Source organism: Comamonas sp. NyZ500 (genome assembly GCF_016772095.1).
Classification (GTDB): domain Bacteria; phylum Pseudomonadota; class Gammaproteobacteria; order Burkholderiales; family Burkholderiaceae_C; genus Comamonas; species Comamonas thiooxydans.
Genome location: NZ_JAEIJE010000004.1, coordinates 279666 through 395008, shown reverse-complemented (window position 1 = coordinate 395008; position 115343 = coordinate 279666). Strand labels below are relative to the sequence as shown.

Below are 115343 nucleotides of genomic sequence, written 5' to 3'. Positions count from 1 at the left end.
GATCAATTTCGAGAACTGCCGTATTCCCGCCGCGAACCTGATCGGGGCCGAGGGCGAGGGCTACAAGATTGCACTTTCTGCACTGGAGGGCGGGCGTATCGGCATTGCCGCGCAAAGCGTGGGCATGGCACGTGCGGCCTTTGAATGCGCGCTGCAATACAGCAAGGAACGCGAGAGCTTTGGTCAGCCCATCTTCAACCATCAGGCCGTGGGCTTCAGGCTTGCCGAATGCGCGACGCAAATTGAAGCGGCCCGGCAACTGATCTGGCATGCTGCCAGCCTGCGTGATGCGGGTCTTCCCTGCCTCAAGGAGGCCGCCATGGCCAAGCTCTTTGCCAGCGAGATGGCCGAGCGCGTATGCAGCGCCGCCATCCAGACCCTGGGCGGCTATGGCGTGGTGAGCGACTTTCCCGTGGAGCGCATCTATCGCGATGTGCGCGTATGCCAGATCTACGAAGGCACCAGCGATGTGCAGAAGATCCTGATCCAGCGGGCGCTGGCCTGATCTGAGTCAGGTGGCAAAAGCCCGCCGCTGTCAACTGCTGTGCACGAGGCTGTGGCACATCAGGGGACGGGCCGGTTGCCGATGTCACAAGGCCTGCTTAGGATGTGCTCAGTGTGGGGAGTTCCCACAGGGGTTTCAACCATTTGCAGCAGGAGTCCGGCATGCCTTTTGCCCAGGTCAATGGTCAGAATATCTACTACGAGGACACGGGAGGTCGCGGCCCGGCCATTGTGTTCTCGCACGGCCTGCTCATGGATCACACCATGTTCGAGCCGCAGATACAGGCTTTGCAGGGGCAGTATCGCTGCATCAGCTGGGATGAGCGCGGCCACGGGCAGACCGCTGATCCCGAGCATTGCGAAGCGTTCAGCTACTATGACTCGGCCGACGATCTGGCGGCCTTGCTCAAATATCTGGGTGTGGAAAAAGCGGTGCTGGTGGGCATGTCGCAAGGCGGCTATCTGTCGCTGCGCTGCGCGCTGATTCATCCGGATGTCGTGGGCGCGCTGGTGCTGATAGACACCCAGGCCATGCTGGAAGACCCCGAGCAGATGCCGCACCACGAGGCCTTGCTCAAGGCCTGGATGGAGCATGGGCTGTCGGATGACATGGCCACCATCGTGGAGCACACGATTCTGGGCCAGGGCTGGCCCGGGGCTGCGCAGTGGCGCGCCAAATGGAAGCAGGCCTCGCCGATCAACCTGGGGCAGAGCTTTGCGACGCTGGCGCTGCGCGACGACATCAGCCCGCGCCTGGCCGAAATCAAGGTGCCCGCGCTGGTGATTCATGGCGACAAGGATGCAGCCATCGGTGTGGAGCGTGCGCGGGCCATGTTCAAGGGCTTGCCCCAGGCCCAGTGGGTGGATGTGGCCGGTGCAGGCCATGCCGCCAATCTCACGCACCCGGAACCCGTGAATGCGGCCATCAGGCAGTTTCTGGACGGCCTGCACTGAGAACCTAAACACGCTCTGAGGCTCTCAGGCCTCCCCCAGCTCAGCCATGCTGCGCTTGCGCAGCACCACGGTGATCTGGCCGTTGGTCTCGATCGTGGCGCGCTCCACCTCATGCGCGTTGAGGCAGCCATTGGAGCGCAGGGCCGCCGCCAGGTCTTCGGCAGTGATCTGCTCCTGCGTCATCAGACTGGGTTGCACAATGCCCTGGTGAATCAGAACCTTGGGTTTGCCATTCACCAGCCTGCGAAGCCTCGCAAAGCGGTAACTCAGGCGGGAGAGCAGCGCATGGCAGGCCAGCAGCGTGCCGGCACTGATCAGGCCGCCGATCAGCGAGTTGTCGCCCGCATTCATGGAGTTCTGTACTGCGTTGGAAAGAATCAGCAGCAGCACCAGGTCGAAAGGCGCATACTGGCCGGTCTGGCGCCTGCCGGTCAGACGCAGAAACACCAGCAGAAACAGGTAGACGCTGACACCGCGAATCACGAACTCCCACCAGGGAGCAGCCATGGAGAACATAGGCAAACCTTTGAACAGCGAGCTTTGGACTGCCGCTACTTTGCTCTGAGGCAAGCGACTGCGCAAGCCGGCTTGCTCGTTGTTCGACTTGGCCGACAATGCAGCATTGCCAATCAAGACTGCCAAAGTTGTGAAAGAAGCCGAGAAAAAGCGGGACTGTCCCTGTGGACGCAAGAATGCCAAGGGGCGGCTGCTGGCCTATGCCGATTGCTGCGGCCGCTACATCGATCACTGGGATGCCCGGCCCGCTCCCGATGCCGAGGCGCTGATGCGCTCGCGCTACACGGCCTTCGTGTCTGAGAATCAGGAATATTTGCAAGCCACCTGGCATACCAGCCATCGCCCGTCGCAGCTCGATTTCGATCCAGCCACCAAATGGCTGGGGCTGGATGTGAAGCAGTTTCAGTTGACCGGCGATGCTTCTGCGGAGGTCGAATTCGTCGCCCGCTATCGTCTGGCGGGTCGTGCCGTGCGCCTGCATGAGCGCAGCCGCTTTGTGCTCGAGGGTGGGCGCTGGTTCTACGTCGATGGCGACCAATTCTGAAGTCGATTCGGCGCAGTTGACCCGGCTGCAGGCCTGGTTGCGCCTGTTGCAGTCCCTGGCTTCGCGTGGCTCCTCCGAAATCGCCGCATTGCTGATTCCTGCCCTGCTGCTGTGGGTCAGTACCCGCAACAGCCCAGCCGTCAGCGCGGGGCTGGCCTGGTGGTGGGGGCTGATGATCGTCATGGCGCTGGGCTTTCTGCTGTTCCGCCGCAGCCTGCATCGTCAGTGGCGGTCGGCGCGCGATTGGGAGCCATCTCGACTGCAGGAGGCATTGACGACCTGGCAGCGGCAGCTGGCGCTGGCCGCACTGATCAACGGCCTGCTTTGGGTCAGCGTGCTGGCCTTTACCTGGGGCGAAAGCCATAGTGAGCTGCGCCTGCTGATCTATCTGGTGCTGCTGGGCGTGATGGCATCGGCTGCCACTTTTCTGGCGCCCGTACTGCAGGTATTTGCCGCCTTCATGGTGGGTATCTACTTGCCCATGTTGCTGTGCACGCTGCATTACTTTCCGAAAAAAGGCCCTTATCTGTTGCCGCTGCTGCTGCTGTACGGCGCCATACTTGCACGCCACGCCTGGGGCGCGCGGCGCTTCGTGCAGCAGCAGATGGCGCACGAGCTGGAGCGTCAGGCACTGGCGGAGCGCTATCGCGAGGCCAAGGAGCAGGCCGAGAATGCGCTGGCCGAGAAAAACTGGTTCATTTCCGCCGCCAGCCATGATCTGCGGCAACCCCTGCATGCCATGGGCCTGATGCTGCAAGCCGCCCACCAGCGCAATCAGGATGACGAGCTGGCACAACTGCTGCAGGAAATGCAGGCCTGCACGCGCGATCTGGGCTCCATGTTCAACGACCTGATGGATCTGTCGCGACTTGAGGGCGACAGCTTCGCACCGCAATGGCAGGCGGTATCCATGAGTGCGGTGCTGGACGAAGCCCGACGCCTGTTCGCGCGGGAGGCAGCGCAGCGCGGTCTGCGTCTGCGCGTGAGGCAACCGGCTCATATGCCGGCGCTGTGCACGGATGCGGTGCTGTTGCGGCAGATGGTTTTCAATCTGCTGCAAAACGCGCTGCGCTACACCGACCAGGGCGGGGTGCTGCTGGCGCTGCGGCACAGACAGGGGCGCTGGCTTTTGCAGGTGTGGGACAGTGGCTGCGGCATGAGCGAGCAGGAATGCGCACAGGTCTTCATGCGTCACTATCGCAGCCCTGCGCGCCAGCAGCGCGATGCCAGGGATGGCGTGCCGGCGCCATTGCGCGGGCGTGGCCTGGGCTTGTCCGTGGTGGCGCTGGCGGCGCAGCGGCTGGGCGTGGAATGCGGGGTTCAGTCGCTGCCGGGCAAGGGTTCATGTTTCTGGCTGCGCTGGCCGCAGGATGCCGAGCAGTGGCAGACCTCGTCTGTGCTGCCGGCACCGCCGATATCGACTGGGCCGCAGTGGTTTGCCCCCTTGCAGGGGCACTGCCTGGTCGTGGAAAACGATGTGCAGCTGGCCCCGGTGCTGGTGCAGATTTTGCAGAGCTGGGGTGTGCAGGTGCAAAGAGCGCGCAGCTTGCTTGAGGCGCAGCAACTGCTGGCCGATGAACTGCGGCCAGACTTTGTGCTGTGCGACCAGCGATTGAAGGATGGCGCAAGCGGGCTTGAGTGTTTGATGCAGCTGCTGGAGGAGCATCCGCAAGCCAGCGGTGCTTTGATGAGCGGCGATGAGGAGATGCTGGAGCAGGTCCAGGATCAGGGCTATCTGGCTCTGGCGACCCCGCTGCAGCCCGACCAGCTGCATGCCGTGCTGGCGCGCTGTATGGCGATCCGTCAGCCTTAGTCCAAGTCGACTTCGATGCCTCGCATGCGCGTGATCAGCGCCACGCGGTTGCTGGCGCCCAGGCGCTGCAGCAGGGCGGTGACATGTTCCTTGACCGTGTATTCGGACAGATTCAGCGCCTGTGCAATGGCGCGATTGGGCTTGCCCTGCAGCAACAGGCTCAGAACCTGAGCCTGGCGCGCAGTGATGCCGAGCTCTCTGGCGCTCATGTGCAGGATGCTGCCCGCAGTTGGCGCCGGAGGGGCGGTGGGGATGGGAGGCAGGGCCTCAAACCAGGTGCGACCGGCCAGCAGGGCTTGCACTGCTGCCTGAAATTCGTGAGACGGGCTGCTTTTGTGCACAAAGCCATGCACGCCTGCGGCAGCGGCCTTGCTGGCGATGGCCGGGTGCTTGTCGCCGCTGGTCACCAGAATGCGTGTGCCAGGAGCCAAGGCCAGGATGCTATGCACAAATTCCAGTGATGCGCCGTCCTCCAGCCAGAAGTCCATCACGGTGATAACGGGCTCACCCAGCGCAGCAATCATTGCCAGAGCCTCATTGCCGTGTACCGCACAGCGCACCCGCTGCACGCCGGCGCTGGTCATCAGCACATGGGCTGCACCTTCAGCGACCAGCGGGTGATCATCCACCACCAGCGCATAGGGCTGTGCGCTCAGTTGAGTGGTGCTCAGGATTTGCAGTAGATCGGGCATGAGCGTTCCTTTGGGCTTGGTAACAAAGACCCCTCCTCGGTAGGGAGTGGTCTGCTCGCAAGCCTTCTGACAATGTCTGTAAGACGACGCTGCTTGTTATCTCAGTGTCGGGATATGGACATTTTCAACCAACATCAAGACCGAGGAGCAAGCCCGTGCCATCTCTTATGCAAATCACCCGTAGAACGGCAGCCTTGCTGCTGATTTCCACCCTGGCAGCCTGTGGCGGCGGTGGAGATGGCGGCAGCAGCGAAAGTGGAGGCGGAGGCGGTGGCTCCGAAGGCGGCGGAGGCAATACGGGTGGCGGCAACGGTGGCGGCACCGGCAATCAGGCCGTCACGGGAACCTACAAGATGGGCGGCCAGACGGCCACCAGCCATGCGCAGATGCTCGAAGCCGCCAACAGCATGGGGGCCGACGGCTATGCGCTGTTCAGCTCCCTGGCGGGCTCGGTCGGTCCGACCGGTGCGGAGATCGGCGACTTCTACCTCACGGATACCGCGCATGCCGGGCGCAAGTTCAGCTATGTCAATCCTGCGGCGCAGCCATCGCGCACCGCCTTTCTGGCACAGCTGAACCAACAGGGCAGCAGCGGCTATATGTACAAGTCCGATGCAGTGTTCAGCGATGTAAGCGACATCCGCAGCGTCTATGTCAAGGACAACAGCCGCAGCGACCAGTTCAGCTACAGAACGGTGACGCCCGTGGCCACGACCGCCGAAGCCTTCGCCACGGAGCTCAACGGACAGGGGGCCGAAGGCTATCGCTATCTGGGTCCCCAGATCGTCAACAACGAGCTGTTCAGCCTGTATGCCAAGCGCAATGACAGCGTCACCTATACCTATCAGGTCGACAAGCTCGGCAGCGCATCCTCGGCCGCCGATGCTGCAGAAATGAGAACGCGCCTGGCCCAGAAGGGTGCGGACGGCTGGTTCATCCGCGGCACGCAGGGGCTGGGCAGCGACCCGATGAATATGAACTATGTGGATGTCTTCGAGAAAAGCTCGGCACAGAATGGCGCCATCGAGTATCTGGTCGAGGCCTCGGCAAGCAGTGACTCGCTCACGACCCAGCTGAGCAATATGAATGCCAATGCAGCCAACGGCTTCTTCTATTTCAGCGGCATCATGACTGCCGACAACAAGACGAGCACTATCTACGCCAAGAACAGCGCGTGGATGATCAATCCGCTGGCCGGAGTGACCTTCCCCTGAACTCGAAAAGGGCGTGAGCGCATAATCACGCCCTCTGTTTCTTGATACTAGGCGCCGTTGGGCGCCTTTTTTGCATCCGACGATGCGCTGGTAATGCTTCCATGACTGCTTTTGACGCTGTGCTTTTCGACTGTGATGGTGTGCTGGTGGACAGCGAATCCATCACCAATCGTGTGCTGTGCACCATGCTCAACGAATCCGGCTGGGCCATCAGCCAGGAGCAGTGCACGCGCGACTTCATCGGCAAGACGGTGCGCAGCCAGGCGGCAGTGATCGAGGCCCATACTGGCAAACCGCTGACCGATGCCTGGATGGCCGAGTTCTACGAGCGCCGCAATGCCGCCCTGCGTGCCGAGCTGGTGGCCATCGATGGCGCGCTGGAAGCGGTCAGGCGGATTCATGCGCTGTGCAACGGGCGCATTGCCTGCGCCTCGGGTGCGGATCGTGCCAAGGTGGAGATGCAGCTCGCCAAGGTGGGCATGGCGCCCTACTTCGAAGGGCATGTCTACAGCGGCCATGAAATGCCGCGCAGCAAGCCCTTCCCCGATGTGTATCTGGCAGCGGCCGAAGCGCTGAAGGCCGATCCTGCCAAGTGCCTGGTGATCGAGGACACCATGACCGGCGTGCAGGCCGGCGTGGCCGCCGGTGCCACCGTCTGGGGCTATTTTCCAGCCGATCAGGGTCATGCCTCGGCAGAGCAACTGCTCGAGGCTGGCGCAGCCTGCGTGTTCGGCGATATGGGGGATCTGCCCGCCATGTTCGAGGCCGTGCGCAGGAGTGCCGCCAGCGCCTCGGCTGGCGAAGACGACGAGCACGACCTGCGCTAAAGCGCGCTCAGTCCCAGATCGACAGCGCCTCGCGCAGCCGTTTCACTGGCTGATCGTCGATCACGCTGTTGTGCAGCAGGATCACGCGCCGTACGGGCCAGCTTTCGACCCGCTTCACCCAGTTGCGCACGGCGGCCCTGTCCCTGACCAGCAGGCGCACGGTGCGCGGAACGGTCAGGCGCTCATGTCCGCCCGTCAGACCCAGATACATGCGTACCGGCAGGCTTAGCGGTCCCTGCCAGCATTGCAGCACGTCGGTGGCGATGAGGCTGCCGCTGGCCGGGTGGAACCACAGCGTCTCATCGAGCATGGGAAGGCCGTCCAGCCGCAGGCATTGCAGCTCGCCTTCCCAGGGTGCTTCGGAGTCCGGAGGCAAGGGCTCCAGCAGCGGCAGATCAGGGCGCTTGCTCAGCACGCCCTGTGTGCCATAGATCCTGGCCTGTGGATAAAGCCTGGCCAGTTTGCCCACGAACAAATGGTGCATGGCGCTGGGTGCGACTATGTGTTGCAGCGGTCCCAGGGCGTCGAGCGCAGCTTTCTGCCCGCCTGTCAGCGGCACTGCAGAGTGCGAGAACAGGCTGCCGTCGGCCAGCCGGATCACCGTCATGCGTGTGCTGACCTTCAGCCCTGCATTGCTGAAGTGATAGCTGAGTGCCCATACCCCATCAGCGATTGCCTGCCAGTTTTCTGAGGATTCCTGCATGGAGAGCTCCTTGCGTCAGGCGGCGCGCTGGCCGGCGGTTTTGCGGAATTCCGAAGGGGAGAGCCCTGTCCAGAGGCGAAAGGCGCGGATAAAGCTTTTGTCGTTGAGAAAGCCGCAGGCCTGGGCCACGCGCTTGATGGGGCGGCTGGTGCGCAGCAGCAGCGCAATCGCGCGTTCACGCCGGATATCGTCCTTGAGGGCCTGCAGCGAAATACCTTCTTCCTTGAGCTGGCGGTGCAGGCTGCGCTGCGACAGATGCAGCTGGCGGGACAATGTTTCAGCCGTCTGCTGCTCCTCCCCGCTGGCGGCCAGCAGATGGCGCACGCGCTGCACCAGAGTCTTCTCGCGCTGGTAGGGGCGCACCTGGATCGGCAAGGCGCGCTGCAGCATCCGGTTGAGGGCCGCCTCGTCGCGCGCCAGCGGTGCCTGCAGCCAGCGTGCTTCAAACTGCAGGCTGGCGACGGGGGCATCAAAAACGATGCTGCCCGGTGCGAACAGCACCTTGTAGACATCGGCATGCGCGGGCTCGGAAAACGGAAAGCTGGCATGCAGCAGGCTGATCGGTTCGTTGATCAACCAGCTGGCAAAGCCGTGGATATTGCGCAGCACCGACACCATGCAGAACTCGCGCATGCTTTCCAGCGGGCGGCTTTCATGCAGGGTGAGGGTGGCAATGCCGGCCTGCTCGCTGAGCTGAAGCTGTATGTCCTGCGCAATCAGTCCGTGATGGCGGCACCAGCGCGCCAGCGCCAGGCCAAGTTGCGGTGCGCTGATGCTGGCGCGGGCCAGCATGCCGTAGCTGCCCCAGGGCAGGCGGCGCTCGAACCAGCCCAAGGCTTCATCGTCCAGCTCGCGCATGGCTGCGTCGGATAGAGCCTCCATCTGCAGGGCCGTGATGCGCTCGTTGGCATCGTTAATCAGGTCTGGCGGGATTTGTGCCTTTTCCAGAGCACCTAGCGCTGACATCTGCCTGGCTTCATAAGCGCGGACAATGGCTTTGACAAACGCCATGGGGGTAATTGCCGGGTGCGATTTGAGCACGGAGCTGGCATGGTGCGGTAGAGGAGTCTTGACCAGAGAGGGGGTGAGCATTTGGCAATTATTGCAACCTTTGTGACCTCTTCTGGACAGGGCTTGCCCTTATTCTGAGGTGCAGAAAACGGTGCTGAATGGACGCCGTGCAGCCAGTTCGCAGGTGGCTGCCGGCACGCAAGGAGACACAAGACCATGCCATCGCAAGTGAACGCGCTGACCGCCAGCTATGCCAAGGGGGGCACGGATGTGCCGCTGATCGAGCAGACGATTGGCGATTTTTTTGCTGCAATGGCACAGCGCCAGGGCTCGCGTGACGCGCTGGTCAGCCGTCATCAGGGTCTGCGCTACAGCTATGCCCAGCTGCATATGGCTGCGCGCCAGCTGGCCAGTGCGCTGCTGTCGCAAGGGCTGGTCAAGGGCGACCGGGTGGGTATCTGGAGCCATAACAACGCCGAGTGGGTGCTGATGCAGCTGGCCACGGCGCAGGTGGGACTGGTGCTGGTCAATATCAACCCGGCCTACCGCACCTCTGAAGTCGAATACGCGCTCAATAAGGTGGGCTGCAAGGCGCTGGTATCCATGCCGCGGTTCAAGACCAGCGACTATCTGGGCATGCTGCGCGAGCTGGCGCCCGAGCTGGCGAGCTGCGCGCCAGGCCAGCTGCAATCCAAACGCCTGCCGGCCTTGCGCACCGTGGTGTGGATTGACGCGGCCGGCTCAGGTGCCGCCGACCCAGGTGCGGCGGATCTGGACGCCGAACAGCCCGGCATGCTGCGCTTTTCGCAGTTGATGGCACAAGGAACCAGTGCGGATGAGCGCATTGATGCGATTGCGGCCACGCTCAGCAACCGCGACCCCATCAATATCCAGTTCACGAGCGGCACCACGGGCTTCCCCAAGGGCGCGACGCTGACGCACCGCAACATCCTCAACAATGGCTTTTTCATTGGTGAATGCATGCGCCTCACGCCCGAGGACCGACTGTGCATTCCCGTGCCCCTGTATCACTGCTTCGGCATGGTGCTGGGCAATCTGGCCTGCTTCACCCATGGCTCGACCATCGTCTATCCCAATGATGGCTTTGACCCCATCACCGTGCTGGAGGCAGTGCAGGCCGAGAAATGCACGGGTCTGCACGGCGTGCCCACCATGTTCATTGCCGAGCTCGACCATCCGCGCTTTGCCGAGTTCGATCTGTCCACGCTGCGCACCGGCATCATGGCCGGCTCGCCCTGTCCCATCGAGGTGATGAAGCGCGTGGTGCGCGACATGCATCTGAGCGAAATCACCATCGCCTACGGCATGACGGAAACCAGCCCCGTGAGCTGCCAGAGTGATGCCGATACGCCGCTGGAAAAGCGCGTGGCCACCGTGGGCAAGGTGCAGCCGCATCTGGAGGTGAAGATCGTGGACCCGTCCACGGGCGAGATCATGCCGCCGGGCCAGTCGGGCGAGCTGTGCACGCGTGGTTATTCCGTCATGCACGGCTACTGGGAAGACGAGGCCAGAACCCGCGAGGCCATCGATGCCGAGCAGTGGATGCACACCGGCGATCTGGCGACCATGGACGGCGAAGGCTATGTGAATATCGTGGGCCGCATCAAGGACATGGTGATCCGTGGCGGCGAGAACATCTACCCGCGTGAAATCGAGGAATTCCTCTATCGCCACCCCAAGGTGCAGGACGTGCAGGTGGTGGGCGTGCCCGATGTGCGCTATGGCGAGGAGCTGTGTGCCTGGATCATTGTCAAGCCCGGCCTGGAACTCGGCGAAGATGAGATCCGTGAGTTCTGCAAGGGGCAGATTGCGCACTACAAGGTGCCGCGCTATATCCGCTTTGTCCAGGCCTTCCCGATGACGGTGACGGGAAAGATCCAGAAGTTCAGGATTCGCGACGAGATGATCGAGTTGCTGGATCTGCGCGTGATCAAGACAGCCTGAATGCCATGTTGAACCATGCCTGCGCCCCCTGCCAAAAGCCCCGCATCTGCGGGGCTTGGGAAGAGGCATGTTCAGTGCTGGTGGGCGCTGGTTTCGCTCTTGGGAAGGCCGGCGGCGCGGCGTGCGACAGCGAGGCGCTTGCGCATGGCGATTTCCTGCATGTCCAGCTCGCTGACCAGACTGCGCAGCGATTCGTCGTTGATGCGGTGGGCCTGTCTTTCGGCGTAGTAAAAGTCCCGCTCGGCATGAATGCACTCGATGCGGGTTTCGATCTCCATCACATAGCGCAGCTTGCGCTGGCGCACGACTTCGGGCGCTTCGCGCAGCAGTTCTATGCTTTGCGCGGCGCCGCTGCCGTCGTCCAGCAACTGGATGCGGTTACGGTATTCCTGGGTCAGGTGGCCGTTGACCTCCTGGCGCATCGCCACCCATTCGGGGTCGCGGCGCAGCACTTCCTCCTCGCTCAGCGTGAGCTTGGCCATGGCCGCCATGCAGGCCTGTTCGCGGGCCAGGCGCTCCTCACGCACGGTGGGCGACTCTTCGTGCGGGGGCAGATGGCGCAGCACGATGGGAAGGCCCACGGCACCGATCACCAGTGTGAACAAAATGGTGCCGGTGGCGAGAAAGACCAGCATGTCGCGACCCGGGAAGGGCTGGCCATTGTTCAGCAGCATGGGCACGGACAGCGCGCCGGCCAGCGTGACCGCACCGCGAATGCCGGCCAGCGTGGTGGCCAGATTCAGAAGTGGCGAGGGACGCTCGGACATCTTGCCCTGCCGGTGGGCGCGCAGCAGCGAGCCATGCACACCCAGCACCAGCCAGATCCAGCGCATCAGCAGCAGCGCAAACGAAATCGCGGCCACATAGCCGACCAGAATCCACCAGTCATGGCCGGCCTGATGCAGCGGCACGCCGATGATGGAGGGCAGCTGCAGGCCCAGCAGCAGGAAGATGGCGCCGTTGAAGGCGGCCTCCACCATGCTCCAGGTGCCTTCGGTCTGCAGGCGTTCGCTGATATAGCTGCTGCGCTCCAGGTCGGCGAAATTGGTGGCGATGCCTGCGGCCACGGCAGCCAGAATGCCGGAGACACCGATCTTCTCACCCACGATATAGGCGGCAAAAGGCAGCAGCACCAGCAGCAGCACCATCTGCGTGGCTGCGACATCGCCCAGGCGGCGCGTGATGGTGCCGCGCGCATGGCTGAAACCCCAGCCTATCAGCGCACCCACACCCAGGCCGCCGACGGCCATCCAGGTGAATTCCTTGGCGACTTCGCCCCAGGAGAACATGCCGGTCAGCGTGGCTGCAATCGCAAATTTCAGCGCCACAAGGCCCGATGCGTCATTGAGCAGCGACTCGCCCTCCAGCACATGCATGGTCTTCTCGGGCATGCCCAGATTGCGCGTGATGGCCGAAACGGCCACGGCATCGGTGGGCGAGATCACGGCGGCCAGGGCAAAGGCCACGGTCAGCGGAATCTCGGGAATCATCCAGTGGATGAGATAGCCCAGGCCCAGCACGGTGAACAGAACCAGGCCCAGGGCCAGCAGCAAAATGGGTTTGGCCAGTGCGAAAAATTCACGCTTGGGGATGCGCCAGCCGTCGGCGAACAGCAGCGGCGGAATGAAGAGCAGCAGGAACAGCTCGGGGTCGAACGCGATGTGCAGGCCGGCTTGCGGCCAGGCAATCAGCGCACCCAGTGCGATTTGAATCAGAGGCAGGGGAATGGCCCGGATATAGCGGGCCACAATGCCTGTCAGCGCTCCCAGCAGCAAGACAAGCAGAACAGTTTCAACAGCGTGCATAAGGCATTTTCTTCAACTGCAGTGGCAGCGCTGTGTCTGAGCAAGAAAAAAACCAAGTTCCCGTATCGGGCAAAGTAATCAAGACAAGAGGCAAGCGATGAGCATTCTGGGCACACAACTGAATCCGCGTTCGGCAGATTTCCTGGCCAACGCTGCTGCCATGCAGGCGCTGGTCCATGAGCTGCATGCACGCTGCGATCAGAACGCGCTGGGCGGCAATGAAGCCGCGCGCGCCAAGCATGTGGCGCGCGGCAAGCTGTTGCCGCGCGAGCGCGTGCAGCGGCTGCTGGACCCCGGCACGCCGTTTCTGGAGCTGTCGCCGTTGGCCGCGCTCAATATGTATAACAACGATGCGCCGGGCGCTGGCGTGATTGTCGGCGTGGGTCGCGTCAGCGGCGTGGACTGCATGATCGTCTGCAACGACGCCACCGTGAAGGGCGGAACCTACTACCCGATGACGGTGAAAAAGCATCTGCGCGCGCAGGAAGTGGCCGCGCAGAACCGTCTGCCCTGCATCTATCTGGTCGATTCGGGCGGTGCCAATCTGCCCAATCAGGACGAGGTTTTCCCCGACCGCGAGCACTTCGGCCGCATCTTCTACAACCAGGCCAATATGAGCGCTCAGGGCATCGCCCAGATCGCCGTGGTCATGGGTTCGTGCACGGCAGGCGGCGCCTATGTGCCGGCCATGAGTGACGAGTCCATCATCGTCAAGAACCAGGGCACCATCTTCCTGGGCGGCCCTCCTCTGGTCAAGGCCGCCACCGGCGAGGTGGTCAGTGCCGAGGATCTGGGCGGCGGCGATGTGCACACGCGCCTGTCGGGTGTGGCCGACCATCTGGCCGAGAACGATCTGCACGCACTGGCGCTGGCACGCCAGGCGGTGGCAAACCTGAACAAGGACAAGCCCCCGTCGCAGACCGACCATGCGCCAGCCGCGCCCCTATTCGAGAGCGAAGAGCTGTATGGCGTGATTCCCGTCGATACGCGCAAGCCCTTCGATGTGCGCGAGATCATCGCCCGTATCGTGGACGGCAGCCAGTTCGACGAGTTCAAGGCCCGCTTCGGCAACACCCTGGTCTGCGGCTTTGCGCGCATCGAGGGCATGCAGGTCGGCATCATCGCCAACAACGGCATTCTGTTTTCCGAGTCGGCCGTCAAGGGGGCACACTTCATCGAGCTGTGCTGCCAGCGCAAGGTGCCACTGGTGTTCCTGCAGAACATCACGGGCTTTATGGTCGGCCGTAAATACGAAAACGAAGGCATTGCCCGTCATGGCGCCAAGCTGGTCACAGCCGTGGCCACGGCTGCGGTGCCCAAGTTCACCATCATCATCGGCGGCAGCTTTGGCGCGGGCAATTACGGCATGTGCGGCCGCGCCTATTCGCCCCGCTTCCTCTGGATGTGGCCCAACGCGCGCATCAGCGTCATGGGTGGCGAGCAGGCGGCCAGCGTGCTCGCCACCGTCAAGCGCGACGGCATCGAAGCCAAGGGCGGCAGCTGGAGTGCCGAAGAAGAGGAGCGCTTCAAGGCGCCCATCCGCCAGCAGTATGAAGACCAGGGCCATCCCTATTACGCCACGGCGCGTCTCTGGGACGACGGCGTGATCGATCCCGCCGACACGCGCCGCGTGCTGGCGCTGGGCCTGGCTGCGGCACGCAATGCGCCGATTGAGGACACGCGCTTCGGCGTATTCCGCATGTAAGCGGCTAGAGGCTGCCAATCATGTCGCGTCGCCATTTCCTCGCCTGCTTGCCGCCAGTCCTGCTGTCGGCTGCGCTGGCCATGCCCATGGTTGGCGCCGCCGAGCCTGCGGTGCAGCGCATGGACGCGCGCATTCCGGTCTGGGTGCCAGCGAGCGGCGATTCGCCCGCGCACAGCGCCGAGTTGGCAGGTCATGTCTATCGTCCTCATGGGCAGGGTCCTTGGGGATTGATCGTGCTCAACCATGGCACACCCAGCGGCAAAGAGGCGCGCGAAACCATGCGCGATCGCTACGGCCCGCAGGCGCGCGCTCTGGCCGAGCTGGGCTATGTGGTGGTGACGGGTTTGCGCCGCGGCTATGGCGCATCGGACGGTCCTCTGGCCGACCGCTACGGCAGCTGCGATGACCCCGACTACGCCCATGCGGCCCAGGAGGCAGCGCGCGATGTGGCGGCCATCATGACTTACGGGCAAAAGCTGCCTTATGTCGATGGCTCGCATGTGCTGCTGCTGGGCAAGTCTGCCGGCGGCTTTGCGTCGCTGGCGCTGGCGGCGCAGCAGCCCGTGGGCTTGCGCGGCGTCGTCAACTTTGCCGGCGGTCGCGGTTCGCAGCCGCAGATGCGTGAGAAAGCCGCGGTTTGCGGCGAGGCGCAACTGCTCAAGACCGTGGCCGGCTTTGCCGCCACCAGCCGTGTGCCCCAGCTGTGGATTTATGCCGAAAACGATAGCTACTTTCGCCCGCCGCTGGTGCGCAAGATGGCTGAAAGCTATCTGGCCGCAGGCCAGAACCTGAAACTGGTGTTTGCTCCATCCAGCGGCGCTGAGGGACACCAGTTCTTTGACCGTGCAGCCAATATCGGGCAATGGTTGCCGCAGGTCCGTGAATTCCTGATGCAGCAGCTGCCGGGTACGGCGGCTGCGCAACTGCAACGCCCTAACTCACTGGGAGACAAGCCATGACTGCTTTGACTTTGACCGTGGATGGCGGCATCGCCCGCGTCACGCTGGCTCAGCCCGCCATTCGCAACGCCTTCAGCGATGCGGCGATTGCCGAGATCACCGCCGCCTTCCTTCAGGTCGGCGAGCGTGCCGATGTGCGCGCCGTGGTGCTGGCCGCCGAAGGACCCGCATTCTGCGCGGGCGCGGACCTGAACTGGATGCGCCGCATGGCCGATTACTCGCGCGACGAAAACCGCGTTGATGCGGGTCTGCTGGCCGAGATGCTGCGCGTCATCTACGAATGCCCCAAACCCACGATTGCGCGTGTGCAGGGCGATGTCTATGCGGGGGGCATGGGCCTGGTGGCCTGCTGCGATATGGCAGTGGCGGCTGATACGGCGGGCTTTTGTCTCAGCGAGGTCAAGATCGGCCTGATTCCCGCCACCATCAGCCCCTATGTGATCCGCGCCATGGGTGCCAGGGCTGCGCACCGCTACTTTCTCACGGGCGAGCGCTTTTCGGCTCAGGAGGCGCATCGCATCGGCTATGTACATGAGGTGGTCGATGCCGACGGGCTGGACGCCGTGGTCGACGGCTGGCTCAAGCATTTGCTGAGCGCCGGCCCCGCAGCGGTGCGGGCCTGCAAGCGCCTGGTATTGGACATGGCCGAGCGCGAGATCAGCGAGCAGCTGATTGCGGCGACTGTGGAGTCGATTGCCACCATCCGCGCCAGTAGCGAAGGCAAGGAAGGCGTGCAGGCTTTTCTCAACAAGCGCAAACCCAACTGGCTGCCCGGATGAGATGACAAACCTTGTGTCCGGGGCGCTTTAGAGTCCGGGCGAGACATAAGGAATGAACACCATGGATATCTGGCAAACCATCATCGACTGGCTGCACCGCATCGGCCTGCATATCGACCCCGAAACGGCCAGGGCCGTGGGCGATGCTGCTGGTCAGGTCGGAGATGTGGCTGCCAGGGCCGGGCAAGCCGTGGGGCAGCTGGACATGGCCTCGATGCTTGCGCTGGCCGCGGCTCTGGGCTGGGCCAGCGGCTTTCGCCTCTATGCCGTGGTGTTTGTCGTGGGCCTGTTGGGTGCAAGTGGTTTGATGCCGCTGCCCGGCGGTCTGCATGTGCTGCAGCATCCCATGGTGCTGGTCATCAGCGGCGGTCTGCTGTTCGTGGAGTTCTTTGCCGACAAGATTCCCGTGGTCGATTCGGTCTGGGACCTGTTCCAGAGCGTGCTGCGCATTCCCGCCGGGGCGGCGCTGGCGGCCTCGGTCTTTGCTGCCGACAGCACCACCATGGCCATGGCTGCCGCCTTGATGGGCGGAACGCTGGCCGCGACCAGCCAGGCCGCCAAGACCACCACGCGTGCCCTCATCAACACCTCGCCCGAACCGTTCTCCAACCTGGGAGCCAGTCTGGCTGAAGACACGGTGTCGCTGGGCGCCATCTGGCTGGCGCTGACCAATCCGCTGGTGTTTGCCGCCGTGCTGCTGGTCGTGGTGATTGCGATGTGGCTGGTGATCTGGGCGCTTTGGCGCTTTCTCAAGGCGATTTTTCGACGCCTGCGCGGCACTGGCGATGCGCAGGAACCATTGCAAAAAACATAGCTGCTTGCGTTTGATGGATACGCGCTGAGTGGTGATTTGACCGATAACCGGAGACGATATGTTCAAGAAAATTCTGATTGCGAATAGAGGTGAAATCGCCTGCCGCGTAGCCGCCACCGCCCGTCGCATGGGTGTGAAGACCGTGGCCGTGTATTCGGATGCCGATGCCCGGGCCAAGCATGTCGAGGCCTGCGACGAGGCCGTGCACATCGGCGGCAGTGCGCCCAAGGACAGCTATCTGCGCTGGGAGCGCATTCTGGAGGCCGCTCAGGCCACGGGTGCCGAAGCCATTCACCCCGGCTATGGCTTTCTCTCCGAGAACGAAGACTTTGCCAATGCCTGCGCGGCGGCTGGTCTGGTCTTCATCGGCCCGCCCGCCAGCGCGATTCGCGCCATGGGTCTCAAGGCCGAGTCCAAGCAGCTGATGGAAAAGGCCGGCGTGCCGCTGGTGCCCGGCTATCACGGTCACGACCAGAACCCCGAGCTGCTGCAACGCGAGGCCGACCGCATCGGCTATCCCGTGCTCATCAAGGCCAGCGCGGGCGGTGGCGGCAAGGGCATGCGTCTGGTGGAAAAGAGCGAGGACTTTGCGGCTTCGCTGGAGTCCTGCAAGCGCGAGGCCATCAACAGCTTCGGCAACGATGCCGTGCTGATCGAGAAATACGTGCTGCGTCCGCGCCATATCGAGATTCAGGTGTTTGGCGATACACAGGGCAACTGCGTCTATCTGTTCGAGCGCGACTGCTCGGTGCAGCGCCGCCACCAGAAGGTGCTTGAGGAAGCGCCGGCGCCGGGCATGACTGCCGCGCTGCGCCAGAAGATGGGCGAGGCCGCCGTGGCCGCCGCCAAGGCCGTGAGCTATGTGGGCGCGGGCACGGTGGAGTTCATCGTCGAGCAGCCCGGAGGCTACGACCAGCCCGAAGCCATGAAGTTCTACTTCATGGAAATGAACACCCGGCTGCAGGTGGAGCACCCCGTGACCGAAGCGATCACGGGCGAGGACCTGGTGCGGTGGCAGCTGCTGGTGGCTTCGGGGCAGCCTTTGCCCAAGGCGCAGTCGGAGCTTCGTATCCAGGGTCATGCCATCGAGGCGCGCATCTGCGCCGAGAACCCCGAGAACAACTTCCTGCCCGCCACCGGCCATCTGGCCGTCTATCGCAAGCCCGTGTGCAGCAGCTTCGAGATCAGCGATGTGCGCGTGGACGACGGCGTGCGCGAGGGCGATGCGATCAGCCCCTTCTACGACTCCATGATCGCCAAGCTCATCGTCCATGGCGAGGACCGTGCCCAGGCGCTGGCGCGTCTGGACGCGGCGCTGGCCCAGACCCATATCGTGGGCCTGACGACCAATGTGCAGTTTCTGCGCCAGGTGGTGAAGAGCCAGGCTTTCTCCAATGCCTTGCTCGATACCGCGCTGATCGAGCGCGAGCGCGAGGCCTTGTTCGGCAAGGATTTCGTGGGCCGCGACTTGGCCGTCGCCGCTGCCATGGCCTGGCAACTGCAGGGCGAGCAGGCAGGCCAGGGCGCCGACCCCTTCAGCCGCCGCGACGGCTGGCGCATGTCGGGCCGCTATGTGCGCTCCTTCGGTTTTGCCTACCGCGGCGAGGACTTCACGGCCGGCTTGGCCTATGGCCGCGACACGCAGGCGGCGCAGACCTATCAGCTCGGCATTGGCGAGGGCGAGAGCCGCAGCGATGCCGCGCTGCAGTGGCGCGCGCTGGCCGACGGGCGGCTGGAGCTGGGCCTGGACGGCAAGCGCACGGTGGTCGTGGTCCATGCCCAGGGCGACCAGCTGTCCATCTTCACCGAGGCGGGTAGTACCCAGATCACCGTGGTCGACCAACTGGCCCACGCCGGCGATACCGGCCATGAAGGCGGTCGCCTGACGGCGCCCATGCCCGGCAAGGTGGTGTCTTTCACGGTCAAGGCCGGCGACAAGGTCAGCAAGGGCCAGCCGCTGGCCGTGATGGAGGCCATGAAGATGGAGCATACGATTGCCGCCCCTGGCGATGGCGTGGTGCTGGAGCTGCTGTATGTGCCTGGCGACCAGGTCAGCGAAGGCGCCGAGCTGCTGCGCATCGAGGTGGCCGCCTGATCCGCCCAGGGTTGAACTGTTTAACAAAAAGAGCAGCTTGTGCTGGACTATCCATGAATTCAGTCACTTTCAATGATGAAATCAATACAGGTAAAGCGCAGGATGCTTCTTTTTTGATAGCTGTCCATTGGCCATCCGCGTCTGCAGCAGGAATGCCAAAGCGTTAGGCTTCGCATCTATGAAAGTCTTATTTTGCTGTGACGATACGCGGCCGGAACCCTGGCTCAAAGGTTTGCATGACGCGCTGCCGGGCGCGGAGATTGCCATCTGGGAGCCGGGCGCGCCCCAGGCCGACTATGCACTGGTCTGGGCGCCGCCCCAGCAGTTTCTTGACGAGCAGGCGGCCGGCCTGAAGGCCATGTTCAACATCGGCGCGGGCGTGGATGCGCTGCTGCCGCTGCGCATTCCCGCCGAGCTGCCCGTCTACCGCCTCGAAGATGCGGGCATGGCCGTGCAGATGGCGGAGTATGTGGCCCAGGCCGTGATCCGCTTCTTTCGCGGCCTCGATCAGTACGAGGCCGATATGGCGCAAGGCCTGTGGCAGCATCAGCGCAACCCCAGGCGGGTGGACTATCCCGTGGGCGTGATGGGCCTGGGCAAGATGGGCGAGCGCGTGGCCAGGGCGCTGACGGTGTTCGATTTCAAGGTCAATGGCTGGAGCCGCTCGCCGCGCGAGCTGCAGGGCATTGAATGCTTCAGCGGCATGGACAGCCTGGACCGCTTTCTGTCCGAGACGCGCATTCTGGTCAATCTGCTGCCCCTGCACGACGAGACCCGCGACATCATCAATGCCCGCACGCTGGCGCTGCTGCAGCCCGGGGCCTATGTGATCAATGTGGGGCGCGGCGGCCATGTAGTCGATGCCGACCTGATTGCGCAGATCGAGTCCGGCCATGTCAGCGGCGCCATGCTGGACGTGTTCCGCGAGGAGCCGCTGCCCGAGAATCACCCGTTCTGGAAGCAGTCCAGAATCATCCTCACTCCCCATACCTCGGCCCGCACGCTGGCGGCGGACAGCATTGCCCAGATCGTGGGCAAGGTCGCTGCCATGAGCCGGGGCGAGCCCGTCACAGGTCGAGTCGATCTGAGAAAAGGGTATTAACCCCCTGAGCCGTTGCGCCTAGGCGGCTGCGCGGCTTCCCCCTTTCTCTGCGGAAGGGGGACGACGCCAACGCTGTGGGGCGGCGGGGCCGCCCAGGCCCTTGCTGGGCGTCTCTTGCGACGGGGGATTGTTCAGTGGTTCAGGTAAAGAAGCGATAGGAGAACGAAATGAAATACCCCGCACGCGTCAAGATCATCGATGTGGGCCCGCGCGACGGCCTGCAAAACGAAAAGCAGCCTGTGCCTGCCGGCGTCAAGATCGAGCTGGTGCAGCGCCTGCAGGACGCAGGTCTCAAGGAGATCGAGGTCACCAGCTATGTGTCGCCCAAATGGGTGCCGCAAATGGCGGACAACGCCGAAGTCATGGATGGCATAGCGCGCCGAGGCGGGGTGCGGTATTCGGTGCTCACGCCGAATCTCAAGGGCTTCGAGGCCGCGCTGGCCGGCAAGCCCGACGAGATCGTGGTGTTCGGTGCGGCCAGCGAGGCCTTCAGCCAGCGCAACATCAACTGCTCGATTGCCGAGAGCATAGAGCGCTTTGCGCCTGTGGTGCAGGCGGCCCTGGAGGCCGGCATTGCCGTGCGCGGCGCCATGAGCTGCACCGTGGGCTGCCCCTACGAGGGCGAGATCGCGCCCGAGAAGGTGGGCTATCTGGCCGGGCTCATGAAGAGCATCGGCGTGCAGCGCGTGGACGTGGCCGACACCATTGGCGTGGGCACGCCCGTCAAGGTGCAAAAAGCGCTGGAGGCCACGCTGGCGCACTTCGATATCGACCAGGTGTCCGGCCATTTCCACGATACCTATGGCCAGGCCCTGAGCAACACGCTGGCGGCGCTGGATCTGGGGGTCTGGAACTTCCAGTCTTCGGTCGCAGGCCTTGGCGGCTGTCCCTATGCCAAGGGCGCCACGGGCAATGTGGCCACCGAAGACGTGGTCTATCTGCTGCAGGGCATGGGCATAGAGACTGGCATCGACCTCGACAAGCTGATCGATGCGGGCCAGTTCATCAGCGAGCATCTGGGCCGCCCCACGCAGTCGCGCGTGGCCAAGGCCTTGCTGACCAAGCGCGCGGGTTGAGGCCAAGCCCGGCCCGGCCCGGCCCGGGCAGGCATGGGCGTTGTTACCATCGCCGCCATGCAAGCAAGATCACGTTTTTCACTGGCCCTTTGTCTGGCGGCAGCTGCCCTGCTGGGCGGCTGCGCCGGCATGGATGCCCAGGAGTGCAGGGACACGGACTGGGCCTATCTGGGCCAGCTCGATGCCATGGACGGCAGGCTCGACCTGTCCACCCGCGCCAGACGCCACTTCAAGGCCTGCAAGGACCAGGGCGTACAGATGGATGCGCGGGCCTATCAGCAGGGCTGGCTGCGCGGCCTGCAGGATTTCTGCACTCCCGACAGCGGCAAGGCCTATGCGGAAGCCGGCCGCAAGTTCCAGCCGGGCTATTGCCCGGCGCCGCTGGAGGCCGCGTTTTTGCAAGGCTATGCGCCGGCGCGCGAGCGCTATCAGGACAGGCAGTCGGTGCTTGAGCTGGAGCGCCGCATCGAGGCCAAGAAAAAAGAGCTGCGCGAGGCGCGTGACGCCAAGAACAGTGCCGGACATATCGCCTATGTCCAGAAAGACCTGCGTGATTTGCAGCTGGAGCTGGTGCAGCTCAGGCTCAAGCTGGCACAGTAGGGGCCGTGACGCTGCCGGATGGCGGCGCGATTTTCAGGAAAACATCATGTGTGGGTCAGAACTTCATGCGCTGCCGGAAGGCGTGCAGCGCGTCAGCCGCTTTTTGCAGGATGCCGGTCATCCGCATGCGCCGCAGATGCTGGACGGCGCGGCGCGTACCGCCCAGGAGGCAGCCGATCAGCTCAGCATTCTGGTCGGGCAGGTGGCCAAGAGCATCATCTTCAAGCGCAGGAGTGATGGCGCGGCTGTGCTGGTCGTGGCCTCGGGCGACAGGCGTGTCGATGAAAAGAAAGTGACGCAGCTGGTGGGCAAGGTCGGTCGCGCCGATGCGGATTTCGTCAAGTCCAGCACCGGCTTCTCGATTGGCGGCGTCAGCCCCGTGGCCCATGCCACCAAGGTCGTGACCTTGATGGATGCCGAGCTGCAGCGCTTCGAGACCGTGTGGGCTGCGGCAGGCCACCCGCACGGTGTGTTTCCCGCATCGCCTGCGCAACTGCAGGCGCTGACTGCAGCCCCCTGGTCGGATGTGGTGGAGCAGGCATGAGTACCGAACTTCTTCAGGAACAGCAGGCTCAGCAGGCTCAGCAACTGGCACAACTGGCCGCCAAGGCCGAGGTGGCCCTGGTCTGGGCCGAGGCCGATCAGCCCGTGGCTTCGCCCTGCATCAACATCTGCCGCATGACGGCGGACCGCAGCCATTGCCAGGGCTGCTTCAGAACCATTGACGAGATTCGCGCTTGGTCCAAGGGCGATGCCGAGCTGCGCCTGGAGATCTGGGGCCAACTGCTGCAGCGCGCCGGCCTCGAGGACCCTCGTTCAGCGCAGGCATAAAACAAGGGAGCGGGCATGAAGCACATTACTTTCTATCTGGACTTTGTCTCGCCCTATGCCTGGCTGGCGTTGGAACAGATGCCAAAGGTGCTGCAGGGCATCAGCCATCACATCGAATATCGACCGGTACTGCTGGGCGCGCTGCTGCAAAGTGATGCCAATCCCGGCCCCGCAGGAATTCCTGCCAAGCGTCTGTGGACTTATCGCCAGGTCACCTGGCTGGGGCAGTCATTGGGCATTCCTCTGCAGATGCCTGCACGGCATCCGTTCAAGCCCCTGCCTTTGCTCAGGCTGGCGCTGGCCCATGGTCAGGCGGGCAGCATCAACCGCTTTGTGGCGCAGAGCGTGATGCAGCATGTGTGGGATGGGGGTCATGAAGCAAATGCCCCGCAGCGTTTGATTGATCTGCGTAATTTGCTACAAAATCAGAAGCGATGCGAAGAAGGTAGCGACGAAGTCAAGCAATGGCTGCGCGCCAACACCGACCGCGCCAGACAAGCAGGCGTGTTTGGCGTACCAGCCTGGGAAGTCGATGGTCATGTGTTCTGGGGGCTGGATGCTTTGCCCATGCTGCGCAGCTATCTGAAAGGTGATGCGTGGTTTGAGTCGCAGTGGGATGCAGCCGCTCAAGTGGAAAACGGGCTGAACCCTGTCTGACCGATAACTTGCAATTGGTGTTGATCGATCCATGAAAAAGTAGCGCCCGTGCGCTCCTTTTCTTTTGGCGTTGCCGCTTCAGGCTGCAAATACTTCGGTAATGGGCTGACCCAGGCTGAGCAACTGCGCAGCCAGTTCTTCCTGGCGTACCTTGTCCTTGCCACCCGCCCATTTGGCGTTGATGGGGTGAGTCTCTGCGCTCCAGGCAGTCTTGAAGTCTGCCTTGAATTGATCCAGTGCGCCATACATGTCCAGCACGGTTGCCAGCACATTCAGATGATCCACGCGCGTGGAGAACTTGCCGGTCTTGATGCGGTTGCTCGGGCCGAAGAACAGTGTCGTGATCGGGTCGTGGCCGTACATATAGCTGGTCTTGCCGCCAAAGTAGGTGTCCATGCTGACGTTGGCCACACCGTTGCTGGAGTCTGTGACGCCGTCTTCATCGGTGGTGATGATGAGCAGGGCATCATTGGCTTTGGCCCAGTCGGCATAAGGCTTGATATGGGTTTGCAGCCAGTCGTCGGCGGCCTTGAAGGTGCCAGTGTGGATGTTTTCCATATTGTTGGGAACGACCAGCGATACGGTGGGCAGTTCGGTGAACGATGCGGCCTTGCCATCCTTGTCCACTGCGAAGCCAGGGTACTTGGTGCCGTCGGGATCCACCGTGTTGACCATGGCGAGATTGGCGCTCACGGGCAGGGTGAAGCGCAGCTTGTTGCTGGCCACGGTCTTGCCATAGACGGGGAAGTTGATCCAGTTGATGGCTGGGTTGTGGCGGCGCGCATATCCGTCTGGAACGCCTGTGGGGTTGAAGGCTTTTTCGTTATAGGAAGGGTAGGGCAGGGACGAGGAGAAAGTCGCAAACGTAAGGCCTTGGCCAACGATGGCTGCACCTAGGTTGGGTGTGGTGAAGGGCAGCGAGACGTTGGGATAGCTGGTGACCAGCTCATTGGACAAGCCAACTTCTGTCGTGAAGTTGGGAGCGGGCTTGCCGCTGGCATCCACCATCGTGTTGCCGTACTGATCCGAGTACGCCGCGGCTGCGGCGGGGCTGGTTGTACGGCCCGAGCCGGGAGATTCAAACCAGTCCGGCAGAAAGCCCTGGTTGTGGCCCGCGAACTGATAGAAGTAGTTGGTTTGGCTGCCGCGTGCGGGCAGTTCATGCACGAACTGCGAACCCATGGTCCAGCTGCTGCTGGCGAGGTTGCTGGGATCCGAGGCCCGGATGGCGCCACCCTGAGGAATGCGGCCATAAGGCGTGGGGGCCGCATATGAGGCAGTCAGCAGAGCGCCTGCAGCGGCCAGCTGGTTCAGATAAGGCATCTCGGCGTTATTGATCAGCTGCGAGAAGGACTTGTTCTCCAGAATCACGATGACGGTCTTCTTGGGAGTCCAACGGGTTTTGATGCCGCTTTCATTGCTATCGCCGCCGCCGCAGGCGCTCAGCAATGAGGCCCCTAAACCGCCTGCCAGACCTGCCGCCACTGCGCTTCTCAGAATGCTGCGGCGTGAGAGCTCGGTTCCGGTGTGAATGCTGTCGGGGGAAATCTGTGTGTTGTTATCGGACATGCTTTTCAGAGTCTTGCGGGAAATGGCAGATCGACTCTACAAAGCGGAGGTGACGGTGGCGTGACATGGATTTTTGCTTCCTTAATCATGCTGTCTTACGCATGTCATACCGTTGACAAGAATGCCGGCGAACAGGCTTGGAGGGCATCTCCTGGCACTGTCGCATCTCTTATTCATTCTTCAGTCAGTACGCATGAGAAATTTTCGTTTCCCCACACGCATCACCCTGTCGCTTGTGGCATTGGGGTGTGGCTTGTTACTGGGGGCTTGCAGCGAAGGCAATGAGACGCCCGCAAGCAAGGAAGTTGGCAAGGTGGACAAGACCACTGCCGCTCCCGCCTTGAGTGCTGTGGCACAGGTTGGGGAAAAACTGTTTTTTGATAAGGCCCTGTCGGCCTCTGGCGCGATGTCATGTGCAAGCTGCCATGACCCGGCGCATGCGTATGGCCCACCCAATGCCTTGGCGGTACAGCTTGGCGGAGCCCATCTGGACAAGCCGGGTCTGCGTGCCGTGCCTTCGCTGCGTTACAAACTGGTCACGCCGGCATATTCAAACGAGCTGTTTGACCCCGATGGAACGGAGCCCCCCGGCCCTGGCGGCGGTTTCAGCTGGGATGGGCGGGCCAACACGCTGGCTGAGCAGGCTGCGCAGCCTTTGCTCAGCGATTTCGAGATGGGCAATATCTCGCGTGAAGCCGTGGTGGAAAAGGTTCGCGCAGCCAGTTATGCGCCACTGTTCCTCGAAGTCTTCGGCAGCCGGGCTTTTGAAGATGGTGTGAAGGCCTTTGCCGGTATTACGCAGGCTTTGGAAGCCTTTCAGAAGGAGGATCCGGATTTCAGGCCGTACTCCAGCAAGTTCGATGCTTATGTCATGCGTGGCAAGGGCACGCTGACGGTGCCGGAGCAGCGGGGCAAGGCCGTGTTCTACGATCCGCGCCGAGGCAATTGCGCATCCTGCCATATTCCGGATCTGAATCAGTTCACCGACCAGATGTATGCCGCTATTGGTGTGCCGCGCAATCCCGCCATCTTGGCCAATGCGGCAGACAAGTTCTATGACCTGGGACTGTGCGGGCCGCTGCGCGAGGATATGAAGCCGGAGCGTTCTTTGTGCGGCATGTTCAAGACGCCCACGCTGCGCAATGTGGCAACGCGCAGCGTGTTTTTCCATAACGGAGTCATGACGTCGCTGGAGCAGGTCATCCGCTTCTACAACACGCGCGATACAAATCCCGAGATCTGGTATCCAACGAAAGGCGGGAAGCCACAGACGAAGCCTTCTTCGGACTTCCCAACGTATGGGTTGATTACCACGCAGTACGCGGGAGGCAAGGTACAGAAGTTCAATGATCTGCCCACGGCCTACCTGGAAAATATTGACCCGCAAATGCCACTGGATGGGCGCGCTGCAGCGTCAAAGCCGCCTATGAGCGAACAGGACATTGCCGATTTGATCTGTTTTCTCAAGACGCTGACAGATGGCTTTGATGAGGCTGCGGACAAGAAACAGCCTGCCTCGGGGGCTTGTGTGAATTGAAGGCAGTGATGGAAATAAAAAAAGGAGCGTCTGCCACGCTCCTTTTTGAAGTGAGTCCGGAGCCGAGACTCCGGATTCTTGCTTAGTGGCCGGATGCGCCTGCCGCACCCAGACCGGTTTCCGAGCGCACTTGCTGCGCAGGGAACACGGCGCGCTCCTTGGCAGCCTGAGCGCTCTTGTCGAGCACGGAGAACAGCCACACGCCGAAGAAGCCGATCGCCATGGAGAACAGTGCAGGCGAGGCGTAGGGGAACCAGGCCGAGCCGGCCGGGTTGCCCAAGGTGCCTTCCCATACCGAGGGCGAGACGATGGTCAGACCCACGGAGGAGACCAGGCCCATGAAGCCGCCGATGACGGCGCCCTTGGTGGTGCAGTCTTTCCACAGCACGGACAGCAGCAGCGGCGGGAAGTTGGCGGAAGCCGCCACGGCAAAGGCCAGCGAGACCATGAAGGCGATGTTCTGCTTCTCGAACACAATGCCCAGCAGCACGGCCACAAAGCCCAGGCACAGCGTGGTGATGCGCGAGACCTTGAGTTCGGAGGCGCTGTCGGCCTTGCCCTTCTTGATGACGGTGGCGTAGAGGTCGTGCGAGACGGCCGAGGCGCCGGACAGGGTCAGACCTGCGACCACGGCGAGAATCGTGGCAAAGGCCACGGCCGAGATGAAGCCGTAGAACACATCGCCGCCCACGGTCTTGGCCACCAGCACGGCCGCCATATTGGCCGTGCCTGCGCCGCCGTGGATCACGCCCTTGGCCGTGTCCGCCATTTCGGGGTTGGTGAGCACCAGGGTGATGGCGCCGAAGCCGATGATGAAGATCAGCACATAGAAGTAGCCGATCCAGGTCGTGGCCCAGAACACGCTCTTGCGTGCTTCCTTGGCGTCAGGCACGGTGAAGAAGCGCATCAGGATGTGGGGCAGGCCCAGGGTGCCGAACATCAGCGCCATGCCGAAGCTGATGGCGGAGATCGGGTCCTTGATGAAGCCGCCCGGACCCATGATGGCCAGACCGAGCTTTTCTGCCACGGATGGCTCTGCGCCGCCATTTGCGGCGATCTGGGTGCGAACCTTCACACCTTCGGCAAACAGTGCCTCGGGGCTGAAGCCGTACTTGGCCAGCACCATGAAGCCCATGAAGGTCACGCCGGCCAGCAGCAGGCAGGCCTTGATGATCTGCACCCAGGTGGTGGCCGTCATGCCGCCGAACAGCACATAGATCATCATCAGGCCGCCGACCAGCACCACGGCAATCCAGTAGTCCAGACCGAACAGCAGCTTGATCAGCTGGCCTGCGCCCACCATCTGGGCAATCAGATAGAAGGCCACCACGACCAGCGTGCCGCAGGAGGCAAAAATCCGGAAGGGCTTTTGCTCGAAACGGTAGCCGGCCACGTCGGCAAAAGTGAAGCGGCCCAGATTGCGCAGGCGTTCCGCCAGCAGAAAAGTCAGAATCGGCCAGCCGACCAGAAAGCCGATGGAGTAGATCAGGCCGTCATAGCCGCTGGCCATGACGGAGGCCGAGATGCCCAGGAAGGAGGCGGCGGACATATAGTCGCCCGCAATCGCCAGACCGTTCTGAAAGCCGGTGATGCCGCCGCCTGCGGTATAGAAATCGGACGCCGACTTGGTGCGGCCCGCCGCCCATTTGGTGATCCACAGGGTTGCCACCACAAAGGCGGTGAACATGATGATGGCCGTCCAGTTGGTGGCCTGCTTGGCGGCGTTGCCGACGTCGCCGCCGGCAGCCAGCACGGGAGCTGTCGCGACCAGCGCCGCAGCGCCCGCCAGCCATTGGGAAGAGATGCGCTGCTTCATTGCTTGATGCCTTTGAGAATGTCGCGGGTGAGCTGATCAAACTCGTTGTTGGCGCGGCGCACATAGAGGCCGGTAATGATCACGGAAAAAATGATGACGCCCATGCCGATGGGAATGCCCAACGTGGTCACTCCAGCGCCTATGGGTCGAGCCAGGAATTCCTTGTCGAATGCGATCAGCGCGACATAGCCGTAGTACACGATCAGCATCAGGACGGTCAGCGCCAGGCCGAGGCGATTGCGCTTGCGGCGCAGCTGCTGGTAGGCGGGGTTGCTTTGGATTGTCTCTATCACCGGGTCTCGCACAGCGTTGTCTCCTTTGAAGTTTTCCAGCCTGCCATCAGGTGCTCGGTGGCTTGCTTGCGATGCATTCTGAGAAGCCCGTCTGACCGTCTCCTTACTTACGATATCGGTGTTTGCCCCTGGTTTTTCACATCAAAAAAAAACCAATCCGGGTAAGTGCGGAGAGGGTCGGGTAATGCCCAGTCTTGAATTTTTGAGAAGCATTTTTTTGTAAGTTAGCGGTCAGTTGTCGCTTTGATATTGGGCAAACAGGTGAGTTGGCAGCGCCTGAAATTCCAAAACCTAGGAGACAAACATGGCCATCAATGCGACAGCACATATGGGAGGTAAATCGGCCCCAAGGCCGATGAGCCCGGAAGAGCGCAAAGTCATCTTTGCGTCTTCCCTCGGAACCGTTTTCGAGTGGTACGACTTCTATCTGTACGGATCTCTGGCAGCCATCATCGCCAAGCAGTTCTTCAGCGGTCTGGATGCAGGATCGGCCTTTATCTTCGCGTTGCTGGCCTTTGCGGCAGGCTTCATCGTGCGCCCCTTCGGCGCGCTGGTGTTCGGCCGTCTGGGCGACATGATCGGGCGCAAGTACACCTTCCTGGTGACGATTCTGATCATGGGCCTGTCCACCTTCATCGTCGGCATCTTGCCCAACTACGCCAGCATTGGCGTGGCTGCTCCCGTCATCCTGATCGCGCTGCGCATGCTGCAAGGTCTGGCCCTGGGTGGTGAGTACGGCGGCGCTGCCACCTATGTGGCCGAGCATGCACCGCACGGCAAGCGCGGTGCCTACACCTCGTGGATCCAGACAACGGCAACGCTGGGCCTGTTCCTGTCGCTGCTGGTGATCCTGGGCGTGCGCACCATGATGGGCGAAGAAGCGTTTGCCGACTGGGGTTGGCGCATTCCCTTCCTGGTGTCCATCCTGCTGCTGGCCATCTCGGTCTGGATTCGCATGACGCTGTCCGAGTCTCCTGCCTTCCAGAAGATGAAGGCCGAGGGCAAGGTCTCCAAGGCTCCGCTGAAGGAGTCCTTCGGGCAGTGGAAGAACCTGAAGATCGTGATTCTGGCCCTGGTTGGTCTGACCGCCGGCCAGGCTGTGGTCTGGTATACCGGCCAGTTCTATGCGCTGTTCTTTTTGACGCAGCAGCTCAAGGTCGATGCCGTGACGGCCAATCTGATGATTGCCGCCGCACTGCTGATCGGCACGCCTTTCTTTGTGATCTTCGGCACGCTGTCCGACAAGATCGGTCGCAAGCCCATCATCATGCTGGGCTGCATTCTGGCCGTGTTGACCTACTTCCCGGTCTTCAAGGCGCTGACCGAAGCCGCCAACCCCGACCTGGCTGCGGCTCAAGCCAAGAACAAGGTGGTCATCGTGGCCGATCCTGCGGAGTGCTCCTTCCAGTTCAACCCCACAGGCACGACCAAGTTCACCAGTTCCTGCGACGTGGCCAAGCAGGTGCTGGCTGCGGGTTCCGTGAGCTATGAAACCGAAGAGGCTGCTGCAGGCACGCAGGCCATGATCCGTATCGGTGCGACCGAGATTCCTTCGTTCTCGCTCAAGGGCCTGAGCCCTGAAGACGCCAAGGCCAAGGACGGTGCGTTCAAGAAGACTGTGGCTGCAGAACTGGCCAAGGATGGCTATCCCACCAAGGCCGACCCCGCCAAGATGAACAAGGTCATGATGGTCGTGATCCTGACCTATCTGGTGCTGCTGGTGACCATGGTCTACGGCCCCATCGCAGCCATGCTGGTGGAGCTGTTCCCGACACGCATCCGCTACACCTCGATGAGCTTGCCCTATCACATCGGCAACGGCTGGTTTGGCGGTCTGCTGCCCACCATGTCCTTCGCCATCGTGGCGCAGACCGGCAATATGTACAACGGTCTCTGGTACCCCATCATCATCGCTGGTGTGACGGCCGTGATCGGCACGCTGTTCGTGCCCGAAACCAAGGATCGCGACATCTACGCCGAAGACTGATGCCAGGCGCTGATGCTGCAATTTATGCAGCATCGCATCAAAGACCTGCAAGGCTTGTGCTTTGCAGGTCTTTTTTGTTTGCCTCAGCACTAGTGGGTTACAGCAGTGTGGCAACAAAGCATCATTGCGTTACTTTTTTGCGATGGAAATCATGCTTTTGAGAGGGGCCAACCTAGAATCACACCTAGCCGCGAGAGGGCCAACAACCTACAAGCCAATGCGGTGCAAAAAACACTATCCCAGGACATAGGAGCACTGAATGACCAAGATGACTCGCATCGCACTGGCCGCACTGGCTGTGATGGGCGCAACCACCGCAATGGCACAGAGCAGCGTGACGCTGTACGGCCGTATCAACACCACAGTCGAACGCCAGAAGGTGGGCGATGAGTCGGTGTCCGGCCTGTACAACAATGCTTCCCGCTGGGGCATTCGCGGTACCGAAGATCTGGGTGGCGGCCTGAAGGCTGGCTTCACCCTGGAGTCCGGCTTCAACTCCGACACCGGTACCGGTTCCGCCTGGACCCACCCCACCTCCGGCATGTCCTTTGCGCGTCAGAGCGAAGTGAACCTGTCCGGCGGCTTCGGCATGATCCGTCTGGGCAACTTCGTCCCCGAGTCCTACTACGCAACTGCTGACTACATCAGCATGCACAACCACGACACCGGTTCTTCTTCCGATGCGCTGTACTACGATCCCGTCTGGTTCGGCGGTCTGAGCACCAAGAACAAGATCGGCTATCGCACCCCCAACATGGGCGGCCTGACGGTGGATGCCTCCGTGTCTATGCACGAGAAGGACCCCACTGTCGGTCCTCGCAAGAACGGCTACGACCTGGCTGCCAACTACGCCACCGGTCCTCTGCACCTGGGCGCAGGCTTCAGCAAGGTGGGTGACAACTGGCAAGCTGCTCTGCGCGGCCTGTACACATTCGGTCAAGTGACTCTGGGTGCCTACTACCAGCGTAACAAGGACGACAACAAGATCACCGCCACTGGCGCTGGTTCGCGCAACAACTTCCGTCTGTCGGCCATGTACACCATGGGCGCTTCGGAATTCCATGCCAACGTGGGTCACGCCAACAAGTGGAGCCATATTGCTGACTCCGCCGCCACTCAGTGGACTCTGGGCTACAACTACAACCTGAGCAAGCGCACCAAGGTGTATGGCTACTACACCAAGGTGAACAACAGCAAGGGTGCGAACTATGTGACCGGTACTGCCGGCGCGGACTTCAGCTCCTTCGCTCTGGGCGTGCGCCACAACTTCTAATTTGTGCACCGCGCAAGCGGTGTCTCCAGCAGCTGCAGCTGATAATGCAGACCATTACTCCAAGTTCATACCCCATGTCGCAAGGCATGGGGTTTTTTCTTATGTGCAGCCTGTCTGGCAGTAAGCCACGCGCAAACTCGCTCAGGCTCAATGGTCGTGCTGACTGGCGTGGCACGAGTAGCTGCACCAGCTGCTTATTCATAACACTCTGGAGACTGATATGTGGAAGCTGGCGATTGGTTTTGTGGTGTTTGCTGCCGTGGCGCTGTTTGTCATCATGAAGGCGGGCGACAAGGTGGATATGAGTGGAGAAAAGCATGGTGCGGATGCGATTCATGCGCCGGCAGAGTCCAAATGAAGGCAGCAGCAATCGATCAAAGTCCCGCCAGCCGGGGCTTTTTTGCGGCGGCCCTGGCTGCACGCTGAAACGGTAATGCACATGCGCACCCAAGGCTCATGCCAGGACTGCCTAGAATGTTTGGCCTCCATAGAAAAGACCGCAGAACATGACGCAGGGCCTGATCCGTATCCGTGGTGCTCGCCAGCACAATCTTCGCAATCTGGACATCGATATCCGTACCGGTGAGCTGACCGTAGTCACCGGCCCCAGCGGCTCGGGCAAGTCCAGTCTGGTGTTCGACACGCTGTACGCCGAAGGTCAGCGCCGCTATGTCGAGACCTTCTCCGCCTATGCGCGCCAGTTCCTCGATCGCATGGACAAGCCGGCCGTTGACAAGGTCGAGGGTGTGCCACCCGCGATTGCCATCGACCAGACCAATCCGGTGCGCAACTCGCGCTCCACCGTGGGCACGATGACGGAGATCAACGATCACCTCAAGCTGCTGTTTGCGCGCGCGGCCCAGTTGTTCGACAGCAGGACGGCCCTGCCGGTGCGCCACGATACGGCGGACAGCATTTATGCCGAACTGGCCCAGCGCTGCGAGGCCGCGGGCGATCCGCGCATTGCCATTACCTTCCCGGTGGAGCTGCCGGCCAATACCTCGGCCGAAGAGGTGGAGCAATGGCTGTCTGCCAGCGGTTTCACCAAGGTGCAGGCCGAGCGCGAAGTGGAGCGCGCTCACCCGGCAGCTGATGAGGTCGCCAAGGGCAAGAAAAAGGCCAAGCCAGCCCCCGAGAAGATCAAGGTGCTGGATGTGATTGCCGACCGCTTTCGCCTCGGTAAGGCCGAGCGGTCCCGCGCCATGGAGGCGATCGAGGTGGGCCTCAAGCGCGGCAGCGGCAGGCTTGCGGTCTATGTGTTGCCTGAAAGCGGTGTTGAGGCGGCCGAGCCCGAGCTGTGGAAGTTCTCGCTGGGTCTGCATTGTCCCGAGAGCAATCTGACCTATCAGGAGCCGATTCCCTCGCTGTTTTCCTTCAACTCCGCGGTGGGCGCCTGCGATGCCTGCCGTGGTTTCGGTCGCGTCATCGGGGTCGATTGGGGACTGGTGATTCCCAATGAAAAGCTCACCTTGCGCACCGGTGTCATCAAGCCGATCCAGACGCCGGCCTGGAAGGAGATTCAGGACGATTTGATGCGCCATTCCGAGGCCGAGGGCATTCCACGCGATACGGCCTGGTCCAAGCTGACCCAGGCGCAGAAGGACTGGGTGATCGAAGGCTCGCCCAACTGGAACGGCAAGTGGAGCCAGACCTGGTATGGCATTCGCCGCTTCTTCGAGTATCTCGAAAGCAAGGCCTACAAGATGCATATCCGGGTGCTGCTGTCCAAGTACCGCAGCTATACCGAATGCCCGACATGCGGAGGTGCGCGTCTCAAGACCGAAAGCCTGCTCTGGCGCATAGGCGGCAAGCAGGCTGCGGATGCCGTGCTGCCGCCCGGTGACGAGAGCGGCAGATACCAGCGCTTCATGCCGCAGGCGGTGGGCTGGAGCCGAGAGCAGCTGGAAAGCCTGCCTGGCCTGTGTCTGCATGACCTGATGCGCCTGCCGATCACGCGCCTGCGTGACTTCTTTGCGCAGCTGGCGCCAGACAACAACGCCGCTAAAAATGATGGTGAAGCCCAGGCATTGAGGATGCTGCATGCAGAAGTCATGACGCGGCTGCAGTATCTGTGCGATGTGGGCATTGGCTATCTCACGCTGGACCGCCAGAGCCGCACGCTGAGCGGCGGCGAGGTGCAGCGTATCAATCTGACCACCGCTTTAGGCACGTCGCTGGTCAACACCTTGTTTGTGCTCGACGAGCCATCGATAGGTCTGCACCCGCGCGATATGGAACGCATCACCGAGGCCATGCAGCGCCTGCGCGATGCGGGCAATACGCTGGTTGTGGTGGAGCATGACCCCGCCGTGATGTTTGCCGCCGACCGCATGATAGACATGGGGCCGGGCCCCGGTGCGCGCGGCGGCCAGATCGTGTTCGACGGCACGCCCGAGGATTTGCGCCAGGCCGATACCCTCACCGGTGCCTATCTGGGCGGGCGCAAGCAGGTGGGTTTCGGGCTCAAGCGCATGGTGACCGAGAGCACGCCGCGCCTGATTCTCGAAGGTGCGCGCGAACACAATCTGCGTGACATCAGCGTGGACTTTCCGCTGCAGCGCCTGGTCACCATCACCGGCGTTTCGGGCTCGGGCAAATCCACGCTGATCCAGGATGTGCTGGTGCCAGCGCTGATGCGTCACTTCGGCAAGCCCACCGATGCGGCGGGCGCGTTCGAGCGCCTGCTGGGTGCGGACCATCTGGCCGATGTGATGTTCGTGGACCAGTCGCCGATCGGCAAGACGGCGCGCTCCAACCCGGTCAGCTATGTGGGCGCCTGGGATGCGATCCGCGAGCTGTTCGCCGTGGCGCCGCTGTCGCGTCAGCGCGGCTACACCGCTGCCAAGTTCAGCTTCAACAGCGGCGACGGCCGCTGCCCGACCTGCGGCGGCTCGGGCTTCGAGCATGTGGAGATGCAGTTCCTCTCGGACGTCTATCTGCGCTGCCCGGACTGCAACGGCACGCGTTATCGTCCCGAAATTCTGGAAGTGAAAATCGAGCGCAACGGCCAGCCGCTGAATGTGGCCGATGTGCTGGAACTCACGGTGGCTGAAGCCGCGCTGCTGTTTGCGCAGGACCGCGACGTGATCCGCGCGCTGCAGCCCATCGTCGATGTGGGTCTGGAATATGTGAAGCTGGGCCAGCCCGTGCCCACGCTGTCGGGCGGCGAGGCCCAGCGCTTGAAACTGGCAGGCTTCCTCGCGGAAGCGGCTCGCGCGCAAAGCAAGTCCAGGCAGTCGCTGGCCAAGAAAGGCACGCTGTTCCTGTTCGACGAGCCCACGACCGGCCTGCATTTCGAAGATATCGCCAAGCTCATGCGCGCATTGCGCAAGCTGCTGGAAGCAGGCCACTCGCTGATCGTCATCGAGCACAATCTGGACGTGATTCGCGCCAGCGACTGGCTGATCGATCTGGGCCCTGAAGGCGGTGATGGCGGCGGTCTGATCGTCGCCGAGGGCACGCCCGAGGAGGTGCGCCATGTGAAGGAGTCGCACACGGCCCAGGCCCTGCGCGAATACGACCTGGCCATGGGCGTGGGCGGCGAGGCGGTGCGCGAAGTCGCTCCCATGCTCTACAAGCCCCAGCGCAAGGCCCAGGCCGAAAAGGCACCGCAGGCCAAGAACGCGATCGAGATCGTCAATGCCAAGGAACACAACCTCAAGTCCCTGAGCGTGGATGTGCCACGCGGCAAGTTCAATGTGGTGACCGGGGTGTCGGGTTCGGGCAAGTCCACGCTGGCTTTCGACATTCTGTTCAACGAAGGCCAGCGCCGCTATCTCGAATCGCTCAATGCCTATGCGCGTTCCATCGTGCAGCCTGCGGGACGTCCCGAGGTCGATGCGGTCTATGGCATACCGCCCACGGTGGCCATCGAGCAGCGCCTGTCGCGCGGCGGTCGCAAGTCCACGGTGGGCACGACCACCGAGGTTTGGCACTTTCTGCGCCTGCTCTATGTGAAGCTGGGCGTGCAGCACTGCATCCACGACGATGCCATCGTGCAGCCGCAGACGGAGGAAAGCATTGCCGCGCAGCTGATGACGAATTTCCGCGGCCAGACCATCGGCCTCTTGAGTCCGCTGGTCGTCAACCGCAAGGGCGTCTATACCGAGCTGGCCGACTGGGCCAGACCCAAGGGCTACACGCATCTGCGCGTGGACGGCGAGTTTCTGCCAACCGCGGGCTTTCCGCGCATAGATCGCTTCAAGGAACACACCATCGAGCTGCCCGTGGCCAGTGTGACGGTGACCGCGGCCAATGAGAAGGAGCTGCGCGGCCATCTGCGCCTGGCACTGGAAATCGGCAAGGGCGTGCTGCATGTGCTGTCCGGCATCGAGAACCTGGCCGACGCCATGCAGGGCGGCCGGAGCACGGCCGGCATCGGCGCGCTGCAGGTGTTCTCCACCCAGCGTGCCTGCCCGATCTGCGCCACCAGCTATGCCGAGCTGGACCCGCGTCTGTTCTCCTACAACAGCAAGCATGGCTGGTGCCCCGATTGCGTGGGTACGGGCGTGAAGCTGACCAAGGACCAGCGCAAGGTCTATGACGACACCTTGCTGGCCGACGACAACCGGGGCCGTGAGGTGAAGTTCGAAGGCCAGGAAGTAGAAGACCTGGCTGAAGTCGTTTGTCCCAAATGCCATGGCACACGTCTGAACCCCGTGGCGCGAGCCGTGAAGTTTCACGACGAGGCGATTACCGATATCGCCCAGCTGTCGGTCAGCGATGTGCGCCACTGGATACAGAGCCTGGAGCTCACGGGCCGCGAAGCCGATATTGCGCGCGACCTGATCCCCGAGATCCAGAGCCGTCTCGAATTCCTGGAAGAAGTCGGTCTCAACTATCTGACGCTGGATCGCGGCGCACCTACCCTGAGCGGGGGCGAGGCCCAGCGCATCCGACTGGCCGCACAGCTGGGCAGCAATCTGCAAGGCGTCTGCTATGTGCTGGACGAACCCACCATCGGCCTGCATGCGCGCGACAACCAGATCCTGCTCAATGCCCTGCACAAGCTCGGCGACAAGGGCAACACGCTGGTGGTAGTGGAGCATGACGAAGACACGATTCGCCGCGCCGACCATGTGATCGATATCGGCCCCAGCGCCGGCATTCGCGGCGGCCGTCTGGTGGCCGAGGGCACGGTGGATGACATCATGGCGGCCAAGGACTCGGTCACGGGGCGCTATCTGCTGCATGCCATGCGCCATCCCTTCAAGCCACGTCTGTGGGTGGGAGAAGGCGAGCCTCCGGTACAGCCAGCTGCTATCAATGCAGAAGCTTCTGACGCTGGTGATATGGAGGTTTCAGATAAAAAGCCATCGAGAACCAAGAAAAAGAAAGCGGTAGCTGCTACTGAAAATGTGGTGCAGCAAGACAGCGACGCCTTGCACTGGTTGGCGGTGCTGGGCGCGAATCTGCACAATCTGCAGAATGTGGACGCGCGCGTTCCGCTCAAGCGCCTGGTGGCCGTGACCGGGGTTTCGGGCTCGGGCAAGTCCACGCTGGCGCGCGATGTGCTGCTGAGCAATGTGGCGGCCTGGGTGCAGCAGCGCTCGACCAAGGCCGGACGCGATGCCATGGATGCCGGCAAGTCGCCGGCGCTCGTGGGCTGCAAGGGACTCAAGGGTTTCGAGACGATTGATCGCGTGCTCGAAGTCGACCAGACGCCGATCGGCAAGACGCCGCGCTCCTGCCCGGCGACCTATATCGGCTTCTGGGACACGATTCGCAAGCTGTTCGCCGAGACCCTGGAGGCCAAGGCCCGCGGCTATGCGGCCGGCCGCTTCTCGTTCAACACGGGCGAAGGCCGTTGCCCGGCCTGCGAAGGCCAGGGCGTGCGCACCATCGAGATGAGTTTTCTACCCGATGTGAAAGTGCCTTGCGAAGTCTGCCACGGTGCACGCTTCAACCCCGAGACGCTGGCCGTGAGCTGGCGCGGCAAGAGCATTGGCGATGTGCTGCAGATGGAGGTCGACGAGGCCGTGGAGTTCTTCGCCTCCATGCCTTCGATTGCCCATCCGCTGCAGTTGCTCAAAGACGTGGGCCTGGGCTATCTGACCCTGGGCCAGCCATCGCCCACGCTGTCGGGCGGCGAGGCCCAGCGAATCAAGCTGGTGACCGAGCTGACCAAGGTGCGCGACGATATCGGCCGGCGCGGACAGAAGGCTCCGCACACGCTGTATGTGCTGGACGAGCCCACCGTGGGCCTGCACATGGCCGACGTGGACAAGCTCATCCATGTGCTGCACCGCCTTGTCGACGGCGGCCACAGCGTGGTGGTCATCGAGCATGACCTCGACGTGATTGCCGAGGCGGACTGGATCATCGATCTGGGCCCCGAGGGCGGCAAGGACGGTGGGCGCATCGTGGCCACGGGAACCCCCGAGGAGCTGGTGAAGATCGGCACCCACACCGGCAAGGCACTGGCGCCGGTGCTGGCGCGGTAAGAGGCGGCGCGCACCATGTTCTTTTCGAGCGGCAATTTTCCTGCACCGGCGGAGCTGGCAGCCTCGCGTGTCGCGTGGATGGCGCAGATCGCGCGCCCATCGCTGCCGCCTGCGGTGCAGGCCTGGATGACCTGGGCGCGTGGCTGGAAGGATGCGCTGCCGTGGTTGCAGCTTCCTGCATGGCGTGAAGGCGCGGGCAACTGGCTCGCGATGCAGCGTGCCACCGATGCGGCAGGGCTGTGGTCTCAGACTGGTGAGTACCGCTTCGGTCTGGACCTCAAGGCCAGCACGCCCGGTGATCTGCGCTGGATCGATGGTGCGGTGGCGGATGGCTGGAGCCCGCACTGGCTGGTGCTGAGCCATGGCCTGGATGGCGACCCGCTGATCGGTGACATGAGTCGGCCCGAAGTGCCTGTGCTGTGGAAGTGGCATGACGAGCCGCACCGCGCGGCCAGGCCATTGTTTGCCTCGCTCGAGGAGTTGATGGCGCATGTGCAGCCCAAGGCAGCCAAAGCGCCACTTGTGCCGCTTGAAACGCGCTCTTCCACCATCTTCTACACCGTGCGCCTGCTGGAGCTGGGGCCCGACCCGGCCAGGGTCATGCTGGCGCTCAGGAAAATCTTCACGACGCTGTCTGTGCAGGAGCTGCTGAAACTCAAGACCCGGCTGCCGCTGACGCTGCTGGACGATAGCGTCAGCGCCTTGCAAAAGGACCGCCTGGTGCAGCATTTCGGGGGGCTGGGCGCGCGCATGGAAGTGAGCGAACGTCGCTTGTAGCGCGCACGCAAAGGCGTGCCGATACGGCGCATGCAGCGCGTCCTTCCACAACACACCTCTCCATCATCACGCATCACCAGTGCCATTTCTGCCAAGGCAGGTGCATGGTGTTCATGGGGTCGCGGCACCGATTTTTGATCGAAAAAAGGCCTCCGTGATGCACGCAGGCCTTGTGGTCCAGCACAGTCCGCTTTACTGGAAGCCCAGCGTGTGCGGCAGCCAGGTGGACAGTGCCGGGATGAAGGTCAGCAGGCACAGCACGACGAAGTGGGCCAGCAGGAACAGCGGCATCTCGCGCGTCAGCTCGGTGATGGACACGCGCGTGGACACGGCCGTCACGAACAGCAGGCCGCCGACCGGCGGCGTGATCATGCCCAGCGTGAGGTTGACGATCACCACCATGGCGAAGTGCGTGGGATCGATGCCCAGGCTGAAGGCGATGGGCGCGAGAATGGGCACCAGAATCATCACGCCGGGCAGCGGCTCCATGAAGATGCCGAAGACCAGCAGCAGAATGTTCACGGCAATCAGGAACATCACGGGCGAGAGCTCCCAGCTCACGATCAGCTCGGACAGGTACTGCGGAATGCCTTCCACCGTGAGCACCCAGGCAAAGGCGGCCGAGGTTGCCATCACCAGCAGCACCGAGGCCGTGAGCATGGCCGAGCGCGCCAGAATGCCGGGCAGGGCCGACCACCTGAGCGTGCGGTAAACCCATTTGCCGCAGACCAGGGCATAGAACACGGCCACGACGGAGGCTTCCGTGGGCGTGAAGATGCCGAAGCGAATGCCAACCACGATGAGCACGATGAGCATCAGCGCGGGGATGGCCTTGAAGCTGGTGCTCCACATCTCGCGGGCCGAGGGGCGCGGCTCGGTGCTGCGGTAGTTGCGCTTCTTGCAGACCCACCAGTTGACGGCCGCCATGGCCAGCGCGATCAGAATGCCGGGAATGAAGCCGGCCATGAACAGGCCGCCCACGGACACGTTCTCATCCTGCAGCGCATAGATGATCATGCTGACCGAGGGCGGAATGATGGGGCCGACGATGGCGGTGCTGGCCGTCAGCGCGGCCGCATAGGGGCGGCTGTAGCCGGCCTTGTCCATCATCTTGACCATCATGGAGCCGGGTCCGGCCGCATCGGCCAGGGCCGAGCCCGAGATGCCCGAGAACATGGTCAGCGACAGCACATTGGCATAGCCCAGGCCGCCGCGCAGATGACCGACGAACTGGGCGGCAAAGCGCAGCAGCACGGCAGTCAGCGCACCGCCCGACATCAGTTCTGCGGCCAGGATGAAGAAGGGCACGGCCATCAGCGGAAAGCTGTCGATGCCCGTGAACATTTCTTTGAAGACGATCAGCTGTGGATAACGTCCGCCGACAAAGACCGCCAGGGCGGCCGAGATGGCCAGCGCAAACGCCACCGGAAAGCCCAGCGTGAGCAGGACGATGATGGCAACAAATAAAGTGATACCCATGATGTTTCAATCGATCAGTGATTCATGGCGCAACGCATAAAACTGGCCTGACCCACGCCAGGGACAGCGAGCAAGGGCCTGTGCCGGCCGCGCCGCCCCGCGGCGAGGCTGTCGTCCCCCTTCCAGGGGGAAGGCGCGCAGCGACTCAGGGGGTGTTTCATATAGACGCTGCGGCATCCGCATCCATTTCATCGGACTCGGCGAAGCTGCCAGCGGTGATGTAGCCGCGTGCGATGAACAGCAGATGGATCAGCATCAGCACAAAGCCCACGGGCATGGCGCCGTAGATATAGGAGATCGGGATGTCCGTGGCCGCCGTGGTCTGAAAGCGCGTGGCGTACACATACTGCGAGGAGGTCACGGTCATCACGGCAAAGAAGACCGCCAGTATGAGCACGACAAAGCCGCGCATGGCCTGTGCCTTGCGGGTGCTCACGCTGCGGTGCAGATTGTCGATGGCCACATGGCCGCCAAAGCGCAGCACCAGGCCTGCGCCCAGGAAAGTGACCCAGATCATCATGTGGCGGGCGACTTCTTCGGCCCAGACGATGGAGTCGCCCGTGGTGTAGCGCAGCACCACATTGGCAAAAACGATGCAGGCCATGGCCAGCAGCAGCAAGATCAGCAGCCAGCGATTGCCGGCCACGAGAATGCGTTCGATACGATCAAGCATAGGAGTGGAGGTGAGCAGGCGCAGCGGCACGGAACGCCGCAGGAGCTGGCTGCATCACAAAGTTGAGAGCTGCTTCATCATCGGCAGGAATTGGCGCAAGTCCATTCGTGCTGACCGCAGCCGGGCAAGGACCTGCCTTGCCCAGGAGGGAGAAAAATGCACGGGCCCGTCTCCGCGGAGGCAGGCCCATGTTGCCGGTTGCTTACTTGACGGCGGTGATGGAGTCCAGCGTCTTCTGGCCGAACTTCTTGGCGTATTCCTTGTACGCGGGCTCCAGCGCGGTGCGGAACGCGTTCTGGTCGACCTTCTCCACGACCTTCATGCCGTTGGCCTTGGCTTCTTCCACGCCCTTCTTCTCCACGTTGTCCACGAAGGCGCGCGAAGCCAGTGCGCCCTTCTTGGCGGCTTCGGTGAAGGCGGTCTTCTGGGCGGCGTTCAGCGAACCCCAGAACGAGGGCGACACGATCAGGGCCATGGGAGCGTAGACGTGCGAGGTCAGGGTCAGGTGCTTTTGCACCTGCCACAGCTTGGCGGACACCAGCACGGAGATGGGGTTCTCCTGGCCGTCGATCGTGCCCTGCTGCAGTGCACCGATGACTTCGGGCCAGGACATGGGGGTGGGCGAGGCACCCAGGGTACGGAAGGCCGTGATGTGCACGGGGTTCTCGGTCACGCGGATCTTCAGGCCCTTGAGGTCGGCCACGCCATTGACGGCATGCTTGTTGTTGCTCAGATGGCGAAAGCCCTGCTCGCCCCAGGCCAGCGCGATCAGACCGCGCTTCTGGAATTTGGCCAGCAGCTCCTGACCGAAGGCACCGTCCATCACGGCACGTGCGTGCTGGGTGTCGCGGAACAGGAAGGGGATGTCCACCACGCCCACATCGGGCACGAAGTTGCTCAGCGCTCCTGTGGAGACGATGGCGGCTTCCACGGTGCCCAGCTGCAGACCTTCGATCAGCTCACGCTCGCCGCCCAGGGCGGAGGCGGGGAACTGCTTGAACTTGTAGGCACCGTTGGTGCCTTTTTCCACGCCTTCGGCCCAGGCGTTGGCGGCAGCGCCGTAATGGGAGTTGACGGCCAGCGCATAGCCGATCTTGACTTCCTTGCCCTGGGCAAATGCAGTGCCTGCGGTCAGGGCGGCTGTTGCTGCCACGGCCGTGGCGACGAAGGTGCGGCGAATCATGCGCATGGTGTTGGTCTCTCAGAAATGTTTTGAAATGAATCAAAAATTGTAGTGAGTGCCAACCGTGGGTTTTTACGCACCCGGGGGTCGTCTTGTACGGGTGGGTGCATCGTGTTTGGCGATGGATGGGCATCAAAAAAGGCCTCTGTGCCGGCAAGCACGGAGGCCTTTGAAAATGAGAGCTGCTTGCGCTTGTTTTCAAACGATTTCAGATTGTTTTGATAGTGAAATCGTTAAGCAAAGAGCGGTTGCAGCTACTATTTTTGCTGAGTCAGCAACTGATCGGCAAGCTGCACAAAGCCGTCGCCGCGCTCGGCCGAGGTCACATGGCGCGGCAGATGCCTGAGCTGGGGCACGAAGCGCGCGATATTGGCCACGCCCACGCTGTGGGGCATATGCTCGAACATCTGCTGGTCGTTGGTCGAGTCGCCGATATACACCCAGCGCGCCAGCGTGGCGTCCAGATCGATGTCGAACAGCTCGCGTGTGATCCAGCGCGCGCCTTCGAGCTTGTTGTGCTCGCCGAACCAGCCGTTGATGTGGATGGAGCTGACGGTGGCGTTCATGCCGGCCGCCTTCATGATGGCCACGCATTCATCGATCTGTGCCTGGGGCATGTTCGTGAATTCGCTGTGGTCCACGGCGATATCGCATTCGCGGCCGGCCGAGTCCGTGGCGCGTCTGGCGCCGGGCACGGTGGCCTCGATCTGCTCCAGCACCTGCTGCATACGGGCAAAGTTGCGGGCGCGCTCGTCGGCGGATTGCTGGTAGAGCTTGTCCAGGCCGCCCTGGGCATTGCGGCGCAGGGCCACGGCACCGTTTTCGGCCACGATGGCGTCCACGGGCCAGGCCGATGCAAAGGGCACGCTCCAGCCCACGGGGCGGCCGGTGATGGGCACGACCTTCAGGCCCGCATCCTTGAGGCGCGCAATCGCGGCCACCACATGCTCGGGCACCACGCCGTCGGTGGTCAGCGTGTCGTCGATATCGGTCAGCACGCCCAGCAGCTTGGCAGGCGTCTGCAGCTCAGACAAAGGACGCAGAAATTCTTGGCTCACAACAAACTCTCTCGATGTTGATCCTCGCCTGAAGCTAGCGCGGTCCAACTCAGAGACATCGAGCAAGAGCCGCCTCGCAGCGAGGATGTCGTCCCCCTCCGGCGAAGCCAGAGAGGGGGAAGGCGCGAAGCGCCTCAGGGGGTGATCACGCTCAATTCGCCGAGCCCAGTGCCAGGCCCGCATGCTCGCGCAGCGGGTGGAAGTGGATCTTGGGGAAACGCTCCTGCGCCAGGCGCACGTCATAGGGGCTGGTGCACAGATAGGCCAGGGTGTCGGCCGCATCATGCGCCAGACGCATGGGGTAGGCGTTCTCGAACTCGCGCAGCTCGGCGGGCGAGTCGGCCGTGATCCAGCGCGCCCCGGTGTACTGGCAGCCTTCCAGGCGCACGTCGCAGTCGTACTCGGTCTTCAGGCGGTGCTGCACCACTTCGAACTGCAGCTGGCCCACGGCGCCCAGCAGCATATTGCCGCCGACATCGGGCTTGAAGACCTGGATCGCGCCTTCCTCGCCCAGTTGCATCAGGCCTTGCTGCAGCTGCTTGGTACGCAGCGGGTTCTTGAGCACCACGGTCATGAACATTTCGGGGGCGAAGAAGGGCAGGCCGGTGAACTGCAGGCTGGGGCCGTCGGTGATGGAGTCGCCCAGCTGCACGCCGCCGTGAATCGTGAAGCCGATGATGTCGCCCGCATAGGCTTCGTCGACGGCCTCGCGGCGCTGGCTCATGAAGGTCACCACGGATGTGGGGCGCAGTTCCTTGCCGGTGCGCTGCACCTTCATCTTCATGCCAGGCGTGTACTTGCCGCTGGCCACGCGCACAAAGGCGATGCGGTCGCGGTGGTTGCTGTCCATATTGGCCTGGACCTTGAAAACCACCCCCGAGAAGCCTTTGTCTTCAGGGCGAATGATCTTTTCTTCGCGTACGCGGTTCACCTCGGTGAAAGCCACGCGTGGGCCGGGCGGAGGCGACATGTCGACCACGGCGTCCAGCACTTCCATCACACCGAAGTTGTTCACACCGGAGCCGAAGAACACGGGGGTCAGCTTGCCTGCCAGGAAGGCCTCATGGTTCCATTCGGCCGAGGCGCCAACGGCCAGTTCCATGGATTCCAGGGCATCGTCGAAAGCCTTGCCAAAGCGCGCGCGCAGCTTGTCGCCTTCGCTGAGAGGGATGACTTCGAAGTCCTTGGGGCCGCGATCGCTGCCGGGGGTGAACACCGTCATGCTCTGCGTGCGCAGATTGATGATGCCGCCGAAGCTCTTGCCCTGGCCCACGGGCCAGGTGATGGGGCAGCAGGGCATGCCCAGCTCGCGCTCGACTTCGTCCATGATGTCCAGCGGGTCGCGCACTTCACGGTCGAACTTGTTGATGAAGGAGATGATGGGCGTGTCGCGCTGGCGGCAGACCTCGATCAGGCGGCGGGTCTGCGATTCCACGCCGTTGGCCGCATCGATCACCATCAGCGCCGAGTCCACGGCCGTCAGCACGCGGTAGGTATCTTCCGAGAAGTCCTTGTGGCCGGGAGTGTCGAGCAGGTTGATCACATGGTCGCGGTAGCTCATCTGCATCACCGACGAGGCCACCGAGATGCCGCGCTGCTTTTCGATTTCCATCCAGTCGGAGGTGGCGTGGCGCGAGGCCTTGCGGCCCTTGACGGCGCCGGCAATCTGGATCGCGCCCGAGAACAGCAGCAGCTTTTCGGTCAGCGTGGTCTTACCCGCGTCCGGGTGGGAAATGATGGCGAACGTACGACGGCGCCGGGTTTCTGGGGCGTATGACACAGTATTGAGAGCTGTAAATACAGCCGGAGAACGCCGGCTGTGACAACAAAAGGTGCGGCGGTCCGTTTGCCGCACCAGGCCCGCACCCATGCAGGGCAGACCTGTGAATAAGTCTTGAGGGCGCTTATTTTAACGGCAGGGCCAATTCATGGAGATGCTCCGGCAAATGCGGGACGGGCGACGCCATTGCCCGGGGCCGCTGGCTCCGGCCGCGGGCAGATGCGGAGCACAATAGCGGCCTAGTCTCCGGTCCTTATTTGCCCCTCATGAACAGCGCCCCGCAGGATGTGAACACCTCCTGGCCCATCCAGTCTCCAGCCTCTGCCGCTCCGGTATGGATCAAGCGCGGCACGCCCGAGTACCGGCGGGTCAGCGTGGCACTGTTCCTGGCGGGGTTTGCCACCTTCTCCCTGCTGTACTGCGTGCAGCCGCTGCTGCCCGAGCTGGTCCACAGCTTTGCCGTCAGTCCGGCACAGAGCGCGCTGGCGCTGTCGGTTTCCACGGCCTGCCTGGCCGGCTCCATCGTGCTGGCGGGGGCCTTGTCCGAGGGGCTGGGGCGGCGCAAGCTGATGTTCATCTCCATGGCACTGGCGGCGCTGTGCAATCTGCTGGCTTCGTTCATGCCGCAGTGGCATGCGCTGCTGGCCGCACGCGCGCTGGAAGGCTTGTTGCTGGGCGGCGTGCCTGCCGTGGCCATGGCCTATCTGTCCGAGGAGATCGATCCGCCCGGCCTGGGCTTTGCCATGGGCCTGTATGTGGGTGGCACGGCGCTGGGCGGCATGCTGGGCCGGGTCGGCATGAGCGCGATGACCGAGTTCTGGGGCTGGCGCCACGCCATGGCTGCGCTTTCGGTGCTTGACCTGCTGGCAGCCCTGGGCTTTGTCTGGCTGCTGCCCAACTCGCGCAACTTCGTCAAGAAGACCGGGCTGGGTGCCCGGTATCACCTGCAGGCCTGGGGCCGGCATCTGCGCCACCCGGGCCTGCCGCTGCTGTTCCTGATCGCCTTCGGCCTGATGGGCGTGTTTGTCAGCATTTACAACTATGCCGGCTTTCTGCTCAGCGCATCGCCCTATCAGTTGAGCCAGCTGCAGATCAGCCATATCTTCTACGCCTATCTGCTGGGTACGGCGGCGTCGCCGATTGCCGGGGGGCTGGCCGACAGGCTGGGTCGCGGCCCGGTGCTGGTTGCTGGCACTTTGCTGATGGCCGCGGGCGTGGTTTTGACCCTGTTGCAGCCGCTGGCCGTCATCGTGCTCGGCATCGTCCTGCTGACGGCAGGGTTCTTCATCGCGCATTCGGTGGCCAGCGGCTGGGTGGGGCGACTGGCCACGCAGTCCAAGGGGCACGCATCATCGCTATACCTCTGGGGCTATTACATGGGCTCCAGCGTGCTGGGGGCCGGGGCGGGCTGGTTCTGGTCGCGCTGGGGCTGGACGGGCGTGGGCTCCGTGGCCTTGGTTGTGCTGGCGCTGGTCATCGTGCTGGCCTTGCGCGTTCAGTGGCTGGCCGGGGTTGCGGCCGCGAATCGAGCTGCTTCTTGATACCGTCTTGATATCGGCACGCCCAATCTCTACCCGTTCTTGACGGGCGAATTCCTACAGTTCCTCCATCGCAATCAAGCCGCGTGAACGGCTTGCGGGAGGAATGAAATGACCATCACCTGGATTGAAGCCCTGGCCGCCCTGACGGCGCTGGGGCTGTTTGCCTATTTGGGCTATGCGCTGCTGCGCCCCGAGAAATTCTGAAGGGGCCGCCATGCAAGTGCTGCAAGACCTGATTTTTGTGAGCCTGACGGTGGTCTGCTTTGTCGGACTGCTGGGCTTTGTGCGCGCCCTGGCGCGTCTGTGAAAGGGGTGGATCATGTGGTTACCCTGGATGGAATTTGCCGCCGTGCTGACTGCGGCAACCTTGCTGACCATACCCATGGGCCAATGGCTGGCACGCTGCTTTACCAGCGAGCGTCATGGCTGGCTGGAGCGCCTGAGCTACCGGGTCATGGGCGTGAACCCGCAGGAGCGCATGGGCTGGCAGCGCTATGGCACCGCTCTGGTTCTGAGCAATGCGCTGATGATGCTGCTGGGTTATCTGCTGCTGCGCCTGCAGGGCGCACTGCCGCTGAACCCGCTGGAGATCGCGGCGCAGGCGCCCGACCTGGCCTTCAACACCGCAGCCTCCTTCATCACCAACACCAACTGGCAGGCCTACTCGGGTGAGAACAGCCTGAGCAATGCAACGCAGATGGTGGTCATCACCTTTCTGATGTTTGCCGGTGCCACCACGGGTGTTGCTGCCGGTGCCGGCTTTGTGCGCGGCCTGGCGCGATCCAGTAGCAAGGATGTCGGCAACTTCTGGGTCGACTTCGTGCGTGTGTTCTGGCGCGTGCTGCTGCCGCTTTCCTTCATCATGGCCCTGGTCTATGTCTGGCAGGGCATTCCGCAGACTCTGCACACCGACGCGGTGGCGACGACGCTCGAAGGTGGCCGTCAGCAGCTGCTGATGGGGCCGGTGGCCAGCCTGGAAAGCATCAAGCATCTGGGCACGAATGGCGGCGGCTTCTTCGGCATGAATGCAGCCCATCCCTTCGAGAACCCGACGCCGCTGACCAATCTGCTGCACATCCTCTCGATGCTGCTGATCCCGGCCGGCATGACCTACGCCTTCGGCTCCATGCTGCTGCGCCGCAAGCAGGGCTGGGTGCTGTTTGCTGCCTGCATGGTGATGTTCGTCGGCTTTCTGAGCCTGGTGTTTGTGGCCGAGCAAAACGGCAGCCAGCTGCTGGCGCGCGCCGGAGCCGATCAGCAATACAGCCTGACCCAGAGCGGCGGCAATATGGAGGGCAAGGAGCTGCGCTTCGGCATTGCCGATACGGCCTTGTTCGTGGCTACCACCACCGCGGCCACCACGGGCTCGGTCAATGCCATGCATGATTCGCTGACCCCGCTGGGCGGCATCACGCCGCTGGCGCAGATGATGCTCAACTGCGTCTTCGGCGGCGACGGCGTGGGACTGATCAACCTGATTCAGTACGCCATCCTCACGGTGTTTCTGGCCGGCATGATGATTGGTCGTACCCCTGAATTCCTGGGCAAGAAGATCGAGGTGCGCGAGATCAAGCTGGTCATGCTTGCGGTGCTGGTGCCGCCGGCCTGCGTTCTGGGCTTCACGGCGCTGGCCGTGCTCTGGCCGGATGCCGCAGCCAGCCTCAACAACCGCGGCCCGCATGGCTTCTCGGAGATTCTCTACGCCTATGCCTCGGCCACGGCCAACAACGGCTCGGCTTTTGCAGGGCTGAATGCCAATACGCCGTTCTTCAACACCACCACGGGCCTGGCCATGCTGGCGGGGCGCTTTCTGACGCTTGTGCCCATGCTGGCCGTGGCCGGCAGCCTGGCGGCCAAGGCCACCGTGCCTCCAGGCCCGGGCACTTTCCCCACGGCCACGCCGTTGTTCATGGGCCTGCTGGTGTTTGTGGTGCTGGTGGTGGGCGGTCTGACCTTTCTGCCGGCGCTGGCTCTGGGGCCCGTGATCGAGCACCTGCAAATGCTTGTGGCTCAGCTGTACGCCTGACGCCTTCTTCCAATTGATGCCAATGGTCTGCAGTCCATGCAAGGCTGCAGACCAGGGAGCAAATCATGAAAACATCGACTCAAACTCTTTGCGCTTCAGTGCTGCCAAGCCATGCTCAAGCGCAGCCCGAGGCGCAATCCGCCTCCTGGCCACATCTGCTGGGCAGCAGCGTGCGCGCCGCCCTGCTGGTGATGGCGATCTCCGGCATTGCCTATCCCTTGCTGACCACGGGTGTGGCGCAGGCACTGTTCCCACATGCAGCCAATGGCAGCCTGATCGAACGCCAGGGCCGGATCGTGGGCTCGGCCCTGATCGGTCAGCAATTCACCGGGCCGCAGTACTTCCATGGCCGTCCCAGCGCCACAGTCGCTCCCGATCCGAGTCAGGAAGGGGCAAATATTGCGGCTCCCTACAACGCCGGCCTGTCCGGTGCCAGCAACCAGGGGGCCACGCACAAGGACTTGTCCGAAGCCGTGGCGCAGCGTGTCGCACAGTACCGCGCCGATAACGGTCTGGCCGCAGACCTGGCGGTGCCGGTGGATGCGGTCACGGCGTCGGCATCGGGCCTGGACCCGCATATCTCTATGGCCAATGCGCTGCTGCAACTGCCGCGTGTGGCGAGGGCGCGAGGGATCTCGCCAGACCAGGTGCAGCCATTGCTGGCGCAGAAAACAGAGCAGCGCACGCTGGGCTTGCTAGGCGAGCCGCGCGTGAATGTGCTGCAACTCAATCTGGCGCTGGATGCCTTGCAGCCCGCCACCAGCGCAGTGAAGGAGTAAGCCATGAGCACCAAGAAAATGACGGCAGGCCGCAGCCTGCTCGATGCCAAGCTGGCGAAATCGGCTCTGTGGGATGCGCTGCGCAAACTCTCGCCGCGTACGCAGTGGGCCAACCCTGTGATGTTTGTGGTGTATCTGGGTGCGATCCTGAGCAGTCTGTTGTGGTGGCAGAGCCTGATGGAGCCGGGCAGCGAGAACAGCGGCTTTGTTCTGGCGATTGCGCTGTGGCTGTGGTTCACCGTGCTGTTTGCCAACTTTGCCGAAGCATTGGCCGAGGGCCGCAGCCGCGCCCAGGCCGCCAGCCTGCGCGGCATGAAGCGCGATACGGTGGCCAAGCTGCTGCAACAACCGCATTTCGGCAGCTCATGGATTCCCATGCGCGCCAGCGAGCTGCGCAAGGGCGTGGTCATCTTCGTGGAAGCCGGCGACACGATTGCGCTTGACGGCACGGTGATAGAAGGCGTTGCTTCGGTGGACGAAAGCGCGATCACCGGCGAATCAGCACCCGTGATCCGCGAGGCCGGAGGCGACTTCTCGTCGGTGACCGGCGGCACGCGCGTGCTGTCGGACTGGCTGGTGGTGGAAGTCACGGTCAACCCCGGCGAGTCGTTTCTGGATCGCATGATCTCCATGGTCGAATCGGCCAAGCGCCAGAAGACTCCCAACGAGATGGCTTTGACGATTTTGCTCGTGGGGCTGACGCTGGTCTTCCTGCTGGTCATCGTCACGCTGTGGCCCTTCTCGGCCTTTGCGGTGTCACAGGCCGGAACGGGCTCGGTGGTCGGTGTTGCCGTGCTGATTGCGCTGCTGGTCTGCCTGATTCCGACCACGATTGGCGGCCTGCTGTCGGCCATCGGTGTGGCCGGCATGAGCCGCATGATGCAGGCCAATGTCATCGCGACTTCGGGCCGGGCCGTGGAGGCTGCCGGTGATGTGGACGTGCTGCTGCTGGACAAGACCGGCACCATCACCCTGGGCAACCGCCAGGCCAGCGATTTTCTGCCGGCCCCCGGAACGAGCGCCGCGCAGCTGGCCGAAGCCGCACAGCTGTCGTCTCTGGCAGACGAAACACCTGAAGGCCGTAGCGTGGTGGCTCTGGCCAGGGAGCGCCATGGCCTGCCCGATCGCAGCAGTGCGGATTTCCCGGGTGAGTTCGTGCCCTTTACCGCTCAGACGCGTATGAGTGGGGTGGATCTGCAGAGCCCGCAAGGCTTGCGCAGCTTGCGCAAGGGCGCCGCCGATGCCGTGCGCAGGCATGTCGAGGCGCTGGGCGGCAGCTTCCCGGCTCAGGTGCAACTGTCCGTGGACAACGTCTCGCGCAAGGGCAGCACGCCTTTGGTGGTGGCCGATGGCGCCAAGGTGCTGGGCGTGATCGAGCTCAAGGACATCGTCAAGCCGGGCATGCGCGAGCGCTTCGCCGAACTGCGCCGCATGGGCATAAAGACGGTGATGGTGACGGGCGACAACCCGCTGACGGCTGCCGCCATTGCCGCCGAGGCAGGGGTGGATGATTACCTGGCCGAAGCCAGGCCCGAGGACAAGCTGCAGCTGATCCGCTCGCACCAGGCGGCGGGCCGCCTGGTGGCCATGACGGGGGACGGCACCAACGATGCTCCTGCCCTGGCCCAGGCCGATGTGGCCGTGGCCATGAACAGCGGCACCCAGGCTGCCAAAGAGGCCGGCAATATGGTGGATCTGGACAGCAACCCCACCAAGCTGATCGAGGTGGTGGAAACCGGCAAGCAGATGCTGATGACGCGCGGGGCCTTGACCACCTTCAGCATTGCCAATGATGTGGCCAAGTATTTCGCCATCATTCCGGCTGCCTTTGTGGGCACTTATCCGCAACTGGCCTCGCTCAACGTGATGCAGCTGCACAGCGCCGATTCCGCCATCCTGAGCGCCGTGATCTTCAATGCACTGATCATCATCGCCCTGGTGCCGCTGGCCTTGCGTGGCGTGCAGTATCGCGCCGTGGGTGCGGCCCTGCTGCTGCGCCGAAACCTGCTGATCTATGGCCTGGGCGGGCTGATCGTGCCGTTTTTTGGCATCAAGCTCATCGACATGCTGCTGACCGTTCTGGGCCTCGTCTAAGTCATATCCAGGCCTTGCTTTTTCGTTTCTCTGGCTTGTCCGCGTCCCAGCGGGCGCGGCAAGTCTGATCTGTTTGCTTCACCATCATGCGTCTCTCCCATCCCCAAAAACCATTTCACGCCTCGCGCTCCTGGGTCATCGGCTCTGCGTTGCTGATGATTGCCTTGAGCTGTGCAAAGCCCTCTGCTGCCGAGGAAACAAAAGCGCAATCTGCTTCTGAAAGCTCAGCTCCTGCGCAGGCCGACAGCAGGTCTTCCCTGACCGGCTCGCTGAGCCTGATCAGTGACTACCGCTTTCGCGGCATCTCGCAGACCTGGCAAGGTGCGGCCGTGCAGGGCGCAGTGGAACTGGCCTTGCCCAAGGGCTTTTATCTGGGCACGTCGCTGTCCAATGTCTCTACCAACAGCTACGGCCGGGGCCAGGGGCTGGAGCACGATATCTATGGTGGCTGGCGCGGCGAGCTCGTGCCTGACTGGTTGCTGGATGCCGGGCTTTTGCAGTACCGCTATCCCGGCGCACGCCTGGGCGCAAGCGATGGCAGCAGCAAACGCTTTGACACCACCGAGCTCTATCTGGGGGCGACTCATGGTGGTCTGAGCATCAAATGGTCCGTGGCACTGACGCCTTATTTCGGCCTGGGCGAGAGTACCGCCGGCTCGGCGTTCGCCACTGCGCTGCAGCCGGCAGGCAGCAGCCGCGGCAGCCAGTATCTGGATCTGAACTATCAGCATCCGCTGGGCGATCTCGCCACCTTGGGCCTGCATGGCGGCTACACCTGGGTGCGCAATTACAGCGATGTTTCCTATGCCGACTGGCGCATTTCGCTATCCAGAGCCTGGGGGCCGTGGACTGCATCGCTTGCGTACGCGGGTACCTCGGCCGATGCCCGCTACTACAGCGCCGTCAACAGTCGTGGCCAATGGCGTGATCTGGCACGCAGCGGCTGGCTGCTGGGCCTGAGTGCCGGGTTCTGACCGGACTTGAGTGATACGCTGATCGCCTGATGCCTTCATCCACATCATCATCCGCCGCGCAGCGCCCCGACCCCGACGCGCTGGTCGCTCAACTGCAGGCAGATCGGCAGCGCGCCCATCTCGGCAAGCTGCGCATCTACTTTGGCTCCAATGCCGGAGTGGGCAAGACCTATTCCATGCTGGCGGCTGCGCAGCGCGAGCGGCAGGCAGGACGCAAGGTTCTGGTGGGGCTGGTGGAGACGCATGGCCGCGCCGAGACCGAGCAGCAGCTGCACGACCTGGAGCTGTTGCCTCGGCGCACGCTGGTCTACCAGGGCAGGCAGCTGGACGAGTTCGATCTGGATGCAGCTCTGGCACGCCGCCCGGAGGTGCTGCTGCTCGACGAGCTGGCGCACAGCAATGTGAGCGGCTCGCGCCATCCCAAGCGCTGGCAGGATGTGCAGGAGCTGCTGGAGGCGGGTATCGAGGTGTGGACCACGCTCAACGTTCAGCATCTGGAAAGCCTGAACGATGTGGTGGGCGGCATTGTGGGCATACAGGTCCATGAGACCGTGCCCGACCATATCTTTGACGATGCCGACGAGGTCATCGTGGTCGACATCCCGCCCGAGGAGCTGCTCAAGCGCCTCAAGTCGGGCAAGGTCTACCCGCTGGAGCAGGCCGAGCGGGCCTCGCGCAATTTCTTTCGCCAGGGCAATTTGCTGGCGCTGCGCGAGCTGGCCTTGCGCCGTACGGCCGATCGTGTCGATGAGGACATGCGTGACTACCGCCGCGAGCGCTCCATCGGCGATGTCTGGCCCACGCGCGAGCGCCTGCTGGTGGGCGTGGGCGGCCGCGCCGGTGACGACGCCCTGGTGCGCCAGGTGGCGCGCCTGGCCAGGCGGCTGGAGGCCGACTGGGTGGTGGTCTATGTGGATGCGCCGGAGCGCCAGCATAGGCCTCGGGCAGCGCAGGAGGCCGTGCTCAAGACCTTGGCGCTGGCGGCGCGTCTGGGCGCGGAAACGGCCACCATCCCCGGTGCCCATGTGGCCCAGGCTCTGGTGGACTTTGCGCGTGAGCGCAATGCCAGTCATCTGGTGCTGGCGCGTGTGCATGAACCTTTGAGCCGCTGGCTGCGCTGGCGTGCCTCCAGCCTGTCCGAGCAGATTGCGGCGCTGGATCCCGGCCTGGACGTGCTGCTGCTGTCCGTCAAGCAAAGCAAGAACGAGAGCACCTTGCGATTGCCGGCGGCGCGTGAAAAAACCATTCCGTGGAAGGGCTATGCGGGCGTGACCCTGGCTTGTCTGGCCGCTACAGCGGTGGCGGAGCTGCTGCTGCGAGTGTTCGATCCGGCCAATGTGGTCATGCTTTTCCTGCTGGTGGTGGTGCTGTCCGCCGTGCGCTGGGGACGCGGCCCCGGAGCATGGGCGGCCCTGCTGTCAGTGCTGCTGTTCGATTTCTACTTTGTGCCGCCGCGCAACTCCTTCAGCGTCAACGATACGCAATACCTGTTCACCTTCAGCCTGATGCTGGGTGTGGCCCTGGTCTGCGGCCAGCTCACGGCGCGGCTGCGCCACGAGGCGCGCGTGGCCGCAGAGCGCGAAAGGCGGGCCGGTGCGCTGGCCAGGCTGGCGCGTGACCTGTCGGGTGCGCTGACGCAGGAGCAGGTCACGCAGATCGCGCTGACCACGATTTCAGGCGTTTTTGATGCCCAGACCGGGCTGCTGGTGCCCGATGCCGATGAGCGCCTGCAGCTGGCGCTTGGCAGCGAAGCTCAGATCGACACCAGCGTGGGCCGCTGGAGCATGGAGCATGGCCAGATGGCCGGCCATGGAACCGATACCCTGGCAGCTGCGCCGGCACTTTATGTGCCGCTGATGGCGCCCGTGCGTTCGCGTGGCGTGCTGGTACTGCAGTTGCGTGCACCGCAACGATTGCGAGTGCCCGAGGAGCGCCGTCTGCTTGAAGCCTGTGCCAGCCAGATCGCCCTGGCATTGGAGCGTGTGCATTTTGTGGAGGTGGCGCAGCAGACCCAGATCGCCATGGAGGGCGAGCGCATGCGCAACACCTTGCTCTCAGCCGTCTCGCATGATCTGCGCACGCCGCTGACGGGCATCCTGGGCGCGGCCCAGGCGGCCTTGCCACATGCGCCGCAGGGGCCGGCGCATCACATGCTGGTGCAGATTCGCAATCAGGCACAGGCGCTGCAGCAACTGGTGGACAACCTGCTGGCCATGGCGCGCCTGCAGCAAGGCGGCGTGCAGCTCAAGCGTGAATGGCTGCCGGTGGACGAACTGGTGGGCAGCGCGCTGGCGCAGATGCGCGAGCGACTGGCCGCTCATGCGCTGCAGACCTCGCTGCCGGCCGATCTGCCCTTGCTGCAGCTCGATGCCGTGCTGATGGAGCGTGTGCTGGTCAATCTGCTGGACAACGCCATCAAGTACACGCCCGAAGGCACGACGATCACCGTGGCAGCGAGCGTGGCCGATGGCGACTGCGTGCTGAGCGTGCAGGACGCGGGGCCGGGTCTGCCCGTGCATCTGTCGGCTGAGCAACTGTTCGAGCCGTTCACGCGTGGGCAGGCGGAGAGTGCCGTGTTCGGCATGGGGCTCGGCCTGGCGCTGGCTCAGCGGATTGTGCAAGCCCATGGCGGCAGATTGCGGGTGGCGGCGGCAGACCCCGGGCTGGGCACCATTTTCAGCGTGCACCTGCCCGTGCCGGAGCAGCCGGTCATGGACGAATGAGCCGACAATCCCGTGCATCACATGCAAATCCGAACATGACAAGCGCCGCACCCCGCATCTTGCTGATTGAAGACGACGCCAGCATCCGCCGCTTTGTGCGCCTGGCACTGGAGGACGAAGGCTGGCAGGTGTTCGAGTCAGAAACCGCCAGGCGCGGCCTGATCGAGGCCGCCAGCCGCCAGCCCGACGCCGTGGTGCTGGACCTGGGTCTGCCCGATGCCGATGGCAAGACCGTGATTGCCGAGCTGCGCGGCTGGAGCCAGCTGCCGATTCTGATCCTGTCCGCGCGCGAGCGGGAGGAGGACAAGGTGGCGGCGCTGGACGCCGGGGCCGATGACTACCTGACCAAGCCCTTCGGCGTGCCCGAGCTGCTGGCCAGGCTGCGCGTGATGCTGCGCCGCCGCCAGCAGGCGTCGGCGTCAGACAAGCCCGGCAGCTGTGCGCGTTTCGGCACGGTGGTGGTGGATCTGGCGGCGCACGATGTCAGGCGCGACGGAGTGGCCGTGCACCTGACGCCCATAGAGTTCCGCCTGCTGGCGGCCCTGATTGCCGGCCATGGCAAGGTGCTGACCCACCGCCAGTTGCTGCTGCAGGTCTGGGGCGCTGAATATCTGGACCGCCCCCACTATCTGCGCGTGCACATGGCCAACCTGCGCCAGAAGATAGAGCTCGATCCGGCCCAGCCCCGGCATCTGGTAACCGAGTTGCAAGTCGGTTATCGCTTGGTGGGCCTGGAAGGCTGATTCCTTTATAATCGCCGTCCATCCGAGGAGCGTTGCAGCGTTCCCCAGCCAGCCATGAGCTGGTCTGCGCGGGGCGTGAGGCTCGGATTTCATCCCGCAACGACGCTCGCCCACGCTTTCTGTGCGGTGAGCCGGTTTATTCCCCCTCTGCTGCAGAACGTGGTTTTTCATTCAAGATTTGGAGAAAACCATGAACGCTGCCGTGCGCTTCAACCCCGCTGATTCGGCCATTACCGATATTTCCCTGGCTGCCTGGGGCCGCAAGGAAATCAGGATCGCCGAAACCGAAATGCCCGGTCTGATGGCCGTGCGCGAGGAGTTCGCCGCTGCCCAGCCCCTGAAGGGCGCGCGCATCACGGGCTCGCTGCACATGACCATCCAGACCGCCGTGCTGATCGAGACGCTGACGGCTCTGGGCGCACAAGTGCGCTGGGCTTCGTGCAACATCTTCTCGACCCAGGACCACGCAGCTGCTGCCATCGCCGAAACCGGCGTGCCTGTCTATGCCATCAAGGGCGAGTCGCTGGAAGACTACTGGAACTACACCCACTCCATCTTTGAATTCGGTGCCGCCGGTACCGAAGGCGAAGGCCCCAACATGATCCTGGACGACGGCGGCGACGCCACCATGCTCATGCATCTGGGCAAGCGTGCCGAGAAGGATCTGTCCGTGCTGGCCAACCCTGGCTCGGAAGAAGAGCGCATCGTCTTCGCCGCCATCAAGGCCAAGCTGGCCGTGGATCCCACCTGGTACAGCCGCAAGTCGGCCCAGATCATGGGCGTGACCGAAGAGACCACCACCGGCGTGCACCGCCTCAATGAAATGTCGGCCAAGGGCACGCTGCTGTTCCGCGCCATCAACGTCAACGACTCGGTGACCAAGTCCAAGTTCGACAACCTCTACGGCTGCCGCGAATCGCTGGTGGACGGCATCAAGCGCGCCACCGACGTGATGATCGCCGGCAAGGTGGCTTGCGTGGCCGGCTATGGCGACGTGGGCAAGGGCTCCGCCCAGGCTCTGCGCGCGCTGTCGGCCCAGGTCTGGGTGACCGAGATCGACCCCATCAACGCCCTGCAGGCCGCCATGGAAGGCTATCGTGTAGTGACCATGGAATACGCTGCCGACAAGGCCGATATCTTCGTGACCACCACCGGCAACAAGGACATCATCCGCCACGAGCACATGGTTGCCATGAAGGATCAGGCCATCGTCTGCAACATCGGTCACTTCGACAACGAAATCGATGTGGCTTCGATCGAAAAGTACAAGTGGGAAGAAGTGAAGCCCCAGGTGGACCAGATCGAGTTCCCCGACGGCAAGAAGATCACCCTGCTGGCCAAGGGCCGTCTGGTGAACCTGGGTTGCGCCACCGGCCACCCCAGCTTTGTGATGTCCAACTCCTTTGCCAACCAGACCCTGGCGCAGATCGAGCTGTTCACCCGCCCCGACGCCTATGAAGTGGGCAAGGTCTATGTGCTGCCCAAGATCCTGGACGAGAAGGTCGCTCGCCTGCACCTGAAGAAGGTCGGCGCCATGCTGACCGAACTCAGCGACGAGCAGGCCGCTTATATCGGCGTGAGCAAGCAAGGCCCTTACAAGCCTGAAACATACCGCTACTAAGCACCCCCTGAGCGGCCCCGCCGCTTCCCCCTCTCTCGCTTTGCTTCGCAATGCGGGAGGGGGACGACAGCCTCGCTGCGCGGCGGCGCTTGCTCGCTGTTACTGGTGTGGATAGCGCCAGTATCGAGGTCGTCGTGGTTTTATTTGATAGCTGCTTGCGCACGTTATGTATTGATTTCAGATGGATATTTATCTGAAATCAAGCGGTATCAAGCGAAAGCAGCTATCTAAAAAGATTTCTTTTTGCCCGCTGCATCTTTGTGCAGCGCCTGGCGCCGGTTTATTTCAAAGGAAGCGACGCTATGCGCGCAGATGTTTTTTTGGTTGAAGCAGGTCATGCTGCCACCCGTTCCCAGGCCCAGCGCCTGATTGCCTCGGGTGTGGAGTGGCGCCTGACGCCGCTGGCGCCATGGAAGAAAGTGGCCAAGAACGGCGACGAGATTCCTGCCGGTGCCGAGCTGCAGCTGCTGGACGCCGCCGAGGCCAAATACATCTCGCGCGGCGGGCTCAAGCTCGAAGGCGCGCTGGCCGCGACCGGCCTCAGCGTCAAGGGCTTGCGCTGCCTGGATGTGGGCCAGAGCACGGGCGGCTTCACCGATTGCCTGCTGCAGGCCGGTGCGACCCAGGTCATCGGCATTGACGTGGGCCATGGCCAGTTGCACGAGCGCCTTAAGAATGATGAGCGCGTGGTCTGCGTCGAGGGCTTCAACGCCCGCGCGCTGACGCCCGAGCTGCTGGAGAAGGCCTGTGATGAGGCGCTGTGCGAAGTCATCGAGGAAGAAGAGGACAACGACACCCAGCCCGTCGCTCCCTATGCCTGGATGCGCAACGGCGGTCAGGTCGATGAGGACTATGACGACAGCGACGATGCCAAGGAGCAGGATGTCGAGAGCTTCAAAGCCGAGCGCGCCGCCAAGGCCAAGGCCCGGGCCGAAGGTCTGGCTCCGGTGGAGTTGCGCCGCAAGCCCGGTACCGAAAATATCGACATCAGCCCGGCCTTTGATTTCGTGACCGGCGATCTGTCCTTTATCTCGCTGACTCTGGTGCTGCCTGCCGTGGTGCAGCTGCTCAAGCCCCATGGCCAGCTGCTGATGCTGGTCAAGCCGCAGTTCGAGCTGCAGCCCGGCCAGATCGGCAAGGGCGGCATTGTGCGCGACACGGCCTTGTACGCCGAGGTCGAAAAGCGCATTCGCGACTGCCTCGGCGATCTGGGGCTGAGCGTCAAGCAGTGGCTGGACTCGCCCATAGAGGGCGGCGACGGCAATCACGAATTCTTTGTCTGGGCCCAGCAGGGTGCTGAAGTCAAGGCTCCGGCCCCCGTCGTTGCAGACGAAGCGGCTGCGGCCAAGCCGGCCGTCAAGGCGGTCGCCAAGCGCCCTTCGCGTGCCGACATCAAGGCCCAGCGCGCCAAGCAGGAGCTGTATGAAGACCCCGAGGTGGCCAGCTTCGGCCAGCCCGGCCCGGCCCGCAGCAAGCAGAAAAAGCGCAACGAACGTTGAGCGTTGAGTAAAAAGCGTGGCGGGTGCCGAGCCTTCGACGCCCGCACATGATCCAGGATTCAGAGACATAGACCGCCATGAGCTTTCCCGTCAGCTTCGAGTTTTTCCCCACCAAGACGCCCGAAGGCGCTGCCAAGCATGTGGGCGTGCGCCAGGCCCTGTATGCGCGCAAGCCCGAGTTCTGCTCCGTGACCTATGGCGCGGGCGGCTCCACCCAGGCAGGCACCTTCACCATGGTTCGCGACATTCAGAGCGAGGGTGTGGGCGCGGCCTCGCACTTCTCCTGCATCGGCGCCACGCATGAGAAAGTGCGCGCCGAGCTGAACGAACTCAAGGCTATGGGCGTCAAGCGCATCGTCGCCTTGCGTGGCGACCTGCCCAGCGGCTACGGCCTGGGCGGCGAGTTCCAGTACGCCAGCGATCTGGTGGCTTTCGTGCGCCAGGAGTTCGGCGACTGGTTTCACATCGAAGTTGCCGCCTATCCTGAAACTCACCCCCAAGCAAAGTCCCCTCGCAGCGATCTGGACGCATTTGTTGCTAAAGTGCGCGCTGGTGCAGATTCCGCCATCACGCAATACTTCTACAATGCCGACGCATACATGCGCTTTGTCGATGAGGTGAGGGCTCTGGGGCTCGACGTGCCGGTCGTGCCAGGAATCATGCCGATTACCAGCTCTACACAGCTGATGCGCTTCTCGGATGCATGTGGTGCCGAGATTCCGCGCTGGATTCGTCTGCGTCTGCAGGCGTTCGGAGATGACACCGCTTCCATTCGTGCGTTCGGTCTGGATGTCGTGACTCATCTATGCGAGCAGTTGCGCAGCCAGGGTGCTCCCGGGCTGCACTTCTATACGATGAACCAGAGCGTCGCCACTCTGGAGATCTGCGACCGTCTGGGTCTGTAAGCCAAAAGCTTGCCGGCCGCGAGGCGGCCGGTCTTGGGCGGCTCTCACTTGAGCTTTCAAGGAGATTGCGCCCGTGCAACCGAAATTTTGGCGCTTGCGTTGTTGTCAGTGGATAGGTCTTGCCGTCGTCACCGCGACCATGGCCGGCTGTGCTCCGCTGCAGGAAAAGCCCGAGGAACAGCCCCCCGTCGCTCAGAGCCAGCCCCGAAAAAAGGGTGCGCAGCCCACGGTCTCCGCTCCCCTGCTGCCCGACGCCTATGCGCGCAGCAACTATCGCGACAAAGGCCTGGGCGTCAAGGCCAACAAGCCTGCGGATGCCGACAAGGCAGACCTGCCCGAAGACAGCAACAAGTACGAGCTGAGCCCTCCGCGTGAAAGCGACCAGGCGGGCCTGGCCTCCTGGTATGGCGAGCAGTTCCACGGCCGCAAGACGGCCAGCGGCGAGCGCTTTGACAGCATGGACATGACGGCAGCGCACAAGACCCTGCCTTTCGGGACGCGTGTCTGCGTGCGCAGCTCCGTGACCGGCAAGAGCGTGGTGGTGCGTATCAATGACCGCGGCCCCTTCGCGCCCGGTCGCGTCATCGACCTGAGCAAGGCCGCGGCCCAGGAGCTGGGCATGCTGGGTCTGGGCATCAAGCCCGTGGAGCTGTGGCAGCTGGACGCCGATGAGGACGAGTGCCCGGCCACGCTCAATGCTTCGGGCAAGAAGCGCCATCCCAGTGTGGCGCAGGGAGTCTCCGCCTCCAAGACGCGCGCGGCATCCGCGAATCAGCCCGCGCGCAAGGTCTCCCAGACCGCCAAGCGCAAGCGCTGAACCATTATTGCTGTTGAAGGGGGGCTGCCAGTGAAGCTGGCGCGCCCGGACTGCAGAGGGCCGGCAAGGGCCGGCCTACAGCCTCCAATCAGCCGCCAGACTCCAGCGTAAAGCCTGCATTGCTGTCCTGACCCAGCAGCTTGACCAGCTGCGGCATGGCGGGCTTGAGCTGATCCTTGAGATTGAACGGCGGGTTGATCAGAAACATGCCGCTGGCAGGCAGGCCGCCGCGTTCGGAGGTCTTGTTGCTCTTGACCGTGAGCGTTGCATGCAGCCAGCTCTTGCCAGCCTTGGTGGCCATGGTCTTGAGCCGCTTGGGCAGATCATGGGCTTCGGGGCGCGGGATGATGGGGTACCAGACGGCGTAAGTGCCTGTGGGAAAGCGCTTGAGACCGTCCGCCGCCATGTCCAGCACACGGCCGTAGTCGGTCTTCAATTCGTAGCTCGGATCGCAGAGCAGCAAGGCGCGGCGTGATGGCGGAGGCAGGAATTTCTTCACGCCTTCAAAGCCATCCTCATGCAGGATGGTGACCTGGCGCCTGACTTCCAGCTGGGCCATGTTGCCGGTCAGAGAGCGCATGTCCGTGGGGTGCAGCTCAAAGGCCTTGAGACGGTCATGACCGCGCAGCAGCGCCTGGGTGATGAAGGGCGAGCCGGGATAGTTGCGGATGGCATTGCCCTGGTTGAAGCGACGCACCATCTGCAGATAGTCCTGCAACACAGGGGCCAGTTCGGCCTCCTTGGCGGCAGCCAGGCGCAGCACGCCTTCCTCGGCCTCGCCGCTCTTGCTGGCGTAGTCGCCGTCCAGGCGGTACAGGCCGGCGCCGCCGTGGGTGTCGAGCACCGTCAGCGCAGCCTCTTTTTGCGTGAGGTATTGCACGGTGGCAATCAGAACGGTGTGCTTGAGCACATCGGCATGATTGCCTGCATGGAAGGCGTGGCGGTAACTGAACATAGAAATGGATGGTAACCAGCAGGGCAAGAGGGGAACAGCACTTTTTACCCTGTGGTCTTTAAAGGCTGTCGGCGCCTGGGTGCAGAGGGAGAAACAGGCACTAGGGGCTGTTTCACAACAGGCTGCTGCACGAAAACACGCAGATTCTGGCGTTTTTGTATAATGGCGGGCTTCGCAGCGATTTTATGGTTCCCGCGGCGAAGGCTTGGGCCAAGTTTAAATTGGTCCGAGTAACCCCGCCTAAGAGGCTTCCTTTAAAAGACCTGTCTTTTTCAAGAAGAAGCACCGACCGCGGAAAAGGGACCGCCAAACCCTCTTGAAAGAGAAAACTCATGTCTACATTCAGCGCAAAGCCCGCTGAGGTGCAACACGAGTGGTTTGTGATTGACGCCACCGATAAGGTGCTCGGACGTGTCGCCAGCGAAGTGGCACTCCGTCTGCGCGGCAAGCACAAGGCCATTTACACACCTCACGTTGACACCGGTGACTACATCGTCATCATCAACGCCTCCAAGCTCAAGGTCACTGGTACCAAGAACCTGGACAAGGTGTACTACCGTCACTCCGGTTTCCCCGGCGGCATCACTGCCACCAACTTCCGCGACCTGCAAGCCAAGTTCCCTGGCCGTGCTCTCGAGAAGGCCGTCAAGGGCATGCTGCCCAAGGGTCCTCTGGGCTACGCCATGATCAAGAAGCTGAAGGTTTACGGCGGTGCTGAGCACCCCCATACCGCACAGCAGCCTAAGGCTCTGGAAATCTAAGGAGACCTAGATGATTGGTGATTGGAACAATGGCACAGGCCGTCGCAAGTCCAGCGTCGCTCGCGTGTTTCTGAAGAAGGGCTCCGGCAAGATTACTGTGAATGGCAAGGACATTCAGCAGTACTTCGGTCGCGAAACCTCCATCATGATCGCAAAGCAACCCCTGGTTCTGACTGAGAACCTGGAGACTTTCGACATTCAAGTGAACGTCCATGGCGGCGGCGAATCCGGTCAAGCCGGTGCAACCCGTCACGGCATCACCCGTGCCCTGATCGACTATGACGCAGCTCTGAAGCCTGCACTGAGCCAAGCCGGCTTCGTGACTCGCGATGCTCGTGAAGTCGAACGTAAGAAGGTCGGTCTGCACTCCGCACGCCGCGCCAAGCAGTTCTCGAAGCGTTAATCCGTTTCCCCTGCAGGAAAGACTCTGCGGAGTCTTTTCAAGAAAAGCCGCCTCGAATGCAAATTCCTGGCGGTTTTTTCATGGGCGGCCGCAGCCTTGTCCAGCGCTTGCGCAAAGCCCCCACTTGCACTGGCGACAAAGAGATACGGCCGGTATTCCCGAGCCCCTTGCTGTACCATTTCAGGCAATCAAGAAACTACGGAGTAATGCCATGAGCGCCGTTGCTGAAACCACGACCACCGAAATGCCTTCCCCCATCGTCTTCACCGACAGCGCTGCTGCCAAGGTGGCCGATCTGATTGCCGAAGAAGGCAATCCCGATCTGAAGCTGCGCGTTTTTGTGCAAGGTGGTGGCTGCTCCGGTTTCCAGTACGGTTTCACCTTCGACGAGATCACCAACGACGACGACACCACCATGACCAAGAACGGTGTCTCGCTGCTGATCGACTCCATGAGCTATCAGTATCTGGTGGGCGCCGAGATCGACTACAAGGAAGATCTGCAGGGCGCTCAGTTCGTGATCAAGAACCCCAATGCCTCGACCACCTGCGGTTGCGGCTCCAGCTTCTCGGTCTGAGTCGAATGATTGTCTGCGCGCCGGCCGCTCTGGTCTGGCGTTCGCATATTGCTTAAGCCGCTGCGAGTCAGCGGCTTTTTTGTTGCCTTGCCGCCTCGTTCCGGAGCTGCCCATGGGTGAGATGCCCGCCGCGCACCATAGTGCCCCCCATAAAGAAAGACTGCTGTGGCTGGTGGCCATAGGCTTTTTCATGCAGTCGCTGGACGCGACCATTCTCAACACGGCGTTGCCGGCCATGGCGACCGAGTTGGGCGAGAGCCCGATGAAGATGCAGTCCGTCATCGTGGCCTATGCGCTGACCACGGCCATGCTGATTCCGGCCACGGGCTGGGTGGCCGACCGCTTTGGCACGCGGCGCGTCTACGGCTGGGCGATAGGCCTGTTTGTGCTGGGCTCGGTGCTGTGCGCGCTCTCGCCCAGCCTGCCGTTTCTGATCGCGGCACGCGTGGTGCAGGGCGTGGGCGGCGCCATGATGCTGCCCGTGGGGCGGCTGGCCGTGCTGCGCACCTATCCGCGTGGCGAGTTCATTCGCGCCATGAGCTTCATCGCCATTCCGGGCCAGGTCGGGCCGTTGCTGGGGCCTACCCTGGGCGGCTGGATGGTGGAGTACGCCAGTTGGCACTGGATCTTCTGGATCAATGTGCCCGTGGGCCTGATCGGACTGTGGGCGACCTGGCGCTGGTTCCCGCGCAGCGCGCCGGTGCCCGTGCACCGCTTTGACGGCAAGGGCTATGCCATGCTGGCCTTCGGCATGGTGGCCATCTCTATTGCGCTGGACGGCCTGTCCGGCATGGGGCTGGGCATGGCGCTGGTGGTGGTGCTCATGGTGTTCGGTCTGGCCAGTCTGGCCAGCTACTGGATGCATGCGCTGCGCGTGGACGAGCCGTTGTTTGCGCCGGGCCTGTTCAAGGTGCGCTCGCTGCGCGTGGGCCTGCTGGGCAATCTGTTCACCCGTTTCGGCAGCGGTGCTGCGCCGTTCCTGATCCCGCTGATGCTGCAGGTCGGCCTCAAGATGTCGCCCATGAACGCGGGTCTGATGATGCTGGCCACCGTCACCGGCAGCATGCTGGTCAAGCGCATTGCCGTGCGCACGGTGCAGCGCTTTGGCTACAAGCGCGTGCTGCAGGTCAATTCGGTGATGCTGGCAGTGATGCTGGCCTCCTTCGGGCTGGTTGTGCCGGGAACGCCGGTCTGGCTGCTGCTGGTGCAGCTGTTCATCTTCGGCGGCTTCAACTCCATGCAGTTCTCGGCCATGAATTCGGTCACGCTCAAGGACATGGAGGGCGAGTCTGCGAGCAGCGGCAACAGCCTGCTGTCCATGGTGCAGATGCTGGCCATGAGCATGGGCGTGGCACTGGCCGGAGCCCTGCTGACGGGCTTCAGCGATATGTGGCCGGCGCACAGCGATGAGCGCATGCAGGCCATTCGCGCCACCTTTGTGACGGTGGCCTTGATGACGCTGGCGGCGACGCTGGTGTTCAGCCAGCTCGATGCCGACGAGCCTGTGCGCCCGGCTCCGGATGGTGGCGATGCCTGAAAATTTGATAGCTTATAGCGCTTGTCAATAAAAGATTTCGGATTGTTTTCAATTTGAAGTTGTTTATTGGAAAGCGCTATTAGCTATTGATAAGGGAGTGTTGCCATGCTCCCGCTTCCTGGGACTTACCCGTAGGCAGCCGGGTTTTGTACGGGTTCACCCTTGATTTTGGTCACGGATATATGACGCGCTACATAGCCCCTATGAGCGCGTCTGTATGAGAAGCTGCCCCTGCAGGCGTAGCCTTCGATCTTGACGAATGCTGCGTTTGGAATGCATCTTGCATGCAGGCATTCAATCTCACCCTGTCCCACGATCATGAGCACCAGTCAGAACTCTCAACCGATACGCTTCTTCCACCGCGGCGAGGTGGTGGAAGTGCAAGGCCCGCACCCCACACGCTCCGTGCTCCAATGGCTGCGCGAGGATGCCCATTGCACCGGCACCAAGGAAGGCTGCAACGAAGGCGACTGCGGTGCCTGCACGGTAGTCATCGGCGAGCTGGCCGAAGCCGGCGATACCGGGGCCGTCAACGGCCTGCGCCTGCAGACCGTCAATGCCTGCATTCAATTCCTGCCCAGCCTGCATGGCAAGGCCTTGTTCACGGTGGAAGACCTCAAGAGCCAGTGCGCGGGCAAGTCTGCCTGCGCCGGCAAGCCCGCAGGCCCGCAAAGCCTGCATCCGGTACAGCAGGCCATGGTGGAGTGCCATGGTTCGCAATGTGGCTTCTGCACGCCCGGCATCGTGATGACGCTGTGGTCGGCCTATGAGCATCATCAGCAGCAGGGCAGCGAGCCCACGCGTCAGCAACTGGCCGACGAACTCTCGGGCAATCTGTGCCGCTGCACGGGCTACCGCCCGATTCTCGATGCCGGTCAGCGCATGTTCGATCTGCCTGCCGTGCGTCTGGATACGGCGCCCGTGGTGGCTGCGCTGCAAGGCCTGCAGGCCGGCAACGCGGGTCTGAACTATGCGGCGCCCCAGGGCCTGCGCACGGACTTCTTCCATGCTCCGCGCACGCTGGCGGATCTGGCCAGCCTGTGCGAGGCCAAGCCCAAGGCCCGCATCGTGGCAGGCTCCACCGATGTGGGGCTCTGGGTCAACAAGCAGTTCCGCGATCTGGGCGACATGATTTATGTCGGCGACGTGGCCGAGATGAAGCGCATCGAGGTGCGGCCCGATGCCGAGGGCGGCGAGCTGTACATCGGCGCCGGGGCTTCGCTGGAATCGGCCTGGAGTGCGCTGGTGCAGCGCTGGCCCAGCTTGACCGATGTCTGGCTGCGCTTTGCCTCCACGCCCATCCGCCATGCAGGAACCATGGGTGGCAATGTGGCCAATGGTTCGCCTATCGGCGATTCGCCGCCGGTGCTGATGGCGCTGGATGCGCAGATCGAGCTGCGCAAGGGCGAGCGCGTGCGCCGCATGCCTCTGACGGATTTCTATCTGGACTATATGAAGAACCAGCTGGAGCCTGGCGAGTTCGTGCAGGCCCTGGCGGTGCCGCTGGCGGCCATGCAGCGCCAGGTGCGCGGCTACAAGATCAGCAAGCGCTTCGACTGCGATATCTCGGCCCTTTGCGCCGGCTTTGCCATCGAGCTTGATGGCGAGAGCGTGCAATCCATCAGGCTGGCATTCGGCGGCATGGCCGCCACGGTCAAAAGAGCGGCGGCAGCCGAAGCGGCCCTGCTGGGCAAGCCCTGGAGCCTTGAAAACGTGAAGGCCGCGCAGGCCGCGCTGGCCCAGGATTTCAAGCCCATGAGCGATATGCGCGCCAGCGCCGATTACCGCCTCAAGGTGGCGCAGAACCTGATCCAGCGTCTGTGGCTGGAAACGCGCGCCGATCAGCCGCAGGGCACTGATGCGACCAGTGTCTGGAGCGTGATGCCCCACGTCGTTCCCGCCGCCGTGGAGCAAGGAGTCTGAAATGAACAACCCCCTTGAATTGACGAATGAACTGGTGGCGGAAGCCTTTGCCGATTACCGCAAGAATCAGGCCTATCGCATTGACGAAGTGACCGAAGCCAAGGCCCATGATCAGGGCGCGCGCGTGGGCGTCAGCCGCAAGCACGAGTCCGCACACCTGCATGTGGCCGGCGAGGCCGCCTATATCGACGACCTGCCCGAGCTGGAAGGCACGCTGCACTGCGCGCTGGGGCTCTCGCCCGTGGCCCACGGCCGTCTGACGGCGCTGGCGCTGGAGGCCGTGCGCGCCATGCCCGAAGTGGTGGAGGTGATCACGGCTGCCGACATCCCCGGTGTCAACGACTGCGGCTCCATCATTCATGACGACCCGATTCTGTGCGATGGCGAAATCCGCTACGTGGGCCAGCCCCTGTTCGCCGTGATTGCCCGCTCGCGCGATGCGGCAAGACGTGCGGCCGCCCTGGCCAAGGCTGCGGCCACCATCAGCGAGCTGCCGCCCGTGCTGACACCGCGCAAGGCCCATGAGCTGGGCCAGTACGTGATGCCGCCCATGCACCTGGAGCGCAGCACCCACGAAGGCGGCGCGCGCGCCGCCATGGATGCCGCGCCGCACCGCCTCAAGGGTTCCTTCGATGTGGGCGGGCAGGAGCAGTTCTATCTGGAAGGACAGATCAGCTACGCCACGCCCAAGGAAGACGGAGCCGTGCATATTCATTGCTCCACCCAGCATCCCAGCGAAATGCAGCATCTGGTGGCTCATGCTCTGGGCGTGGCTTCGCACAGCGTGCATGTGGAATGCCGGCGCATGGGTGGCGGCTTCGGCGGCAAGGAGTCGCAGTCGGCGCTGTTCGCCTGCGTGGCGGCCGTGGCGGCAATCAGGCTGCAGAAACCGGTCAAGCTGCGCCTGGACCGCGACGACGACTTCATGATCACCGGTCGCCGTCACTGCTTCTGGTATGAGTACGAAGTGGGCTATGACGATGAAGGCCGCGTGCTGGGAGCCGAGATATCCATGGTCTCGCGCGCCGGTCACTCTGCCGATCTGTCGGCGCCGGTGATGACGCGTGCGCTCTGCCATTTCGACAATACCTACTGGCTGCCCGATGTGCTCATGCATGGCTATATGGGCAAGACCAACACCCAGAGCAATACGGCTTTCCGTGGCTTTGGCGGACCTCAGGGCGCGATTGCCATCGAGAACATTCTGGATACGGTGGCGCGCAGCCTGGGGCGCGATCCGCTCGATGTGCGGCGCGTCAACTTCTACGGCAAGGGCGAGCGCAACATCACGCCTTACGAGCAGGTCGTGACCGACAACGTGATTCACGAGCTGGTGGCCGAGCTGGAGGAGTCCAGCGACTATCGTGCGCGCCGTGCGGCCGTGAATGCCTTCAACGCCGGCAGTGCCGTGCTCAAGCGCGGCCTGGCGCTGACACCGCTGAAGTTCGGTATCTCCTTCAATGTGGCCCACTTCAACCAGGCCGGCGCGCTGGTCCACATCTATACCGATGGCTCGATTCTCGTGAACCATGGCGGCACCGAAATGGGCCAGGGCCTGAACACCAAGGTGGCGCAGGTGGTGGCACATGAGCTGGGCGTGGCATTCGAGAATGTGCGTGTGACGGCCACCGATACCAGCAAGGTGGCCAACACCTCGGCCACGGCTGCCTCGACGGGAGCCGACCTCAACGGCAAGGCCGCACAGGATGCCGCACGCCAGCTGCGCGAGCGTCTGGCCGAATGCGCCGCACGCCTGCATGGCGGCGATGCCCATGACGTGCGCTTTGCCAACAATGCGGTGCAGGTCAATGGCCAGAATGTGCCGTTTGCCGAGCTGGTGCGCGCCGCCTATCTGCAGCGTGTGCAGCTGTGGTCGGATGGCTTCTATGCGACGCCCGGGCTGCACTGGGACGGCAAGCGCATGAAGGGCCACCCCTTCTTCTACTTTGCCTATGGCGCGGCCGTCAGCGAAGTGGTCATCGATACGCTGACGGGCGAATGGAAGCTGCTGCGTGCCGATGTGCTGCATGACGTGGGCCGCTCGCTGAACCCGGCCGTCGATGTGGGCCAGGTGGAGGGTGCCTTCATTCAGGGCATGGGCTGGCTGACCACCGAGGAGCTGGTCTGGCATCCGCAAACCGGTAAGCTCACGACCCACGCGCCCAGCACCTACAAGATTCCTACGGCCAATGACTGCCCGCCGGTCTTCAATGTGCGCCTGTTCGAGGGTGACAACTATGAAGACTCCATCCACCGCAGCAAGGCCGTGGGCGAGCCGCCGCTGCTGCTGCCGTTCTCGGTGTTCTTCGCGATTCGCGATGCGGTGTCGGCCGCCGGCGAGCACCGCGTGAACCCTCCACTGCAGGCGCCTGCCACGTCAGAAGCCATCCTGCGCGCAGTGGAAGCCGTTCAAGGGCACACTGGCTAGTTTTTCCTCACAGGTGTTGTCGCCTTGCGGGGCGGCAGCCATTCTGAGTCATGGCTGTTTGCCGCGGGGCAAGGCCATGTGCTGCGCCGTCCATTTGGCGGCGCAGGACCGGGCGCGTTCCTCGCGTTGCGCCTCGCATGCAAAACAACACGGAGACTATGCAATGAACTGGACAGAGCGGATATTCAAACTCAGGGAGCACAACACCAATGTGCGCACGGAACTGGTCGCAGGGCTGACGACCTTTCTTTCAATGGCCTACATCATGTTCGTCAACCCCTCCATTCTGGGGGATGCGGGCATGCCCAAGGGCTCGGTCTTTGTCGCCACCTGCCTGATCGCAGCGCTGGGGTCGACCATCATGGCGCTGTATGCCAACTACCCGATTGCGCTGGCGCCGGGCATGGGGCTGAATGCCTATTTCGCCTACGTGGTGGTGCTCAAGATGGGCTATACATGGGAGGCTGCCCTGGGGGCGGTGTTCGTCTCGGGATGTCTGTTCCTGATCTGCACCATGCTGGGACTGCGTGAGCTCATCATCAAGGGCATACCGCAGTCCATACGCGTTTCCATCACCGTGGGTCTGGGTCTTTTCCTGGCGCTGATCGCGCTCAAGACCGCCGGTGTGGTTGCGGCCGACCAGAACACCTATGTGACGCTGGGCGATCTGCACAAGCCCGAGGTCATCATGGCGCTGCTGGGCTTTTTGCTGATCGTGGTGCTGGACCGCCTCAAGGTGCCGGGCGCCTTGCTGATCGGCATCCTGGCCGTGACAGTGGCCTCGTTCTTCTTCGGCGGCAACACCTTCCACGGCATCTTCTCGGCACCTCCCTCCATCGAGCCCACCTTCATGAAGCTCGACATTAAGACGGCGCTGACCACGGGCTTCCTCAATGTGGTGCTGGTGTTCTTTCTGGTGGAGCTGTTCGATGCCACCGGCACGCTGATGGGCGTGGCGCGCCGCGCCGGCCTGCTGGTGCCCGAGCGCATGGGGCGTTTCAACCGCTCGCTGCTGGCCGATTCAGGCGCGATCTTTGTGGGCTCCATCCTGGGTACTTCCAGCACCACCGCCTATGTGGAGAGCGCTGCCGGTGTGCAGGCCGGCGGCCGTACTGGTCTGACGGCTCTCACGGTTGCCATGCTCTTCCTGGCCTGCCTGTTCATCGCGCCGCTGGCCGGTGTCGTGCCCGGCTATGCCACTGCGCCTGCTCTGCTGTTCGTGGCCTGCCTGATGCTGCGTGACCTGACGGAAGTGCAGTGGGATGAAACCACCGAAGCCATACCTGCAGTCGTCACCGCGCTGATGATGCCTTTCACCTACTCCATCGCCAACGGCCTGGCCTTCGGCTTCATCACCTATGCCGTACTCAAGCTGTGCACGGGCAAGGTCAAGGAGGTGCACTGGATCATGTGGGTGATTGCTGCCCTGTTCCTGTTCAAGTTCATCTACGTCGGCGGTCACTGAGTCTTCAGGCGCTGATCGAACCCGGCATGGCTCGAAGGAGCCAGCCGGGCAGGACATCCAAGATGCGAGAAGCAGTCCGGCTACTGGTGGGTCGGGCTGCTTTTTGCATTGTGAGGGTCAGGCCTGCCGATGGCCTGTGCCTTGATAGGCAGACGCCCGGATGGTCAGTCATTTCCCCGGGCCTCAACAACATTGATTTCATGAGCATATTGCCGAATCAAAGCTTGTTGTGCGTTCGTGCGCCTGGCCTCGATGGGCGCCTGCCGCCTTAAGTGCCTGACAGCACAGCGAAATCCATGCGCGTCCGCTGGACCGACACCGGCGCTCGGATGAGTTGGTTGTTTCCAAATTTGAAATCAATATTTTTTGATCTGTCGACTGCTCCCTAGCATCCGTCCCATTGCATACATGGGAGAAGAAAGTGGACAAGCGTCGATTTCTGCTGGCCGGGCCTTCATGGCTGGTAATGGCGGCAGCCGGCATCACCGGTGCTGCGCATGCTGCGGTGGACGCCAAGACCAGGCTGGTCGTCGCTGACCAGAGCGAGCTGATTCGCCATCTGCTGGATGCCAGCGGCGAACGCAAGAAGACCGGCTTTCAGCTGGAGCTGCCCAATTTTGCCGGCGGTCCGGCCATTTTCGAGGCCATCCGCGCCGGGGCACTCGACATGGCCTATGTGGGAGACACGCCTCCCATCCAGGCGCGCGCAGCAGGCGTGAACCTGCCCATCATCGCGACCTTCACCCGAGCCAGGGCTGAATATCGTTTGCTCCAGCATGCCGGTGCCGGGGTGGAGCGCCTGAGCGATCTGCGCGGCAAGCGCGTGAGCTATGTCGAAGGCTCGGGTCGACAGGTGTTCCTCATCGAGGCGCTGAACCGGGCGGGCCTGACGCTCAAGGATGTCACGCTGGTGCATCTGCGCGTGGCCGAGCTCAACGATGCCTTGCGCGCCCGTGCCGTTGATGTCGCCACCATTGCCGAGCCGCATGTCACGCGGCTGTCCAGGCAGATTGGTGCGCGTGTGGTGCCCGATCCACTGGAGCGTCAGCTGCTGCCTTCCACCTCCTATATCTATGCCCGCCCGGAGGTGCTGGCCGATCCGCAGAAGGCCGAGGCCATCCGCGAATTCCTGGCCTCCTTCGTGCGCGCGGGGCGCTGGAGCAATGTCCATCGCAAGGAATGGGAGCAGCATTACCTGCGCAATTTCCAGCGCCTCGATGCCGAGAGCGCTGCGGCCATACAGGCGGCGCAGGCTCCACTCGAGTTCCAGACCGCCGCACAGGCCCAGCCCCATCATCAGAAGCTCATCGACATCCTGCACAGCGCTGGCAGTTTGCCCCGGCGCCTGGATGCCAGGGACTCCTTTGTGGCGAGCTATGACGGCGTGATCGTCGCCAATCGCTGAGGAGTTGCCGTGATGACTCCGATTCCTCTGGAAGCGCGCGTGGCCGGCTGGCAGTCTCAGACCGGAGCGCCGCTTGCCGTGCCAGACCGCAAGGCCCCGGCACTGGTGCCGGCCCGCCTGTCGCCGGGCATGCTGCTGGCCGGGCCGGCCCTGCTGCTGCTGGTATGGGAGGCCGCATCGCGCCTGGGATATCTTTCGTCCGAGACGCTGACGGCACCGTCGCAGGCATTGCGTACAGGCTATGAAATGGCCCTTGATGGAAGCCTGCTGCCGCATCTGCTGGCTTCGGCCGGGCGAGCCTACACAGGGCTGTTTCTGGGCATTGTGGTAGGCGTGCTGCTGGCGCTGGTCGCCGGACTGAGCCGCAGCGGCGAGGCCCTGATCGATGGTCTGGTGCAGATCAAGCGGGCCGTTCCCACGCTGGCGCTGATTCCATTGGCCATCATCTGGCTGGGCATAGGCGAGGCGATGAAGGTCTTCCTCATCTTCACCGCCGTGCTGATTCCCATCTATATCAACACCCATGCAGCGCTGAGCAGCATAGACATCGGCCATGTGGAGCTGGCGCAGACGCTGGGACTGTCGCGTGCCGAATTCATCCGCAAGGTGGCCCTGCCGGGTGCCTTGCCAGGCTTTTTTGTCGGCCTGCGCATGGCGGTCTCGCTGTGCTGGACGGCGCTGGTAGTGCTGGAGCTGATCAACACGCAGACCGGCATCGGTTACTTGATGAACCGTGCGCGCGATTGGGGGCAGACCGATGTGATCGTGGTGGGAATCCTGATCTACGCGCTGCTGGGTCTGCTGTCCGATGCCGCAGTGCGGCGCCTGGAGGCACATGTGCTGTCCTATCGGAGGTCGCTGGGATCATGAGCCATCCATCATTGACCGGTACCGTGCAACTGCACGGCTTCAGTCGCAGCTTCCATGGCAAGCAGGTGCTCGACGACCTCCATCTCGATATCGCCTCCGGGCAGTTCGTGGCATTGCTGGGGGAGTCGGGCTCGGGCAAGACCACGCTGTTGCGGGCCCTGGCCGGCCTCGATGCCGAGGCCCGGAGTTCGGGGGCGGCGCTGGCCCATGGCAATGTCTCAGTGCTGTTCCAGGACTCGCGCCTGCTGCCCTGGCTGACGGTGCTGGACAACCTGACGCTGGGCCTGGATGCGCAGGCGGCCCGGCCCGCCGCAGTGCAATTACTGCGCGAGGTGGGCCTGGAAGACAAGGTCGGGGCCTGGCCCGCCACCCTGTCCGGTGGGCAAAAGCAAAGAGCGGCACTGGCTCGCTCCTTGCTGCGCGAGCCGCATGTGCTGCTGGCCGACGAGCCTTTTGGCGCCCTGGATGCGCTGACCCGCATGCGCATGCAAGGCCTCTTGCGGCGCATGGTGGAGCGCATACGCCCGACGGTGATTCTGGTGACCCACGATGTGGACGAATCCCTGCTGCTGGCAGACCGGATTCTGGTGCTCAGGGACGGAAAGATCGCCGAAGACCATGCGCTGGATCTGGCCCATCCGCGGCGACCGGATCACCCCGCTTTCATGCAGCTGCGCACGACCTTGCTGCGCAGCCTGGGTGTGGAAGCCGAATTTTCCTGAAAGAAGCCCTGCCATGACACGACAACTACACCTGAACCTGTTTCTGATGACACGAGGCCACCACGAAGGTGCCTGGCGTCACCCCGGAGCCAATCGCAAGGCACTGACCGATCTGGAGCTCTATGTGGATGCGGCCCGCATCGCCGAGGCCGCCAAGTTCGATGCCGTGTTTCTGGCCGACGGGCTGGTCGGGCCCGACAACGGGCAGATGGCTTCTTCAGGCCAGCTGGAGCCGCTGCTGCTGCTGGCGGCGCTGGCGCAGCATACCGAGCGCATCGGGCTGATCGGCACGGCTTCCACCACCTACAGCCTGCCCTATACGCTGGCGCGGCAGTTCGCCACGCTGGACCATCTCTCCAAGGGCCGGGCAGGCTGGAATATCGTGACCTCCTGGCTGCCCCGGGCCGGCGAGAACTACGGGCTGCAGCAGAACGTGGAGCATGCCGAGCGCTACCGCATCGCCGACGAGTTCGTGGCCGCAGTGGATGCGCTATGGCGCAGCTTTCCGGGCGGGGCAGTGGTGGACGATGCCGAATCGGGCCAGTTCCTGGACATAGGCCAGGTGCGCCCCGTCAACTATGCGGGAACGCATATCCGTACGCGCGGACCGCTGAATGTGCCGGGCAGCCCCCAGGGCCGTCCGGTGCTGGTGCAGGCCGGGCAGTCCGAAACGGGCCGGGCCTTTGCCGCGCAATGGGCCGAGGCCATTTTCACGGCGCATGGCAGCAAGGAGTCGGCACAAGGCTTTTATGCCGATATCAAGGGGCAGGCGAAGGCTCTGGGGCGCAGGGCCGAGGATATTGTGATTTTGCCGGGCATCAGCGCCGCGATCGGATCCACGGAGTACGAAGCCCGCCAGGTGTGGGAGGAGCCCGACAGCCTGACCAGCATCGACGTGGGGCTGGGGCGCCTGTCGGCCCGCTTTGGCGGCCATGACTTCAGCAGTCTGCCGCTGAACCGCCGCTTGACGCGCGACGATTTTCCCGACCCCGCGCTGGTGGAGGCTTCCAGGAGTCGCGCCATGGGCTATGTGGAGACCACGCTGCGCGATGGACTCACGCTGCGTCAGCTGCTCAAGCGACTGGCAGGGGCGCGCGGGCATCTGGAAATTGCCGGCACGCCCGAGCAGGTGGCGGACACGATTGAAGACTGGTTCCGCACGGGCGCCGCCGATGGTTTCAATGTGATGCCACCGGTCATCACCCAGCAGCTGGAGCTGTTTGCCAGCGAGGTCGTGCCCATTTTGCGCAAGCGCGGGTTGTTTCGCAGCGACTACCAGAGCAGCACGCTGCGCGGCCATTTCGGCTTGCCCGATCTGCCTGTGGTGCAGCACAAGGCGCAGGCGGATGCCGCAGTAGCGGCCTGAGCCTGCAGGCGGGCCGGCGGCCGCGCGGTCAAGCGGGGTGGATGGCGCCCAGAATGCGCGGGCCGCTGGCGCCTGTCACGCTGGCCAGATTGCCGGGCAGGCCCAGCAGGCATTGACGTGCCAGCCAGGCAAAGGCGGCTGCTTCCACTTCGAGCGGGGGCAGGCCGCACTCTGCCGTGGAGGCCACCTTCACGCCCGGCAGCAGGGCGGCAAGACGCTGCATCAGATAGGTGTTCAGTGCGCCGCCGCCGCAGACCAGCAGTTCGGTGCCGCCCCTGCCGAAACGCTGGACGGCATGGGCGCAGCTGGCGGCCGTGAATTCGGCCAGGGTCGCCTGTACATCGACTGCGGCGGCCTGGGCCGCATGCTGCTGCAGATGCCGCTCCAGCCACTCGGCGTGAAACAGATCGCGCCCCGTGCTCTTGGGCGGCTGCTGGGCCAGATAGGGGTCGCCCAGCATGGCGGCCAGCAGCTCGGGCAGGACCTTGCCGCTGGCGGCCCACCGGCCGCTCTCGTCATAGCTCCTGCCGGTATGGCGCAGGCACCAGCCGTCCATCAGCGCATTGCCGGTGCCGGTGTCGAAGCCGAGCACCGAGCCGTCGGCACCCAGCACGCTGAGATTGGCAATGCCGCCGATATTGAGTACCAGCGCGGTTTCAGCGGGCCTGCCGAACACGCTTTGGTGAAAGGCCGGTACCAGCGGCGCGCCCTGGCCGCCTGCCGCCACATCGCGGCTGCGCAGGTCCGCGACGACGCTGATGCCGGTCAGCTCGGCCAGCAGGGCGGGGTTGTTGAGCTGCAGCGTATAGCCCGTGCCATCGAACATTTGCGGACGGTGGCGCACGGTCTGCCCATGGGCGCCTATGGCTGCGATCTGCCCGGCCCGGACGCCGGCTGCAGTCAGCAGTTGCTGCACCACCTGTGCATAGTGGCGCACCAGTGCGTTGGCGGCCAGGGCGGCGCGATGCAGCTCGTCCTGGCCACCAGCGGTGTTGAGGGCCAGCAACTCGGCGCGCAATGCCGCGTCGAAGCCGCAACTGGCATGTTGCAGCACTCGCGTGCCCTGGCTGAAGTCCACGAGAACCCCGTCGACGCCGTCCAGCGATGTACCGGACATCAGGCCGATATAGAGGTTGCTTTGAGCGGCTTGTTCAATGGCATTGGGCATGGCAGATCAGAGGGTTGGCGTGCGGTTTACTATCTTAGCTGTAGCGTTTGCGGCTTTCCTGGCGGTCGCTGCAAACGATTCTGATGCGGAAATGAAAAAGGGCTGCAATTTGCAGCCCTCAGGTTGAGTCGCAGCGGTGGATCAGCGTGTGCTGGCCAAGGCGAACGACTGCGTGCCGGCGTTAAGTTCGATGCGCATCTGCGCTGCCTGCTGCTCGAAGGCCGGGCGGGCAGCCTTGGAGATGGGCTGGGCGGCGTCGGTGATCTGGGCAATGGTCAGCGGGTCGCGCTGCTCGCCCTTGTCGCGGAACTCGAAGTGCAGATGAGGGCCGGTGGCCCAGCCCGTGGAGCCCACGGCTCCGATGATGTCGCCCTGGTCCACGCGCTGGCCGCGCTTGACGTCGATGCGGCTCAGGTGGGCGTAGACGGTGGTGTGCTGGTTGGCGTGATCGACAAAGATCACATTGCCGTAACCGTTCTGCACGCCGGCAAAGGACACGACGCCGTCGCCCACGGTGCGCACCTTGGTGCCCGTGGGGGCTGCGAAGTCGGTGCCCAGATGAGCGCGCCAGGTTTTCTGGATGGGGTGGACGCGCATGGAAAAACCGCTGCTGATGCGCGAGAACTCCACGGGATAGTTCAGATAGGCCTGGCGCAGGCTCTTGCCGTCCAGCGTGTAGTAGGCGCCCTTCTTGCCTGCTTCCTGGAACCACATGGCCTGATGCGACTTGCCATTGTTGTAGAACTCGGTGCTCAGCACGCGGCCGGCGCGCAGTGGCTCTCCATCTGCTTCCAGCGATTCATAGACCACGGCAAAGCGGTCACCCTTGCGCAGGCCGCGGCGGAAGTCCAGTTCACCCTGGAAGATGTCTGCCATCTGCATGGAGATGCTGTCGGGAATGTCGGAGGCATCCGTGGCGGCAAAGAAGGAAGAGCGAATCACGCCGCCCGCGAGGCGGGGGCTGGCTGTGAGTTTGCCGGTCTCGATCTTGGATTGCAGCTTGCCGTCAACACGTTCCACCGTCAGGCGCTGAAAGCTGCCGTCTTCGCTGGGAGCCCAGCGAACGGTCAGCTGGCTCAGTTGCTGGTCGGGTGTGGTCTCTGCTGACACCAGGCGGCCGGCGCGGCCCAGCACGTTCTGGCGCACGGCTTCGTTGCTGCGCATGAAGGCTGCGGCCTGCGGGTCGGCAATGCCAAGGCGCTGCAGCAGCGACTCGGTGGTGTCGTTGCTGCGGGTGTATTCGGAGCGATAGAGGGAGAAGGACTGCAGATCCGTCAGATCGGCCAGATCCTGGCCGGCGGCCAGGGAGGTGACGGGTTCGGTCAGTGTACGTACGGGAAGGTCGGCGGGGTCGGGGCCCAGGCTGGCCACTGCGAAGGCGCCGCTGCCACCGGTCAGCAAAACCGTCGCCAGCGCCGCCGTGGCGCGCTTGGGGTGTTTTTGCAGAGCCGATGTCAGCCGCGCAAGCAGAGCACCGCCGGCATTTTTCAAGCCAGTCATCAAAACATCAAATCCTTGGGAAAGCGTGTCGGTGGAGTTGGTATTTGTTACGACTGACACGTCTCCAGCAGCTCTACCGTGCCATAAGTCCATCCAAAGAGGTCTTTATGAGGGAGCAGTCTAGAATTGACCGTAACACCAAACCTCCAAGTATATCGGCCGCGTCCTACTTCGCCTGCCGAAAAACCCTTATGAATCAATCTGCTGTTACAAGTTTTCCCGTGACCGACAGAGTGAACCAGGCGCTGGAAGTCACTCTGCGTGGAGTCGATGAGCTGCTGCCCAAGGACGAGTGGGTCCAGAAACTGGCCAGGTCCGAAGCCACCGGCGTGCCCCTGCGCATCAAGCTGGGTCTGGACCCGACAGCCCCCGACATTCACCTGGGCCATACCGTGGTGCTCAACAAGATGCGCCAGCTGCAGGATCTGGGCCATCAGGTGATCTTCCTGATCGGCGACTTCACGACGCTGATCGGCGACCCTTCGGGCCGCAACTCCACGCGTCCGCCGCTGACGGCCGAGCAGATCAAGGTCAATGCCGAGACCTATTACACCCAGGCCGCCAAGGTGCTGGACCCGGCCAGGACCGAGGTGCGCTACAACAGCGAATGGTGCGACCAACTGGGCGCGCGCGGCATGATCCAGCTGTCGGCCAAGTACACGGTGGCGCGCATGATGGAGCGCAACGACTTCCATACGCGCTTCACCGACGGCAGCTCCATCAGCCTGCACGAGTTTCTCTACCCGCTGCTGCAGGGCTATGACTCGGTGGCGCTCAAGTCCGATCTGGAGCTGGGCGGCACCGATCAGAAGTTCAATCTGATGATGGGCAGGCATCTGCAGGCCGAGTATGGTCAGGAGCAGCAGTGCGTGCTCACAATGCCGCTGCTGGTGGGCCTGGACGGCGTGCACAAGATGTCCAAGTCCAAGAACAACTACATCGGCATCACCGAGGACGCCAACACCATGTTCGCCAAGGTGCTGTCGATCTCGGACGAGCTGATGTGGGACTGGTACACCCTGCTGTCCTTCAAGAGCCTGGCCGAGATTGCCGCGCTCAAGGCCGAGATCGAGGCCGGCGGCAACCCCAAGCATGCCAAGGTGGCTCTGGCCAAGGAGATCACCGCGCGCTTCCACAGCGCCGAAGCCGCCGATGCGGCCGAGCAGGATTTCATCAACCGCTCCAAGGGCGGCATTCCCGACGACATCCCTGAAATCAGCCTGTCCGGCGCTCCGCTGGGCATTGGTGCGCTGGTCAAGCAGGCCAATCTGGCTGCATCGACCGGCGAAGCCAACCGCCTGATCGATGGCGGCGGTGTGCGTGTCGACGGCAACGTCATCAGCGATCGCGCACTGAAGCTGGATGCCGGCACCTTTGTGCTGCAGGTGGGCAAGCGCAAGTTTGCGCGTGTCACGCTGAGCTGAGCGCCCTGGGGCGCTTCGCCCCGTTCGCCTCTTTGCGCTTGGCGCCACAAGGCAAGGCCTTTGCCGCTGTGGCGCGGCCTAAAGAGGTGACAGTAAAAATGAGAGCTGTTTACGCTTGATACATATACGTTTCAAATCAATTTGTATTTGAAACCGTTACAGGTCATGCGCAAGTAGCTCTCTTTTTTATTGGGTTGGCTCGCTCGCGCCTTGCATGGCGTCGCGCGTCTGGCGGGCTTGTTCCATCAGCCACTGACAGAAGGCCTGCACTTCGGGCCGCTCGCTGCTGCGCGGGCCTTGCAGCAGCCAGTACGACAGAGGCGAGGCCAGGCGATGCTCGGGCAATACCTCGATCAGGGTGCCGGCCGCCAGCGCATCGGCTACCAGCGGCAGGCGCGCGATGGCCAGACCCTGGCCCGCCAGCGCGGCCTGCACGATCTGGTGGGCGTAGTTGAAGTACAGCCAGCGCGGCGGCTGCAGCTGGTCGCAGCCGTTGGCGGCAAACCAGCGCTGCCAGCTCAGCCACTCCAGCTGGGGCATGCGGTGCACGTCGCCGGTTTCAATCAAGGTGTAGCGGGCCGCATCGGCGGGGCTGTGCACGGCGGGGCCGCTCCTGAGCAGGGCTGGGCTTGCGACCAGCACCAGCTCTTCGCCGAACAAAGCCTTTGCCGAAGCATCGGCGACGCCGGCGCTGTAGCGTATGGCCAGGTCCACATCGGTGGTCTCCAGATCCACCACGGCGTCGCCCGTGTCTATGCGAATGTCGATATCGGGATAGGCGCGCTGGAAAGCCTCCAGACGCGGAATCAGCCACATGGCAGCAAAGCTGGCCCAGGTGGTGATGGCCACGCTCTTGCGGCCCACGGTCTGGCGGATCTGGCGCACGGTGGCGTCGATCGACTCCAATGCAGGCTGAACGGCATGCAGCAGCTGGGCGCCGGCACCCGTGAGTTCCACGGCTCGCGAATGGCGCAGGAACAGCGGGATGCCCACCTCGTCTTCCAGCGACTGGATCTGGCGGCTGACGGCAGACTGGGTCAGTGCCAGCTCGTCCGCCGCGGCTCGAAAGTTCAGGTGTCGGGCCACGGCCAGAAAGGCGCGCAGATGGCCGGCGCCGACGGCGCGGGTGCGAAGCAGCGGAGTGGGGCTGGTGGTTGCATGAGGCATGGCAGGGCAAGCATAAGGTGTTTGCGGCGACTGTTGCCTGCGCTTGCAGTTGCCGAGCACGGCTATGGGTCGATAATCAGGCGGTTTTCATCCTATAAATCAATATGACTGCACCTCTGGACATCGTCGTCATGGCTGCCGGCAAAGGCACCCGCATGAAAAGCCGCCATCCCAAGGTGCTGCAAAAGCTGGCCGGACGTGCCCTGTTGCAGCATGTGCTGGATACTGCTGCGCAGCTCAAGGCGCGCTCGGCTGTAGTGGTGACGGGTCATGGCGCAGCGGAAGTGGAAGCGGCCATCGCCGCTGCCAATGGCGCAGATGGCGCCCATGGTGCAATGGACCTGAAGTTTGTACGCCAGGAGCCTCAGCTGGGCACCGGCCATGCCGTGCAGCAGGCCGTGCCTGCGCTCAAGGACGATGGCCTGGTCGTGGTGCTGTCGGGTGATGTGCCGCTGACCCGGGCCGACACGCTGCAGGGTCTGCTCGATGCCGCCGGCAGCGACAAGATGGCGCTGCTCACCGTGACCATGGCCGATCCCACGGGCTATGGCCGCATCGTGCGAAACGATGCAGGCACGGTGCAGCGCATCGTCGAGCAGAAAGATGCCAGCGAGGCCGAGCGCGCGATCACCGAGATCTACAGCGGCATCATGGCCGTGCCAGCCAGGCATCTGACGGCCTGGCTTGCCAAGCTCGACAACAACAATGCCCAGGGCGAGTACTACCTGACCGATATCGTCGCCATGGCCGTGGCCGACGGCGTGCCCGTGGTGGGCCACCGCATTGCCGATGCGCTGCAGGTGGCGGGCGTCAACAGCCCGCTGCAACTGGCAGAGCTGGAGCGCGCCCACCAGCTGCGCCAGGCGCGCGAGCTGATGGAGCAGGGCGTGCGCATGGCCGATCCTGCGCGCTTCGACTTGCGTGACGATGCGCGCGGCGCCAAGGCCAGCCTGAGCTGCGGTCAGGATGTGGAAATCGACGTGAACTGCATCTTTGCCGGCAAGGTGACGATTGGCGCCGGCGCCAGGATCGGGGCCAACTGCCATCTCAGCAATGTGAGCATTGCCGACGATGCCGTGATCCACCCCTTCACGCACATCGATGGCGAGAAGGCCGGCGTGGAAGTGGGCCAGGGCGCGCTGGTCGGCCCGTTTGCCCGCCTGCGCCCCGGCGCCAGGCTGGGCCGCGAAGTGCATATCGGCAACTTCGTGGAAGTGAAGAACTCCAGCCTGGCCGACGGCGCCAAGGCCAATCACCTGGCCTATCTGGGCGATGCCACGGTAGGTGAGCGCGTGAACTACGGCGCAGGCAGCATCACTGCCAACTATGACGGCGTGAACAAGCACCGTACCGTGATCGAGGCCGATGTGCATATCGGCAGCAACTGCGTGCTGGTGGCTCCGGTGACGATTGCCGCCGGCGGCACCGTGGGCGGTGGCTCCACCGTGACCAAGAACACCGAGGCTGGTGCCTTGACGGTAGGACGTGGCAGGCAGGTCAGCATCCGCAACTGGAAGCGCCCCGAAAAGCTGCCCAAAGCCTGATGGAACAAGCGCAGCAAACTTTGGAGAGCATGGCGCCTCAGTCCCTGGACGAAGCGCTGGCGCTGCTGGACAGGCGCGAGGCCGAACTGGCCGCCTTGCGCACGGCCCAGCAGGAGTGGATGCATGCCGTCTCGCATGATTTGCGGGCGCCGCTGCGCCATCTGCTGGCTTTCAATCCGCTGGTTGCCGAGCTGCTGCAGTCCGCCAGCCCCGGTGCCGAAGACCTGGAGGAAGCGCGCAGCTTCCTCCAGACCATGGATCAGTCCGCCCAGCGCATGGCGGCCATGTTCGACGGCTTGCTGCAGCTGAATCGGGCTCAGAGCCATGTGCTGCAGCCGCAGCCTGTGGACTTGCTGGCCTTGCTGGGCAGTCTGCGCCAGCGTCTGCAGGCAGGCGCGCAAGGCCGACGCATAGAGTGGTGTCTGCCCGCTGTCGCCCCCATGTTGCAGGCAGATCCGCGTCTGCTGGAGCAGGCTTTGGACGCAGCTCTCGCCAATGCCGTCAAGTTCACGCGGGCCGTGCCGCTGGCGCGCATTCAGGTCGATGTGCAGCGCGATGGGCAGGGGGGCTGCTTCATCACCGTGGCCGACAACGGAGCCGGCTTCGAGCAGGCGCGGTCAGGCAAGCTGTTTGGCGTCTTTCAGCGCATGCATCGCGAGGCCGAGTTCGAGGGCCTCGGCATCGGCCTGGCGCTGGTGCGCGATATCTGCCGCCGCCATGGCGGCGAGGCGGAAATCCAGGCCCAGCTCAATGCGGGATGCCAGTTGCAGATGCATTGGCCCACCTGCCTGCCCTGAGTGGTCAGACCACGTCGCGGTCCAGGCTTTCCTGCTCTGCGCTCGCCGGGCTGATTCGCGTGGATTCCGGTCGCATGGGCATGGTCGAGGGACTGTGCTGCCGCTCGGGTTGCTGCGTGGCATCCATCACCTGGTCGCGCCCGCCGCTCTTGGCGCTGTAAAGCGCACTGTCGGCCGCTTTTATCCACTCGGTCACCGAGCCAAAACCTTCATCGGCTGCCGCAACGCCGATACTCGCACTGATGTGCAGCTGTGGATATTCGCGAATGCGTATCTGAGCAATTTTCTCGCAAATACGCATGGCGACCGAATATGCCTCCTTGGCCGTGGTGTGCTTGCAAAGCACGGTGAATTCATCGCCGCCGTAGCGCCCAGCAATATCGTTGCTGCGCAGGCTGTTTCTAATCGCCAGCCCGATCATTTTCAAAACATCGTCGCCCACAATATGGCCGTACAGATCATTCACGCTTTTGAAACGGTCAATGTCAATCACCAGCAGGCAGGTCTGCTCCTTGGCGGTGCGGTGCTGATGCAGCGCGGCACGGGCTTTTTTCCACCAGTAATCGCGGCTGTATACCGTGGTCAGAGGATCAATGCGCCCCAGCAACTTGAGCTGCAGGTTCTGCCTGGCCAGAGTCTTGAGCATTCGGCTGTTGGACCAGCTTGCATAGGCGCTGTGCAGGATGATCAGCGGCAGCAGGCTGAGCTGTACCGCCAGTGGTGCGGGCCATTGCGGGGTGGGCCTTATGGCGATACTCATGAAAAGCATGCCGCACAGCAGCGCGATCAGGGAGGGCAGCCAGCGGCGCTTCAAACCGGTATAGAAGCGGTCGGCCACGCCGATGGCCAGAATGCAGATGCTGGGCAGCAGGCTCCAGTGCATCAGAGAAATCCAGCAGCCGACGATCAGCGCATCTATCAGAGAATTGAAATACTCCGCATGGAACTGATCCTGTTGCCGGCTTGAATGCAAAAAAGCAATATGCGGCCATACCAGTGCACTGACCGTCGTGAATGCCCACCAGGCGAGATTGGTCGGGAGATATGACAGGCTCGCAGCCACCACCGCTCCGCCCAGTGCCATATAAGAGGCGCGCAGAGGGTAGGTCCGGCGGTGAATATCTCGATGCAAGGGCATCTGGTGGAGTTGGCTTAAGTCAAGGTTGCGAGAATAATCTAATTAATACAATTTGTATCAAATATTGAGGGGCTTGCGCGGCATCCGCACCACACATGGCGGTTCAAAAATAAAGGCGTGCAAGTCCCTAATGATTGGGGGCTGGCAAGGGCAGTTCGGTACTGAATTTGGCGCGCTTGATGCTGAAGAAGGCTTTGACATTGCGCACATTGGCATCCTGAGTGAACAGCTTCTGGCTCAATGCCAGGTAGGCAGGCATATCGATGGTGGCAATGACGAGGATGAAGTCGGGGCCGGGAGAGACGCGCCAGCATTGCTGCACGCCGGGTTCGGCCACGGCTTTGTGCTCGAATTGCAGCAGTGAGCTGCTGTCCTGCCGGTCCAGCGAGACTTCCACAATGGCCTGCAGGCCATGACCGGTGAGGCGGGCGATGTGTTCGCTGCTCAGGATGGCGACTTGTTTCTCGATCAGACCCAGTTCCTGCAGGCGTTTGACCCGGCGTAGGCAGGTAGGGGCAGACAGCTCGAGATGCCGGGCCAGGGCCTGGTTGCTCAGGCTGGAATCCAGCTGCAATTGCTGCAGCAGTTGCAAGTCGGTGTCGTCCAGATTGATGGAATTTTCATTCATTTATCTAAATTTTATTGAATAAATAATCAATATTCCGATTTGATGAAATTTTCAATCATTTCGTTGTTTTTATTGATTGAAAATTTTTTATTGCAACCGTTAGCATGCTCGCTCAAACAACCTAAGGTGTACCTCTATGTGTGGCATTGTTGCTGCGGTGTCTCATCGCAATATCGTTCCGGTTCTGGTCCAGGGTCTGCAGCGGCTGGAGTATCGCGGCTATGACTCCTGTGGTGTGGCTGTACAGGCCGCGGATGCCAGCGGCTTGAGCCTGGGCTTGCAGCGTGCGCGCTCTACAGCCCGCGTGGCCGAGTTGATGGAGCAGGTCAAGACCGAGCATGTGGAAGGTTTCACCGGCATTGCCCATACCCGCTGGGCCACTCACGGCGAGCCTGCCGTACGCAATGCCCATCCCCACTTCAGCCATGGCCCCGGCATCTCGCCCGTGGCCGATGCCGATGCGCCGGCCCGCGTGGCCCTGGTGCACAACGGCATCATCGAGAACTACGAAGCCCTGCGTACCGAACTGCAGGCCAAGGGCTATGTATTTGCCAGCCAGACCGACACCGAGGTCATTGCTCACCTGGTGGACAGCCTCTACAACGGCGATCTTTTCGAAGCCGTGCAAGCCGCAACGGCTCGCCTGCATGGCGCCTACGCGATTGGCGTGATGCACCGGGATGAACCCCGCCGTGTGGTGGGCGCTCGTGCCGGCTCGCCGCTGATTCTGGGTGTGGGCAAGGACGGCGCGGAACATTTCCTGGCCAGCGATGCAATGGCGCTGGCGGGTGTGACCGACCAGATCGTGTACCTGGAAGAGGGCGATCTGATCGATCTGCAGCCGGGACGCTACTGGGTCATCAGCAAGAGCGGCGAGCGCCTGACAGAGCAGCAACGCCCGGTCAGGACCGTGATGGCGCACAGCGGCGCAGCCGAACTGGGCCCTTATCGCCACTACATGCAAAAGGAAATCTTCGAGCAGCCGCGCGCTTTGGGCGATACGCTGGAAGGCCTGAAGAACATTGCCCCCGAGCTGTTTGACGGGGTCACTTCGGAAGGCAAGACCGGCGCGGCGGCCTGGCGAGTATTCAAGGAGATCGACCGGGTCCTGATCCTGGCCTGCGGCACCAGCTATTACAGCGGCTGCACGGCCAAGTACTGGATAGAGGCGATTGCCGGCATCCCCTGCAATGTGGAGGTGGCCAGCGAGTACCGTTACCGCACCAGCGTGCCCGATCCCAAGACACTGATCGTGACCATCAGCCAGTCGGGCGAGACGGCCGATACATTGGCGGCCCTGCGCCATGCCCAGAGCCTGGGCATGAAGCACAGCCTGACCATCTGCAATGTGGCCACCAGCGCCATGGTGCGCGAGTGCGAGCTGGCCTATATCACGCGCGCCGGCGTGGAAATCGGCGTGGCATCGACCAAGGCCTTCACGACGCAGCTTGCAGGTCTGTTCCTGCTGACGCTGGCGCTGGCCCAGTCCAAGGGACGTCTGACGGAAGAGAAGGAGCAGCAGTATCTGACGGCCATGCGCCACCTTCCCGTGGCCCTGCAATCCGTGCTGGCGCTGGAGCCGCAGATCATCAGCTGGGCCGAAGACTTTGCGAAGAAGGAAAACGCGCTGTTCCTGGGTCGCGGCATTCACTACCCCATCGCTCTGGAAGGCGCGCTCAAGCTCAAGGAAATCAGCTATATCCACGCCGAAGCCTATCCTGCCGGCGAGCTCAAGCATGGCCCGCTGGCACTGGTGGACAGCCAGATGCCTGTGGTCACCGTGGCACCCAACGACGAACTGCTGGAAAAGCTCAAGAGCAATATGCAGGAAGTGCGTGCCCGCGGCGGTGTTCTCTATGTGCTGGCCGATGCCAAGACCAATATCGAAAGCAGCGAAGGCATGCATGTGATTCGCATGCCCGAGAACTATGGTGCCCTGAGCCCCATTCTGCACGTGGTGCCGCTGCAGCTGCTGGCCTATCACACGGCGGTGGCACGCGGCACCGATGTGGACAAGCCGCGCAACCTGGCCAAGTCGGTCACGGTGGAATAAGCCGGTTGCTTCGTGCCACGAAAAAGCGCTCCCATGGAGCGCTTTTTCGTTTTTGGCATGACAGGTGGATGGCTGGCTTCAGCGCTGGCTAGACTCCTGCCGCTTTGAAGACCCGGCGCAGTACCTGCATGGGCAGAAACTTTACGCGGCGGCGTTTGAGTTCATGTCGGTAGAGGCGCTCCCTCTCAATGAAGTTGATTTTTTCTTTCATTGCGATGTGTCTGGATGGCTAACCCAACTAATCTAACAGCGTAGTGAGCATTTTTCGTAACACCCTGTCAGATGGATGCGGCATCAACATCCCGGCGCTGAAGCCCGCATGTCCTGGCATGCATGCGGCCATCTTGGCTCGCCTATGAAAAACGCCCCTTGCGGGGCGTTCATGCAGAGCGATTTTGCTTACATATTATTGGGCAGCACGGTCACGATCTGCGGGAAGAACCACAGTATGACCAGTGCCAGCACCATCAGCAGGAAGTACGGTGCGCAGACGCGGGCCAGATAGGTGATCTGCTTGCCCGTCATGCCCTGCAGCACGAACAGGTTGAAGCCCACCGGTGGCGTGATCTGAGCGGTCTCCACCGTGATCACGAGGAAGATGCCGAACCACAGGGGGTCTATGCCTGCGGCCTGGATGATGGGCAGAACCACGCCGGAGGTCAGCACAATGGTGGAGATGCCGTCCAGAAAACAGCCGATGAGAATGTAGAACAGGCCCAGTACCGCAATCAGCATGGCAGGCGACAGGTTCAGGCTGCCCACGTATTCGGCCAGCTGGCGTGGCAGTCCGATATAGCCCATGGACAAGGTCATAAAGGCTGCACCGGCGAGGATCAGCGCAATCATGCAGTACAGCCGGGTGGCTCCGAACAGCGATTCCTTGAAGTTCTTCCAGCTCAGTGCACCTTGCAGGGCCGACAGAATCAGCGCTCCCATCACGCCTATGCCGGCAGCTTCGGTCGCCGTGGCAATGCCGCTGTAGATGCTGGCAATCACGCCCGAGATCAGCAGCACGACGGGGATCAGGTGGCGCGACTCGTAGACTTTCTGCTTGAAGCTCATGGTGCTGTCGGCCTTGGGCACCTTGTCCGGGTTCATCAGGGCCCAGACCACGATCCAGCCGCTGAACATCAGTGCCAGCATGATGCCTGGCAGCACGCCTGCCATGAAGAGCTTGGAGATCGACAGCTCGGCCGATACGCCGTAGACGATCAAGATGATGGAGGGCGGGATCAGGAGACCCAGTGTGGCGGGGCCGCCCAGCGAGCCGATCACCATGTTCTCGGGATAGCCGCGTTTGCGCAGCTCGGGTACATTCATCTTGCCCACGGTGGCGCAGGTGGCGGCCGAGGAGCCGGACACTGCCGCAAAAATCGTGCAGCCAATGACATTGGTGTGCAGCAGGCGGCCCGGCAGCGCATTGACCCAGGGCGCCAGACCTCGAAACATGCTCTCGGACAGATTGGTGCGGTAGAGAATCTCGCCCATCCAGACAAACAGGGGCAAGGCCGTCAAGGTCCAGCTGCTGGCAGAGCCCCAGATGGTCATGGCCATGGCATCGCCCGCAGCGCGCGCGGTGAAGAATTCCATGCCGAACCAGGCAACGCCTGCCAGCGTCAGTCCGACCCAGACACCGCCGCCAAGCAGGGCCAGCAGCACCACGATCAGTGCAATGCTTGCGGTGATTTCATTCATGAGGGGTTCCCTCCTTCTCTACCGCCTTGCGTTTGCCCAGCAGCTCCAGCACCAGTTCGTCGCAGAACGCGATGAAGAAAACAATCGTGCCCAGAGCCATGAAGATCTGGGGAATCCACAGCGGTGTGGCGTCTATGCCCACGGAGATGTCTTCGATCTCCCAGGACTGCCAGACCAGGCGCGTGGAATAGAAAGCCAGAAAGGCCGAAAGAATGGTGGCGATGCCCAGGGCGGTCAGTTCCAGCGCCTTGTAGGCCTTGCCCTTGAGCGCACCCAGCAGCAGGGTGACGCGGATATGTTCACCCTTCTTCAAGGTGCTGGCCAGGGCCATGAAGCCGGCGCCCGCCATGGCATAGCCTGCGTAGGCATCGGTGCCCGGGGCGCTGAAGCCAAAGAGTCGGCTGGTGATGGTCAGCAGCACCATCGCCAGCACGCCGATCATGGCGATGCCGGCAAGCCAGGCACTGCCGTCATAGAGGCCGTTGAGTAACTTGCGCATGCTTGTCTTCCTGAGAGGATGAGGTCATCGGCCGCCCGCCCCGGATGACGGGGTCGGGGGAGCCGATGCAATCTGCGCCTTACTTGCCAGCCTTGTAGCCGTCGAGAATGGCCTGGCCGTCAGCGCCGGCCTTGTCCGTCCATTCCTTGATCACGGTCGCGCCGATCTTGCCCAGGTCTGCCTTGAGCTGGGCGGAGGGTTGCTCGACCTGCATGCCACCTTGCTTGAGGGCGGCAATCGAGCGTGCATCCACTTCCCTGGACTCTTTCCAGCCGCGCTGCTCGGCAGCGGCAGCGGCCTTGAGCACGGCCTCCTGCGTGCTCTTGTCCAGTGCGCCAAAGGCCTTCTTGCTCACGGTCACGGCATTCTTGGGAATCCAGGCCTGCACGTTGTAGTAGTACTTCAGGCTTTCAAACAGCTTGTTGTCGGCACCGGTTGCGCTGGAGGTGATCAGTCCATCCACCACGCCGGTCGCCAGAGCCTGGGACAGCTCGGCCTCCTGCACGGTCACGGGCTGGGCGCCAATCAGTTCGCCAATGCGGGCGGTAGTGGGGGAGTACACGCGCCACTTCATGCCCTTGAGATCGGCCGCGGAGTTGACGGGCTTTTTGGTGTAGATCCCCTGGGGAGGCCAGGCCACGGAATACAGCAGCACCTGTCCCTGCTTGTCCAGCAGCTTTTGCAGCGCGGGTTTCTGAGCCTGATAGAGCTTGTAGGCCTCGTCATAGTTGCTCACCAGGAACGGGAGTCCGTCGGCGCCGAAGATCTGCGACTCATTCTGAAAGCTCACCAGAAAGAATTCGCCCATCTGTGCATTGCCGGTCTGCACGGCACGCTTGATTTCGGGCATCTTGAACAGCGACGCACCAAAGTGCGGCGTGATCTTGAGCTTGCCGCCCGTGGCAGCATCCACATCCTTCACAAACAGTTCGTTGTTCTTGGAGTGAAAGTTTCCAGGCCCGTATGCGGTGGCGAAATCCCACTTGGTTTGTGCCATGGCATGACCGGCAATGCCGATGCCGGCGAGCAAGGTTGCGGTGGCGCAGAAAATGCGACGCTTCATGAGAACTCCTCGGATAAGAGATGCAGACGAATGAACTCAGGCAAGAGTTGTGCCAAAAGTAGCATTTGTCTCAACAAACATCCATGAGGGATTTCAACGAGTTTCAAAGAAACGTAGGGTGTTTTATTGCTTTACCTCTATTGAAAATGGCATTTTGTTGAACAAGATCCCTCAAGGGGCCTTGATCCCCGCCTCTGCCAGACGCCGGGCATAGGCGGCCAGAATGATGCGTTCGGAATGCACCAGATAGGCACTGAGCTCCTGTGCCGCCTCCGCGGGCCTGCCGGCTTCGAAGATCTGCAGAATCTTCAGGTTCATGCTCACATAAGGTGCATGCAGAAAATGCGGGTCGCGCAGCAGGCCGAAGGCCAGGCGCAGCTCCGCCAGCAGATGCGAGAACATCTCGTTGAGGCGTTCGCTGTCGGCCAGGGCCACGATGGCTTTGTGAAACGCCATATTGGCTGTGCCCACCTCGGACCAGTCCTCGGCCTCGCTGTGCCGCTGGCCGCTTTCCACGGCCTCGCGCATCCGCGTCAGCGCCGGGTGCATGGGGTAAGCCTGTGCAAGGGCCTGACACTCGATCATGCGCCGCACGCGATAGATGTCGATGATGGACGCCATGCTGGGCACGGCCACCGATACGCCCTTGTTGGGCTCGTGTACCAGCAGACCTTCCTTGGTCAGCATGCGGAACACCTCGCGCAAGGTGTTGCGCGAAATATCCAGCGCTTCGCTGAGTGCCGCTTCGGACAGTCGCTGGCCCGGGCTCAGCACGCCCTTGACCAGCTGGCTGCGTATTTCTTCGGCGATGCGTTCGGTCAGGTTCTGGACCTCTGCTGCGACTTTCATGACGTTCCCTTTTGGCTGTCGCCAGAGTGTAGCCATCGTTCTGTTGACTCAGAGAAGTCCCAAAGAGTGGTGCAACCTAGGGTTTGCTCTATTACAAAGTCTATTTGTTCTGCAAACAATTTCATTTGTGGAATCAATCTAAATAGATTGTTCAACAATATGAGGGGTGAAGCAGGTCTGAAGCAGAGCTGCCCGGCCTTCCTCAAAAGAGCTGGGCGGGGTTGCCGATAGCGTTCCCGTCTTTGGTAGAGCCCGCCGCGCAGCGGATCAGGGCGTGATTTCCGGAGGCTTCCATGCCTGTAGACGTAAACCTGTGGCCGCTGATCGGCGTGCTCATCATCATTGCCGGCTTCGCGCTGCGCTTTAACCCCATGCTGGTGGTCATCGTGACCGCCATCGGCACCGCCTTTGCAGCGGGCTTTCCGCTGGACAAGGTTCTGGCCGCCATCGGGACCGGCTTCATCAAGACCCGCAATCTGCCGCTCATCATCTTGCTGCCGCTGGCCGTGATCGGCCTGCTGGAGCGCCATGGCCTGCGTCAGCATGCGCAGAACTGGATCAGCTCCATCAAGTCGGCCACAGCCGGCCGTCTGCTGATCGTCTATCTGGCAGCGCGCCAGCTCACGGCAGCCATCGGCCTGACCAGCCTTGGCGGGCATCCCCAGATGGTGCGTCCGCTGCTGGCTCCCATGGCCGAAGGCGCGACGGAAAACCGCTATGGCAAGCTGTCGGGCAAGGTGCGCGAGAAGCTGCGCGCCATGTCGGCTGCCACGGACAACGTGGGCCTGTTCTTTGGTGAAGACATCTTTGTGGCCTTCGGCGCGATCGTGCTGATGACCACCTTCCTCAAGGAGGCCGGTATCGAGGTCGAGCCGATTCATGTCGCGCTGTGGGGCATTCCCACGGCCATCTCGGCCTTTGCAATCCATGCCTTCCGCCTGCATCGCCTGGACAAGCAGCTGGCGCGTGAAATTGCTGCGGAAAAGAAAGTTGCCCAGGGAGAGTCGGCATGACCATCACCATTCAATACCTGTACTACCTCGTCGGCCTGGTGCTGGCGGTGACGGCCGTGATGACGCTGCGCGATGGCAGCAACCCGCGCCGTTTCTCGGCGGGCCTGTTCTGGGCGCTGTATGCGCTGGTGTTCCTCGTCGGTGATCTGCTGCCGCCCGTATGGGTGGGGGCGGTCGCGGTCGTCATGGCCCTGATTGCGGGCTTCGGCGGCGTGATGGGTGGCAAGCATCAGCCGCGCACCGATGCGCAATACCTGGAAAGCGCCAAGCGCCTGGGCAACAAGCTGTTCGTGCCGGCGCTGGCCATCCCGCTGATCACCATGGTGGGCACGCTGTCGGCCAAGCATCTGGTCTTTGGCGGCACTCCTCTGATCGACCCCAAGAACAGCACGCTGGTCAGTCTGGGCATAGGCTGCGTGATTGCGCTGGTGCTGGCCTGCAAGATGACACGCGAGACCCCGGTGCAGGGCCTGCGCGAGTCGCACCGCCTGATCGACGCGCTGGGCTGGGCCCTGGTGCTGCCGCAGATGCTGGGCATGCTGGGTCTGGTGTTCTCGGATGCCGGCGTGGGCAAGGCCGTGGCCTATGTGACCACCACCTACATCAACATGGATGTGCGCTTTGTGGCCGTGGCCGTGTACGTGATCGGCATGGCGCTGTTCACCGTCATCATGGGCAATGGCTTTGCAGCCTTTCCGGTGATGACGGGCGGTGTGGGCGTGCCTGTGCTGGTTGGCGTCTACCATGGTGACCCGGCCGTGATGGCGGCAGTCGGCATGTTGTCGGGCTACTGCGGCACCTTGCTCACACCCATGGCGGCCAACTTCAACCTGGTGCCCGCAGCACTGCTGGAAATTGACAAAAATGCCGTCATCCGTGCGCAGGTTCCCACGGCCATCACCTTGCTGATCGTCAATGTGTTCCTGCTCAACTTCCTGATGTTCCGTTAAGAGAGAGTTGCCATGACTGAGGCTGCCCACCGAATCCTGCTGACCGGCTTCGAGCCCTTCGACAAAGACAGCGTCAACCCCTCGTGGGAAGTGGCGCGCGCGCTGGACGGCGAGCTGATTGCTGATGGCGTGGTGCATGCCGTGCAACTGCCCTGCGTGTTCGGCGCGGCCATGGCGGCGCTCGACGAGGCGCTGGCCAGGCTGCAGCCCACGCTGATTATCAGCCTCGGACTGGCCGGCGGGCGCAGCGAAATCACGCCCGAGCGCGTGGCCATCAATATCGACGATGCCCGCATTCCCGACAACGCGGGCCATCAGCCCGTCGATCAGTCCGTGGTGCGCGACGCGCCCGCGGCCTACTTCTCGACCCTGCCCATCAAGGCCATGGTGCGCCATCTGCGCGATGCGGGCATTCCAGCTTCGGTATCGAACACGGCGGGCACTTTTGTCTGCAACCATGTGTTCTATGCCCTGATGCACAGGCTGTCTCGCCGTGCGGGCCCCGGCGTGCGCGGCGGCTTTATTCACATACCTGCGCTGCCGCAGCAGGCCGCGCGCCAGCCAGGCATGGCCAGCATGGCGCTGAACACACAGATCCAGGGCATACGTACAGCCATTCATACGGCCATGACGGTGCAGCAGGATTTGCTGGAACACGCAGGTCAGCTGCATTGAGGCTGACCGGGAGACGAATGATGAAAATGGATTTGAACAGCGATCTGGGCGAGAGCTTTGGCGCCTGGCGCATGGGCGACGATGCGGCCATGCTGGACATCGTCAGCAGCGCCAATGTGGCCTGCGGCTTTCATGCCGGCGACCCGGCCGGTATGCTGACCACGCTCAGGGCTGCCAAGGCGCGCGGCGTGGTCGTGGGTGCGCATGTGGCCTACCGCGACCTGTCGGGTTTCGGGCGTCGCAACATGGATGTGGCCAGCGGCGATCTGGTGGCCGACGTGATCTACCAGATCGGCGCTCTGCAAGGCCTGGCGCAGGCAGCCGGCACCAGCGTCCAATATGTCAAGCCGCACGGCGCACTCTACAACACCATTGCCCAGGACAAGCGCCAGGCCATGGATGTGATCAATGCCATCAAGGCCATCAATCCCAGGCTGGTGCTGATGGCTCTGGCAGGTGCGCCCCTGATAGCCTGGGCCCGCGATGCGGGCCTCTGTGTGGTGGCCGAGGCCTTTGCCGATCGCGGATATACGCCCGACGGCGCCCTGGTCTCGCGCCGCGAGCCTGGTGCCGTGCTGCACGACGAAAACCTGATCGCCCAGCGCATGCTGACCCTGGTGCGTGAGGGCGTGATCGAGGCCGTGGACGGCAGCCTGGTGCGCGTGGAGGCAGACTCCATCTGTGTGCACGGCGACAGTCCCGGTGCCGTGGCCATTGCGCGCAACATCCGCCAGCGTTTCGAGCAGGAGGGCGTGCAGATCACCTCCTTTGTGGAAACAGCACCATGAGTTCCATGCGCTTTTTGCCCGTCAACCGCCAGGCCATTCTGGTGGAGTTGGCCGACCTGCAGCAGACGCTGGTGCTGCTGGGTGCCTTGCAGGCCCAGCCCATAGAGGGCGTGCAGGAGCTGGTGCCTGCCGCGCGCACCATTCTTGTCCAGTTCGCGCCTCATATCATCGGCGCGGCGCAACTGGTAAGACGCATTGCCGACTGCGATCTCAGCGGCAGCGTGCTGCGCTCGGATGTGCTGGTGCAGATTCCCGTGCGCTATGACGGCGAAGATCTGGCCGAGGTTGCGCAGATACTGGGCATCACAGCCGAGGAAGTGGTGAGCCGCCACACCGGCAGCGAATGGTCGGTGGCCTTCACCGGCTTTGCGCCGGGCTTTGCCTATCTGAGCGGCGGGGATCCCATCTTCAACGTGCCACGCCGTGCCACGCCGCGAACCAAGGTTCCGGCCGGTGCGGTGGCGCTGGCCGGCAGCTTCAGCGCGGTCTATCCACAGGCCAGCCCCGGCGGCTGGCAGATCATCGGTGTGACCGATGCCGCGATGTGGGATCTGGCGCGCGATCTGCCGGCTTTGCTGCAGCCCGGCTACCGCGTGCAGTTTGTCGATGCTGCTACTCAAAAAGTAGCTTCTGGCGATTTCTCTGATTCGATTTCAGATGGAAAAGTACCTGAGATCAAGAACGATCAGGTGCAAGCAGCTACGAGTTTCAATGGCTGCGCCTTGCGCGTGCGCGCCACGGGTCTGCTCACGCTGTTCCAGGACATGGGGCGCCATGGCCAGGCCGGGCAGGGTGTTTCTGCCTCCGGTGCCATGGATCAGGCGGCGTTCAAGACGGCCAACCGGCTGGTCGGCAATGCCAGCCAACTGCCGGTGCTGGAGACAGTAGGTGGCGGCCTGTCGCTGCAAAGCGTGGGCGAGAACGTTGTTGCAGTGACGGGCGCGGATGCGCCCATCAGCATCACCACGGCCGACGGACGCCGCTGGTCTGCGCCGCGCCATGCCGCGATTGCACTGGCCGATGGCGACACGCTGAGCCTTGCCCAACCCGTCGCCGGTGCCCGCTGCTATGTGGCGGTGCGCGGCGGCTACGAAGTGGCTCCCGTGCTGGGCAGCGCTTCGACGGACACCCTGGCCCATGTCGGCCCGCCTGCTCTGCACAGCGGCCAGTTGCTGGCGGTGCAGCCGGCACGCCATGCCGTGGTGGCCGAGCTGGCCCTGCCGGAGCAGGAGTTGCCGGCCCCGGACGGCGAGGTGGTGCTGGATGTGGAGCTGGGTCCGCGCACCGACTGGTTCACGCCCGAGGCCGTGGCCTTGCTGGCTGCCCAGCGCTGGCAGGTCACGCCCCAGTCCAATCGCGTGGGCTTGCGCCTTGCCGGCGAGCAGGCACTGACGCGCGCCGTGACCAGCGAGCTGCCCAGCGAAGGCACGCCGCTGGGGGCGATCCAGGTCCCCGCCAGCGGCCAGCCCGTGCTGTTTCTGGCCGACCACCCCTTGACCGGTGGCTATCCCGTGATCGGTTGCGTAGCACCCCATCATCTGGACCTTGCGGGGCAGATTCCCGTAGGTGCCTGGATTCGTTTTAACCCTGTTCGTTCTTTTGAAGAACTCACACCCACTTTGTGAGGACCTTCCATGATTACCAAAGTTCTGATTGCCAACCGTGGCGAAAACAGCTGCGCAGCAGTTGTTTCACCAGATTGCCGGGCCTGCGCAGCAGGCGGCGGCGGTCTCGCATCCCTGTCTTACGCTTCCTGAGGTGGCAACCATGATTACCAAAGTTCTGATTGCCAACCGTGGCGAGATCGCCGTGCGCATCGCGCGAGCCTGCGCGGATTACGGAGTGAAGTCCGTCGCCGTCTATGCCGATGCCGATATCGATGCTCTGCATGTGCGCCGCGCCGATGAAGCCTACGGCCTCGATGGCGACAAGCCCGCCGACACCTATCTGAACATCGCCAAGCTGATTGCGATCGCCAGGCACTCGGGCGCCGACGCCGTCCATCCCGGCTATGGCTTTCTGTCCGAGAGCGAAGCCTTTGCCCAGGCCGTGCTGGATGCGGGTCTGATCTGGATCGGTCCGCGTCCCGACACCATTGCCAAGCTGGGCGACAAGGTCGAGGCGCGCAAGATTGCGCTGCAGGTCGGAGCGCCGCTGGTGGCTGGCACGCCGGATCCTGTCAAGGATGCCGACGAAGTGCTGGCCTTTGCCCAGCAGCATGGCTTGCCCATCATCATCAAGGCTGCTTTTGGTGGCGGTGGCCGTGGCATGAAGATCGCCTGGCGCATGGACGAAGTGGCCGAGCTGTATGCCTCTGCCGTGCGCGAGGCCGTGACGGCTTTCGGCCGTGGCGAATGCTTTGTGGAGCAGTTCCTCGACAAGCCGCGCCATATCGAGGCGCAGGTGATTGCCGACACGCACGGCAATGTGGTGGTGCTGGGCACGCGCGACTGTTCGCTGCAGCGCCGCAACCAGAAGCTGGTGGAAGAAGCGCCCGCACCCTTCATCACCGAGGCGCAGCGTGAACGCATTCACAGTGCAGCCAGGGCTATCTGTGCGCAGGCAGGCTATATCAGCGCCGGAACCGTGGAATTCCTGCTCAGCGGCAATGGCGCCATCTCCTTCCTCGAGGTCAATACCCGCTTGCAGGTCGAGCACACCGTGACCGAGGAAACCACGGGCATCGATCTGGTGCAGGAACAGCTGCGCGTGGCCGATGGCTTGCCACTGTCATTCACGCAGACTCCGCCGCCGCGCGCCCACTCTATCGAGTTCCGCATCAATGCCGAAGATGTGGGGCGCGGCTTTTTGCCTACCCCGGGTCTGATCACGCGTTTTGCCCCACCTTCGGGGCCGGGCGTGCGACTCGATTCGGGCGTCGAAACCGGCTCGGTGATCCCCGGCACGTTCGACTCCATGATGGCCAAGCTCATCGTCACCGGGGCCACGCGTGAGCAGGCTCTGGCCCGCGCCCGACGTGCGCTGGCCGAGTTCCGCATCGAGGGCGTGGCTTCGGTGCTGCCTTTCCACAAGGCCGTGCTGAATCAGGCCGACTTTGTGGGGACTGCTGGTTTCAATGTCCACACCCGCTGGATCGAGACCGAGTTTGCCGAGCCGCTGGCCGCAGCGGCCCGCGCCGAACCTGTGGCCGATACCAGCCTGCTGCGCACCGCCATCGAGATCGACGGCCGCCGCGTGCAGCTGGGCCTGCCCGCCATGCTGCTGCAAGGTCTGTCCGCGCCGACGACTGGCGTGTCTCAGGCCGTCGCGCAGCAAAGCGTGGACCCTGAGGCGGTCATCTCGCCGATTGCCGGCAATCTGCATGCCTGGAAGGTCGCCGATGGCGACGAGGTCAAGGAAGGCGATGTGATCGCCGTGATGGAAGCCATGAAAATGGAAATGCAGGTCTCGGCCCACAAGAGCGGTCGTGTCACATTGGCCGCGCAGGCAGGCTCTGCACAGACCTTGGGTGCCGTGATCGCGCATATCCGATAGGCCCCAGGCCCGGCCAGGGCAGGGCAGGGCAGGGCAGGGCAGGTTAGGCTTGGGCCGGCCCGCTCGAAGCGCGACCTCCGTGTCGCGCTTTGTTTTTTCTGGCCTTGCTGCACTCAAGCCAAACTCCGCATGTTTGCACCCTGCCGAAAGAGGTTTTTGCCGGGGGCTTGACCTTTACATGATGTCAATCTCTACAGTGGCCTTCAACGTGAATGGAGAACGCGATGAATGCACTGACCAAAAGCGGAGCCTTTGAGCTGTCTGTGGAAGGAATGACCTGCGCATCCTGCGTGGGCCGGGTGGAGCGGGCGCTCAAGAAAGTGCCCGGTGTGCAGGAGGCCGTGGTCAATCTGGCCACGGAAAAAGCCAGCCTCACCGTGGCCGATCCGGCGCAGGCTGCGGCCATCCTGCCGCAAGCCGTGGCGGCGATTGAAAAAGCAGGCTATGCGGTACCTGCGCAAAGCGTGGATTTGCAGGTGGGCGGCATGACCTGTGCGTCCTGTGTGGGCCGCGTGGAGCGTGCGCTCAAGAAAGTGCCCGGTGTCCAGAACGCCGTGGTGAATCTTGCGACCGAGCGTGCCAGCGTGCAGCTGCAGGGCAGCGTGGATGTGAGCAGCTTGATTGCAGCGATAGAAAAGGCCGGCTATGAAGCTCAACCCGTGCTGCACAACGTTGCCGCAACCGGTGAGGACGCCGCAGCCCAGCGCCAGGCGCAGGAGCGCGAGTCGCTCAAGCGCTCGCTGATCTTTGCGACCGTGTTCGCACTGCCCGTGTTTCTGCTGGAAATGGGCGGTCACATGGTGCCCGCATTTCACCACTGGATTGCGGGCAGCATCGGCACGCAGAACAGCTGGTACATCCAGTTCGTGCTGACGGCCGTGGTGCTGTTCGGGCCGGGTAGGCGCTTTTTCGATAAAGGCGTGCCCGCCCTGCTGCGCGCTGCGCCCGATATGAATTCGCTGGTCGCGGTGGGCACCTCGGCGGCATTCGCTTATTCGGTGGTCGCGACCTTTGTGCCGCAATGGCTGCCCGCAGGCACGGTGAATGTGTACTTCGAAGCCGCGGCCGTCATCGTCGCGCTGATCCTGCTGGGCCGCTTTCTGGAGGCGCGTGCCAAGGGCAATACCTCGGAGGCCATTCGCCGCCTGGTGCAACTGCAGGCCAAGACGGCGCGCGTGCGCCGCGATAGCCAGGTCCTGGAAATCGACATTGCCCAGGTGCGTGCCGGCGATGTGATCGAAGTGCGCCCCGGCGAGCGCATTCCTGTCGATGGCGAGGTCATCGAGGGCCGCAGCTTTGTCGACGAATCCATGATCAGCGGTGAGCCCGTGCCGGTCGAGAAGGTCGAGGGCGCCGAAGTGGTAGGCGGCACGGTCAATCAGAATGGCGCTTTGGCTTTCAGAGCCACCAAGGTGGGCGCCGATACGCTGCTGGCGCAGATCATCCGCATGGTGGAGCAGGCCCAGGGCAGCAAGCTGCCGATTCAGGCGCTGGTGGACAAGATCACCATGTGGTTTGTGCCGGCCGTCATGGCCGCGGCCCTGCTGACTTTTGTGATCTGGCTGGTCTGGGGTCCCGATCCCGCGCTGAGCTTTGCCCTGGTCAATGCCGTGGCCGTGCTCATCATTGCCTGCCCCTGTGCCATGGGGCTGGCCACGCCGACTTCCATCATGGTGGGAACCGGGCGTGCCGCGCAAATGGGAGTGTTGCTGCGCAAGGGCGAGGCACTGCAGCAGCTCAAGGATGCCAGGGTGGTGGCGGTGGACAAGACCGGCACGCTGACCCGTGGCCGTCCCGAGCTGACCGATCTGGTGCTGGCCGATGGCTTTGAACGTGCCGCCGTTCTGGCGCGGGTGGCTGCCGTGGAAGATCGCAGCGAGCATCCGATTGCGCGCGCCATTGTCGATGCAGCCAAGGCCGAGGGGCTGGAGGTTCCGGCCATCAGCGACTTCGCATCGGTGACCGGTTTCGGCGTGCGTGCCGTGGTGCTGGGCGATCAGGTGGAGATCGGTGCCGACCGCTTCATGCGCGAGCTCGGTCTGAGCGTTGACGGTTTTGCAGCCGAGGCCCAGCGCCTGGGCAGCGAAGGCAAGACGCCGCTGTATGCGGCCATAGGCGGCAAGGTGGCCGCCATGATTGCCGTGGCCGATCCGATCAAGCCCAGCACCAAGCCCGCGATCGATGCCCTGCACGCACTGGGCCTGAAGGTGGCCATGATTACCGGCGACAACCGCCACACGGCCGAGGCGATTGCCCGGCAGCTGGGCATTGACGAGGTGGTGGCCGAGGTCTTGCCAGGCGGCAAGGTCGAGAGCGTCAAGCGCCTCAAGGCCGAGCATGGCACGCTGGCCTATGTGGGCGACGGCATCAACGATGCACCGGCCCTGGCCGAGGCCGATGTGGGCATCGCCATAGGCACGGGCACCGATATTGCGATCGAGGCGGCCGATGTGGTGCTGATGTCGGGCGATCTTTCGGGCGTGCCGAATGCGATTGCGTTGTCCAAGGCCACCATGAAGAACATCGGCGAGAACCTGTTCTGGGCCTTTGCCTACAACGTGGCGCTGATACCGGTGGCGGCAGGTCTGCTCTATCCGTTCAACGGCATGTTGCTGTCGCCGGTGTTTGCCGCTGGAGCCATGGCACTTTCGAGCGTATTCGTGCTCTCCAACGCGCTGCGGCTCAAGCGCTTCAAACCGGCTCTCTGAAAAGAGGGCATGGGGTGGGCGCCGGAAGATGTTCTGACGCTTGCCCCTGACCCGGGGCTATTGCTTGGGCAGTTGCGGCACATCCACGAAATCGTCGAGGCTCAGGCCTTTTTCCTGCAGCAGGGCTTCGAGCACGGGCTTGAGCCGGCCCAGGCTGGCTTCCACGGTTTCGCGCACGGTATCGACCACCACCTGGGTGCTGCGCTCGATCTCGATATTGACTAGATCGCCGACCTTCTTGCCGCCGAACACCGTCATGCGAAGGGTTTCGGGAATCAGCCAGACCTCGAACCAGCCCTCCTTGCGATTTACCTCGGCCACCGTCAGGCTGGCGCCGTTGACGGCGATATAGCCCTTGGCAAACACATAGGGGCGGAAGGCCTCGGGAATGCCGAAGCGGATCTTGTGGTTGGTCTCGGTCTGCATCAGCTCCAGCAGTGGCGCCATGAAGTCCACGTGGCCCGACAGCGGGTGGCCGCCAATCTCGGCACCATCCCTGGCGGCGCGCTCCACATTGAGCGTGTCGCCGGCCTTGCAGCTGCCCAGCGTGGTGATGTTCAGGCTTTGCAGCATCACATCAAAGCTGGCGCTAGTGGGCGAGAGGTTCTCGGTCACCGTCAGGCAGACGCCGTCATGCGAGACGCTGGCGCCAATGGCCAGGTCCTGGCAGAAGCCTTCGGGGAACTCCATGATGAAGGTGCGCAGGCCGTCCTGGTCGCGCAGCGCGGCAATCTTTGCCACGGCCTGAATGATGCCGGTAAACACGGGGCAGACTCTCTTATCAACAGGCGGGCGCCGGGCGCCGACCTTGGGCCAAAAAAGCTATTTTGCCTGTTTGCCCCTTAACCCGACCAACGTCTAGGCGAAGGCCGGCCGGCCTTCCCAGAAGCCGCTGATCAGCGCCTCGGGCTTTTTGAGCGCACGCACCCAGGCGCAGTCGGGCCAGGCCTGCATCTGCACATTCATGCCGGCAAACACGCCATAGCCCGGGCCGGCCGCGATTTCGCCATCAGCCTGCAGGGTCTCGCCGCTGCGGATGCTGCAGGCCGCGCGGATATCGCCCAGGGCCTTGATGCCCCAGCCGGCCTGAATATGGTTGCCGCACAGAATGCCGTCGTTGCCGGCAATGCCATGACCTACATCGAGCAGACCCTGCACCTCGATGGCGCCGCCTGCTTTCAGGCCCTTGCCGCAGTGCATATCGCCTTGCACCTGCACCTCCTGGCCGATATGGGCATTGCCTTTGAGCTTTACATGGCCGCCGCCGCGCAGCTCCCAGCCGCAGCGCAGGTCTTCGGCGCGTAGCTCGCCCTCGACTTCCACACTCCAGGCCGCCTTGATGCTGCCGCCGGCCTGGAGCAATTCACCGGCAAAGATGGCGCCGCCGCATTGAATTTCCTCGCCCGCTTCCAGCTTGCCCGCGCGTATGCCGCCGCCCGTCTGCAGGCTGCGGCCCACCAGCAGCTGGCCGGGGACGCGCACATCGCCATGCACGATCAGGGTGCCGGCATAGACAAAGTTGTCGGCCTCCAGGTGCTCGAGCTCCAGCACGCTGTTGGTGGAGCCGAAGTTCTCCAGCAGCCAGCGTGCGTCTTCCACGCGGCCGGCGGCCACCTGGGTGTCCATGGCCGCCTGGTAGTCGCCGCCGGCCAGGTTGTTGCGCACAAACCAGCGGTAGCCCATGGCACATGGGTTTTTGCCGCGCAAGAAATTTTGAGTGAGTTCCATGTCCATGGCTGACCTCCGGATCGTCCTTTGAGCAAGATGCGGTGCGCGTGACAGTACGGACGCCGAAGACGTGGACGTACCTCTCCCATGCACCAGGGAAATGCTGTTTGGGAAGGCCGTGCGGAGGAGGTGAGCTGTGTGCTTCAAGCCATCCGCACGGCGGCGGAAAGCATGGCCGTGACACCGCTCAGGCTCACGAATGCGGTGGGAATGCCATGGCGGCGTGTGTGCAGCGCACGCAGCACGCAGGCACGCGCGGGCAGCTCTGCAGCAAGGGCAGAGCGGCGCAGGCGGGCGGCGGTGGACAGGTGCAGGCAGGCCATGGCTAAGAAGATATCTGAGCCCCGATTATGCCGCGCGGCCCTGGCCGGTGCAGCTGGGCTCCCGTATCTCCGTGATTTCATGGCGCTGTGCATGGCCGGGCGCTGCGCAAGGGCCGCCCCGCAGCGTCGGTGCCGTCCCCCTCCGGCGAAGCCAGAGAGGGGGAAGACGCGAAGCGGCACAGGGGGTGCTTTATCTCAGCGGCTTTGTGCTGCAGCCTGGCACAGACGCTCCACGGCCTGCGCGATCTGCGGCACCTCGGGCGCGGCAAACGACATGCGCAGCGTGTGCAGGTCGGGGGCGGCAGGATAGAAGGCCTTGCCTGGCACATAGATCACGCCCAGGGCCACGGCGGCATCGAAGAGCTTTTGCGGATCGATGCGGCGGTCCAGCTCGGCCCAGACGAACATGCCGCCTGCGGGGCGCGAGCAGCGTATGCCGCTGTCCGGTGCCGCGTTCAGGCCCTGGACCAGGGCCTGCATGCGGCGCTGGTATTCCTGGCGCGCGCGCTGCACGGTGGCCGGGTAGCGCCCACTGGCCAGATAGCAGGCGGCGACCGACTGCGTCAGCGGTGAGGTGCACAGATCGGCCGTCTGCTTGGCCACCGTGCAGCGGCGCAGCAGCGGTGCGTCGGCCAGCATCCAGCCCACGCGCAGCGCGGGGGCCACGGTCTTGGACAGGCTGGACAGATAGATGACGGGGTTGGAGCCGGGCTCGGCCAGCCGCTCGCCCGCGGCGCGCACGGTGCCAGGCATGGCCTGGGGGACGTCGCCGGGCTCGTCGAAGCGCAGCTCGCCATAGGGATCGTCCTCGACCACCCAGAAGCCATGTTGCCGGGCCAGTTGCACCAGAGCCTCGCGGCGCTCGGCCGCCAGCAGCGTGCCGCGCGGGTTGGAGAAGTTCGGCACGGTGTAGAGCAGCTTGGGGCGCTGGCCGGCCGGCAGTGCGGCCAGCAGATCGGCCAGGGCTTCTGTCTGCAGGCCTTGCTCGTCCATGGAAACGGGCAGGATGCGCGCCTGGGCCAGACGCAGGGCCTGCAGCGTGGCGGGATAGGCCGGCACCTCGACCAGCACCGTGTCGCCGGGCTCGACGAGCACGCGCACCAGCAGGTCAAAGGCCTGCTGCGATCCGGTGGTCACGAGTATGTCGGCGGCCGTCGCATGCATGCCGCGCTCGCGCGCCTGCTGCGCCAGGGCCTCGCGCAGCTCGCTCAGGCCTTCGGTGGCGCCATACTGCAGCGCGCCGGGGCCCTGGGCCATGGCCTGCTGTGCAGCCTGGGCCAGGCCCTCGGCATCGAAGAGGCTGGGCGATGGATAGCCGCCGGCCAGCGAGATCATGCCGGGGCGCGAGAGATAGGGAAACAGCTCGCGTATCGGAGACCCCGCAGGCTCGGCAAACACCGCGGCAAAGGGAGCCAGTGCGCTGTCCCGACTCATGCTGCCGCTCCCGACAGCATTGCGAGAACCTGGGCCCTGGATTGCTGCTCGGAGGCCTCGTACAGGGCGATTTCGTCATGCACGCGCGCGCCCAGCGCGCTTTCGAAGACCTGCTGCGCGGCATGGGCCTGGTATTGCTTTTGCTCCTCGCCGCCGAGGTTGGACTGGAAGATGCCGGCCGCGCTCACGGGCAGAAAATCTTCATAGGTAATCGGCTCGGCCTGCACCAGACCCCGGTCGATCAGTGCTTCCAGGTCTGCACTGGCAGGGCTTTGGGCAAGCGAGGCCTGAGCCTGCTCGGTCAGGCGGTAGCGGTAGAAGGCCAGACCCTGGCGGCGCAATTGTTCGTGGGTGTCGGGAAACTGCGTGAAGACCTGCTGCAGGCGGTGTGCATAGTCGGGCGCGGCGCTGCCCGCGCTGTCTATGCCGCGCACCAGGCCCAGCAGCTCGTCGTACAGGGCTCGGCCCTTGCGTGTCAGCGCGACGCCGCGCTGCTCGATCTCGCCAAAGCGCGCGGTATGGGCGCCGGAACTGTCCGCGTTGGCGTCGGCATCGGTAAAGCGCACGGCCTCCTTGAGTGCCTTGAAGCTGGTCTGGCGCAGCAGGATGGGGCAGGCGCGCTGCGGCGGGCCTTCGACCACGTCCTTGGCATCCATGCCGCGCGTGGGCATATCGGCCTGGGCCATGTCTATGTCCAGCGTGCGTGGCGTCAGATGGTTGATGTGCGGCCCCTTGAAGCACACCACATCGGCCACCAGGCGGTGGGCTTGCTGCAGGGCCTTGTAGGTCGCGGCATCCACGGTGGCGTCGCTGTGCCAGCGGAAGGTCTCCAGGGCCTGCTGCACAAAGGCGTCGGCGTCGCTGCTGTCCAGGCCTCCGTCACGCTCGGCTTGGGCAATGAGCTCCAGTGCGCGTGGCGTGAAGATGCTGCGGCGCTCGAGGATCTCGGCGGCCTGCGCGCGCAGCGCTGCATCGGCAATCAGCTCCAGGCGCAGCAGCGAGGTGAAGACGCGAAACGGGTTGGCCAGCAGTGCCTCGTCGTGCACGGGGCGAAAGGCCGTGGAGTGCACGGGAACGCCGGCCACCGAGAGGTCGTAATAGCCCACGGGCTCCATGCCCATCACGGCGAACAGGCGGCGCAGCGTGGCCAGTTCCTCGGCCGTGCCCACGCGGATGGCGCCATGGCGCTCCACATCCAGGCGCTCGAGCTCGCCGCTGCTGTTCATGCGCTGGCGCAGCTCGGGGTCGGCCTGCAGCGCCACGGCGTTGACATCGGCCACCAGGTCGATCAGGGTGCCGTACTGCGGCACTTCCTTGCGGTACATCTCGGACATGGCACGCGAGAAGCGCGTGCGGATCTCGTCGACGCTGACAAAGCGGGCTGCGGTGGAAGAGGCGTGGGGCGTGGCGCTCATGACAAAACAGAAGGGCTGGGGTTCGTGGGATGGCCGCGCCGCTGGCGGGGCCGCAGGAATATGCAGCATGTTCTGCGCCGTCATGACTTTGGTCAAACGATAATCCGGCCTGCAGGTCATACCCGAATGGAATGAACCTGCGCCCGAATCCCTCCCACATCCTTGCCGCCATGCAGTTATCCCGTCGCTTTCTGCCCCCCATGTCCCTGCTCTGCGCCTTCGAGGCCTCGGCGCGGCATCAGAGCTTTACCGCAGCGGCCGCCGAGCTGCATCTGACGCAAAGCGCCGTCAGCCGCCAGATTCGCGCGCTGGAGGAGCGCCTGGGCACCGAGCTGTTCGTGCGCGAGCGCCAGACCGTGCGCCTGAGCGCTGCGGGCCAGGCCTATGCGCAGGAGATACGCGCTGCCCTGGCGCGCATCTCCAATGCCACGCTGGGCTTTCGCACCAATCCGCAGGGCGGCAGCCTGAACCTGGCCATCCTGCCGACCTTCGGCACGCGCTGGCTGGCGCCGCGGCTGCCGCAGTTCTTCAGTGCCCATCCGGGCATCACCATCAATCTGACAACGCGGCTGTCGCAGTTCGATTTCCAGCTCGAGGCCGTGGATGCGGCCATTCATTTCGGCTTGCCGAACTGGCCGGGCGCGGAGCTGGAGTTCCTCATGAGCGAGACCGTGGTGCCGGCCTGCAGCCCTGATGTGGCGGCCCGTCATGGCTTTGCCCGGCCCCAGGATCTGCTGCGCGCGCCCCTGCTGCATCTGGCTTCGCGCCCCGACGCCTGGCAGCGCTGGTTCGGCAGCCAGGGCTGCCAGGGCGGCGATATGCAGGGCATGCTGTTCGATCAGTTCGCCACGGCGGCCCAGGCCGCGATCGCCGGCGTGGGCGTGGCGCTGCTGCCCAAGTTTCTGATCCTGCGCGAGCTGCAGGCCGGCGATCTGGTCCAGGCTCTGCCGCAACTGCCCGAGGTGGAAAGTGCCGAGCGCTACTACCTGGCCTGGCCGACCAGCCGCTCGACCTATCCGCCGTTGCAGGCCTTCCAGGGCTGGCTCAAGCAGGTCGCGCAGGAGTTTGCTTCCTCTGCGCCGCTGTAATGAAAAAAGGAGCTGCCAGCGCAGCTCCTTCAATGAGTTCAGTAATGAATATGCCTGAACTTATTGTTCAACAAGCGCAACCAGCTATCAATAAAGCATGACTTCAGGCGCAGGCTTGCGGTCGTTTCAGCTGTTATAGGCTTCCAGCGGCTTGTCATTGGGCGCTTGCAGCAACTGCTTGAGCGTCTCGCTCATGGGCAGGTTCAGCGGCATTTCCTTGGGTGGAATGGGCTGCATAAACCACTTGTCGTAGATCTTCGCCACCTCGCCGGACTTCATCATGCGCACCAGGGCATCGTCCACGGCCTTCTTGAAGCCCGGATCATCCTTGCGCATCAGCAGCGCGATGGGCTCCGATCCCAGCGCCTCGCCCACGATCTTGTAGCCCCTGGGGTCCTTGGAGTTGGCGATCACGCCGGCCAGCAGATTGTCGTCAAGCACAAAAGCGTCAGCGCGGCCGGATTCCAGCATCAGAAAACTCTCGAAATGGTCCTTGCCCAGCTGGGTCGGCAGCTTGACATTGTTGTCATGGCTGTATTTGCGCAGCAGCTGCACGGCGGTGGTCCCCGCCGAAGCTGCCACGGTCTTGCCGTCCAGCTGCTTGAACGAGGTCACGGGAGAGTCTGCGCGCACGGCCATGCGCACCTGGCTGACATAGGTGGTGACGGCAAACGAGACCTGCTTCTGGCGGCTGAGGTTGTTGGTCGTGGGGCCGCAGCCCAGATCCACCGTGCCGTTTTGCACCAGAGGCATGGTGTTCTGCGCGGTGATGGCCATGTATTCGATCTTGACGCTGGGCGCGATCTGGGCCAGCACCTTTTCGCACAACTCCACGTGGTAGCCGGTGAAGCGGTGGTTGGCGCCTATGGCATAGGCCATGGGGGCCGAGCTTTCGCGCACGCCTATGACCACCTTGCCGGTCTTCTGCAGCTTTTCCAGCGTGCTGCCGGAGGCGGTCTGGGCCTGGACGCCGGAGGCGGCCATGGCGGCTACAAGGGCGGTACATGCCAGCGTTATGTTCGCGGTCATCAGGCGCATGGGGGAAGTCTCCTCGGGAAGTGGGCGTATCGAAAACGCAATGCAATTGTTGTGCGGTCGTCCATGGTGCCGCGCATTGCCTGCAGCCCATGAATCGGCAAGACCCGTTGCCGGGGCGGCCTGTTTGTCAAGATCCTGCATCAACTATCCGGCAAATGGCAGCGGTTTCATAACGATGAAACGGAAGAAGGTCATGCTTGCGGCGTATGACCCGGCAGCGCGTGTCCAGGTGCGGCAGCCGACGCGGCAAAGCCATAGCGGGACGGCTGACCGGGCTTTTTGGGTAATATCTGCGCCTGTTGCACAGGCCCGCGCGCATCGTTTGCGGCGCGTCCAGCCTTGTGCCGCCAGGGCCGGCCGTGTCGCTGCCGCCTGGTCCGGCTCCGTTTTCGGTTCGCGCAGCGCAGCCCGCAAGGGCGCCACAGAATGACTCTGCATGCGTGAACCTGTTTTGAGACAGACTCCATGACTGCCAATACCCCCCCCTCATTCCTGAGCCGCATCGCCATCGCGATCGGCAGTTTCTTTGCCATTCTCGGTAACGGTCGCCTGGCCGCCGACGTGAGTCGTGTACGCGCCGGTGAGGCTTTTGCCGCCGACGTCGCCCCCAGGGAAGTACGCGTGGAAGTGCCGGTCGAGAAGATCGTCGAGGTTCGCGTCGAAGTGCCGGTCGAAAAAATCGTGGAAAAGACCGTCGAGAAGCGCGTCGAGGTTCCGGTCGAGAAGCTGATCGAAAAAACCGTCGAAGTGGAAAAGCTCGTCGCCACCGACAGCGCCGCCCTGCAACTGCTGGGCCTGATGCAGCGCGAGGCTCGTTTTGTGGACTTCATCCAGGAAGACGTCGCGCCCTATACCGATGCCGAGATCGGTGCGGCTGCGCGCGTGGTGCATGAAGGCTGCCGCAAGGTGCTGCGCGAGCATTTCACGCTCTCCCCCGTTTGCAGCGAAGCCGAAGGCTCGCGCATCACTTTGCAGGCCGGTTTTGACGCTGCTGCCGTGCGACTGACGGGCAATGTGGTCGGCCAGCCGCCGTTTACCGGCACGCTGTCCCATCGCGGCTGGCTGGTGACGCAGGTCAAGCTGCCCCAGCTCACCGACATTCAGGCCGCCAAGGTCATCGCCCAAGCCGAAGTGGAGCTGTGAGCCATGAATATGTTTGCCTCCATCGCCGCATCGGGTGCGGCCAGTCAAGCTGCGAGCACTCCTGATTCCGTGGCTGCCGCCGCTCAGCCACAAGGCCCTGCAGGCCAGGCCGACGCCCTGTCTGCCGGCGCTAGCTACAGCATCGGCATCGATCTGGGCACCACCCACTGCGCGCTGTCCTATGTGAACAAGACCGCCAGCGATGGCGAGAAGGTGGTGCAGGGCGTGCTGGACATTCCCCAGCTCACGGCTCCCGGCAGTGTCGAGGTCAGGCCCCTGCTGCCGTCCTTTCTCTATCTGCCGCACGAAAGCGAGCTGACCGAGGCCGAGCGCAGCTTGCCCGGTGCACCCGGCGACTTCATCACCGGCGAGTTCGCCCGCAGCCGCGGCGCGGCCACGCCCATCCGTCTGGTCAGCAGCGCCAAGAGCTGGCTCTGCCACCCCGGCGTCGATCGCCGCGCCGGCATTCTGCCCGCCGATGCGCCCGAGGAAGTCAGCCGCATTTCGCCGCTGACCGCTTCAACCCGCTATCTCGAGCATCTGCGCCGCGCCTGGGAGCAGGCTCACCCCGAGGCCCCGTTTGCCCAGCAGGACATCACCGTCACCATCCCGGCATCGTTCGACCCCGCCGCGCGCGAGTTGACGGCCGAGGCCTGCAAGGCTGCGGGCTTTGCCAGGCTGACACTGCTCGAAGAACCTCAGGCCGCGCTGTACAGCTGGATCCAGGCCAGCGGCGGCCAGTGGCGCAAGCAGGTCAAGCATGGCGACATCATCCTCGTCGTGGACGTGGGTGGCGGCACCACCGACCTCTCGCTGATCGCCGTGCTGGAGCGCGATGGCAATCTGGAGCTGCAGCGCATTGCCGTGGGCGAACACATTTTGCTGGGCGGCGACAACATGGACCTGGCCCTGGCCTATGGCGTTGCACGCAAGCTGGCGGCCGAAGGCAAGCAGCTCGATGCCTGGCAAACCCGTGCGCTGGCCCATGGCTGCCGCGCAGCCAAGGAGCAATTGCTGGCTGACGCAAGCCTGCAAGCCGTGCCCGTGGTCGTACCCAGCCGGGGCAGCAAGCTCATCGGCGGCAGCATCCGTACCGAAGTGACACGCGACGAAGTGCTGGCCATGCTGGTCGAGGGCTTTTTCCCCAAGGTGGCCGTCAGCGACAAGCCTAAGACCCGTGCGCGCGGCGCGCTCACGCAACTGGGCCTGCCCTATGCGCAAGATGCCGCCGTCACGCGCCATCTGGCGGCCTTTCTGAGCCGTCAGGTTCATGCGCTGGCCGAGATCGAGGGCCTGGACGGCGATCAGATCGACGGCTCCACCTTTTTGCATCCCACGGCCATTCTGTTCAACGGCGGCGTGCTCAAGGCGCCCCAGATCGAGCAGCGCATCCTGGAGGTCATCAACGGCTGGCTGGACGACGAGGCCTGCGAGCCTGCGCGCCTGCTGGACGGTGCCAACCTCGATCTGGCCGTGGCCCGCGGTGCGGCCTATTACGGCCATATCGCCACCAGCGGCCGCGGCGTGCGCATTCGCGGCGGCACGGCCCAGTCCTATTACGTGGGTGTGGAGAGCAATATGCCCGCCATCCCCGGCATGGAGCCGCCTCTGTCCGCCCTGTGCCTGGCACCGTTCGGCATGGAGGAGGGCACGGAAGTCGCTCTGCCTGACGAAGAGTTCGGCCTGGTCGTGGGCGAGCCCGTGCGTCTGCGCTTCTTCGGCTCGTCCGTGCGCCGCACCGATCAGGTCGGCACCATGCTGGACTTCTGGTCGCCCGAAGAGCTGGTGGAGCTGCAGGAGATCGAGCTGAATCTGCCCGCCGCCGGCCGCGCTGCCGGCGAGGTGGTGCCCGTGACCCTGGCGGCGCGCGTGACCGATATCGGCACGCTGGAGCTCAATGCCGTGCCCGTGGGCGGAAGCGAGCGCTGGAAGGTGGAATTCGATGTGCGCGCGGAGACCTCTGCGGAGGCCGCCGAGTAAGGCTGTTGCATTGCTCGACTGCGAAAGCCCGCTGGCCGATTGGTTGGCGGGCTTTTTTGTTCTCTCTTTTGTTCTCTCTTTTTGTTCTCTTGTTTGTGGCTGCACTTCTGGCCGAGACCCGCCCTCTGTCCGTGACAAAGACATGTCACACAAAGGTTCAGGTCCAATCATGCCTGGCGCAAGATCATGAAGCTCTTCTTTTGAGAAGCAGGGCGCGCACCATGCCCACCAGCAACATGGCACGTGCCCCACTCAAGCAGGTCTAGAACGCGTGGCGCAGACCGATGCTCAGGCTGCTGGCATCCTGACCATAGCCCACGCCACCCTTGAAGTTATAGCCATAGGCCACGCCGGCTCCGTTGTCGATGCGTGTGTAGGCAGCGTAGAGCTTGGTGCGTTTGCTCAGGTGGTGGTTGTAGCCAAGAATCCACTGGCGTGCGCTGCTGCCGGGCACATGGCTCCAGCGGCTGGCCCAGCCGTAGCCCAGGGCAAGCTCCGAAGCGCCGACCCGGTAGGCCGCAGTCACGCGCGCAGCGTCACGCGTGCCGCAGCCGGTACCGCCATTGCTGCACAGCGAGCCTGAGCCGTTGTCCGAGCGCTGGTAGTAGGCACCGATCTGCAGCGCATTCCAGATGTAGTGGCCGCGCAGGGCAAACTGCCTGTCGTCACCCAGCTGGGTAAAGCCCGCGCCCAGGGCCAAGGGGCCGCGTTCCCAGTTGGCATAGAGGTCGTAGCCGTTCTTCTGCACGGCACCTGTCGTCTTTTCGTGTAGCGATGCCTGAGCTTCCAATGTCAGCCCGGCCATCACAGGGCTGCGGTAGGCGATCTTGTTGGTGTTGCGCATCACGTAGTCGTAGAGCGCATCGGCGATGGAGCCGGTGTCGTGGTTGGGCTCATCCAGTGCACCATAGTCGGCAATGCCGAAATAGGTGGCGGCACCAAAACGGCCCAGGCGCAGCTTGCCCAGACTGCCCGAGAGGTTGACTTCGCTCTGACGCTGAAAGGCCAGGGCGCCGGTGCTGCCGGTACCGGCGCCGGTATCGGATTCGAAGCCGGATTCGAGCTGGAAGCCGGCCTTGAGGCCGCCGCCCAGGTCTTCGCTACCCACAAAGCCAAAGCGCGAGTTGTTGTTGAAGAGCCCGGTCAGGCTGCTGTTTCCGACCTTCTGATGCTCGACCGAGGTATTGAGGCGGCCATAGATCTGCACGCTGCTTTGTGCGAGCGCGACGGAAGCTCCGGCGGTGGCCAGAGCGGCGAGGAGGACACGAGACACAGTTGTTGTTTTGACTGGCATGTAGCGACTAGCCTTCGATCTTTGCTATGAAACTTGCGCGAATCTGCGCGCTTGTTACAAGGCAAATCCCGTGCCAGCCACCGTGCACTGCTTTGGACAGTTGTCGTCGCAGCAGCAGCTCATCCCGGCAGGCGGTTCGGGCATCCGGCTCTTGTTACGATCGGCGACAGAGTTTTACGTGTCTCCGCCTCAGCCCATGCATTCATCTCGCCCCACCTACGCCGTCGGCATCGACCTGGGCACCAGTCACACGGTCGTGGCAAGCGTTGCGCTGGACGCTGCGACAAGCGATATCGCGCTGCTCGATATTCCGCAGCGCAGCACGGCAGGCGAGGTCGTGGCCCAGCCCCTGCTGCCTTCGGTGCGTTACCAGGCCGCCCAGGGCGAGCTGGGCGAGGTCTGGCGCCAACCCTGGCCGCCGCAGGGCGCGGATGAGGCGGCGCCTGCCGTCATCGGCCGCTGGGCGCGAGATCTGGGCGCTGCCGTGCCGGGGCGGTTGGTGGCCAGCGCCAAAAGCTGGCTCTCGCATACCGGCGTGGATCGCACGGCCGCCATCCTGCCCTGGGGGGCTGGCGAGGACGTGGCCAAGGTATCGCCGCTGGCGGCCTCAAGCTCCTACCTGGCCCACGTCAGAGCAGCATGGGACCAGGCCCGTCCCGAAGCGCCACTGCACCAGCAAAGCGTGGTGCTGACGGTACCAGCCTCGTTCGACGAAGGTGCACGTGCACTGACGCTGGAGGCCGCGCAGATGGCGGGTCTGCCGCGCGTGCAGCTGCTGGAGGAGCCCAAGGCCGCGTTTCACGACTGGCTGGTGCTGCAGGGCGATGAGCTGGCTGCGCAACTGGCGGACAGCCGCCTGGTGCTGGTGGTGGATGTGGGCGGGGGAACTACCGATCTGACGCTGATTCGCGTGGATGCATCGGCCGATGGCAGCCTGCCCACACTGACGCGCACGGCCGTCGGCGAGCACCTGATGCTGGGCGGCGACAACATGGACCTGGCGCTGGCCCATCAGCTTGAGCCGGCTTTTGCGCACAAGGCGCCAGACCTGGGCCAGAGGCTGTCCGCACAGCGCTTTGCCCAGCTGGTGCAGCGCTGCCGCATGGCCAAGGAACAGTTGCTGGCGCAGAACGCGCCCGAGCAGATCGGCATCACCTTGCTCGGGGGCGGCAGCAAGCTGCTGGCGGCGACTCAAAGCGTCACGCTGACCCGTGAGCAGGTGCGGCAGTCGGTGGTCGACGGCTTTTTGCCGGTCACGCGGATCAGCGATATGCCCGCCAGGCGGCAGGGCGCGCTGCGCGGCTTTGGTCTGCCCTATCCGGCCGATGCGGCCATCAGTCGTCATCTGGCGCATTTTCTCGCCCAGCATGCAAGTGAAGGTCTGCCCGATACCGTGCTGCTCAACGGCGGAGTGTTCCACGCCCATGCCATGGTTCAGCGTCTGACGCAATTGCTTGGCCGCTGGCGCGGCAGCCCGGTGCGTGTGCTGCACAACCCGCACCCGGACTGGGCCGTGGCGCGCGGTGCGGCAGCCTACGGGCTGGCCCGCCATCAGGCAGAGCTGGCGGCGGCACAGATTGCTACGCCCAACCCGCCTGAAGCACGGGCCGGGCAAGCGTCGGCAGCGATCAAGACCATGGTGCCGCGCATTGGCGGCGGTTCGGCACGCAGCTACTGGCTGCTGCTGCCGGGCAAGAGGGGCGAGGCTCCGCAAGGCCTGTGCCTGCTGCCGCGCGGCACGGAAGAGGGCGTGCGCATGGTGCTCTCTGGCCGGCGTTTTGCGCTCAAGCTGGGCCAGGCCGTGCGCTTCAATGTATTGGCCAACAGCCTGAGCCATGTACCTGCGCAGGCCGGCCAGATTGCAGCTTTGATCGGCGAGGGTTGGGTGGAGCTGCCGCCCCTGGCCACGGTGCTGCCCGCGCCCGAAGGCCGGGCCGCAGCCCAGGTCGAGGTGCAGCTGCAAGCCTGCATGAGCGAGGTCGGCACGCTGGAAGTGCGCTGCGTTGCCATGCAGGATGCGGGCCAGTCCTGGCTGCTGCCCTTTGCTGTACGTGCTGCTTCGGCTTCGGAACCCATAGCTGACAGCGCCGGTGAACAAGGCGCTGAAGGCCCAAAACAGTCTGATTCTTTGGCAGCCAGGCTGCCCAAAGCCGTGGCCCTGGTGGAGCGCATCTTCGGCACGCAGGCGCAGGAAGTGACGGCCCGGGAAGTGCGCCAACTGCGCCAGTCGCTAGAGAGAGTCCTAGGCCCGCGCGAGGGCTGGGAGCTGGGCCTGCTGCGAGCCCTGTTCGATGCGCTGCTGGCCCGCTCCAGGCGCCGCCGTCGCACGGCCGACCATGAGCGCGTTTGGTTCAATCTCGCCGGCTGGTGTCTGCGCCCCGGCGTGGGGGCGCAGCTCGATGGCTGGCGCATAGACCAGGTCTGGGCCTTGTTTGGCCAGGGCCTGGGTCATGCCAAAGAGGGCGCCAATTGGACGGAGTGGTGGGTGTTCTGGCGCCGCGTGGCAGCGGGTCTGAACGAGGCCCGGCAGATGGAGCTGCTCGAAGACGTGGCCGGCCATATGCAGAAGGCCGTGCAGCAGAATACGCGCGGCAAGGCCAGCCATGGCAGCTACGACGACATGCTGCGCCTGTTCGCGGCCATGGAGGCCGTGCCCTGGCAGTACCGCCAGGAAATGGGGCAGTGGATGCTGCAGCGCCTCAGGCGCGAGGATGAAACCGTGCAAACCTGGTGGGCCATAGGTCGCCTGGCGGCACGCCAATCGCTGGCCGCCAACGCCCATCTGGTGATGCCGCCAGACGCGGCGCTGGAGTTCCTGAACGCCACGTTGGCCCAGGACTGGCGCAAGAACGAAACCGCGATGTTTGCCGCCGTGCAGATGGCCCGCATGACGGGCGACCGCGCGCGCGATCTGCCCGATGCCGTCAGGGCGCAGGTGCTGGAGAAGATGCGCAGCAGCGGTGCGCCAGAGCGCTGGATGGCCATGGTCGAGCAGGTGGTGCAGATGGAGGCAGAGGATCACAGGCGCAGTCTGGGCGACAGTCTGCCGCCGGGGCTGGTGCTGCTGTGAAGAGGTTGTGCCGCTGCGGCCAGGCTTTTGGTCACGGCATTTGCAGGAGGCAGCCTCTGCCAAAGACGATGGCCGAACAGTGAGTGCTATTCAGGCCGCTCGGCGAGCGATGCAAGAATGGCCTGTTGCATGGGGCGACAGGCCGGCATGGAGGGCTGGCAGCATCCATGTTCACCACCACAGGAAGTTATTGCCATGAAGTTTGAAGAAGCTGCGCGCACCGAGATGGCGCGAAACGCTGTTTTTATCTCTGCAAACCAACGCCGCTCGCTGCTGTTGGCAGCGGCGGCTGCCGTGATGGTGGCTCCTCTGACGCAAGCATTGGCGCAGGGCGGCAACTGGCCTGCCAAGCCGATTACCTTTGTCGTGCCCCAGGCACCGGGAGGTGCCAACGATGTGATTGCGCGTGCCGTGGCGCAGGGGCTGGAGAATTCGCTGGGCCAGCCCGTCATCGTGGAAAACCGTGCCGGCGCCAACGGCAATCTGGGCACCGGGCAGGTGGCGCGCA

93 protein-coding genes and 1 riboswitch (2 of these 94 cut by a window edge) are annotated in these 115343 nt (G+C 63.4%); of the genes, 63 read left to right on the top strand and 30 right to left on the bottom strand.

Going from position 1 to position 115343, the window contains the following annotated elements:
* Both JAO85_RS09640 and JAO85_RS09635 read left to right on the top strand, forming a co-directional pair.
* A protein-coding gene (locus JAO85_RS09640; RefSeq protein WP_202787967.1) for an acyl-CoA dehydrogenase family protein crosses the window boundary here: on the top strand, window positions 1-505 show its 3' portion. The gene continues 626 nt to the left of window position 1, outside the view; the window shows 505 of its 1131 coding nt (coding positions 627-1131); the start codon falls outside the window, past its left edge; it ends in the stop codon at window positions 503-505.
* A 161-nt stretch (window positions 506-666) separates the two neighbouring features.
* Window positions 667-1458, top strand: a complete 792-nt coding sequence (locus JAO85_RS09635; RefSeq protein ID WP_003073149.1) for an alpha/beta fold hydrolase — start codon at window positions 667-669, stop codon at window positions 1456-1458.
* A 24-nt stretch (window positions 1459-1482) separates the two neighbouring features.
* Here the strand turns inward: JAO85_RS09635 and JAO85_RS09630 are convergent, their stop codons facing one another.
* Complete coding sequence (locus JAO85_RS09630) at window positions 1483-1974, bottom strand: DUF421 domain-containing protein (protein ID WP_034357088.1); 492 nt, start codon at window positions 1972-1974, stop codon at window positions 1483-1485.
* A 130-nt stretch (window positions 1975-2104) separates the two neighbouring features.
* On the opposite strand from JAO85_RS09630, the gene JAO85_RS09625 reads away from it, so the two are divergent.
* Together JAO85_RS09625 and JAO85_RS09620 are read left to right on the top strand one after the other, a co-directional pair.
* Complete coding sequence (locus JAO85_RS09625; protein ID WP_202787966.1) at window positions 2105-2518, top strand: YchJ family metal-binding protein; 414 nt, start codon at window positions 2105-2107, stop codon at window positions 2516-2518.
* Window positions 2502-4331, top strand: a complete 1830-nt coding sequence (locus JAO85_RS09620; protein WP_202787965.1) for a hybrid sensor histidine kinase/response regulator — start codon at window positions 2502-2504, stop codon at window positions 4329-4331. Before JAO85_RS09625 ends, JAO85_RS09620 begins: the two co-directional genes overlap by 17 nt.
* Here JAO85_RS09620 and JAO85_RS09615 read toward each other — a convergent pair.
* A complete protein-coding gene (locus JAO85_RS09615; protein ID WP_012836894.1) occupies window positions 4328-5023 on the bottom strand; it encodes a response regulator transcription factor in 696 nt (231 codons plus the stop codon). The two genes, JAO85_RS09620 and JAO85_RS09615, sit on opposite strands and share 4 nt — an antisense overlap.
* 155 nt (window positions 5024-5178) lie before the next feature.
* Between JAO85_RS09615 and JAO85_RS09610 the strand changes: the two genes are divergently transcribed.
* Window positions 5179-6237 (top strand): hypothetical protein, encoded by a 1059-nt coding sequence (locus JAO85_RS09610; protein ID WP_012836895.1) that lies wholly within the window; start codon window positions 5179-5181, stop codon window positions 6235-6237.
* Window positions 6238-6338: 101 nt separating this feature from the next.
* The gene (locus tag JAO85_RS09605; protein WP_039049463.1) at window positions 6339-7064 is read left to right on the top strand and encodes an HAD family phosphatase; all 726 of its coding nucleotides are present in this window, start codon (window positions 6339-6341) and stop codon (window positions 7062-7064) included.
* A gap of 7 nt (window positions 7065-7071) precedes the next feature.
* Here the strand turns inward: JAO85_RS09605 and JAO85_RS09600 are convergent, their stop codons facing one another.
* Both JAO85_RS09600 and JAO85_RS09595 read right to left on the bottom strand, forming a co-directional pair.
* Complete coding sequence (locus JAO85_RS09600) at window positions 7072-7767, bottom strand: DUF4336 domain-containing protein (protein WP_202787964.1); 696 nt, start codon at window positions 7765-7767, stop codon at window positions 7072-7074.
* A gap of 15 nt (window positions 7768-7782) precedes the next feature.
* The gene (locus JAO85_RS09595) at window positions 7783-8859 is read right to left on the bottom strand and encodes an AraC family transcriptional regulator (protein WP_202787963.1); all 1077 of its coding nucleotides are present in this window, start codon (window positions 8857-8859) and stop codon (window positions 7783-7785) included.
* A gap of 135 nt (window positions 8860-8994) precedes the next feature.
* Here JAO85_RS09595 and JAO85_RS09590 point away from each other — a divergent pair, with 135 nt between their 5' ends.
* The gene (locus JAO85_RS09590; protein ID WP_202787962.1) at window positions 8995-10743 is read left to right on the top strand and encodes an AMP-binding protein; all 1749 of its coding nucleotides are present in this window, start codon (window positions 8995-8997) and stop codon (window positions 10741-10743) included.
* Window positions 10744-10814: 71 nt separating this feature from the next.
* On the opposite strand, the gene JAO85_RS09585 is transcribed toward JAO85_RS09590, so the two are convergent.
* The gene (locus tag JAO85_RS09585; protein WP_003061651.1) at window positions 10815-12548 is read right to left on the bottom strand and encodes a Na+/H+ antiporter; all 1734 of its coding nucleotides are present in this window, start codon (window positions 12546-12548) and stop codon (window positions 10815-10817) included.
* 97 nt (window positions 12549-12645) lie between these two features.
* Between JAO85_RS09585 and JAO85_RS09580 the strand changes: the two genes are divergently transcribed.
* The 11 genes from JAO85_RS09580 (at window position 12646) to JAO85_RS09530 (ending at window position 23166) form a co-directional block, all read left to right on the top strand.
* The gene (locus tag JAO85_RS09580) at window positions 12646-14253 is read left to right on the top strand and encodes a carboxyl transferase domain-containing protein (protein WP_202787961.1); all 1608 of its coding nucleotides are present in this window, start codon (window positions 12646-12648) and stop codon (window positions 14251-14253) included.
* Between the two features lie 20 nt (window positions 14254-14273).
* Window positions 14274-15212 carry a S9 family peptidase gene (locus tag JAO85_RS09575; RefSeq protein ID WP_202787960.1) on the top strand — a complete coding sequence of 313 codons (939 nt, stop codon included), beginning with the start codon at window positions 14274-14276 and terminating at the stop codon, window positions 15210-15212.
* Window positions 15209-15991 (top strand): enoyl-CoA hydratase/isomerase family protein, encoded by a 783-nt coding sequence (locus JAO85_RS09570; protein WP_003059063.1) that lies wholly within the window; start codon window positions 15209-15211, stop codon window positions 15989-15991. The genes JAO85_RS09575 and JAO85_RS09570 overlap by 4 nt, the downstream gene beginning before the upstream one ends.
* A gap of 61 nt (window positions 15992-16052) precedes the next feature.
* A complete protein-coding gene (locus JAO85_RS09565) occupies window positions 16053-16805 on the top strand; it encodes a DUF4126 domain-containing protein (RefSeq protein ID WP_202787959.1) in 753 nt (250 codons plus the stop codon).
* Window positions 16806-16863: 58 nt separating this feature from the next.
* Window positions 16864-18900, top strand: coding sequence for an acetyl/propionyl/methylcrotonyl-CoA carboxylase subunit alpha (locus JAO85_RS09560; protein WP_202787958.1), 2037 nt, complete (start codon window positions 16864-16866; stop codon window positions 18898-18900).
* 178 nt (window positions 18901-19078) lie between these two features.
* On the top strand, window positions 19079-20002 hold the full coding sequence (locus JAO85_RS09555) for a glyoxylate/hydroxypyruvate reductase A (protein ID WP_202787957.1): 924 nt from the start codon (window positions 19079-19081) through the stop codon (window positions 20000-20002).
* A gap of 167 nt (window positions 20003-20169) precedes the next feature.
* Window positions 20170-21078 (top strand): hydroxymethylglutaryl-CoA lyase, encoded by a 909-nt coding sequence (locus JAO85_RS09550; protein WP_202787956.1) that lies wholly within the window; start codon window positions 20170-20172, stop codon window positions 21076-21078.
* Between the two features lie 57 nt (window positions 21079-21135).
* On the top strand, window positions 21136-21678 hold the full coding sequence (locus JAO85_RS09545; protein WP_229227965.1) for a DUF2799 domain-containing protein: 543 nt from the start codon (window positions 21136-21138) through the stop codon (window positions 21676-21678).
* 46 nt (window positions 21679-21724) lie between these two features.
* Window positions 21725-22222 (top strand): YbaK/EbsC family protein, encoded by a 498-nt coding sequence (locus JAO85_RS09540; protein WP_003061666.1) that lies wholly within the window; start codon window positions 21725-21727, stop codon window positions 22220-22222.
* Window positions 22219-22509 (top strand): DUF1289 domain-containing protein, encoded by a 291-nt coding sequence (locus tag JAO85_RS09535; protein WP_202787955.1) that lies wholly within the window; start codon window positions 22219-22221, stop codon window positions 22507-22509. The genes JAO85_RS09540 and JAO85_RS09535 overlap by 4 nt, the downstream gene beginning before the upstream one ends.
* 15 nt (window positions 22510-22524) lie before the next feature.
* The gene (locus JAO85_RS09530; protein WP_039049473.1) at window positions 22525-23166 is read left to right on the top strand and encodes a DsbA family protein; all 642 of its coding nucleotides are present in this window, start codon (window positions 22525-22527) and stop codon (window positions 23164-23166) included.
* Between the two features lie 78 nt (window positions 23167-23244).
* On the opposite strand, the gene JAO85_RS09525 is transcribed toward JAO85_RS09530, so the two are convergent.
* A complete protein-coding gene (locus JAO85_RS09525; RefSeq protein ID WP_202787954.1) occupies window positions 23245-24735 on the bottom strand; it encodes an alkaline phosphatase family protein in 1491 nt (496 codons plus the stop codon).
* Between the two features lie 193 nt (window positions 24736-24928).
* Here JAO85_RS09525 and JAO85_RS09520 point away from each other — a divergent pair, with 193 nt between their 5' ends.
* Window positions 24929-26272, top strand: a complete 1344-nt coding sequence (locus tag JAO85_RS09520; protein ID WP_202787953.1) for a cytochrome-c peroxidase — start codon at window positions 24929-24931, stop codon at window positions 26270-26272.
* An 82-nt stretch (window positions 26273-26354) separates the two neighbouring features.
* On the opposite strand, the gene JAO85_RS09515 is transcribed toward JAO85_RS09520, so the two are convergent.
* Together JAO85_RS09515 and JAO85_RS09510 are read right to left on the bottom strand one after the other, a co-directional pair.
* Window positions 26355-28088, bottom strand: a complete 1734-nt coding sequence (locus JAO85_RS09515) for a cation acetate symporter (protein ID WP_012836910.1) — start codon at window positions 28086-28088, stop codon at window positions 26355-26357.
* Window positions 28085-28393: a DUF485 domain-containing protein gene (locus JAO85_RS09510; protein WP_003061686.1), complete on the bottom strand. Its 309-nt coding sequence runs from the start codon at window positions 28391-28393 to the stop codon at window positions 28085-28087. The genes JAO85_RS09515 and JAO85_RS09510 overlap by 4 nt, the downstream gene beginning before the upstream one ends.
* A gap of 292 nt (window positions 28394-28685) precedes the next feature.
* On the opposite strand from JAO85_RS09510, the gene JAO85_RS09505 reads away from it, so the two are divergent.
* From JAO85_RS09505 to JAO85_RS09485, 5 genes are all read left to right on the top strand, one after another.
* Entirely contained in the window at window positions 28686-30368 is a 1683-nt protein-coding gene (locus tag JAO85_RS09505; RefSeq protein WP_202787952.1) for an MFS transporter, read from the top strand.
* A 259-nt stretch (window positions 30369-30627) separates the two neighbouring features.
* Window positions 30628-31641, top strand: coding sequence for a porin (locus JAO85_RS09500; RefSeq protein WP_039049475.1), 1014 nt, complete (start codon window positions 30628-30630; stop codon window positions 31639-31641).
* 220 nt (window positions 31642-31861) lie between these two features.
* Window positions 31862-31999: a hypothetical protein gene (locus tag JAO85_RS09495; RefSeq protein ID WP_003059044.1), complete on the top strand. Its 138-nt coding sequence runs from the start codon at window positions 31862-31864 to the stop codon at window positions 31997-31999.
* A gap of 148 nt (window positions 32000-32147) precedes the next feature.
* Window positions 32148-38084, top strand: coding sequence for an excinuclease ABC subunit UvrA (gene uvrA, locus JAO85_RS09490; RefSeq protein ID WP_202787951.1), 5937 nt, complete (start codon window positions 32148-32150; stop codon window positions 38082-38084).
* A 15-nt stretch (window positions 38085-38099) separates the two neighbouring features.
* The gene (locus JAO85_RS09485; protein ID WP_202787950.1) at window positions 38100-38861 is read left to right on the top strand and encodes a hypothetical protein; all 762 of its coding nucleotides are present in this window, start codon (window positions 38100-38102) and stop codon (window positions 38859-38861) included.
* 192 nt (window positions 38862-39053) lie between these two features.
* Here JAO85_RS09485 and JAO85_RS09480 read toward each other — a convergent pair whose 3' ends face one another.
* The 5 genes from JAO85_RS09480 to JAO85_RS09460 all read right to left on the bottom strand — a co-directional run bounded on the left by JAO85_RS09480 (window position 39054) and on the right by JAO85_RS09460 (window position 45034).
* Window positions 39054-40340, bottom strand: coding sequence for a TRAP transporter large permease (locus tag JAO85_RS09480; protein WP_003061695.1), 1287 nt, complete (start codon window positions 40338-40340; stop codon window positions 39054-39056).
* 157 nt (window positions 40341-40497) lie between these two features.
* Window positions 40498-41013, bottom strand: coding sequence for a TRAP transporter small permease (locus JAO85_RS09475; protein WP_202787949.1), 516 nt, complete (start codon window positions 41011-41013; stop codon window positions 40498-40500).
* 202 nt (window positions 41014-41215) lie between these two features.
* Window positions 41216-42202 carry a TRAP transporter substrate-binding protein gene (locus tag JAO85_RS09470; RefSeq protein ID WP_202787948.1) on the bottom strand — a complete coding sequence of 329 codons (987 nt, stop codon included), beginning with the start codon at window positions 42200-42202 and terminating at the stop codon, window positions 41216-41218.
* Window positions 42203-42453: 251 nt separating this feature from the next.
* Window positions 42454-43254: an HAD-IIB family hydrolase gene (locus JAO85_RS09465; RefSeq protein ID WP_012836916.1), complete on the bottom strand. Its 801-nt coding sequence runs from the start codon at window positions 43252-43254 to the stop codon at window positions 42454-42456.
* A gap of 151 nt (window positions 43255-43405) precedes the next feature.
* Window positions 43406-45034 (bottom strand): peptide chain release factor 3, encoded by a 1629-nt coding sequence (locus JAO85_RS09460; protein WP_012836917.1) that lies wholly within the window; start codon window positions 45032-45034, stop codon window positions 43406-43408.
* Between the two features lie 266 nt (window positions 45035-45300).
* Here JAO85_RS09460 and JAO85_RS09455 point away from each other — a divergent pair, with 266 nt between their 5' ends.
* The 12 genes from JAO85_RS09455 to JAO85_RS09400 all read left to right on the top strand — a co-directional run bounded on the left by JAO85_RS09455 (window position 45301) and on the right by JAO85_RS09400 (window position 60756).
* Entirely contained in the window at window positions 45301-46575 is a 1275-nt protein-coding gene (locus JAO85_RS09455; protein ID WP_012836918.1) for an MFS transporter, read from the top strand.
* A gap of 108 nt (window positions 46576-46683) precedes the next feature.
* Entirely contained in the window at window positions 46684-46779 is a 96-nt protein-coding gene (gene kdpF, locus JAO85_RS09450) for a K(+)-transporting ATPase subunit F (protein WP_003061706.1), read from the top strand.
* 115 nt (window positions 46780-46894) lie between these two features.
* Window positions 46895-48601, top strand: a complete 1707-nt coding sequence (gene kdpA / locus JAO85_RS09445; protein ID WP_087866353.1) for a potassium-transporting ATPase subunit KdpA — start codon at window positions 46895-46897, stop codon at window positions 48599-48601.
* Between the two features lie 65 nt (window positions 48602-48666).
* Window positions 48667-49380, top strand: a complete 714-nt coding sequence (gene kdpC / locus JAO85_RS09440) for a K(+)-transporting ATPase subunit C (RefSeq protein ID WP_087866354.1) — start codon at window positions 48667-48669, stop codon at window positions 49378-49380.
* Between the two features lie 3 nt (window positions 49381-49383).
* Window positions 49384-51474 (top strand): potassium-transporting ATPase subunit KdpB, encoded by a 2091-nt coding sequence (kdpB, locus tag JAO85_RS09435; protein ID WP_202787947.1) that lies wholly within the window; start codon window positions 49384-49386, stop codon window positions 51472-51474.
* 86 nt (window positions 51475-51560) lie between these two features.
* Complete coding sequence (locus tag JAO85_RS09430) at window positions 51561-52448, top strand: TorF family putative porin (protein WP_202787946.1); 888 nt, start codon at window positions 51561-51563, stop codon at window positions 52446-52448.
* Between the two features lie 29 nt (window positions 52449-52477).
* Window positions 52478-55171, top strand: a complete 2694-nt coding sequence (locus tag JAO85_RS09425) for a sensor histidine kinase KdpD (RefSeq protein ID WP_202787945.1) — start codon at window positions 52478-52480, stop codon at window positions 55169-55171.
* 35 nt (window positions 55172-55206) lie between these two features.
* The gene (locus tag JAO85_RS09420) at window positions 55207-55914 is read left to right on the top strand and encodes a response regulator (RefSeq protein ID WP_202787944.1); all 708 of its coding nucleotides are present in this window, start codon (window positions 55207-55209) and stop codon (window positions 55912-55914) included.
* An 18-nt stretch (window positions 55915-55932) separates the two neighbouring features.
* Window positions 55933-56029, top strand: a riboswitch (S-adenosyl-L-homocysteine riboswitch).
* A gap of 75 nt (window positions 56030-56104) precedes the next feature.
* Window positions 56105-57535: an adenosylhomocysteinase gene (ahcY, locus tag JAO85_RS09415; protein WP_003061721.1), complete on the top strand. Its 1431-nt coding sequence runs from the start codon at window positions 56105-56107 to the stop codon at window positions 57533-57535.
* A 302-nt stretch (window positions 57536-57837) separates the two neighbouring features.
* On the top strand, window positions 57838-59034 hold the full coding sequence (locus tag JAO85_RS09410; protein ID WP_202787943.1) for a TlyA family RNA methyltransferase: 1197 nt from the start codon (window positions 57838-57840) through the stop codon (window positions 59032-59034).
* Between the two features lie 77 nt (window positions 59035-59111).
* Window positions 59112-59939: a methylenetetrahydrofolate reductase [NAD(P)H] gene (metF, locus tag JAO85_RS09405; RefSeq protein ID WP_054074380.1), complete on the top strand. Its 828-nt coding sequence runs from the start codon at window positions 59112-59114 to the stop codon at window positions 59937-59939.
* A gap of 73 nt (window positions 59940-60012) precedes the next feature.
* Window positions 60013-60756: a septal ring lytic transglycosylase RlpA family protein gene (locus JAO85_RS09400; protein WP_370545617.1), complete on the top strand. Its 744-nt coding sequence runs from the start codon at window positions 60013-60015 to the stop codon at window positions 60754-60756.
* An 88-nt stretch (window positions 60757-60844) separates the two neighbouring features.
* Here JAO85_RS09400 and JAO85_RS09395 read toward each other — a convergent pair whose 3' ends face one another.
* Entirely contained in the window at window positions 60845-61711 is an 867-nt protein-coding gene (locus tag JAO85_RS09395; protein WP_202787942.1) for a 23S rRNA (adenine(2030)-N(6))-methyltransferase RlmJ, read from the bottom strand.
* A 332-nt stretch (window positions 61712-62043) separates the two neighbouring features.
* Here JAO85_RS09395 and rplM point away from each other — a divergent pair, with 332 nt between their 5' ends.
* The 11 genes from rplM to JAO85_RS09340 all read left to right on the top strand — a co-directional run bounded on the left by rplM (window position 62044) and on the right by JAO85_RS09340 (window position 75168).
* On the top strand, window positions 62044-62472 hold the full coding sequence (gene rplM / locus JAO85_RS09390; protein WP_003059004.1) for a 50S ribosomal protein L13: 429 nt from the start codon (window positions 62044-62046) through the stop codon (window positions 62470-62472).
* 10 nt (window positions 62473-62482) lie between these two features.
* Window positions 62483-62875: a 30S ribosomal protein S9 gene (gene rpsI, locus JAO85_RS09385; protein WP_003059002.1), complete on the top strand. Its 393-nt coding sequence runs from the start codon at window positions 62483-62485 to the stop codon at window positions 62873-62875.
* A 211-nt stretch (window positions 62876-63086) separates the two neighbouring features.
* The gene (erpA, locus tag JAO85_RS09380; protein ID WP_003059000.1) at window positions 63087-63452 is read left to right on the top strand and encodes an iron-sulfur cluster insertion protein ErpA; all 366 of its coding nucleotides are present in this window, start codon (window positions 63087-63089) and stop codon (window positions 63450-63452) included.
* Between the two features lie 82 nt (window positions 63453-63534).
* Entirely contained in the window at window positions 63535-64989 is a 1455-nt protein-coding gene (mdtD, locus tag JAO85_RS09375; RefSeq protein WP_370552201.1) for a multidrug transporter subunit MdtD, read from the top strand.
* 318 nt (window positions 64990-65307) lie between these two features.
* On the top strand, window positions 65308-66912 hold the full coding sequence (xdhA, locus tag JAO85_RS09370) for a xanthine dehydrogenase small subunit (protein WP_202787941.1): 1605 nt from the start codon (window positions 65308-65310) through the stop codon (window positions 66910-66912).
* Between the two features lies 1 nt (window position 66913).
* Window positions 66914-69340, top strand: a complete 2427-nt coding sequence (gene xdhB / locus JAO85_RS09365; protein WP_202787940.1) for a xanthine dehydrogenase molybdopterin binding subunit — start codon at window positions 66914-66916, stop codon at window positions 69338-69340.
* A gap of 163 nt (window positions 69341-69503) precedes the next feature.
* Window positions 69504-70805 carry an NCS2 family permease gene (locus JAO85_RS09360; RefSeq protein WP_003061737.1) on the top strand — a complete coding sequence of 434 codons (1302 nt, stop codon included), beginning with the start codon at window positions 69504-69506 and terminating at the stop codon, window positions 70803-70805.
* A gap of 421 nt (window positions 70806-71226) precedes the next feature.
* Window positions 71227-72210, top strand: a complete 984-nt coding sequence (locus JAO85_RS09355; RefSeq protein WP_370552200.1) for an ABC transporter substrate-binding protein — start codon at window positions 71227-71229, stop codon at window positions 72208-72210.
* A gap of 12 nt (window positions 72211-72222) precedes the next feature.
* The gene (locus JAO85_RS09350) at window positions 72223-73080 is read left to right on the top strand and encodes an ABC transporter permease (protein WP_202787939.1); all 858 of its coding nucleotides are present in this window, start codon (window positions 72223-72225) and stop codon (window positions 73078-73080) included.
* Window positions 73077-73802, top strand: a complete 726-nt coding sequence (locus tag JAO85_RS09345; protein ID WP_202787938.1) for an ABC transporter ATP-binding protein — start codon at window positions 73077-73079, stop codon at window positions 73800-73802. Before JAO85_RS09350 ends, JAO85_RS09345 begins: the two co-directional genes overlap by 4 nt.
* Before the next feature lie 13 nt (window positions 73803-73815).
* Window positions 73816-75168, top strand: coding sequence for an LLM class flavin-dependent oxidoreductase (locus JAO85_RS09340; protein ID WP_202787937.1), 1353 nt, complete (start codon window positions 73816-73818; stop codon window positions 75166-75168).
* 28 nt (window positions 75169-75196) lie between these two features.
* Here the strand turns inward: JAO85_RS09340 and JAO85_RS09335 are convergent, their stop codons facing one another.
* Together JAO85_RS09335 and JAO85_RS09330 are read right to left on the bottom strand one after the other, a co-directional pair.
* Window positions 75197-76336, bottom strand: coding sequence for an anhydro-N-acetylmuramic acid kinase (locus tag JAO85_RS09335; RefSeq protein ID WP_012836935.1), 1140 nt, complete (start codon window positions 76334-76336; stop codon window positions 75197-75199).
* A gap of 141 nt (window positions 76337-76477) precedes the next feature.
* On the bottom strand, window positions 76478-77836 hold the full coding sequence (locus JAO85_RS09330; RefSeq protein WP_202787936.1) for a M23 family metallopeptidase: 1359 nt from the start codon (window positions 77834-77836) through the stop codon (window positions 76478-76480).
* A gap of 191 nt (window positions 77837-78027) precedes the next feature.
* On the opposite strand from JAO85_RS09330, the gene tyrS reads away from it, so the two are divergent.
* Window positions 78028-79260 (top strand): tyrosine--tRNA ligase, encoded by a 1233-nt coding sequence (tyrS, locus tag JAO85_RS09325; protein ID WP_003061750.1) that lies wholly within the window; start codon window positions 78028-78030, stop codon window positions 79258-79260.
* Between the two features lie 186 nt (window positions 79261-79446).
* Here tyrS and JAO85_RS09320 read toward each other — a convergent pair whose 3' ends face one another.
* Entirely contained in the window at window positions 79447-80427 is a 981-nt protein-coding gene (locus tag JAO85_RS09320; protein ID WP_003061754.1) for a LysR substrate-binding domain-containing protein, read from the bottom strand.
* 104 nt (window positions 80428-80531) lie between these two features.
* On the opposite strand from JAO85_RS09320, the gene glmU reads away from it, so the two are divergent.
* Together glmU and JAO85_RS09310 are read left to right on the top strand one after the other, a co-directional pair.
* Window positions 80532-81971, top strand: coding sequence for a bifunctional UDP-N-acetylglucosamine diphosphorylase/glucosamine-1-phosphate N-acetyltransferase GlmU (gene glmU, locus JAO85_RS09315; protein WP_039049496.1), 1440 nt, complete (start codon window positions 80532-80534; stop codon window positions 81969-81971).
* Window positions 81971-82768 (top strand): HAMP domain-containing sensor histidine kinase, encoded by a 798-nt coding sequence (locus JAO85_RS09310; protein WP_039049497.1) that lies wholly within the window; start codon window positions 81971-81973, stop codon window positions 82766-82768. The genes glmU and JAO85_RS09310 overlap by 1 nt, the downstream gene beginning before the upstream one ends.
* A gap of 4 nt (window positions 82769-82772) precedes the next feature.
* On the opposite strand, the gene JAO85_RS09305 is transcribed toward JAO85_RS09310, so the two are convergent.
* Both JAO85_RS09305 and JAO85_RS09300 read right to left on the bottom strand, forming a co-directional pair.
* Entirely contained in the window at window positions 82773-83906 is a 1134-nt protein-coding gene (locus JAO85_RS09305; RefSeq protein WP_039049498.1) for a diguanylate cyclase AdrA, read from the bottom strand.
* Window positions 83907-84033: 127 nt separating this feature from the next.
* Entirely contained in the window at window positions 84034-84534 is a 501-nt protein-coding gene (locus JAO85_RS09300) for an Lrp/AsnC family transcriptional regulator (protein ID WP_039049499.1), read from the bottom strand.
* A 136-nt stretch (window positions 84535-84670) separates the two neighbouring features.
* On the opposite strand from JAO85_RS09300, the gene glmS reads away from it, so the two are divergent.
* Window positions 84671-86587, top strand: a complete 1917-nt coding sequence (glmS, locus tag JAO85_RS09295; RefSeq protein WP_003061764.1) for a glutamine--fructose-6-phosphate transaminase (isomerizing) — start codon at window positions 84671-84673, stop codon at window positions 86585-86587.
* Window positions 86588-86986: 399 nt separating this feature from the next.
* Here glmS and JAO85_RS09290 read toward each other — a convergent pair whose 3' ends face one another.
* The 4 genes from JAO85_RS09290 to JAO85_RS09275 form a co-directional block, all read right to left on the bottom strand.
* On the bottom strand, window positions 86987-88282 hold the full coding sequence (locus JAO85_RS09290; RefSeq protein ID WP_012836941.1) for a TRAP transporter large permease: 1296 nt from the start codon (window positions 88280-88282) through the stop codon (window positions 86987-86989).
* Window positions 88275-88781: a TRAP transporter small permease gene (locus JAO85_RS09285; protein WP_034357232.1), complete on the bottom strand. Its 507-nt coding sequence runs from the start codon at window positions 88779-88781 to the stop codon at window positions 88275-88277. The genes JAO85_RS09290 and JAO85_RS09285 overlap by 8 nt, the downstream gene beginning before the upstream one ends.
* Window positions 88782-88860: 79 nt before the next feature.
* Entirely contained in the window at window positions 88861-89844 is a 984-nt protein-coding gene (locus tag JAO85_RS09280) for a TRAP transporter substrate-binding protein (RefSeq protein ID WP_012836943.1), read from the bottom strand.
* A 171-nt stretch (window positions 89845-90015) separates the two neighbouring features.
* Window positions 90016-90693: a GntR family transcriptional regulator gene (locus tag JAO85_RS09275; protein WP_012836944.1), complete on the bottom strand. Its 678-nt coding sequence runs from the start codon at window positions 90691-90693 to the stop codon at window positions 90016-90018.
* A gap of 293 nt (window positions 90694-90986) precedes the next feature.
* On the opposite strand from JAO85_RS09275, the gene JAO85_RS09270 reads away from it, so the two are divergent.
* The 7 genes from JAO85_RS09270 (at window position 90987) to JAO85_RS09240 (ending at window position 100322) form a co-directional block, all read left to right on the top strand.
* Window positions 90987-91706, top strand: a complete 720-nt coding sequence (locus JAO85_RS09270; RefSeq protein WP_034364184.1) for a DUF969 domain-containing protein — start codon at window positions 90987-90989, stop codon at window positions 91704-91706.
* Window positions 91703-92656, top strand: a complete 954-nt coding sequence (locus tag JAO85_RS09265; RefSeq protein ID WP_012836946.1) for a DUF979 domain-containing protein — start codon at window positions 91703-91705, stop codon at window positions 92654-92656. Before JAO85_RS09270 ends, JAO85_RS09265 begins: the two co-directional genes overlap by 4 nt.
* A gap of 12 nt (window positions 92657-92668) precedes the next feature.
* Complete coding sequence (pcp, locus tag JAO85_RS09260) at window positions 92669-93331, top strand: pyroglutamyl-peptidase I (RefSeq protein WP_087864377.1); 663 nt, start codon at window positions 92669-92671, stop codon at window positions 93329-93331.
* A gap of 20 nt (window positions 93332-93351) precedes the next feature.
* The gene (locus tag JAO85_RS09255) at window positions 93352-94119 is read left to right on the top strand and encodes a LamB/YcsF family protein (protein ID WP_202787935.1); all 768 of its coding nucleotides are present in this window, start codon (window positions 93352-93354) and stop codon (window positions 94117-94119) included.
* 5 nt (window positions 94120-94124) lie between these two features.
* A complete protein-coding gene (locus tag JAO85_RS09250; RefSeq protein WP_039049657.1) occupies window positions 94125-95744 on the top strand; it encodes an urea amidolyase family protein in 1620 nt (539 codons plus the stop codon).
* A gap of 145 nt (window positions 95745-95889) precedes the next feature.
* Entirely contained in the window at window positions 95890-97614 is a 1725-nt protein-coding gene (locus JAO85_RS09245; protein ID WP_202787984.1) for a biotin carboxylase N-terminal domain-containing protein, read from the top strand.
* Window positions 97615-97838: 224 nt separating this feature from the next.
* Entirely contained in the window at window positions 97839-100322 is a 2484-nt protein-coding gene (locus JAO85_RS09240) for a heavy metal translocating P-type ATPase (RefSeq protein WP_202787934.1), read from the top strand.
* A 57-nt stretch (window positions 100323-100379) separates the two neighbouring features.
* Here JAO85_RS09240 and JAO85_RS09235 read toward each other — a convergent pair whose 3' ends face one another.
* The 5 genes from JAO85_RS09235 to JAO85_RS09215 form a co-directional block, all read right to left on the bottom strand.
* Window positions 100380-101087 carry a riboflavin synthase subunit alpha gene (locus JAO85_RS09235; protein ID WP_202787933.1) on the bottom strand — a complete coding sequence of 236 codons (708 nt, stop codon included), beginning with the start codon at window positions 101085-101087 and terminating at the stop codon, window positions 100380-100382.
* Window positions 101088-101180: 93 nt separating this feature from the next.
* Window positions 101181-102050: a hypothetical protein gene (locus JAO85_RS09230; RefSeq protein ID WP_237734773.1), complete on the bottom strand. Its 870-nt coding sequence runs from the start codon at window positions 102048-102050 to the stop codon at window positions 101181-101183.
* A 143-nt stretch (window positions 102051-102193) separates the two neighbouring features.
* Complete coding sequence (locus JAO85_RS09225) at window positions 102194-102373, bottom strand: hypothetical protein (protein ID WP_012836954.1); 180 nt, start codon at window positions 102371-102373, stop codon at window positions 102194-102196.
* 195 nt (window positions 102374-102568) lie between these two features.
* On the bottom strand, window positions 102569-103807 hold the full coding sequence (locus JAO85_RS09220; protein WP_202787931.1) for a PLP-dependent aminotransferase family protein: 1239 nt from the start codon (window positions 103805-103807) through the stop codon (window positions 102569-102571).
* Window positions 103804-105222 carry a VOC family protein gene (locus tag JAO85_RS09215; RefSeq protein ID WP_202787983.1) on the bottom strand — a complete coding sequence of 473 codons (1419 nt, stop codon included), beginning with the start codon at window positions 105220-105222 and terminating at the stop codon, window positions 103804-103806. The genes JAO85_RS09220 and JAO85_RS09215 overlap by 4 nt, the downstream gene beginning before the upstream one ends.
* Before the next feature lie 170 nt (window positions 105223-105392).
* On the opposite strand from JAO85_RS09215, the gene JAO85_RS09210 reads away from it, so the two are divergent.
* The gene (locus JAO85_RS09210) at window positions 105393-106310 is read left to right on the top strand and encodes a LysR family transcriptional regulator (protein WP_202787930.1); all 918 of its coding nucleotides are present in this window, start codon (window positions 105393-105395) and stop codon (window positions 106308-106310) included.
* Between the two features lie 126 nt (window positions 106311-106436).
* On the opposite strand, the gene JAO85_RS09205 is transcribed toward JAO85_RS09210, so the two are convergent.
* Window positions 106437-107348, bottom strand: coding sequence for a transporter substrate-binding domain-containing protein (locus tag JAO85_RS09205; protein WP_202787929.1), 912 nt, complete (start codon window positions 107346-107348; stop codon window positions 106437-106439).
* 465 nt (window positions 107349-107813) lie between these two features.
* On the opposite strand from JAO85_RS09205, the gene JAO85_RS09200 reads away from it, so the two are divergent.
* Together JAO85_RS09200 and JAO85_RS09195 are read left to right on the top strand one after the other, a co-directional pair.
* Window positions 107814-108491 (top strand): DUF2760 domain-containing protein, encoded by a 678-nt coding sequence (locus JAO85_RS09200; RefSeq protein ID WP_012836960.1) that lies wholly within the window; start codon window positions 107814-107816, stop codon window positions 108489-108491.
* 3 nt (window positions 108492-108494) lie between these two features.
* On the top strand, window positions 108495-110471 hold the full coding sequence (locus JAO85_RS09195; RefSeq protein ID WP_202787928.1) for an Hsp70 family protein: 1977 nt from the start codon (window positions 108495-108497) through the stop codon (window positions 110469-110471).
* Between the two features lie 262 nt (window positions 110472-110733).
* Here the strand turns inward: JAO85_RS09195 and JAO85_RS09190 are convergent, their stop codons facing one another.
* The gene (locus JAO85_RS09190; RefSeq protein WP_039049525.1) at window positions 110734-111765 is read right to left on the bottom strand and encodes a porin; all 1032 of its coding nucleotides are present in this window, start codon (window positions 111763-111765) and stop codon (window positions 110734-110736) included.
* Window positions 111766-111961: 196 nt separating this feature from the next.
* Here JAO85_RS09190 and JAO85_RS09185 point away from each other — a divergent pair, with 196 nt between their 5' ends.
* Window positions 111962-114835, top strand: a complete 2874-nt coding sequence (locus tag JAO85_RS09185; protein ID WP_202787927.1) for an Hsp70 family protein — start codon at window positions 111962-111964, stop codon at window positions 114833-114835.
* Between the two features lie 195 nt (window positions 114836-115030).
* Window positions 115031-115343, top strand: the beginning of a protein-coding gene (locus JAO85_RS09180; RefSeq protein WP_039049527.1) for a tripartite tricarboxylate transporter substrate binding protein. 716 nt of this gene lie beyond the right edge of the window; the window shows 313 of its 1029 coding nt (coding positions 1-313); it begins with the start codon at window positions 115031-115033; its stop codon lies off the right edge, out of view.

Bases quoted from the DNA above. Each gene is read 5' to 3' on its own strand.
- JAO85_RS09635 (WP_003073149.1), top strand. From the start codon at position 667: ATGCCTTTTGCCCAGGTCAATGGTCAGAATATCTACTACGAGGACACG.
- JAO85_RS09630 (WP_034357088.1), bottom strand. From the start codon at position 1,974: ATGTTCTCCATGGCTGCTCCCTGGTGGGAGTTCGTGATTCGCGGTGTC.
- JAO85_RS09620 (WP_202787965.1), top strand. From the start codon at position 2,502: ATGGCGACCAATTCTGAAGTCGATTCGGCGCAGTTGACCCGGCTGCAG.
- JAO85_RS09615 (WP_012836894.1), bottom strand. From the start codon at position 5,023: ATGCCCGATCTACTGCAAATCCTGAGCACCACTCAACTGAGCGCACAG.
- JAO85_RS09605 (WP_039049463.1), top strand. From the start codon at position 6,339: ATGACTGCTTTTGACGCTGTGCTTTTCGACTGTGATGGTGTGCTGGTG.
- JAO85_RS09600 (WP_202787964.1), bottom strand. From the start codon at position 7,767: ATGCAGGAATCCTCAGAAAACTGGCAGGCAATCGCTGATGGGGTATGG.
- JAO85_RS09595 (WP_202787963.1), bottom strand. From the start codon at position 8,859: ATGCTCACCCCCTCTCTGGTCAAGACTCCTCTACCGCACCATGCCAGC.
- JAO85_RS09590 (WP_202787962.1), top strand. From the start codon at position 8,995: ATGCCATCGCAAGTGAACGCGCTGACCGCCAGCTATGCCAAGGGGGGC.
- JAO85_RS09585 (WP_003061651.1), bottom strand. From the start codon at position 12,548: ATGCACGCTGTTGAAACTGTTCTGCTTGTCTTGCTGCTGGGAGCGCTG.
- JAO85_RS09580 (WP_202787961.1), top strand. From the start codon at position 12,646: ATGAGCATTCTGGGCACACAACTGAATCCGCGTTCGGCAGATTTCCTG.
- JAO85_RS09575 (WP_202787960.1), top strand. From the start codon at position 14,274: ATGTCGCGTCGCCATTTCCTCGCCTGCTTGCCGCCAGTCCTGCTGTCG.
- JAO85_RS09570 (WP_003059063.1), top strand. From the start codon at position 15,209: ATGACTGCTTTGACTTTGACCGTGGATGGCGGCATCGCCCGCGTCACG.
- JAO85_RS09565 (WP_202787959.1), top strand. From the start codon at position 16,053: ATGGATATCTGGCAAACCATCATCGACTGGCTGCACCGCATCGGCCTG.
- JAO85_RS09560 (WP_202787958.1), top strand. From the start codon at position 16,864: ATGTTCAAGAAAATTCTGATTGCGAATAGAGGTGAAATCGCCTGCCGC.
- JAO85_RS09555 (WP_202787957.1), top strand. From the start codon at position 19,079: ATGAAAGTCTTATTTTGCTGTGACGATACGCGGCCGGAACCCTGGCTC.
- JAO85_RS09550 (WP_202787956.1), top strand. From the start codon at position 20,170: ATGAAATACCCCGCACGCGTCAAGATCATCGATGTGGGCCCGCGCGAC.
- JAO85_RS09545 (WP_229227965.1), top strand. From the start codon at position 21,136: ATGCAAGCAAGATCACGTTTTTCACTGGCCCTTTGTCTGGCGGCAGCT.
- JAO85_RS09540 (WP_003061666.1), top strand. From the start codon at position 21,725: ATGTGTGGGTCAGAACTTCATGCGCTGCCGGAAGGCGTGCAGCGCGTC.
- JAO85_RS09535 (WP_202787955.1), top strand. From the start codon at position 22,219: ATGAGTACCGAACTTCTTCAGGAACAGCAGGCTCAGCAGGCTCAGCAA.
- JAO85_RS09530 (WP_039049473.1), top strand. From the start codon at position 22,525: ATGAAGCACATTACTTTCTATCTGGACTTTGTCTCGCCCTATGCCTGG.
- JAO85_RS09525 (WP_202787954.1), bottom strand. From the start codon at position 24,735: ATGTCCGATAACAACACACAGATTTCCCCCGACAGCATTCACACCGGA.
- JAO85_RS09520 (WP_202787953.1), top strand. From the start codon at position 24,929: ATGAGAAATTTTCGTTTCCCCACACGCATCACCCTGTCGCTTGTGGCA.
- JAO85_RS09515 (WP_012836910.1), bottom strand. From the start codon at position 28,088: ATGAAGCAGCGCATCTCTTCCCAATGGCTGGCGGGCGCTGCGGCGCTG.
- JAO85_RS09505 (WP_202787952.1), top strand. From the start codon at position 28,686: ATGGCCATCAATGCGACAGCACATATGGGAGGTAAATCGGCCCCAAGG.
- JAO85_RS09500 (WP_039049475.1), top strand. From the start codon at position 30,628: ATGACCAAGATGACTCGCATCGCACTGGCCGCACTGGCTGTGATGGGC.
- JAO85_RS09495 (WP_003059044.1), top strand. From the start codon at position 31,862: ATGTGGAAGCTGGCGATTGGTTTTGTGGTGTTTGCTGCCGTGGCGCTG.
- uvrA (WP_202787951.1), top strand. From the start codon at position 32,148: ATGACGCAGGGCCTGATCCGTATCCGTGGTGCTCGCCAGCACAATCTT.
- JAO85_RS09485 (WP_202787950.1), top strand. From the start codon at position 38,100: ATGTTCTTTTCGAGCGGCAATTTTCCTGCACCGGCGGAGCTGGCAGCC.
- JAO85_RS09480 (WP_003061695.1), bottom strand. From the start codon at position 40,340: ATGGGTATCACTTTATTTGTTGCCATCATCGTCCTGCTCACGCTGGGC.
- JAO85_RS09475 (WP_202787949.1), bottom strand. From the start codon at position 41,013: ATGCTTGATCGTATCGAACGCATTCTCGTGGCCGGCAATCGCTGGCTG.
- JAO85_RS09470 (WP_202787948.1), bottom strand. From the start codon at position 42,202: ATGCGCATGATTCGCCGCACCTTCGTCGCCACGGCCGTGGCAGCAACA.
- JAO85_RS09455 (WP_012836918.1), top strand. From the start codon at position 45,301: ATGAACAGCGCCCCGCAGGATGTGAACACCTCCTGGCCCATCCAGTCT.
- kdpF (WP_003061706.1), top strand. From the start codon at position 46,684: ATGACCATCACCTGGATTGAAGCCCTGGCCGCCCTGACGGCGCTGGGG.
- kdpA (WP_087866353.1), top strand. From the start codon at position 46,895: ATGTGGTTACCCTGGATGGAATTTGCCGCCGTGCTGACTGCGGCAACC.
- kdpC (WP_087866354.1), top strand. From the start codon at position 48,667: ATGAAAACATCGACTCAAACTCTTTGCGCTTCAGTGCTGCCAAGCCAT.
- kdpB (WP_202787947.1), top strand. From the start codon at position 49,384: ATGAGCACCAAGAAAATGACGGCAGGCCGCAGCCTGCTCGATGCCAAG.
- JAO85_RS09430 (WP_202787946.1), top strand. From the start codon at position 51,561: ATGCGTCTCTCCCATCCCCAAAAACCATTTCACGCCTCGCGCTCCTGG.
- JAO85_RS09425 (WP_202787945.1), top strand. From the start codon at position 52,478: ATGCCTTCATCCACATCATCATCCGCCGCGCAGCGCCCCGACCCCGAC.
- JAO85_RS09420 (WP_202787944.1), top strand. From the start codon at position 55,207: ATGACAAGCGCCGCACCCCGCATCTTGCTGATTGAAGACGACGCCAGC.
- ahcY (WP_003061721.1), top strand. From the start codon at position 56,105: ATGAACGCTGCCGTGCGCTTCAACCCCGCTGATTCGGCCATTACCGAT.
- JAO85_RS09410 (WP_202787943.1), top strand. From the start codon at position 57,838: ATGCGCGCAGATGTTTTTTTGGTTGAAGCAGGTCATGCTGCCACCCGT.
- metF (WP_054074380.1), top strand. From the start codon at position 59,112: ATGAGCTTTCCCGTCAGCTTCGAGTTTTTCCCCACCAAGACGCCCGAA.
- JAO85_RS09395 (WP_202787942.1), bottom strand. From the start codon at position 61,711: ATGTTCAGTTACCGCCACGCCTTCCATGCAGGCAATCATGCCGATGTG.
- rplM (WP_003059004.1), top strand. From the start codon at position 62,044: ATGTCTACATTCAGCGCAAAGCCCGCTGAGGTGCAACACGAGTGGTTT.
- rpsI (WP_003059002.1), top strand. From the start codon at position 62,483: ATGATTGGTGATTGGAACAATGGCACAGGCCGTCGCAAGTCCAGCGTC.
- erpA (WP_003059000.1), top strand. From the start codon at position 63,087: ATGAGCGCCGTTGCTGAAACCACGACCACCGAAATGCCTTCCCCCATC.
- xdhA (WP_202787941.1), top strand. From the start codon at position 65,308: ATGAGCACCAGTCAGAACTCTCAACCGATACGCTTCTTCCACCGCGGC.
- xdhB (WP_202787940.1), top strand. From the start codon at position 66,914: ATGAACAACCCCCTTGAATTGACGAATGAACTGGTGGCGGAAGCCTTT.
- JAO85_RS09360 (WP_003061737.1), top strand. From the start codon at position 69,504: ATGAACTGGACAGAGCGGATATTCAAACTCAGGGAGCACAACACCAAT.
- JAO85_RS09350 (WP_202787939.1), top strand. From the start codon at position 72,223: ATGACTCCGATTCCTCTGGAAGCGCGCGTGGCCGGCTGGCAGTCTCAG.
- JAO85_RS09345 (WP_202787938.1), top strand. From the start codon at position 73,077: ATGAGCCATCCATCATTGACCGGTACCGTGCAACTGCACGGCTTCAGT.
- JAO85_RS09340 (WP_202787937.1), top strand. From the start codon at position 73,816: ATGACACGACAACTACACCTGAACCTGTTTCTGATGACACGAGGCCAC.
- JAO85_RS09335 (WP_012836935.1), bottom strand. From the start codon at position 76,336: ATGCCCAATGCCATTGAACAAGCCGCTCAAAGCAACCTCTATATCGGC.
- JAO85_RS09330 (WP_202787936.1), bottom strand. From the start codon at position 77,836: ATGACTGGCTTGAAAAATGCCGGCGGTGCTCTGCTTGCGCGGCTGACA.
- tyrS (WP_003061750.1), top strand. From the start codon at position 78,028: ATGAATCAATCTGCTGTTACAAGTTTTCCCGTGACCGACAGAGTGAAC.
- JAO85_RS09320 (WP_003061754.1), bottom strand. From the start codon at position 80,427: ATGCCTCATGCAACCACCAGCCCCACTCCGCTGCTTCGCACCCGCGCC.
- glmU (WP_039049496.1), top strand. From the start codon at position 80,532: ATGACTGCACCTCTGGACATCGTCGTCATGGCTGCCGGCAAAGGCACC.
- JAO85_RS09310 (WP_039049497.1), top strand. From the start codon at position 81,971: ATGGAACAAGCGCAGCAAACTTTGGAGAGCATGGCGCCTCAGTCCCTG.
- JAO85_RS09305 (WP_039049498.1), bottom strand. From the start codon at position 83,906: ATGCCCTTGCATCGAGATATTCACCGCCGGACCTACCCTCTGCGCGCC.
- JAO85_RS09300 (WP_039049499.1), bottom strand. From the start codon at position 84,534: ATGAATGAAAATTCCATCAATCTGGACGACACCGACTTGCAACTGCTG.
- glmS (WP_003061764.1), top strand. From the start codon at position 84,671: ATGTGTGGCATTGTTGCTGCGGTGTCTCATCGCAATATCGTTCCGGTT.
- JAO85_RS09290 (WP_012836941.1), bottom strand. From the start codon at position 88,282: ATGAATGAAATCACCGCAAGCATTGCACTGATCGTGGTGCTGCTGGCC.
- JAO85_RS09285 (WP_034357232.1), bottom strand. From the start codon at position 88,781: ATGCGCAAGTTACTCAACGGCCTCTATGACGGCAGTGCCTGGCTTGCC.
- JAO85_RS09280 (WP_012836943.1), bottom strand. From the start codon at position 89,844: ATGAAGCGTCGCATTTTCTGCGCCACCGCAACCTTGCTCGCCGGCATC.
- JAO85_RS09275 (WP_012836944.1), bottom strand. From the start codon at position 90,693: ATGAAAGTCGCAGCAGAGGTCCAGAACCTGACCGAACGCATCGCCGAA.
- JAO85_RS09270 (WP_034364184.1), top strand. From the start codon at position 90,987: ATGCCTGTAGACGTAAACCTGTGGCCGCTGATCGGCGTGCTCATCATC.
- JAO85_RS09265 (WP_012836946.1), top strand. From the start codon at position 91,703: ATGACCATCACCATTCAATACCTGTACTACCTCGTCGGCCTGGTGCTG.
- pcp (WP_087864377.1), top strand. From the start codon at position 92,669: ATGACTGAGGCTGCCCACCGAATCCTGCTGACCGGCTTCGAGCCCTTC.
- JAO85_RS09255 (WP_202787935.1), top strand. From the start codon at position 93,352: ATGAAAATGGATTTGAACAGCGATCTGGGCGAGAGCTTTGGCGCCTGG.
- JAO85_RS09250 (WP_039049657.1), top strand. From the start codon at position 94,125: ATGCGCTTTTTGCCCGTCAACCGCCAGGCCATTCTGGTGGAGTTGGCC.
- JAO85_RS09240 (WP_202787934.1), top strand. From the start codon at position 97,839: ATGAATGCACTGACCAAAAGCGGAGCCTTTGAGCTGTCTGTGGAAGGA.
- JAO85_RS09230 (WP_237734773.1), bottom strand. From the start codon at position 102,050: ATGGAACTCACTCAAAATTTCTTGCGCGGCAAAAACCCATGTGCCATG.
- JAO85_RS09225 (WP_012836954.1), bottom strand. From the start codon at position 102,373: ATGGCCTGCCTGCACCTGTCCACCGCCGCCCGCCTGCGCCGCTCTGCC.
- JAO85_RS09220 (WP_202787931.1), bottom strand. From the start codon at position 103,807: ATGAGTCGGGACAGCGCACTGGCTCCCTTTGCCGCGGTGTTTGCCGAG.
- JAO85_RS09215 (WP_202787983.1), bottom strand. From the start codon at position 105,222: ATGAGCGCCACGCCCCACGCCTCTTCCACCGCAGCCCGCTTTGTCAGC.
- JAO85_RS09210 (WP_202787930.1), top strand. From the start codon at position 105,393: ATGCAGTTATCCCGTCGCTTTCTGCCCCCCATGTCCCTGCTCTGCGCC.
- JAO85_RS09205 (WP_202787929.1), bottom strand. From the start codon at position 107,348: ATGCGCCTGATGACCGCGAACATAACGCTGGCATGTACCGCCCTTGTA.
- JAO85_RS09200 (WP_012836960.1), top strand. From the start codon at position 107,814: ATGACTGCCAATACCCCCCCCTCATTCCTGAGCCGCATCGCCATCGCG.
- JAO85_RS09195 (WP_202787928.1), top strand. From the start codon at position 108,495: ATGAATATGTTTGCCTCCATCGCCGCATCGGGTGCGGCCAGTCAAGCT.
- JAO85_RS09190 (WP_039049525.1), bottom strand. From the start codon at position 111,765: ATGCCAGTCAAAACAACAACTGTGTCTCGTGTCCTCCTCGCCGCTCTG.
- JAO85_RS09185 (WP_202787927.1), top strand. From the start codon at position 111,962: ATGCATTCATCTCGCCCCACCTACGCCGTCGGCATCGACCTGGGCACC.